Annotated in this window: 85 protein-coding genes, 2 tRNA genes and 1 pseudogene; 33 read left to right on the top strand and 55 right to left on the bottom strand. The window is 51.0% G+C overall.

Annotated elements, in window-relative coordinates; translation table 11 throughout:
• Positions 1-1,157: 1,157 nt before the first annotated feature.
• The 15 genes from IPH59_10360 to IPH59_10290 all read left to right on the top strand — a co-directional run bounded on the left by IPH59_10360 (position 1,158) and on the right by IPH59_10290 (position 10,422).
• On the top strand, positions 1,158-1,460 hold the full coding sequence (locus tag IPH59_10360; protein MBK7092103.1) for a hypothetical protein: 303 nt from the start codon (positions 1,158-1,160) through the stop codon (positions 1,458-1,460).
• A 386-nt stretch (positions 1,461-1,846) separates the two neighbouring features.
• Entirely contained in the window at positions 1,847-2,029 is a 183-nt protein-coding gene (locus IPH59_10355) for a hypothetical protein (GenBank protein MBK7092102.1), read from the top strand.
• A 109-nt stretch (positions 2,030-2,138) separates the two neighbouring features.
• Positions 2,139-2,333 (top strand): hypothetical protein, encoded by a 195-nt coding sequence (locus IPH59_10350; protein ID MBK7092101.1) that lies wholly within the window; start codon positions 2,139-2,141, stop codon positions 2,331-2,333.
• On the top strand, positions 2,317-2,727 hold the full coding sequence (locus IPH59_10345; protein MBK7092100.1) for a hypothetical protein: 411 nt from the start codon (positions 2,317-2,319) through the stop codon (positions 2,725-2,727). Before IPH59_10350 ends, IPH59_10345 begins: the two co-directional genes overlap by 17 nt.
• A gap of 100 nt (positions 2,728-2,827) precedes the next feature.
• Positions 2,828-3,031 (top strand): hypothetical protein, encoded by a 204-nt coding sequence (locus IPH59_10340; protein MBK7092099.1) that lies wholly within the window; start codon positions 2,828-2,830, stop codon positions 3,029-3,031.
• Positions 3,032-3,088: 57 nt separating this feature from the next.
• The gene (locus IPH59_10335) at positions 3,089-3,235 is read left to right on the top strand and encodes a hypothetical protein (GenBank protein ID MBK7092098.1); all 147 of its coding nucleotides are present in this window, start codon (positions 3,089-3,091) and stop codon (positions 3,233-3,235) included.
• A gap of 184 nt (positions 3,236-3,419) precedes the next feature.
• Positions 3,420-3,830 carry a hypothetical protein gene (locus tag IPH59_10330; protein MBK7092097.1) on the top strand — a complete coding sequence of 137 codons (411 nt, stop codon included), beginning with the start codon at positions 3,420-3,422 and terminating at the stop codon, positions 3,828-3,830.
• A gap of 91 nt (positions 3,831-3,921) precedes the next feature.
• Complete coding sequence (locus IPH59_10325) at positions 3,922-4,371, top strand: toprim domain-containing protein (GenBank protein ID MBK7092096.1); 450 nt, start codon at positions 3,922-3,924, stop codon at positions 4,369-4,371.
• A gap of 501 nt (positions 4,372-4,872) precedes the next feature.
• Positions 4,873-5,433, top strand: a complete 561-nt coding sequence (locus tag IPH59_10320; protein MBK7092095.1) for a VWA domain-containing protein — start codon at positions 4,873-4,875, stop codon at positions 5,431-5,433.
• A gap of 106 nt (positions 5,434-5,539) precedes the next feature.
• Positions 5,540-5,722 carry a hypothetical protein gene (locus IPH59_10315; protein MBK7092094.1) on the top strand — a complete coding sequence of 61 codons (183 nt, stop codon included), beginning with the start codon at positions 5,540-5,542 and terminating at the stop codon, positions 5,720-5,722.
• A gap of 274 nt (positions 5,723-5,996) precedes the next feature.
• On the top strand, positions 5,997-7,439 hold the full coding sequence (locus tag IPH59_10310; GenBank protein ID MBK7092093.1) for a protein phosphatase 2C domain-containing protein: 1,443 nt from the start codon (positions 5,997-5,999) through the stop codon (positions 7,437-7,439).
• Positions 7,436-8,515 carry a hypothetical protein gene (locus IPH59_10305; protein MBK7092092.1) on the top strand — a complete coding sequence of 360 codons (1,080 nt, stop codon included), beginning with the start codon at positions 7,436-7,438 and terminating at the stop codon, positions 8,513-8,515. Before IPH59_10310 ends, IPH59_10305 begins: the two co-directional genes overlap by 4 nt.
• Before the next feature lie 255 nt (positions 8,516-8,770).
• Positions 8,771-8,959 carry a helix-turn-helix domain-containing protein gene (locus IPH59_10300; GenBank protein MBK7092091.1) on the top strand — a complete coding sequence of 63 codons (189 nt, stop codon included), beginning with the start codon at positions 8,771-8,773 and terminating at the stop codon, positions 8,957-8,959.
• Between the two features lie 435 nt (positions 8,960-9,394).
• Positions 9,395-9,607: a hypothetical protein gene (locus IPH59_10295; protein ID MBK7092090.1), complete on the top strand. Its 213-nt coding sequence runs from the start codon at positions 9,395-9,397 to the stop codon at positions 9,605-9,607.
• Positions 9,608-9,630: 23 nt separating this feature from the next.
• Complete coding sequence (locus IPH59_10290; GenBank protein ID MBK7092089.1) at positions 9,631-10,422, top strand: site-specific integrase; 792 nt, start codon at positions 9,631-9,633, stop codon at positions 10,420-10,422.
• On the opposite strand, the gene IPH59_10285 is transcribed toward IPH59_10290, so the two are convergent.
• Positions 10,401-10,477 (bottom strand) — tRNA-Met (locus IPH59_10285). The genes IPH59_10290 and IPH59_10285 overlap by 22 nt on opposite strands.
• Before the next feature lie 106 nt (positions 10,478-10,583).
• On the opposite strand from IPH59_10285, the gene amrB reads away from it, so the two are divergent.
• The gene (gene amrB / locus IPH59_10280) at positions 10,584-11,432 is read left to right on the top strand and encodes an AmmeMemoRadiSam system protein B (protein ID MBK7092088.1); all 849 of its coding nucleotides are present in this window, start codon (positions 10,584-10,586) and stop codon (positions 11,430-11,432) included.
• 35 nt (positions 11,433-11,467) lie between these two features.
• Here amrB and IPH59_10275 read toward each other — a convergent pair whose 3' ends face one another.
• Positions 11,468-12,430 (bottom strand): adenosine kinase, encoded by a 963-nt coding sequence (locus IPH59_10275; protein ID MBK7092087.1) that lies wholly within the window; start codon positions 12,428-12,430, stop codon positions 11,468-11,470.
• Between the two features lie 132 nt (positions 12,431-12,562).
• Here IPH59_10275 and IPH59_10270 point away from each other — a divergent pair, with 132 nt between their 5' ends.
• From IPH59_10270 to IPH59_10220, 11 genes are all read left to right on the top strand, one after another.
• On the top strand, positions 12,563-13,477 hold the full coding sequence (locus tag IPH59_10270) for a DNA-protecting protein DprA (protein ID MBK7092086.1): 915 nt from the start codon (positions 12,563-12,565) through the stop codon (positions 13,475-13,477).
• Between the two features lie 29 nt (positions 13,478-13,506).
• A complete protein-coding gene (locus IPH59_10265; GenBank protein ID MBK7092085.1) occupies positions 13,507-14,130 on the top strand; it encodes a YigZ family protein in 624 nt (207 codons plus the stop codon).
• Positions 14,123-14,683, top strand: a complete 561-nt coding sequence (locus IPH59_10260) for a phosphatase PAP2 family protein (GenBank protein ID MBK7092084.1) — start codon at positions 14,123-14,125, stop codon at positions 14,681-14,683. The genes IPH59_10265 and IPH59_10260 overlap by 8 nt, the downstream gene beginning before the upstream one ends.
• A 171-nt stretch (positions 14,684-14,854) precedes the next feature.
• Positions 14,855-15,916 carry a hypothetical protein gene (locus IPH59_10255; GenBank protein MBK7092083.1) on the top strand — a complete coding sequence of 354 codons (1,062 nt, stop codon included), beginning with the start codon at positions 14,855-14,857 and terminating at the stop codon, positions 15,914-15,916.
• Positions 15,913-16,668 (top strand): NTP transferase domain-containing protein, encoded by a 756-nt coding sequence (locus IPH59_10250; GenBank protein MBK7092082.1) that lies wholly within the window; start codon positions 15,913-15,915, stop codon positions 16,666-16,668. The genes IPH59_10255 and IPH59_10250 overlap by 4 nt, the downstream gene beginning before the upstream one ends.
• 33 nt (positions 16,669-16,701) lie before the next feature.
• Positions 16,702-18,717: an alginate lyase family protein gene (locus IPH59_10245; protein ID MBK7092081.1), complete on the top strand. Its 2,016-nt coding sequence runs from the start codon at positions 16,702-16,704 to the stop codon at positions 18,715-18,717.
• Positions 18,609-20,219, top strand: a complete 1,611-nt coding sequence (locus IPH59_10240; protein ID MBK7092080.1) for an O-antigen ligase family protein — start codon at positions 18,609-18,611, stop codon at positions 20,217-20,219. Before IPH59_10245 ends, IPH59_10240 begins: the two co-directional genes overlap by 109 nt.
• Positions 20,220-20,311: 92 nt before the next feature.
• Entirely contained in the window at positions 20,312-20,920 is a 609-nt protein-coding gene (locus IPH59_10235; protein ID MBK7092079.1) for a protein-L-isoaspartate(D-aspartate) O-methyltransferase, read from the top strand.
• Between the two features lie 85 nt (positions 20,921-21,005).
• On the top strand, positions 21,006-22,205 hold the full coding sequence (locus tag IPH59_10230) for a cation:proton antiporter (protein MBK7092078.1): 1,200 nt from the start codon (positions 21,006-21,008) through the stop codon (positions 22,203-22,205).
• Positions 22,206-22,294: 89 nt separating this feature from the next.
• Entirely contained in the window at positions 22,295-23,617 is a 1,323-nt protein-coding gene (locus tag IPH59_10225; protein MBK7092077.1) for a M48 family metalloprotease, read from the top strand.
• Positions 23,614-23,787, top strand: a complete 174-nt coding sequence (locus tag IPH59_10220) for a hypothetical protein (GenBank protein ID MBK7092076.1) — start codon at positions 23,614-23,616, stop codon at positions 23,785-23,787. The genes IPH59_10225 and IPH59_10220 overlap by 4 nt, the downstream gene beginning before the upstream one ends.
• Positions 23,788-23,871: 84 nt before the next feature.
• Here IPH59_10220 and IPH59_10215 read toward each other — a convergent pair whose 3' ends face one another.
• The 47 genes and pseudogenes from IPH59_10215 to IPH59_09985 form a co-directional block, all read right to left on the bottom strand.
• The gene (locus IPH59_10215) at positions 23,872-25,458 is read right to left on the bottom strand and encodes an MmgE/PrpD family protein (protein ID MBK7092075.1); all 1,587 of its coding nucleotides are present in this window, start codon (positions 25,456-25,458) and stop codon (positions 23,872-23,874) included.
• A 367-nt stretch (positions 25,459-25,825) separates the two neighbouring features.
• A pseudogene (locus IPH59_10210) lies at positions 25,826-28,773 on the bottom strand (pyruvate, phosphate dikinase).
• 137 nt (positions 28,774-28,910) lie between these two features.
• A complete protein-coding gene (locus tag IPH59_10205; protein ID MBK7092074.1) occupies positions 28,911-29,234 on the bottom strand; it encodes a hypothetical protein in 324 nt (107 codons plus the stop codon).
• Positions 29,235-29,620: 386 nt separating this feature from the next.
• Positions 29,621-30,277 (bottom strand): hypothetical protein, encoded by a 657-nt coding sequence (locus IPH59_10200; protein MBK7092073.1) that lies wholly within the window; start codon positions 30,275-30,277, stop codon positions 29,621-29,623.
• A complete protein-coding gene (locus tag IPH59_10195; GenBank protein ID MBK7092072.1) occupies positions 30,277-30,897 on the bottom strand; it encodes a hypothetical protein in 621 nt (206 codons plus the stop codon). Before IPH59_10195 ends, IPH59_10200 begins: the two co-directional genes overlap by 1 nt.
• Before the next feature lie 242 nt (positions 30,898-31,139).
• The gene (locus IPH59_10190; protein MBK7092071.1) at positions 31,140-31,520 is read right to left on the bottom strand and encodes a hypothetical protein; all 381 of its coding nucleotides are present in this window, start codon (positions 31,518-31,520) and stop codon (positions 31,140-31,142) included.
• A 258-nt stretch (positions 31,521-31,778) separates the two neighbouring features.
• Positions 31,779-33,053, bottom strand: coding sequence for a fibronectin type III domain-containing protein (locus IPH59_10185; protein MBK7092070.1), 1,275 nt, complete (start codon positions 33,051-33,053; stop codon positions 31,779-31,781).
• Positions 33,054-33,059: 6 nt separating this feature from the next.
• Positions 33,060-33,767, bottom strand: coding sequence for a hypothetical protein (locus IPH59_10180; GenBank protein ID MBK7092069.1), 708 nt, complete (start codon positions 33,765-33,767; stop codon positions 33,060-33,062).
• 201 nt (positions 33,768-33,968) lie between these two features.
• Positions 33,969-34,784: a hypothetical protein gene (locus IPH59_10175; GenBank protein ID MBK7092068.1), complete on the bottom strand. Its 816-nt coding sequence runs from the start codon at positions 34,782-34,784 to the stop codon at positions 33,969-33,971.
• A complete protein-coding gene (locus IPH59_10170) occupies positions 34,781-35,455 on the bottom strand; it encodes a hypothetical protein (GenBank protein ID MBK7092067.1) in 675 nt (224 codons plus the stop codon). Before IPH59_10170 ends, IPH59_10175 begins: the two co-directional genes overlap by 4 nt.
• A gap of 7 nt (positions 35,456-35,462) precedes the next feature.
• Positions 35,463-36,068 carry a hypothetical protein gene (locus IPH59_10165; protein ID MBK7092066.1) on the bottom strand — a complete coding sequence of 202 codons (606 nt, stop codon included), beginning with the start codon at positions 36,066-36,068 and terminating at the stop codon, positions 35,463-35,465.
• On the bottom strand, positions 36,038-36,724 hold the full coding sequence (locus tag IPH59_10160; GenBank protein ID MBK7092065.1) for a hypothetical protein: 687 nt from the start codon (positions 36,722-36,724) through the stop codon (positions 36,038-36,040). The genes IPH59_10165 and IPH59_10160 overlap by 31 nt, the downstream gene beginning before the upstream one ends.
• A 5-nt stretch (positions 36,725-36,729) precedes the next feature.
• Positions 36,730-37,392: a hypothetical protein gene (locus IPH59_10155; protein MBK7092064.1), complete on the bottom strand. Its 663-nt coding sequence runs from the start codon at positions 37,390-37,392 to the stop codon at positions 36,730-36,732.
• Between the two features lie 15 nt (positions 37,393-37,407).
• The gene (locus tag IPH59_10150; protein ID MBK7092063.1) at positions 37,408-38,397 is read right to left on the bottom strand and encodes a hypothetical protein; all 990 of its coding nucleotides are present in this window, start codon (positions 38,395-38,397) and stop codon (positions 37,408-37,410) included.
• A gap of 6 nt (positions 38,398-38,403) precedes the next feature.
• Positions 38,404-39,075: a hypothetical protein gene (locus IPH59_10145; GenBank protein ID MBK7092062.1), complete on the bottom strand. Its 672-nt coding sequence runs from the start codon at positions 39,073-39,075 to the stop codon at positions 38,404-38,406.
• A gap of 17 nt (positions 39,076-39,092) precedes the next feature.
• Complete coding sequence (locus tag IPH59_10140; protein MBK7092061.1) at positions 39,093-40,304, bottom strand: fibronectin type III domain-containing protein; 1,212 nt, start codon at positions 40,302-40,304, stop codon at positions 39,093-39,095.
• 855 nt (positions 40,305-41,159) lie between these two features.
• Entirely contained in the window at positions 41,160-42,086 is a 927-nt protein-coding gene (mdh, locus tag IPH59_10135) for a malate dehydrogenase (GenBank protein MBK7092060.1), read from the bottom strand.
• A 29-nt stretch (positions 42,087-42,115) separates the two neighbouring features.
• Entirely contained in the window at positions 42,116-43,348 is a 1,233-nt protein-coding gene (locus IPH59_10130) for a DUF2088 domain-containing protein (GenBank protein ID MBK7092059.1), read from the bottom strand.
• Positions 43,349-43,408: 60 nt separating this feature from the next.
• Positions 43,409-43,810, bottom strand: a complete 402-nt coding sequence (ndk, locus tag IPH59_10125) for a nucleoside-diphosphate kinase (GenBank protein ID MBK7092058.1) — start codon at positions 43,808-43,810, stop codon at positions 43,409-43,411.
• Positions 43,810-44,418 carry a 2-oxoacid:acceptor oxidoreductase family protein gene (locus IPH59_10120; GenBank protein MBK7092057.1) on the bottom strand — a complete coding sequence of 203 codons (609 nt, stop codon included), beginning with the start codon at positions 44,416-44,418 and terminating at the stop codon, positions 43,810-43,812. The genes ndk and IPH59_10120 overlap by 1 nt, the downstream gene beginning before the upstream one ends.
• A 2-nt stretch (positions 44,419-44,420) precedes the next feature.
• A complete protein-coding gene (locus IPH59_10115) occupies positions 44,421-45,248 on the bottom strand; it encodes a 2-oxoacid:ferredoxin oxidoreductase subunit beta (protein MBK7092056.1) in 828 nt (275 codons plus the stop codon).
• Position 45,249: 1 nt separating this feature from the next.
• Positions 45,250-46,386 carry a 2-oxoacid:acceptor oxidoreductase subunit alpha gene (locus IPH59_10110; protein ID MBK7092055.1) on the bottom strand — a complete coding sequence of 379 codons (1,137 nt, stop codon included), beginning with the start codon at positions 46,384-46,386 and terminating at the stop codon, positions 45,250-45,252.
• A gap of 8 nt (positions 46,387-46,394) precedes the next feature.
• Positions 46,395-46,643, bottom strand: coding sequence for a 4Fe-4S binding protein (locus IPH59_10105; GenBank protein MBK7092054.1), 249 nt, complete (start codon positions 46,641-46,643; stop codon positions 46,395-46,397).
• Between the two features lie 34 nt (positions 46,644-46,677).
• Positions 46,678-47,748 (bottom strand): succinate--CoA ligase subunit alpha, encoded by a 1,071-nt coding sequence (sucD, locus tag IPH59_10100; GenBank protein ID MBK7092053.1) that lies wholly within the window; start codon positions 47,746-47,748, stop codon positions 46,678-46,680.
• A gap of 18 nt (positions 47,749-47,766) precedes the next feature.
• Positions 47,767-48,903, bottom strand: coding sequence for an ADP-forming succinate--CoA ligase subunit beta (gene sucC / locus IPH59_10095; GenBank protein MBK7092052.1), 1,137 nt, complete (start codon positions 48,901-48,903; stop codon positions 47,767-47,769).
• Positions 48,904-50,286 (bottom strand): HD domain-containing protein, encoded by a 1,383-nt coding sequence (locus tag IPH59_10090; GenBank protein ID MBK7092051.1) that lies wholly within the window; start codon positions 50,284-50,286, stop codon positions 48,904-48,906. It lies immediately after the preceding gene.
• A gap of 7 nt (positions 50,287-50,293) precedes the next feature.
• Entirely contained in the window at positions 50,294-51,238 is a 945-nt protein-coding gene (gene arcC, locus IPH59_10085) for a carbamate kinase (protein MBK7092050.1), read from the bottom strand.
• A gap of 3 nt (positions 51,239-51,241) precedes the next feature.
• Positions 51,242-52,582: a GTPase gene (locus IPH59_10080; GenBank protein ID MBK7092049.1), complete on the bottom strand. Its 1,341-nt coding sequence runs from the start codon at positions 52,580-52,582 to the stop codon at positions 51,242-51,244.
• A 209-nt stretch (positions 52,583-52,791) separates the two neighbouring features.
• A complete protein-coding gene (locus tag IPH59_10075; GenBank protein MBK7092048.1) occupies positions 52,792-54,276 on the bottom strand; it encodes an aldehyde dehydrogenase family protein in 1,485 nt (494 codons plus the stop codon).
• Between the two features lie 414 nt (positions 54,277-54,690).
• Positions 54,691-55,275 carry a hypothetical protein gene (locus IPH59_10070; protein MBK7092047.1) on the bottom strand — a complete coding sequence of 195 codons (585 nt, stop codon included), beginning with the start codon at positions 55,273-55,275 and terminating at the stop codon, positions 54,691-54,693.
• Complete coding sequence (locus tag IPH59_10065) at positions 55,265-56,776, bottom strand: hypothetical protein (GenBank protein ID MBK7092046.1); 1,512 nt, start codon at positions 56,774-56,776, stop codon at positions 55,265-55,267. Before IPH59_10065 ends, IPH59_10070 begins: the two co-directional genes overlap by 11 nt.
• Positions 56,777-56,951: 175 nt before the next feature.
• Positions 56,952-57,986, bottom strand: coding sequence for an aminotransferase class I/II-fold pyridoxal phosphate-dependent enzyme (locus IPH59_10060; GenBank protein MBK7092045.1), 1,035 nt, complete (start codon positions 57,984-57,986; stop codon positions 56,952-56,954).
• A gap of 105 nt (positions 57,987-58,091) precedes the next feature.
• Positions 58,092-58,709, bottom strand: a complete 618-nt coding sequence (locus IPH59_10055) for a hypothetical protein (GenBank protein ID MBK7092044.1) — start codon at positions 58,707-58,709, stop codon at positions 58,092-58,094.
• Positions 58,690-60,504, bottom strand: coding sequence for a peptidylprolyl isomerase (locus IPH59_10050; protein MBK7092043.1), 1,815 nt, complete (start codon positions 60,502-60,504; stop codon positions 58,690-58,692). Before IPH59_10050 ends, IPH59_10055 begins: the two co-directional genes overlap by 20 nt.
• Positions 60,505-60,516: 12 nt before the next feature.
• Entirely contained in the window at positions 60,517-61,461 is a 945-nt protein-coding gene (locus tag IPH59_10045; GenBank protein ID MBK7092042.1) for a PorV/PorQ family protein, read from the bottom strand.
• A 114-nt stretch (positions 61,462-61,575) separates the two neighbouring features.
• Entirely contained in the window at positions 61,576-62,358 is a 783-nt protein-coding gene (locus IPH59_10040) for a heavy-metal-associated domain-containing protein (protein MBK7092041.1), read from the bottom strand.
• Between the two features lie 88 nt (positions 62,359-62,446).
• Positions 62,447-62,950, bottom strand: coding sequence for a TlpA family protein disulfide reductase (locus IPH59_10035; GenBank protein MBK7092040.1), 504 nt, complete (start codon positions 62,948-62,950; stop codon positions 62,447-62,449).
• A gap of 1 nt (position 62,951) precedes the next feature.
• A complete protein-coding gene (locus tag IPH59_10030; protein ID MBK7092039.1) occupies positions 62,952-63,725 on the bottom strand; it encodes a DUF255 domain-containing protein in 774 nt (257 codons plus the stop codon).
• Positions 63,726-63,809: 84 nt separating this feature from the next.
• Positions 63,810-67,256 (bottom strand): DNA polymerase III subunit alpha, encoded by a 3,447-nt coding sequence (locus tag IPH59_10025; protein MBK7092038.1) that lies wholly within the window; start codon positions 67,254-67,256, stop codon positions 63,810-63,812.
• 5 nt (positions 67,257-67,261) lie between these two features.
• Entirely contained in the window at positions 67,262-67,954 is a 693-nt protein-coding gene (locus IPH59_10020; protein MBK7092037.1) for a rhomboid family intramembrane serine protease, read from the bottom strand.
• A gap of 61 nt (positions 67,955-68,015) precedes the next feature.
• Positions 68,016-70,055, bottom strand: coding sequence for a M23 family metallopeptidase (locus tag IPH59_10015; GenBank protein MBK7092036.1), 2,040 nt, complete (start codon positions 70,053-70,055; stop codon positions 68,016-68,018).
• 8 nt (positions 70,056-70,063) lie between these two features.
• On the bottom strand, positions 70,064-71,095 hold the full coding sequence (locus tag IPH59_10010; GenBank protein ID MBK7092035.1) for a hypothetical protein: 1,032 nt from the start codon (positions 71,093-71,095) through the stop codon (positions 70,064-70,066).
• Positions 71,096-71,131: 36 nt separating this feature from the next.
• On the bottom strand, positions 71,132-71,614 hold the full coding sequence (locus IPH59_10005; protein ID MBK7092034.1) for an adenosine-specific kinase: 483 nt from the start codon (positions 71,612-71,614) through the stop codon (positions 71,132-71,134).
• Positions 71,614-72,486, bottom strand: coding sequence for a hypothetical protein (locus IPH59_10000; protein ID MBK7092033.1), 873 nt, complete (start codon positions 72,484-72,486; stop codon positions 71,614-71,616). The genes IPH59_10005 and IPH59_10000 overlap by 1 nt, the downstream gene beginning before the upstream one ends.
• Positions 72,486-74,450, bottom strand: a complete 1,965-nt coding sequence (locus IPH59_09995; protein MBK7092032.1) for a HEAT repeat domain-containing protein — start codon at positions 74,448-74,450, stop codon at positions 72,486-72,488. The genes IPH59_10000 and IPH59_09995 overlap by 1 nt, the downstream gene beginning before the upstream one ends.
• Positions 74,451-74,520: 70 nt before the next feature.
• Complete coding sequence (locus IPH59_09990; protein ID MBK7092031.1) at positions 74,521-77,469, bottom strand: S8 family serine peptidase; 2,949 nt, start codon at positions 77,467-77,469, stop codon at positions 74,521-74,523.
• 192 nt (positions 77,470-77,661) lie between these two features.
• The gene (locus IPH59_09985) at positions 77,662-77,973 is read right to left on the bottom strand and encodes a YbjQ family protein (GenBank protein MBK7092030.1); all 312 of its coding nucleotides are present in this window, start codon (positions 77,971-77,973) and stop codon (positions 77,662-77,664) included.
• 132 nt (positions 77,974-78,105) lie between these two features.
• On the opposite strand from IPH59_09985, the gene IPH59_09980 reads away from it, so the two are divergent.
• From IPH59_09980 to IPH59_09965, 4 genes are all read left to right on the top strand, one after another.
• Positions 78,106-78,179, top strand: a tRNA-Met gene (locus tag IPH59_09980).
• Between the two features lie 101 nt (positions 78,180-78,280).
• Positions 78,281-78,850: an RNA polymerase sigma factor gene (locus IPH59_09975; GenBank protein MBK7092029.1), complete on the top strand. Its 570-nt coding sequence runs from the start codon at positions 78,281-78,283 to the stop codon at positions 78,848-78,850.
• Positions 78,851-78,940: 90 nt separating this feature from the next.
• On the top strand, positions 78,941-79,516 hold the full coding sequence (locus IPH59_09970; GenBank protein MBK7092028.1) for a hypothetical protein: 576 nt from the start codon (positions 78,941-78,943) through the stop codon (positions 79,514-79,516).
• 90 nt (positions 79,517-79,606) lie between these two features.
• Positions 79,607-80,374: a DUF1573 domain-containing protein gene (locus tag IPH59_09965; protein ID MBK7092027.1), complete on the top strand. Its 768-nt coding sequence runs from the start codon at positions 79,607-79,609 to the stop codon at positions 80,372-80,374.
• Positions 80,375-80,462: 88 nt separating this feature from the next.
• Here the strand turns inward: IPH59_09965 and IPH59_09960 are convergent, their stop codons facing one another.
• Complete coding sequence (locus IPH59_09960; protein ID MBK7092026.1) at positions 80,463-81,134, bottom strand: DUF3365 domain-containing protein; 672 nt, start codon at positions 81,132-81,134, stop codon at positions 80,463-80,465.
• Between the two features lie 383 nt (positions 81,135-81,517).
• On the opposite strand from IPH59_09960, the gene IPH59_09955 reads away from it, so the two are divergent.
• Together IPH59_09955 and IPH59_09950 are read left to right on the top strand one after the other, a co-directional pair.
• The gene (locus IPH59_09955) at positions 81,518-82,168 is read left to right on the top strand and encodes an EF-hand domain-containing protein (protein ID MBK7092025.1); all 651 of its coding nucleotides are present in this window, start codon (positions 81,518-81,520) and stop codon (positions 82,166-82,168) included.
• 142 nt (positions 82,169-82,310) lie between these two features.
• Positions 82,311-83,039, top strand: a complete 729-nt coding sequence (locus IPH59_09950; protein ID MBK7092024.1) for a response regulator transcription factor — start codon at positions 82,311-82,313, stop codon at positions 83,037-83,039.
• Here the strand turns inward: IPH59_09950 and IPH59_09945 are convergent.
• The 5 genes from IPH59_09945 to IPH59_09925 all read right to left on the bottom strand — a co-directional run.
• Positions 83,018-84,244, bottom strand: a complete 1,227-nt coding sequence (locus IPH59_09945; protein ID MBK7092023.1) for an MFS transporter — start codon at positions 84,242-84,244, stop codon at positions 83,018-83,020. The two genes, IPH59_09950 and IPH59_09945, sit on opposite strands and share 22 nt — an antisense overlap.
• A gap of 125 nt (positions 84,245-84,369) precedes the next feature.
• A complete protein-coding gene (gene rpmG / locus IPH59_09940) occupies positions 84,370-84,555 on the bottom strand; it encodes a 50S ribosomal protein L33 (protein ID MBK7092022.1) in 186 nt (61 codons plus the stop codon).
• 130 nt (positions 84,556-84,685) lie between these two features.
• Positions 84,686-85,090, bottom strand: a complete 405-nt coding sequence (locus IPH59_09935) for an acyl-CoA thioesterase (GenBank protein ID MBK7092021.1) — start codon at positions 85,088-85,090, stop codon at positions 84,686-84,688.
• 150 nt (positions 85,091-85,240) lie between these two features.
• On the bottom strand, positions 85,241-87,568 hold the full coding sequence (locus IPH59_09930; protein ID MBK7092020.1) for an SBBP repeat-containing protein: 2,328 nt from the start codon (positions 87,566-87,568) through the stop codon (positions 85,241-85,243).
• A gap of 151 nt (positions 87,569-87,719) precedes the next feature.
• Positions 87,720-88,281 (bottom strand): thrombospondin type 3 repeat-containing protein (locus tag IPH59_09925; GenBank protein ID MBK7092019.1); only part of this gene is annotated, 562 nt, incomplete at its 5' end.

The raw sequence follows: 88,281 nt of genomic DNA, 5'->3' as shown, positions 1-88,281 counted from the left end.
ATCGCTCTGTTCGCCATTGTTTCTGCGGTAAAATACTTTGCCCAGCGCATGCCGGTTGGGACGAACAAACAAAGATCTTCCTCTGCAAAGAATGCATGAAAATCTTGAAACGTCGGCGATTCTGGGGTCATTCTGGGGACTGTTGGCGGCACCTTTTATTGAAAGGAGAAACAATGACTCCTGACGCCGACGGTGCACCACGTTTGCGACTACCAGTCAACGAACTGTTAAGGCGGCGATGTCGCGAAACAGGCTGTGATCGCGACGACAGGGTAGCCATGTGGCTCTGATATACTTGACAAACAATCCGAATGACTCACAGATGCAGGAAGTCGTCATCGGAAGCTCTCGCCAACTGTGAACTTGCGAGACATAGTCTCGCCGGATCCATTTCGCGCCACCAATCCGGTATCGACTGAGGACTTGAAAGGCAACATCGGATTGGGATTCATTCCGCTTCTCTGGCGTGCCGTGGATGACTACGCCCGAAAGGCTGACGACACACGCTTTAGTTACTGGCAGGTCCGGTGGTGGCAAGACCACGTGGATTTTATTAGTCCTTCTGCAATTGCTGAAGCTGGGTTTCAGGGTCAAAATCTTCGATCGGAAGCTCGACTACGCCGCCCTGGTAGCGTTCGACAATTTCGTCTACTGGCAGCTCGATCACTTTACACCAACTGGCTGGCGCCCCGCCAGGCATTTCGTTTCGAGCCTGGATCAACCAGTTTTTCGAGATTTTCGGAAACTACGAGGATATCCGGGTGGCTACTCGCGGTTTGTTGGCAGAGAAGACACTCTGGGTTTATGACAGAATGAGACAGGCCGGCTCAAAGCAGTATCCGACGCTTAAGGACGTTTACCGGGTGATAAAGTCGACACATTATCCGGCTATCTCTCATATGGCTAGATATCAGGAAACTATTATCAATCGCTTAGATGGTCTGTTTGCCGTGTTTAGGGATCACATTTGTTCACATCGGCAGCTTGACTGGAAAGCATACTTGAGGCTGACTGGGCGATCTCGCCTCAATGGAATACCAGCAGACTTTCAAAATCTCTCATCACGGTTGAGATCGCGAAGATCTATCAGTATCGCGTCACACAATTTGCGCAGTCGTTCTCTTGTTGATTTGATAGTTTTTGATGAGGCATCGACGATGTTCAAAAAATTCTACGAAGTACGCGAAGGGACTTATGTATTGACCGATCTGCTGGCCAAAAGCCGCGAATGGGGCATGGGATTCGTGATCGGCACACAGACCCTTTCAGGACTCGCCGACTCCGTTATGGCCAACACCGCCATCAAGATCATGGTGGGCGGCGCGGGACTGCGGGAAGACTACGACGCATTTGCCGGCGCCACCGGAATGACCCCTACAAAAGGAGTTCTTGAAGAGGTTGACAGTTCCCGGCCAGGGTTGTGCCCGGGATCCCCCGCTATCCCTATCCATTTACTTTGAGGTACCGAACGTTGTTGAATAAAATTGACCACCGGCTCTAATCGAGCTATTGTCCAGGGAGCGAAGCAAGCGATTCTACGCTGAAACTAAGCTGCTGCCGGAAGCCGATTCCAATGCTTCTCCTTCTGCCACAGATGAACTTTCCGATCTGGCGGCAGCCAGTCACGAGCCGAATATCTCGGAAGACAATGAGGATAGCTTTCCGCCCAAACGCAAGGGCAGAAAGACCGCATCGCCTTCGGCTGATGACAGAGCAATGAAAGTACTTTACCAAGTTGGGTATCGAGAAACCAAAGTGTCACTCCAAAGGTGGGCGGGGGCTTCTTCACCAGTTTTGCGTCTGGCATGTCAAACGATCGCTAAAGGACACTGGTTACGAGGCAACGGTGGAATACATGCTCCCGAATGGCAAGGCCGTTGACGTCGTCGGCACAAAACAGGGAAAGGTGATCTTTGTTGAAGTCGGACTAAGCGATGCGACGCTCGAGATCATCAACATTGAGAAAGATATGGCAGGTGGCATGTCTCCCAGTTTGATACTAATGGCGGTCAAGGACACTTACCCTTGAAAGAGAAACTTGAAAAACTCATTTTGGGAACCCCGACGGTAATCCTACCGTGACCGAGTGAGAGTTGACTATGTCGGTAAGCTTCCCGGTCAAGAAGTGGAGTTTTTAGATGAAATTGTTAAGACTCGCGCTGATACTCATCATGACAATTGTGGTCTATAATTGGGTCAACGGCAGTGGAGGGCATTTGGCGTTTGCGGATTTGCTTCCGTTTTCGCGAGCAGGTCACTCCTTCAGCTACAACTACAGCGCATTGGCGCTGCTATTCTTGACAGGGTGGTTGATGTATGCAAGACGAAACTGAGCGGGGCCGAGGAGACTATGGAGATGACGGCTGGTTTTACGATGACGACGAGAAGAGCGGTAAAGACGGCAAGCAAGACGATAAGATTACCGGTGGCGAAGCTATCTATGGCGAAATGCTGGACAAGGACGAGCAAGATGAGAACAAAGAGGCCGTCAATCGCGAAACTAACTCCGAAGACGATGCCAATGTCAACAGTGATGCCATTGGCTCCGATGAAGCTCCGGATAACGAATACTCGCAATATGAAGATTTCGCTGACGTCCTAGAAATCGCTGTAGAGTACAACGAGCAAAACATCCGTTATGCGAGTCGTGAGCTTGATGATGTGCGGGCGAAGATCTTCCTCGAGAAGGTCAATATCGATCTGAAGCCGCCAAGAAGGAAATCCTGAAGTTCTCCGATATCGCCACCAGCAGTATGACCGCCTGGAACGAAATGCCCCCGGAACAAGTCAGCACGTGGATTCTTGAGAAAGAGGTTCACGAGCGGGATTGGCTCTGCGTCAACGTCTCCTCCTGAAAGCTGCTGGAATCGACGGCAATCTTATGTCAGGAATCATGGATGACTACGCGCACATACAGGAGGACGCGCTTGACCCGGATGGACGCGAATTGCGTAAGGAGCTGAAAGCGCAGATGAAACTCCTGCGTCAAGACGAGCGCGAGGAACTCCCTTGCCCAGCTTGTACAGAATAAAACCATCAACGATAACCTATACCATTATCTCCGCAACGAGTTTTGTTAGGAGGAATCATGTATCGAATTCGTTGGGATCGCGTGTTGGCATTTGGCGTTCTGCTGTCATTGCCACTTGGGCTTGATTGGTTGCGTGCCCATCTGAGCGTGGGGATTTTGGCGCAGTACCGGTTCTTGGCGAGGCATGCCAGAATCAAGAAATGAAAGGTTTGGTTTTGCTCGCCACACTCTTGGCGGGAGTCTACTTTTTGTCAAAACGTTGCTGCGGGAGTGAAGCTTGAATCAAAGAGAGAGTGAATCACTATTAGCTGCGGACGGCTCCCACTGCTCGGGCAATCAACGAGTGATACCCAAATGTGAGGAGAGCCGATCCGTGAAGGAGAGAACAATGGCTATGTACGACATCGAGGCCGTCAAGCAAGCTGACGTGAATAATATCGTTAAGGTGGCGAAAGATATCGGCCTTGACGTGAAGAACAATCGTGCTCGCTGTTTTTGTCCGCAGAATCATCAGCATGGAGACCGGACGCCTTCGCTTTCGTTCGACCAGCGCAGCAATTCATTTCGCTGTTGGGTTTGCAAGGATGTTCACGGCGATGTCATCGACCTCGTCATGATGGTGCTTGGCTTAAGCTTCCCGGATGCGCTGAAATTTCTTGCCGACCGTGCCGGAATCCAGCCGACAAATCAGCCGGTGCCGAAGAAACAGCGTGTCATCGCCAACACCATGGTCAGCAGGGGGGCATTTCGGAATTTGCAGATGTCTATCAAACGTTTGACGGTTTGCCGTCGGATTTGACAAATCAGGCGCGCGATTGCTCAGTAACCGGGGGATTCCCCAGAGGATCGCGACGCAGTATGGTGCCAAGAGCCTGCGGGAAGTGAGGCGCGTGAGTGAGGCACTGCTTGCGAAATATCCGCTGGAGCAACTTCAGGCGAGCGGACTGTTTGACAGAAATGGCCGGCTCATTTTTAGGCGTCACCGGTTGATTTGGAGATGGCTGAAAAATGGCGCGCCGGTGTTTTTTCAGGGCCGAGCGCTGGATTCGGAAACGAGACCAAAGGAACTGTGCTTGGCGCATCCGATTCCTTATCCGTTCAACATTGACTGCATCGAGTCAAAGCCTGAAGAGGTGTTCATTTGCGAGGGTGTTGTGGATACTTTGACGCTTCTCAAGTATGGGAAGGCGGCGGTGGGGGTCGCAGGTGTTAACGGTTTCAAGGAGAACTGGATTCCCTTGCTTGAAGGCTGTCGGGTAAAAGTCGCGTTTGACGCAGATAACGCTGGCCAATCCAGAGGCACCGAGCTTCGTACAAAGACTCCGAAATCACGGCATTGATGCCCTCCGAGTGTTTTTGCCAGAGTCATATGATGTTAACCAGTATTTTCTGGTGCTGCGTCAGTTCGGAATGTAATGCAAGGAATTGGAATGTTCATCGGTTCTCGAATGCTCGATTCCTGAGCACGCAAACCGGTTAATCGTTCGATTCCGATCCGCTTGAGCTGACTTTGGATGTATTCGCAGCCAAAGTCGAACCAATCAATCAACACTTCAGCTTGAGTTCTTAGACCAAGCAATTCACTAACACGAGGTAAGCAAGATCAATGGCCATGAGTGCCCTCGCGGCACACAACTCTACAAGATCTATAATGTCATCCTCCAATGTCAGAGGATGGAAGAACACAATCACTTGTCAACGAAAGGAACATGATTCCCATGACGAACACTTTCTCATTTCCACAGGCGAACAACTCAATTATGGGTTCGTACCGAAGACCCACCTGTATCTGCAGCAACTCAAAGCAGATCGCGCTTATCGTGCGGGATGCTTCCATATCGATGTCCGGTCAAAAGGCCCAAGGAGGCCAGCAACGCTTGCTGCGAGTTGGTCAGAGAATTGGCGCTGCCGGAAAACAAGGAGGATTCTATGTCGGCGTCGTTGATTTTGCCGAGGACGCCCGCATCGCCAATCCGGTCAATACCGCCGGATATCTCGCCGGCACAATGAGCACTATTTCGGTAAGCAGCTGGACCAACATTACGGCCGGACTTCAGCAGGCCATCAATCTGCTGCAATCCCCGTTGCCGGAACAGGATGTGAACTGCAGCTTTCTGCGACCGGTCGTCATTCTGTTGTCCGATGGCCAGCACAATGTCGGTAATCCGCCTGAATTGGTGGCCTCGCAGTTGAAGGAAATGGCTGACTTGGTCACGATCGCCTTTGGTAGTGATGCTGACGAGGCCTTGCTCTGTCGGCTGGCAACCTCTCCAAAGCATTTCTATCGTTGTCGCGATGGCCGTGAGCTGCGTCAGTTTCTTGCCGCGGTCGGCAAGACGTTGAAAGACACCTTAAAGGCTGGTGTTAACGCCACTGATCCTCTCACTCTAGTCAAAAAGTAGAGGTTCTCAGACGCTTGATATCAGGGGAGGACTTTGCGCCTCCCCTGGCTATAAAACAATAGCGGCGCGCTTTAGGTGGCCGCGAAACTCTCTAATGGAAGTATTTATGATCGCCCAAGTTTCTAAAGAGCAGCTCGACTACATGGTTTCACTCGGCATTCCCGCCGACTGGCTCCTAATGCGGCGGAACCTGATGTTGTGGAAACTCCCATACAACATCATGTCCCCTCTTGTCTACCAGCCGCGAACGGGTTTCGTTCGTTCTGGCAGCGAATTCCCGAGCAATTGATTGGCAATGCTCGGCCATTGCAGTGGGTTAAACGTGCGTTTCGTCTGAGCGAGGTGTAACAATGTTTCAGATATTTCAGATTGAATCTGACAAAGTGACTTCGGTCATTTGTCTCTACTTGGGGTGTTTGGTTGTCCTGTGCGTGTCTTGTGTCGTCTTGTTCAGTTCTATGGCCTCTGCTGGTATTCAGCCAACTCAGGAAGGCTCTTCGCCAGACTCTTGTTCGCCTCAGGGCTCGCAGCTAGAATGCAATGACGCTTCAGCCGGGCCCAAGTTGGCACTCAAACTACGGATACCAACTGAACTGGCATTGCACGGCTCACTTGCCATCAAGTTGAACGAAGTGAAGCGCATCATGCCGGCTTCATTTTTTAAAGATCCAATGGCTAGCGTGGCGGGAAACGTCCAGATGCCAGTGAGCGAGAGACTGATCGATTCGAACGAGAATCGTATGACGACTGCTATGCTAGGTACTCTCGTTTTCATCATGCTGCTGCTGACTACACTGGCTCTTTTCTTTTTTTATTTATTTCGTTCAGGATTAGTTGTCGTTCTTGGCGCAAAGCCCTCACTCGTCAGATCGGCCGTCGACAATGGTTACCGGTGTGCACCAACTGATCGCCTGATGGCATCAGAGTTTGAAAGCTCAGAACCTGAGGCAGATGCTACCGGTAGTGGATTGGATCACTCGATCGTTAGTTCATCTTCTGCCGAGCTTTCCATCGATGCCGATCCCTGCGACTCCGGGGTTGGTGATGCCGAACAACCCTGCTTTCCCGAGAGAGTCCTCAATGAACTCGAGGTAGAGGCAGCGATGGAATCGATTGCCGCTAATCCATCTTTTCCCCGGGAGCCCTGGAGATTGGGCCTTTCGTCCGTAAAAGGGCAAGTGCGAAGCGAACAACAAGATTTCGGCGCCTGCTTCGTCATCAGCGGTTATCAGGTCGTTGTCGTTGCTGACGGACTCGGAGGACTTCCTTTGGGCGGGTTAGCTTCCGATCATGCGGTGAAGGCGGCATCCCTCAAGATCTTTCGTCTCCTTGGCTGTGGTGAGAGTGACGGCGAAGAAGATCTCGAATTGGTTAGCATGATGGCACTGAAAGCAGCAGCGCGTCGTCTCGAGGCGGTGGACCGGAAGCTCACGCTCCAGGATCAAGCGTTGCTTACTACGCTAATTGTTCTCATCGGCGGACAGCACGGAATCGGTTACGCCTATATTGGCGATGGTGGCATTTCTATCTATCGAAGTTCCGGAGAAATCGTGCATCTTCTGAAGCCTCAGAAGGCCGACATCCATAGGCCTAACCTGCTGACTGCTTCACTTGGGCCTACTCCGCATGGTGAACCTATTTCCGGAAAAGCTGAACGTCATCGGGGTGATTTGATCTTTGTTGGTACCGATGGTTTCTTTGATAGACTGGAGGACACGCCGGAAGCCTTTCCCGTCGGCACAAATGAATACATCACCAGAATCGTGCAGGTTGCTCTTGCTCGCGATGGCAACCTGCAAATTGTCACGGAGCAAGTTTTGGATGAGCTGTCGAATTGGGCAGACGATTCTGGGTTCATCTTCGATGATAATTTGACATTGGCGTTGATGGGGGACGGTAGTCGACCAGATTTGCCGGCGGACGAGGAACCGTTAGACCAGGAGCCCGCTGCTGATACTCCAGCACCCGAAGGAAATGCAGTTTCAGAAAAGGAGCTGGAGCTATGATTGAAAACCAATCCATTCTCCAGACAGATTCGGGCCGCAAACTTCGAATAGAAGATCAGATCGGATCCGGGGGACAAGGCATCGTTGCCCAAGCGACAGATCTCGGTTCCGGTAAGACCGGAGTGATCAAGATCTTCAAACCGCAGTTTGACAGGGATGCAGTCGTGCAGCGCATTCGTTTCCTGATTGACTTGAAATTGGGATCGAGGTGTTCAGCACTCGTAGCACCGACTGATTCAATCACGACACCGGACCACGTAGGCCACTATTCGAGCTACATTCCGGGCCACACCCTGTTTGACGAATTTGCAGATCCAAGACTTGATTTCTCTCAAGGACTGCAAGTTGCCTTGTGTTTGGCGCGCTTAGTGGAGGCGGTGCATTCAGCAGGAATTGCTTACGGCGATATTAACCCCGGTAACTTCCTCCTCGTCAAAAAGGGTGATCATTTCGAAGTTTACGCTATCGATCTTGACAACTATGTCGCGACGGGAGCGCCGCCACCATTCATGGTCGGACATCCGGAGTATATGTCACCAGAACTCCGTCAGGGCATGGAGCTGAATCAGTCAGCTTTGCCAACGATTCAGAGCGATCGCTTCGCGTTAGCGGTGGTACTGCATGAACTGCTTTTGCATTGCCACCCTGGTTTGGCAAAGGAGATACGAAAGAAGGTTTTAAACAAGCCATGGCCGACTGGCTCTATGATCCTTCATGCTTCAGCAGAGATAGACCAATCGAAGGGCATTATTCTCCCTACGTATTGGACGCGAACCTTTGTGCTCTCTTTCGTCGAGGCATTTCTCATCACGTGCCAAGAGCGGCCGAGTGCGACTCAGTGGGTAGTGGCCTTGTCCTCGGCGCTTGGACGCATTGATTTGTGTGATGTTTGTGGTTATCCGTCAATCATCGACGCATCGAAGACTGACTGTCCTGTTGATCGCCATGCTTATCCAGCGTTGAAGTTTGTTGTCAGGTCAACGAATAGGACCATTCCCATCTCGAAAGAACCAGTAGCTGTGGGAAGGGATGATCTGGTGGGTCTCCCAACGTCAGTAGGCACCACGCTACAATAAGGCGTTTTGGGCCTGCTGTTTTGCTTGAGTCGGTCGGCCTCAATGGATCATACCGTTGGAATGGCTCATCAGATTGGAAGAGGATTCCAGATGGCCGGCTGGTATTAGTGCGCGAAAACGAGTGGCTCAAATTCGCTGACATTCAAGTCATGGTCACGCGATAGCCATTCTGTGCGACGGGTGTTGAGAAAGCAGATTCGTGAACATGTCGATTCATAAATGAATCTCCTGAGTTGCGAATTCCAGTGAGGGAAAATGGATAACTATTTGGATATCGAGGAGCTGGCTAGACGATTAAGAGTCCCGGTGACATGGATTTATGACCGTACCCGGAAAAGTGGCACGGAGCAGATTCCTCACTACAAGTTCGGCAAGTACGTTAGATTTCTCGAAAAAGAGGTGCTCGAATACCTGAAGACAAAATCCAAAGGCGGCGCCAGATGATCGCGAGTTGGAATTTCGAATCGATGAGAAGAGAAGTGCTCTTGAATTATCCGGCGCAGCAGTATATCTTGAGTTCCAATGAGTGCTTTATCATACACACCGAGCCAGCTGAATTCTGTGAACAACTTTGCGTCACCGATTTTGGTACGGCAATTGCTTGTACCTAGCAGCCTGTCATCCCTTGTCTGGCTACAAGGGAATCGATGTGGTTTCGATAGGCACAACAATGAACTTCAAGACATTAAATCCTATAACTCTGCCAGACTGAAAGGAGGTGAAAAGCAATTGGCAAAAGGAAGCGTTGTAAAGCGCGCTGGATGTTGGTATGCCGTTTATCGGATAAATGGCCGCCAGAAATGGGAATCAGCAGGTCCAAGCAAAAAGAGAGCTGAACGTCTACTCGTTAGGAGGATCACGGAGGGTTATGATGAGGTTGTGGCTGAGCTGAGGAAATCCACGTTCACTGATTTTGCTGCGACATGGCTGCAAGATTACGCTCAGGTAAGTGTCAAGCACTCCACTTACGTCAGCTATGAGGCAATTACTCGGCGTCATCTTCTACCGGCCTTGGGCAAACTCTGGCTTCATCAGATATCTGGTTCCGATATTCAGCGCCTGCTTGCGAGAAAATCAGGCTCGATGGCTTGAGCCCGAAATCGGTGGTTAACATCTTGATTCCATTGAAGGAGATGTTGCAGCACGCCATCGAATGGGGCTACTTGCGCGTCAATCCAGCGGCCTTTGTGAAGCGTCCGCGTGTCGAAATTGAGGAGATGGACTTTCTTCGCCCTGAGGAGATCTGTCTTCTCCTGGAGCATGTGGATTCGCGCTATCAAGCGTTTTTCATGACCGCCGTGCTGACAGGCATGCGTCGTGGCGAACTGCTCGCTCTGAAATGGGGTGATATCGATTGGAATTCATCCCAGATAAGCGTGCGCCGTTCGCTGTATCGTGGTGCCTTTCAAACGCCGAAATCGAATTACTCGTTCCGGCGTATCATGCTGTCGCCGCATTTGTGTCAGACGCTCATGTATCATCGCACTGTCGCCAGTTCCTCAAAGTTGGATTTGGTATTTTGCGATGCAAGTGGTCGTCCGCTCGACCCTGATAATCTTATCAAGCGGCAGTTTCTGACGGCGCTCGAAAGAGCTGGGATCAGGCGAATACGCTTCCATGACCTGAGGCATACCTACGCGTCACTCTTGATCGCGCAGGGAGAGGACATCAAGTTCGTGCAGTCACAGCTGGGACACAGTTCTGCAAAAACCACGCTGGACCGCTATGGACATCTCTTCCCCGGCACGCACAAAGAGGCAGCGCGGAGGTTAGATCAAACAATTTTCGGCAATTCTGTTAGAAGATTGTTAGAAGAACCCGCCAACCAAGACTCCGCAGTCTATGATAAAGCCCCTGAAGGTATTGGGCTTCAAGGGCTTAAGTTTGGTAGCGGGGGTAGGATTTGAACCTACGACCTTCGGGTTATGAGCCCGACGAGCTACCGGACTGCTCCACCCCGCGATCAGGTTCTTCTATATAATAATGATGGAGTGATGTCAAGGCTTTTTCTGGTCAATCGCAATGGCGCGAACTTTGGTGCCGATTCGCGCGATTTAGCTTGCCTCAGATGTCACTTAGTCGTTACCATCTTGCCACTATGGAAGTTAAGCTACAGAAGCCTGAGCTGGTTCGCAGGCCGTGTTTTGCCGGAGAATCATACTCCGCAGACCCGGCGGTGTTGAGCGGAAACATTGACAAGAGAATTGCCGCGACGACCAGACCGACATCAGTAAAGGGCGAGATTGGCGCGATTGTCACATCGTGTACATCAGAGAGCTTGTATCTGGCCGGAGAACTCGGTGCAATTCGTGCACTCAATCATAAGAAATATTCGACTGTGATATTAGTCGCTTCGGCTCAACAGAACTTCTTCGATTACAATTCGGTCTATCTCGGCGGAGCCTACGATACACCCTTGGGGAGAGTTTTTGTGGATTTGCCCGTTGCCGAAAGAATGGCGAATAGCCACCCTCGCGTAGTTTTTGCCGGCACCGGCCACACAGGGGGCAAGGACGCCGAGTATGCGATTGAAATGCTGCTGCCGTTCCTGCAAAGGTTGCTTGGTGACTTTCGCATTGTCCCGATAATCATGGGAAGCGAAGACGAGTCGAATGTTGTTGCAGTCGGCGAGGTACTTTCTGCGGTGGTTGACCCGCAAAGATCATTGATTGTTGGCTGCTCAGAGTTGATGTTCGAGTCCCCTGTCAACACAGGAAAGGTCGATCAGATCGATGATGCTGTCGGCAAGCTGGAGTGGCGTACTCTCTACGATCGCCTCCGTAATGCGCAATTGCCGAGCACGGCTCCATTGGCAGCGATTGCCTATGCAGCAAGGAGATTGAAGATCAAACGAGCGGAAACGCTCTCCGATACGTCGGGCGAAGGAACATCGCTTTCAGTCGTGATGCTTCAGTAGACTGAATCGCGTCCTTTAAATCAAATCCGAAATACTTAGTGAAGGTCTGAAGGGGTCAATCGAGCGCCGACTTTCTCAACGACAGCGGCGGCTACCCTTGCACCGATCATTGAAGATGTCGAAAGATCGAATCCAAGGCTAAGTCCGCGTAAGACACCTGCGGCATACAGATCGCCGGCTCCGGTAGTATCCACAACTTTCGAAATGGCCAAACGTGGTGTCGAGCGAAGACGCCCCTCGTTGGCGATAATTGCGCCCTCTTCGCCGCGAGTGAGGCACAACTGCTTCACCTTCTTGGCTAGCTGTTTTGACGCCATAAGCGGATCTTCATATCCGGTAATCTCACCGGCTTCGCGCTCGTTCAGGAAGAGCACATCAATATAGGTGTCAAGTAAACGCGTGAAGTCATCGCGAAATCTCTCGACTAACCACGGATCGCTGAAGGTAAACGCAATGCGTACATCATTGCGCTTCGCCCACTCCATTGCCTGAATTGCGGCAGCGCGTGCTGGAGGGGAATCCCAAAGATAGCCTTCGACATAGAGATACTGCGACTCTTTTAGCGCATCATGGTGAATGTCGAGATCGCTCAACTGGGTTGATGCGCCGAGATGAGTGAGCATGGAGCGCTCTGCGTCGGGGGATACCAGAGAAATACATGAGCCGGTCGGTTTCGAATCCGGGTTGACGTACAAATCGACACCGGAAGCTTGAAGATTTGCGCCATAAAATTTGCCGAGATCATCATCGCCGACTTTACCTGTAAAACAGCCCTTGCCGCCAAGTAAAGCGAGTCCGACAATTGTGTTGGCTGCCGAACCGCCGCTGCACCGGACGATTTCCCGATGGTCGAGCCCTTCCAGAATCTTCTCGGCAGGTTGGTCGACAAGAGTCATCAAGCCCTTGCGAATACCTTTGTCGATTAAGAACTGGTCGTCGACAAAGGTCAGGAAGTCTACAAGTGCATTGCCAATGGCGTAAACGTCGTATCTTTTCATTAGAAATTGCTCCGTAAAGTTGACTAATAACGCATACAACAGCGTGAAAATCAAGGCGAAAAATGGATTCATCTCCCCTGTCAGCTTGACAGAATGGTCAGAGTAGGCTAAGTTCGAAGGGAAGTTTCCCAGATGTATCCGGTCAACGAAGCGTTATCATGGAGGATTACCATCAGCTATTCCGAACTCGATGTGGCGGTCGTGGCATTGCGAGAATATGGCGGTGTCGGCGCGCGAACATTTCAGCAGTTGATACAGCATTTCGCCACTCCACAAGGTATTTTTGATTCCGAGCCGGGAGAGATTGCCGCTTTACCGCGAATGAGCCCGGAAAAAGAGGAGCAGATTCGTGCCAGCATTCACAATGCCGAATTGATTCGCGACCGTCTCGGAGACTATGCGAATCGGGGAATAAGAGTAACGACGATTTGCGACCCGTTTTTTCCAGAGTCGCTGCTTGAGCAACCTGACCCGCCGCCACTGTTGTACTACCGTGGCAATCTTGACATATGCCGCGACAATTGTGTAGCAATAGTTGGCTCGCATGAAGCCTCAGCAGAGGGGATTGCCGAGAGCGTGCGTCTCGGAGCCGCAATTGGCGCCACGGGAACAGTTGTCGTCTCGGGGTTGGCGCGCGGAATCGACAGCGGAGCGCATATCGGCGTACTAAAGTCCGACGGAAAGACAATAGCCGTTTTGGGATGCGGATTCGATGAGATCTACCCGCCTGAAAACGAACCACTGGCACAGAATATTATCGAGCGTGGGTTGCTGATATCAGAGTATCCGCCAGAAGCGACAGTTGAACCGGGGAAACTTCTGGCACGAAATCGAATCATCGTGGGAATGTCGAAGTCGGTAATTGTTGTAGAGATCACCTCAGGTACCGGCGGAACGGTAAGCGCCATGGCCGAGACCGTGGGACAAGGCAAGTCGCTATTTACCTGCTTCAATCCAAATCTGGAGGGCGCGGCTTCCAACAAGGTTGGCGCAGTCGAACTAAAGAATCCTGATGACTGGAAAATGGTCCTGCGTTACATGGTGTAGTTTGGGACTACCGGCAAAGCAGAAATTTCTTGATAGACTCATTCTTCACCATTGAATCCAAGTTCTCTACAGAGATCAAAGTCGAGCGTTCGCGATTTATCGGCACCGTCGTGCCCACAAAATCTCGCGAGCACGCAGAAAGCGAGTGTGAGTTGATTCGTCGGCAGTATTATGACGCTACTCACAACTGCTTTGCATATCTGGTCGGTTTGGAATCGAAACAGGAATTCCGCTACTCGGATGATGGCGAACCCAGCGGCACTGCGGGTCGACCGATTCATGATGCGATTCTATCCTGTAATGTAACTGACGTATTGGTTGTGGTAACACGCTACTTCGGCGGGGTCAAACTCGGCACTGGCGGATTGGCGAGAGCATACCGTCAATCAGCGGAAGATGTACTCAAGAATTCCAAGGTGGTCGAGAGGCTTATTATGCAGCCGTTCAGGATCAAGTTTACACACGACCTGACTTCCATCGTGATGAAAACTCTTTCCGACTTTGAGTTGAGGACAGACGAAACGAGTTACAGTGACGAGGTTGAATTACTAAGCTCCATTCGCCTATCGCGATTCGAGGAGTTCGTTTCGTCACTGCGAGACCGCTCTCACGGCAAGATTGTGGCGGAGATAACAGGGGCTGCTCATGCTTGATTGGCTCGTCGAGATTGACTCTGCGGTTTTCGTTCTCCTGAACAGCGGCATCGCGAATCCGGTGTTTGATTTTATCATGCCAATCGCGACCAATCACTGGTTTCTTCGCGGCGTGTTTGCTGTAATAGTCTTGGGGCTCTTGATATTCGGGAAAAAGCAAGAACGTATCGCCGCGATTGCGTGTATCGTAACAGTCGCGCTTGCGGATCAACTTTCGGCACAGCTAATCAAACCGCTGGTGGGCCGCATTCGCCCCTGCCACACAATACAGCCGCTTCATTTGCTGGTCAACTGCTCGCAAGGATTGTCGTTTCCTTCGTCGCATGCAGCCAATTCGGTAGCAATGGCCATCTACTTGTCATATCAATATCCCAAGACGATGTGGTATCTGATTGGATTCGCAGCTTTGGTTAGCTTCTCGCGAATTGCTGTTGGAGTACATTATCCCCTTGATGTGTTGGTTGGTGCGATTGTCGGAGCGTTTAGTGGAGCGATCGTCATCCTGACTCAACGCTGGCTTTCGGCTAAATACCCGTCGCTTCGCCGGGCATAGGCCTTCCGCAGAATTCTTGTCCATCAAACTCGGAACGATTTTCCGTCCGAGCTCGTTTCCTCCTCAGATTAGTCATAACCCCTGCCTCTAAGTCGTTGAACCGCAACGCAAATTTAATTATGAAACAGAACGGCACCTGATTTGCACTTGTATGGCGTGACATGGAGGTCAATGGAGCGTTTACTCGGTAATTCATCAACGGCGCAAATGGAGATAACCAAAATACCGCGCCTGTTGCTAGCCCAGCGTTGGCGAATATTCTGGTTCACTACGGCTGTATTCGTTGCTGCCGTTGTTGTGAATTTCAGCAAGCCAAACTACTACACTTCGACCGGCACGCTGTTGCCTACCGGAAACCAAGGAGGCGGCAGTGCTCTTGGATCGCTGGCAAGTGCCATTCCTGCATTGGACTTGATGCGAAGTGATGCCGACCCAACTGCATCGTCACAGCTGTTTCCCGACATTTTGAAATCCGACGTCGTCCGCAGTCGCGTGCTTGCAGCATCATTGTCACACGAGCTTTCAACGCAGTTTGAAGCGACAACCATTGGACAGGTCATTTCGAGTGATCCGATAGAAGCAATGAAGGCACTGACGTCAGCCACGAGGATCAGCAAAGACAAGACTACTGGAATCGTTTCGATTGAATTTGAATGGACCGATGCGAAGTTCGCTCAGTTGGTAGCCTCCGAGTACATCAAGCAATTGGATGCGTTTTGTTCGAGCGAGCGTTTTGCGCGACTTGACGAGAATCGCTCATTCGTGCAGGGGAGATTACTGGAAACTGAATCGCGTCTTAAGTCGGCAGAAGATTCACTGATGCAATACCGCGAACAAAATCGCAATTACTATATGGGCTCTTCGCCGGAGTTGCAGCTTGAACATGAGCGCCTGATCAGAAAGGTCGCCGAAGTCGGGGAGGTTTATTCCCTCCTGGCACAGCAACTGGAAATGGCAACCATCGAAGCCAAGCGCAAGAAACCCGTCGTCGCGGTGCTTGATACTCCCATCATTCCTCAAGAGAAATCAGGACCGCGACGCTTATCAAACATAGTCCAGATAACATTGGCAGCGCTATTGTGTGCATTTGGCGCCGTGATTTTTGGCGATTACATACGCGGATACATGTCGCGAGAGGACTTACAACAAGTGGATAAACTTCGAAGTGATATCAGCTCGCGAGTGGCGACGGTGCGGAACCGGATCACACTTCGCAAGAAGGCACAGGTATGAAGGCAGTAATTCTCGCGGGAGGCGAAGGTACGCGCCTGCGTCCTTACACGACAGTTCTTCCGAAACCGTTGATGCCGGTCGGCAACTTCCCTATCGCTGAGACACTCGTTCGGCAACTGAGGCACTACGGAGTGCATGAGATTACCTTTGCCGTCGGATACTTGCATCAACTGATTGAAGCATACTTTGGTGATGGTTCAAAATGGGGTGTGTCGATAAGTTATCTTCACGAGGACCAGCCCCTTGGCACAGCCGGTCCATTGGCGAAGCTGCCGCAATTCCCCGAGCCGTTAATCGTGCTCAACGGCGACATTCTAACGGATCTTGATTTCGCGGGACTCTACAAAAAGCACCTCGATTCCAATGCCGAGATTACGATTGCCGCTTACAGCAAGCGTGTGAAGATCGATCTTGGAGTTCTCGAAACAGACCGCAATCTGAGACTGTGCGAATACATCGAAAAGCCGGAGTACTCGTTGAAAGTCAGCATGGGTATTTATGTGATTTCGCCAAGTGTTCTTCCCTATATCCCGGCAGAGACACGTTTTGATTTTCCGGACCTAGTTCACAAGCTACTCGACAACGACAAGAAGATTCAGACCTTCCCGTTTGAAGGTATTTGGCTCGACATCGGTCGTAGTGATGACTATGCAGGCGCAACAGAGATGTATGAGCAGAATCTTGCCAGACTTCTTCCGGCAAATGCAGCACACTCAAATGCCGCGATGCAACGGACAGTTAAGTCACCATAACATAGAAGACGAAACCAACGAGGAGCGACTCTAATGGAAACAGCTTTAGTGAAACGAATTGGCTTCAAAGTCATTCGCAAATTGAAGATCGTCCGTGCATTTGTTCCTCAGCGGCGAGTCGATGATGATGCACTGATTCGCGAGATCGGCAGTGAGCACCTTGTTGCTGCCCTTAATCGATTGCCGCTAATTCTCACCGGGACGTCCGAATCAAAGACACTCCAACGAATTGAGAAGAGCCATCCCGATGACTGGTCGCGCATGAGCGAGGTTGCGCAAAATGCACTGCGCCACCGATTTGATCTGCTTGGATCAGGGCTCGTTGATCTTGGTCCCCGAATTAATTGGTGTACCGATTTCAAGAGCGGAAAGAGCTGGGATAAGCGCGATTATCGACTGCAGAAGCTGGTAAGTCTTAGCGACAGATCAGATGTGAAGATTCCGTGGGAGTTGTCGCGATGCAATCACTTGTTACCAATGGCGCTTTCTTATCTCAAGAACGGCGACGATTCGTATCCGAACGAATTTGCCAATCAGGTGGTGTCGTGGGCAGAAGGCAATGAATATCTGCAGACCGTCAACTGGTCCTGCCCGATGGACACAGCAATTCGATGCATAAACTGGCTGGTTGCGTACCAGACTTTTGCGCAACAGCATAGATTCAGCGAGGAGTTCTCCAAATTCCTGACGGTCGAGTTGTACAAGGGCGCGAAGTCGATTTACGAAAATCTTGAAGTAACCGGCGACGGTCACAATACTAACCACTACTTGACCAATCTCTTGGGACTTCTCTATCTCGGCGAAGTTTTCGGCAAAACGATCCGTGCCAATAACTGGCGGCAATTTGCTATCGACGAATTCGAGAAGGAAATGCTGGCGCAGATAAATAGCGACGGGCTCGATTATGAATCTTCCCTACCCTATCACGGGCTTGTCACAGAGATATTCTTGATGGCGTATTTGCTGTCGACTAAGTGCGACTTCCAATTTTCAGAGCAGTTCAGAAACAGGCTGTCACTTATGGTAATGAATCTCGATCGATTCAGCGGTGCCGATGGCTTAGTTGACAATTTCGGAGACAATGATGACGGTCGAATTCTCAAGTTGTTTTGGCGCAAAGGCCGAGATTATCGCGACATAGTTGACTTGGGAATGTCTTTGCTGCCTGGTACTCGCACCAATCCAACAATGACGACTCCGGAGTGCGCCTGTTTTGGTTTGTCAACTCCCAAAGTCAGTGAGGCAGCCGGCACTCATTTAGACTCCGTTCACTTGGCTGAGTCGGGGATTTGCCAGATGCGTTCGCGAGACTTCACACTGAATTTCTATGCCAACCCGGTCGGTACTGCCGGACTAGGCAATCATAAGCACAATGACCTGCTGTCATTTACTCTCGCGCATCGGGGTACGCCAGTGTTTGTCGATCCGGGCTCGTTCGAATATACTGTGGATGAAGATGTTCGCAACCAGTATCGATCGACGAGCAGTCACAACACAGTAATGGTTGACAACTGCGAACAAAACCGGATGGTGCGCGGCCTACTGTTCCTGCTAAGGAGCGACGGTACGCCGAAGATCATTGATTGGCAAAGCAACGACGACTTTGATTTGGTAGTTGCCGAACACGATTGCTACAACCGCCTCGATGACGCTGTGACGCACCGGCGGTCAATTTACCTGTGTAAGTCCAGTCAGGCTATTCTCATACATGACCACGTCCATGGCCGCTCGTCTCATCGGCTTCAGTTCAATTTCCATGTTGATAACATGCGGATTGAAGCACTTGAGAATTACTTGATTCACTTCAAGCCTGCAAGTTCTGAGAGCGGTTTGTTGTTCGCCAATTGTGATGAAACCAAACCATTTCAGATCGGGACGAATTGGATTTCGCCCTCGTATGGCGTGAAGTATCCGGCGATCAGCTTGTCTACTGAGTTCGAATGTCAGCTACCGTACTCGACAACATTCGCAATCATGCCTCGGACCGAATGCAATCCAATGGAAACAATGATGCAGATACGGAAACTACGGCAGAAACTGCAATGGTAGTTCCGGAGCTACTTCGAAACCGAGCATTGCTCTTGTTCGGACTAGCGCTGACTGCCGTCGCCTCTTTCTTGCTCCTAGACCGCTTTCTCACTTCCGAATTGCTTACTTTGGGTGCCGGGTGCGCTGTTGCCGCAGCAGGTGTTTATCTGGCGATTGCGAAACAGCAGGCTGTGTACATGTTGTTGATAGCGGCACTTCCGCTTGAAGCAACCTTTGTTGTCGAGGCCGGCTTCTCAATCACGCCCTACTATGTTCTCTTCGGCCTGTTGATACTATCCTATGTAGTCCACGGCAAACATGTCAGTCTTGCAGAGACACCATCGCGACTGTTGATAACATACTTCGCGATCTGCACAGTTTCACTGGTTGTAGGTCTCTTCACAGCGCCGCCCGAGGTTCACGCAAGTTCAGCAATGGCATGGCGAGCCTCGGCAATGCGCCCTCTGATTCAGTGGATTCTGACGGCGGTGCACATTCTGTTCTTCGTGGTTGTATTGAACCGCATTCGATCTCGTGATGACATTCTTTCTTCTGTGAAGCTCTATCTTTGGATTGGGCTTGGACTGGGATTGATCGGTTGTTGGCAGACGCTCGCCGTAGCGCTTGATCTGCCGGGTAAGGACTTCACGCACGCATTTGGAGCGGCGGCAGACCAGGGATACCAATACGGAAAGACTCGATTCTATTCAGCTTTCATCGCCGATTTTGCACCGCGAGCGACATTTCGCGAGTCACTGCACCTCTCGCATTACCTGGTTTCGTTCTTACCTTTGGCAATCGGGATCGTTCTATATCGCAAGCAATTGCCTGAGTCGTGGAGAATTCGGACGCCCCTGATACTTGTGGTGATAAGTCTCGCGACTTTGCTCTTGACGATGTCGCGTTCAGGATGGATTGCATTTGCAGGAGCCATGGCGTTCATGTTTTGCTTCTGCTCCAAGGCGCGAATGTTGAAAGCAGCGGCGGCGACAATTGCGGTGATCGCAGTAGCAGGTCTGGCGCTCAAGTCGCTCGGCTATTTTCGATTTGATCTGGATATTTGGGAGCTGATGCAATTGCGAATGGATGTCGAGAAGCTCGGCGCCGATCCGCGCGTGCTCTATCTGCAAACACTCTGGGCGACATTTGTTCAGTACCCTTTGCTTGGTGTAGGCATCGGCAACTACGGATTATTCGGCGCAGCCCGACTTGGAATGGATGTTGTGCTCTCAGCCCATTCGGTGTTTCTCAATGCATTGGTCGAAACAGGTATAATTGGCTTTGCCGTGCTTTGCAGCGTCATTGTTCACTTCTTCTGGAGTGCCATCGGTACAATTCGCAAGTCGCGCACACTCGCCGCATTCCCAATGTTGGTCGGAGTTTGTGCCGGTGTGTTCGGCATGACAATCCAGTATTGCACATTCGGCGATCGCCCCGGATTTCACTATCTCTTCATGATAGCACTCGGATATGCAATGATTCGCTTCATCAGACAAAATCCATTGCCGAGTACAGTCAAATAGGCTAGTTTCATAATGCAATTGCATCCAATAATCTGTAAAGGCTGCTGATGAACGAGCAATCGACTGATCCGTTTTACTACCAACGACAGATGATGTTGGAGAAACAATTGGCCGGGCGCGACATTGTGAACAAGGCCGTGTTGGATACGATGGGAACCCTGCCACGGCACGAATTTGTTCCTGATAAACATCGCTCAGAAAGCTATACCGATAATCCTCTGCCTATTGGATTCGAACAGACAATTTCGCAACCGTATATTGTCGCGCTGATGACGCAACTTGCGCGCATAGACGCATCATCCCGCGTTCTTGAGATTGGTACCGGATCTGGATATCAAACAGCTGTCCTGGCCAGTATTGCCGCTGAGGTTGCGACAATCGAGATAGTCGAACCATTGTTCGAGCAAGCGCGTGCGACACTAAGTCGATTGGGATTCGAAAATATTCACTTCCGATGCGGCGATGGTCGACGCGGGTGGCCCGAACGAGCTCCCTTTGATGCCATCGTTGTTACTGCCGCTCCATCAAAACTGCCGCCTGAACTGACGTCGCAACTCAAAGACAACGGTAGACTGATCATACCAGTCGGTTCGGATCGTCAGGAGCTGCTTCAGATCGTCAAGTGTGCCGGCGGTGAAACAGTCAAGTCCATTGTGCCGGTCAAATTTGTGCCTATGATCGGCGAAGACTTAGAGTTCTGATTTCGCCTTCTTGTTGACTCTTCATTCATTTCCGAATAACTTTCACCAACAATCTGCGTGGAACAGTTTCCATTTAGGAGTGCCATTGGAATCGCTCGATCAGTTTAAGAATTCGGAGTTGATCTACATAGTACTGCTCTTCGCCCTGTTTGTCCTCCCGCGATTTCTGCAGCGATTTCGACTTCCGTCAGCAATAACTTGTGTGTTCCTGGGACTCGGCGCCGGAGTGGGACTTTCGCTCTTTGCGCACGACAATACAATCGGACTGCTTGCGACGTTTGGGATCGTTGCCCTATTCTTGTTTGCCGGTTTAGAGATCAATTTTTCTGAGCTGCGTTCACACGCTTTGGTCCTCCTGCAGTACGTTGTTTTTCACTTAATCGGACTCGCTGCAGTTAGCTATGGCGCCATGCTGGTTTTTGACCTCGCGATCCGCCCGGCAGTACTCGTTGCTCTGGCATTAATGACGCCCTCAGCAGGATTCATTCTCGATTCACTCAAGGCGCTCCACCTTGATGAGCGCGAGCGATTCTGGGTTCGTACTAAGGTGATATCGATTGAGTTGATCGCGTTGGCGGCCCTTTTCGCTGTAGTGCAGTCGGCAAGTGCAACTCGTTTCTCGGTATCCTTGCTAGTTCTGGTTCTACTGATCGCAATTCTGCCACTGCTATTGAAGTTCTTTGCAAAGGTGCTGTTGCCGTATGCACCTCGATCTGAGTTTGCTTTCCTGCTGATGTTGGCAGTAGTTTGCGCATTTGTGACTCGCGAGTTGGGAGTTTACTATCTTGTTGGCGCCTTCGTATGTGGAGTAGCGGCTCAAAGATTTCGTGAGGAGCTGCCGGCGATGGCATCGGAGCAGATGTTGCATGCCGTAGAGTTGTTTGCCTCGGTGTTCGTACCGTTTTATTTCTTCAATGCCGGTTTGCACCTTGGTCGAGATGATTTCTCGATGAACGCTTTGATCACCGGTGCCGGTTTTCTTGTCGTTATGGTACCGGTCCGGTTGTTGTGGATTGGATTGCATCGCAAGATAGCGCTCAAGGAATCTATCGCAGGAGGAATGCGAATCGGTGTTGCAATGATTCCGACGCTGGTTTTCACGCTGGTTATTGCCGGAATCTTGCGCGACAAGTTTGAAGTTAGCGGGGCAATCTTCGGCGGATTGATTATTTATACACTTGTGAACACTCTCATCCCCGGATTTGTCCTTCGGATACCACCGCCAGCCTTTGACGCACCGCATATCAGCCCTGCTCCTACCGAGGGTGCGGAAACAGGCAAATAGTATTAGGGCGAGTGCTCTTGTTGTTTGGCAGTTGGGTGCGTATAATCTGTAGGGTCGAAAACTGTTACACTAAACATGGTGGTGGAGATATGAGTGTTTTGAATTTGAAAGACTATTCGATGAATATGCGCACTGTCCAGAAATGCGGATTGGTGATTCTGCTACTCGCGTTGTTGGCAAGCGCTGCAGTCATGATCAACGGTTGTGCCACTAACGCTGCGACCGGCAAGCGGCAATTCAACCTGATTAGTGAGTCGCAAGAAATTGCAATTGGCCGGGATGCTGATAAACAGATCTCAGCACAGATGGGGCTCTATCCCAATGATGCACTACAAAAGTATGTCAGCGACCTTGGATTGAAAATGGCTGCTCAGGGCGAACGTCCAAATTTGCCTTGGAGCTTCAAGGTCGTCGATGACCCAGCGGTAAACGCCTTTGCCCTGCCCGGCGGATTCATATATGTGACACGTGGAATCTTAGCTCATCTCAATAGCGAAGCGGAATTGGCCGGAGTTGTCGGACACGAAATCGGTCACGTCACAGGAAAACATTCAGTGACGCAGATGAGCACAGCGCAGATTACTCAACTTGGTCTCGGTGTTTCGACACTGCTGGAACCGCGATTGCAGCGATATGCTGATGCGCCAGGCAGGGCTGGGACTGCTTTCCTGAAGTTTGGGCGCGATGACGAAACGGAGGCAGATGCACTTGGCCTCAGGTATATGCGCCGAATCAACAAGGATCCGCGTGAACTGGTCGGTGTAATGGAAATGCTTGATGGTGTGACGCAGGCTGCCGGCGGAAGCGATGTACCTGAATGGTTGTCAACTCATCCAAATCCGGGAAACCGTGCGCAGAACATTCTTGGGCAACTTGATACAATGTCCATCGCATCGGGAAGCGAAGTCAATCGGGAGAAATACCTTGAGGTGATTGACGGAATCGTGTTCGGCGATAATCCGCGACATGGTTATTTCAAGGAAAGCCTCTTCCTGCATCCCGATTTCAAGTTTCGCTATGAATTTCCGCAAGGCTGGCGCACTGCGAATCAGGTCCAGGGTGTTGTTGGAATTAGTGCCAATCAAGATGCGATGATACAGCTGACTCTTGCCGAAGGAAGTTCGCACACCGAAGCAGCCAACGGATTCTTCAGCCAACAGGGCGTCGTCGCAACCGGCCGTCAATCAGCAAACGTAAATGGAATTCCGGCATCTTGGGGCAAGTTCAGTGTTGCGACCGAGAGTGGCGAGCTGCGCGGAGTAGCGTATTTTTATAGCTATGACAGCAAGATATTCCAGATACTCGCGTACGGAACCGAGGCCGGATGGAGTGCGAACGAGCAGGAGGCAACCAACTCGACAAAGAGCTTCGCCAAATTGACCGACGCCAAGGCATTGGCTGTACAGCCGTGAAATTGAAGATTGTCACGCTCAATGAGGCGATGACGTTAGATCAGTTTGCGCAGAAGTATCCTACGCCGGTTTCGATTGACGTACTTGGTATCATCAATCGCACCGATTCAAATACGAGATTCATCAAGGGAAATAAGCTCAAAACGGTGGTTGGAGAGAAGCTGCCGTAAAGACGCCCTCACCCCTGCCCCTCTCCCGCCGCAGGCGGGAGAGGGGTTAGCGGCTCAGTAACATTTCTTCCGAATAAAAGAGAATTACTTGCGACGCTTCGGTCGCGCCTTCGGCTTTGACGTCTTTTTCACTGTCGGTTTCGCCTTGGCTTTGGCTTTCTTCTGAGGCTTTGCCTTAGGCTTCGTTGGCGCCTTTGCTTTGACCTTTGCTTTCGGTTTAGCTTTAGCTTTGGCCGCTGGTTTGGCTTTCGCCTTAGACGCGGCTTTGACTTTCTTTGCGGGTTTGGCAGAACCAGTTCCCGGCATCACCATACTCGCAACGAATTGATCGATCTTCTTGATGTTTTCCAGATTGCGAATATTCGCGACGATTTTGGCGCGCTGGGCATCATTCATGTAAGGCTTGGTGAGCCCGTAGAACTTATCCATCAAGTCTTGATCAGTCATCGGTTCGCGCGGATCACCCTGCGCGAAATCAACCGACTGCGAGAGCATCTCACCAGACTTGAGTTTCAGATCAACGCGTGAGGGCTGAACCTTCGGGAAGCGCGCTTCAAGTTCGTCATCGGCCAAGACTTTGATCTTCTGAATAAAGTCGATCAAGGTCGGGTCGGCGATGCGCTCCGGCAAGAACTGTAGCGGCGTAACCATGCGATCCATAATCGCGGCGCCGACGCAGTACGGCATCGAATGATCGGCGGTTTCTTTTTCTTTCGGATGATACTTGCTGGGATCGGCAAGAATATCGACAGCGCGGTGTATCGTGTATACAGTGACTTCTTCGATTTGATCCCAAGTCACGTTCTTCTCTTTGATGAGCTTAAGGGCTGCGGTCACCGGCGATTGAGTGAGGTACTCGGTCGGAAACGCCTTGTAAGCGATATCCGGTACGCGCCAGCCGGTGCCGAGTCCGTTGAAAAGGACTTCCGTTTCGAAATTGCCGCCGAGAACTTTGTATAAGCCTTCCTTGCCTTCAAAGATCTCGATAGTGCCGGTGTAGCCTTCCTTGGCAAGCAATGCCGAAATCACGCCTGCGTGCGTCGAAAGTGGGTCGGCAGTATTTTTCATCATCGAAAGTTTACCTGCGGCGATTGCTCCGGGAGTGAACGAGCGGCAACCGGAGATGGCAATAGCATGCATCAGTTGTTCGGCGTTGAGGCCAAGCATTTTGCCTGCCGAAAGCGGCGAAACAAATGCCGTCAGAGTCGCATGGTGCCAGCCTCTTTCGCGAATGCCCGGATGTGCAAACTCGCACATACGCATTTCGATTTCGTGGCCAATGACGATAGCCATCAATAGATCCTTGCCGCTGCGTCCTTCGCGCTCACCAAGTGCGATTGCAGCGGGGATAATATCGGATGGGTGCGAAGGGTCTTCCTTCCAATAGATGTCATTGTAATCCATCGAACGCGTCTGGATAGCGTTCATCAGTGCGGCGTTGTAGCTGTTGGTTTTCTTGTTTGAACCGAGAATCGTTGACTCGGGTGTGCCGCCAAGTGCGTCAATTACTTTGCGCACGACTTTGGCGTCATGCGAGTGATAACCGCCGAGACAACACGCCATCGCATCAAGCAAAATGCGTTTGGCGGATTCAATTACGTGCGGCGGGATGTCTTCGTATTTCAGATTGTAGACCCAGTCGGCGAGTCTTTGGGAAACGCTTTTGTCCATGGTATCCTCAAATTGTGGTTAAGTCCATTATTGGCTGGTGAATCTAAGAAAATGAGGAGTGTACGTCAAGGGGGCGATCAATAGCGGTTCTACGCACCGGTTTATTTTGCGGACGGTCCCGATAGAACCCGTGCGGGCAGCATTATTATGGCCTTCAGAAGCGCAAAAACGCCTTCTACTGCAATTCCAAAGGAGACGAAATGGCAGCATCAACAGCCAGACAAACGGATAGAGAATGAGTGCGAGCAAAGCCAAGGGCCAGCAGAGGATTAGGAGAATGAGCCAGAGGAGGAAGGTGAACATTAGTTCTCTACCTAACGAAAAAGGCAGGTCTCTTTGGAGACCTGCCCTACAGAACGAATATCTCTTACGCCGACGCGGACTGTTTCGAAGCTTCCCTGCCCTGCTTCTCAAGAATCACGGCTTGCGCTGCTGCAAGGCGCGCAATCGGAACCCGGAACGGTGAGCAGGACACATAATTCAGTCCGACCTTATGGCAGAAACCGATCGAATCGGGATCGCCGCCATGTTCGCCGCAAATGCCGACTTTGAGATGCGGCTTGACTGAGCGGCCTTTTTCGAAGGCGATCTTGACGAGCGCGCCGACACCGACTTGATCAATCGAAACAAACGGATCCTTCTCGAGAATACCCTTGTCGAGATAGAAGCGCAGGAACTTGCCGGCATCATCGCGAGAGAATCCCATTGTCATCTGAGTCAAGTCGTTGGTGCCGAAGCTGAAGAAATCGGCATCCTGCGCGATTTCGTCGGCAGTCATCGCGGCGCGCGGGATTTCGATCATGGTGCCGACAAGGAACGGTATCTCAACCTTGTGTTTGCGGATTACCAGTTCGGCGACGCGCATCACGACTTCTTTTGATTTTGAAGTTCGCTGCGATTGCCGACGAGCGGAATCATGATCTCAGGGAGAATTTTCTTCCCTTCCTTGATCAACTCGGCTGCGGCAGTAAGGATCGCTTTGACCTGCATCTCGGTAATTTCCGGATAGGTAATTCCGAGACGGCAACCGCGATGTCCCATCATTGGATTTTGTTCGTGCAGTTGTGACAGGCGCTCGAGAATCTTCTTGAGACGCTCAATCTCTTCAGCCTTGTCCGGCACGCCGGTCAATTCGGCAATCTGCTTGTGGACTTCTTCTTCCTTGGGCAGGGAACTCGTGCAACGGGGGATCGAGCGTACGGATGGTAACCGGCAGTCCTTCCATCGCCTCGAAGATGCCTTTGAAATCTGCCTTCTGGAACGGGAAGAGACGGTCCAGTGCCGTCTGGCGATCAGCCTGGGTAGTTGCCAGAATCATTGCTTGGATATGCGGCAGACGGTTCTTGCCGAAGAACATGTGCTCTGTACGGCAGAGACCGATACCTTGAGCGCCAAACTTGCGCGCAAGAGCGGCATCGTGCGGTGTATCGGCGTTGGTTCGAATACCAATCTTGCGGACCTCATCAGCCCACTGCATGAAGGTACCGAATTCGCCCGAAAGCTCGGGGTCAATGGTCGGCACTTCACCCATCATCACCTCGCCGGTCGTACCGTTGATGGTGATAACTTCCTTATCTTTGATCACCAGCGTGCCGATTGCAAACTGGCGGCGAGATTCATAGACGCGAATATCATCGGAGCCAACGACGCAGGGTTTACCCATGCCACGGGCAACAACCGCCGCGTGAGAGGTCATACCGCCACGAGAAGTCAGAATACCCTCGGAGGCGATCATGCCGGCGATATCGTCTGGATTGGTCTCCATACGCACCAGAATCGTTTTCTCGCCCTTCTCAGCCAAACGTACAGCTTCGTCAGCGTGGAATACGACTTTACCGGAGGCTGCGCCCGGAGAGGCTGCCAATCCGCGAGCAATGACTTCGATCTTGGAATCGGGATCAATACGCGGATGCAGGAGTTGGTCCAGATCGGTTGGCGTAATGCGCATTAACGCTTCGTCGCGAGTGATCAACTTCTCTTTGACCATGTCAACGGCGATCTTGACCGCAGCCTGCGCGGTGCGTTTACCGTTGCGGGTCTGAAGCATGTACAGCTTCTTCTCTTGAATCGTGAATTCGAAGTCCTGAACGTCGCGATAGTGTGACTCAAGCTGGGAGGTGATCTTCTTGAGCTGTTTGTAGGCTTCCGGCATCACCTTCTCAAGCTGTGTAATCGGCTGGGGCGTGCGAATACCAGCGACAACGTCTTCACCTTGGGCGTTAACCAGGAACTCGCCATAGAATTCCTTGTCGCCATTGGAAGGATTTCTCGTGAAACCAACGCCGGTAGCCGAGCTGTCGCCCATATTACCAAACACCATTGCCTGGATATTGACGGCAGTTCCAAGATCGGCCGGGATATTGTACTTGGCGCGATAGGTAATTGCGCGCGGCGAATTCCAACTGCGGAACACAGCATCGCGAGCCATTTGCAATTGCTGCCACGGGTCGGTCGGGAACGGCTCGCCGGACTTGTCGACGACGAGCTTCTTGAACGATTTGACAATTTCTTTCAAATCATCGATCGAGAGCGACGCATCGTGTTTGATCGAGCGTTGTTTCTTCTTCTTGCCGATCAGCTCCTCAAATTCGTCCTTATCGATTCCGAGCACGACATTGCCGAACATTGCAATGAAGCGGCGATAGTTATCGTAGGCGAAGCGTGGATTGTCAGTCTTGTTGATGATACCTTTGAGTGTCTCGTCGTTTAGTCCCAGATTCAGAATCGTGTCCATCATACCGGGCATTGAGAATTTGGCGCCGAGCGGACTGAAACGAGAAGCGGATTTGCGGGATCACCGAATTTCGCGCCCATCTCCTTCTCGACCTTATCCATCATCTCTTTCATGTGCTTTTCGAACCAACGAGGAAGCGAGAGATTGGATTCATAGAAAAGTCGACAGGCATCAGTGGATATTGTGAAACCGGCTGGAACGGGAATGCTGAGGTTAGTCATCTCTGCCAAATTGGCACCCTTGCCGCCGAGCAGATCGCGCATTGAAGCAGTGCCTTCAGCTTTTCCGCCACCGAAGTAGTAGCAATATTTCAGATCAGCAGACGGCGGTAGCGGCTTCTTTGACTCTCTGGTGTCTTCCTTGGTCTTGGTTCTGACGCCAATACCACGCACCTTCGTAGTCGTAACTTCTGTTGCTTTACGGTCTTTCACTGCTTTGCCAGCTGTGACTTGTTTGCTGACCTTGGCAGTCTTTCCAGCACTCTTGGATTTGACAGGCGCAATAGTCTTCTTCGAAGTTGCGGTTTTGGCCGGCGCCTTGGATTTATTCTTCGATTTCACAGTAGGTTTCTTGGGTGACATCGCACAATCCCATTCCTTCGGTTAAATTCAAACTGGCGCAATATAGTGTTTTTAGACCAAAAACAAAAGTGCTGCAGTAAATTTCTAAAAAAGAGACTTACTGCAGCACCTCGTCGTTGGCGGCACCGTTGGCGAGACTACATTGTGAACATCTTCTCGCCGGAAATAATCTTTTGGAGCATTTTCAGCGTTTTCTCAGCCGGAGAATGCATGATATCGTGCGTGTTGTAGGTCACTTTGACCGAGTCACGCCGAAATTCCATGGCATTGCGCCCTTTGGCACCCGGAACACGCTGTTTCTTCTTGTGAAGCAGGTTGTACTGACGCTGATATTCCTTGGCTTTTTCGCGATGAGCCAAGTAATACTGGCGCTGGTACTCCTGCCGTCTGCGCTTGGCCTCTTCAGGAGAGACCGGATCCTTGCGCCGACGCCTGGTTTTCGTTAGTGTAATTTTTGCCATCCCCGCCTTCCATGGCCTGAAGGTTACAATGACACAACCTAAAAATGAAAAAACCCTTGATTTTCGCGGGCTCTCAAACGGTACTGATGCAACTAATTTAGTACCTATAACTTATGCTGTCAAGAACTTTTTTTGTGATTATTAAAGTTTTATGATGATTTTTCAATGATGACCGTAACCCTATAATCGATAAAGATCTCCGAAACTCTAAATTTTTATCGGCGTGTGAGCGATCACAATTACCCGGCAATATCAAAGGAAATACATGGAATCAGCACCCTATTGCCGTTTCTCTGTAACTTCTTACGCATTGAACGATAATAGGTTCCGTAATCGAAACCGGAAACAAAGGGAAAGTCAGAGTTTGCTAATTTCTGAAAGCGAATTTAAGAAGAGATTGCTGAGATCCAGTCGCGCAAGTACTGGATACGCTGAATGAAGAGAGATATGCGCGCCATGACCGTATATCCGAAAGAGGCACCGAATGCGATCATGAGTGTGTAAATGCCGACTTTTGCGCTGCCGCCAAACCAACCCTTGTGCTCTTTCGAGAAGAAGAAGTAAATCAGGCAACTGATTACGCCAATCACCACTACGATATCCCAAGCGCCCTGTGGCACGCCAAGGAAGTCCTGAATTGACATATCAAACTTGAATTTGAGTACGGTCGCTTCAAGTTGCTCCACGACCCGGTTCTTGAGCTCCAATGGAATCGTTAGTCCAGATGCGATACCGATATAGAGCGCCAGTGGATAGCGACTGATCCAAGCAAGCTTCTTCGAGAAGCGAGTCCACATCATTAGGCCAAGAATAAGCGGAATGAAATACCACCACTGGTCAAGTTCCCAGTTACGGTCTGCGACAAACAACTTCTGGCTGATGATCGGAACCAAGTTGGTACGAATAAGCAGAACCACGAAATAGCCAGCCGACACACCAACAACAAGGTGCTCAGCAAATTTGTAGAACGGATTGTCCTTATACAGAAACGAGAAAGTAAACACCGTAAGAAGAGCGCCAATGGTCAGCCAAGTCGTTTCCATTAGATCTTGCCTGCTTTCTTCTTGGCACGACGGTCCATAAAGAAACCAATATTGCCGAGAACGATGAATGCAATAATGACGATATGAGCAAATATTTGAACTTTCATTCCTTCAATCGCTGGGCCGGGATTATTCGCGAGATATTCGTACTCCGCCGCGCCTTTCAGACCACCGATGATGCCAAATATCTGCTCGGATTGATAGTAAGGGTAATAGTCGGCGGCCATAACACCAGTAGTAGCCAAGGCAACTTTGACATTGTATCGACCATTGGCATTTGCGACCCAAGCATCAGCAACGTTGCCACCGGAGATGCTGATCACGCATTTGACATCATCATAATTTTGCATGCCCTTCATCATTGGAATCGAATCAATCGGAGTATTGTGGTAATCGGATGAAAAATTGACGCGGAAATTCTGTCCCATACCGAGGATGACTAGTGCATAGTACGGCCTATACCCAAGGAAGACATAGTCCTCGCCATACTTTGGCTCAATACCCCAGTACATTTTAGTCGAGTCTATCACGCCCTCTAGTGCTTCATCGACCATACCGGCACCATTTTGCGAAAGCGTGCAGAGTAATGACTTTGAGCTTTTCTTGCAAAGCTTGCTCAAGGACGGAATATGCGACAGGGTGAAGCTCAGCCATGGCGTTCGGATCGTAGTCCATGGCGACGAGGATACAGTCACCTTCTTTCAAGATTCCAAGTAGTCGTAAATCACTTGGACTTCGGATGCGGGCGTCGTTGGAATAATCATAGGAACAAAAGTGCCCGCAATGATCGATCGCCAGTACCAAGAATATCCAGCGACGATCAAGAAGTAATAGGCGTTCGTAAAGTGTCACTGCGACTTCCTTAATCCTTCCCCAGGTATGCCCGTTCGATGCCGAGAACGACCTTGAGGGCAGTAGCAACCATTCCCAAACCAACGCCGATTATAATTGGTCGTTTGGCTGCCAGATTCGGAACCAACAATAACCAATTTGACGTGTCATTTATGTAAACCGATAGCGGACCAAGCGGAATTACGCGGAGCATCATTACCAATGCGGCGATTAACAGCACCGCCGATATCACCGAACGGGCTCTGAATGCACGATACGCAGCAGACGCAATAAAGAACGCCAGCAAGCTGAACATTGTCGACTGGATCGGAATCATCGTGTAGCGAAACAAGTGACTGAAGGTGTAGTCTTCGAGTCCAGCGCCAGACGGAGTCAAGCCAAGAATAATCATTACGGCGAGTCCAGCTAGCGAAACATAAGTATATAGGGAATCGTGACTTTTTGCGGCGAACCTTCTCAACACTGACCTTGATCAGGGACCAGATTCCGAGCGCAAGAGCAAAAATGCCAATAATGACTGTCCAGTCGATTAGGTATTCATAGGTCGCGTTCGAGATTTCGGACGGTACAAAATACTGAACCACCATCAGCATTCCCGACACGAAAACTAATAACAGCGGAAGTTGGCGCTTCAAGAAACTATCTCCTGCTAACTAATCTTAAAAAAGCTGTGAATGATGTCGGCCTGACCTAGCACTCGCGTCAGCAAACCAGCGAGAATTGCTATTATAACCAAACCCTTAAACCAATCTTGTGCTTTAAGTGTTCCGAGCAATAGTGGCTCGCGACCGAGATAGGCGCTGGCGGCGTAAAGCTCTTCGCCAATCAACGTATAGTCGCACGCCACCACAAAGAAAGGCAGCTGTGCGATTTCGTCAGTTCCCGAAATCTGAATCGATCCTGCAAGCACGCCAGTCTCGGCGAGAAGCAAGGATTCTGCGTAGAATTTGCCTAAGTAGAGATTGGTTGCCGGACGTTCACGAAGCATTGTGCCGTTCACCGCAGCGACATAAGCGAATTGTGATTGAGTAACGAAATAGACTGAATCTTCGACATAGGAATCTTGACGTGCAGCATCTGCGTAACCTGTCTTTACCGTTTCTTGGGCGACAGTCATAACGATCGGATCGTAGCATGGCACTATCATAGAAGTCTGATATTCTGCCACACGGCGCGCTACACGACCGAGAATAGTAAACGAAGCTATAGTCGCTATATCTGATGCTGTTCCCAAACCAAGCACATAAAGAATGGGTCTCCCCATTTCTGTGGCACGTCCTATGGCTTCGTCGATGGCTTCAATGCCTGCCAACGGTCTGACATAGAGGTGGATGCCTTTCTTGGCAATATTAATGAAATATAAGGTCAAGACGAAAAATATAATTGTAAAGACAAGTGTTGGAATACGCGTACGATTAAACCAATCATCTTCCGCGCGAATCGGCCCGGCAATGCTGGCAACCGATTTGGCATCAAACGATGCAACGACCACTTTATAGTAGAAGTCCTTATCCTTCGGGAAGAACCGATCCATTTTCTTTGGGTCGCGCCCACCCCGATCCTCGTACTGCTGCACTCCTTTGAGCGCCGTGCCGCGTAGAACCCAAGTCGAATCTTGCTCATCGCGGGAGCCGCCTCGATAAATCTCGTAGTACATCACTCGGTCGGATCCCGGTACATCGTCGGCAGATAGGTCCCAGCTCACAGTAATCGAATGGCCATCATCATTTGGCGTGTCCACAAGTACAATATTGGACACTGGTGCCGGAAGGGGTGTCGTCGACGAACTTTCCTGAGTCAGCGGATTTTGATTCTGAGTTGAATCTACTTGGGTGAAAGCGGATTGAAACGCACACAGCAATAATGCGAGGATGAATACTCTGAAGAATCTCAAGCTGGTGAAGTTTCGTCTCAAGTCATTCATAAGGTGTTACAATATATTCAACCAGTCGTGAAACAAAAAGCTAATTCTTCCAACTAACAAAGAAATTCTTCCCATAACGGTATAACCAAACGATGCACCGAACGTGACCATTAATATCCAGATTCCAAGACGCGAGGCTACCCCGAAAGCGCCTTTGTGCTCTTTGGAGAAGAAGAAATAGATCAGTCCGGATAGAACGCCAACGAATATGACGACATTAGTTAGTATCTGAACAAACTGCCCTTCCATCGAGAAAGAGAACGAGCTGAAGAAATGCCCTATTCCCTGCCAATCGGGTAAAAGCGGAATAAAGGTGTTGTTCATCTGCTGGATGAAGTCTGACTGGAGGTATCGCGGCAAATTCAAGCCGGCAGTTGTACCAATGATAAAAGCCAGAGGCCAGCGGGAGATCCAGCTAAGTTTCGGGACAAGTCTCATCAATAGTATAATTCCCAATATGACCGGCACAATGTACTGCCACGAATACTCTTTGAATGGGACTTGGAAATATGCCGCCAAGGTCTCACTGGTACGCGGAATAACGTTGCCTACGATTGTGCTCCAGAAGCCTTGGCACATCCAATACGCGGCTGAGACACCAACAAACAAGTGCTCGGCGAAACGGTAGAGCGGGTTATCACCGTATAAGAACGAATAGATCGAAAGCGTAAGGAATGCCGCCAAGGTTACAAGGAAGCCCTGCCGAATGTCCATCCAGCTGCTGCCTGAGTCACCATACTGGGTTTTCAGAATCCAACTTACGATGAACAGCAGGCCGACGACGGCCATAATCAGTCGCATTGCTTTGGTTGAATTAGCCATTCTCGGCCTTCTTCCTACGCGACCGGAAGTAGGACACGTTGCCAATAATAATGAACGAGATTATGACTACGTGCGCCATGGTCTGCGGACCCATCATGTCAAGGGCCGGTGTCTTGATATTGGCAAAACGCGGATGGCGTTTGATAAGCTCAGCCTCATACTCGGCGGCACCTTTGGTTCCACCCAGCAGACCGACCAGTTGCTTTGGGTAGTAAGGATAAAGCAACGGTGTCGAAACTGCCGCTGCACCGCCACCGGTGGGGATGTTGCCGCGATCTCCAGCGAACAACACCCATTCTTTGACACCGGGTTTGCCGCCACCGATTGACAAAGCAGGTCCATGTCTTTCAAGGGGTGGACGTCTTTCATCATAGGTATTGAATCAAGTGAAGTACCGTTGACATCACCGGGATACATTTTGCGGATATCGGTTATGATGACGTTGAGTACGCCTTCGTTACCGGCCTTGTAGCCCATATTGACGTAGTCGATGCCATAGACAGCATCAGGAAACTCCTTCTCGACAATATCGTGAAGTGTGACTTGCAAGAGCGATTGGCCGGTTGCCCAGATTGAGAAGAAGTAGATTCGATGACCTTTGGCCAGAGCGTGGCGAGTAAACGAGTTTGCCATCGGGAGAACTTCGGGGGCCATTGCCGGATCGAAGTCAAAGGAAATGACGATCTTGGAGCCGGGCGGTAAAGTCTCAATCTTCTCGAATAGCGTCTTGACAATTGGAGTAGCGACTTCGCCGAATTTCAATTGAAAAAGCACCGCCAAGGCAACGGTAATTCCGACGAATCCAAACACGATGCGTCGATCAACATCTTTGCCGCGCAACGATCTGATAAATATCCAAAGCAGGCCGCCGCCGACAACTATGGCAGATACAACAAATCCCACGTTCATTTCTCCTGCCCAAGGTATCCGCGCTCGATACCAAGCAGCAACCGGAGTGACATCGAAATAACACCAAGTGCAATGCCAATCATGATGGCACGTTGTCCGGCGAGGTTCGGCGAGTTCATAATCCAGATCGCCATATTGGGAATCTGGAATACCGAGAATGATTCAGGAATCCAGGCAGTCATCACCATTCCGAGCGGAGTACGCCCAAGCAGAATTACGAATGCTGCCAAAAGCAAGATTGTAGCTTCGGTGTTCTTGGCGCGAAACGCGCGATATGATGCCGACGCTACGAAAAACGCCAACAGCGAATACATCGTCGACTGCAACGGTGACATGACAAAAGTGAACATCAACTCAAACCAGGAACCCTTGGCATCAATGGACCCGCCGATACCAATTGGATTGCCGATCTTGAACAAGCCGACATAGAGCATCATTAAGAATCCAACCAAGGTAACTACGGAATAGCCCCAACTTGCTGATTTGCGGGATACCTTCATCATGTGGACGCGGATAAGATTGCCGCCGCCCAAGAAGAATGCGAATACGGCGATGATGTCGAAGAAGAGGGATGCTTCTTCTCCCCAGCTTTCCATCGGCGGAATGAAGACTGAGAACAACAGCACCCAGCCGACACAGATGATTATGAAAAGTGGTACTTGTCTTCGCATCAATTCCCTAACTAATCGCGAACATACGGTGCAAAAGGTCTGCAAGCCACGTCATAGAGTCTATCTGCCACGCTTCACTCGCCGTGACAGCGACTACGCCAATCACAATGGCGGCCATGGCGACGACTTTGCCAAGGTCCTGACCCTTGAGCGAGCCTAACTGCTTCGGTTCATTCGACAAATATGCCGACGCCGCGAAAAGCTCTTCGCCAATAAGTGTATAGTCGCACGCCGCGACAAAGAACGGCAATTGCGCCGGCATCGCGGTACCGGCGATTTGAATTGCATCAATTGAATTTCCGGTTTCGGCAAGAATCAGCGATTCGGCGAAGAATGCGCCGAGATAGAAGCAGGTCGCCGGTTTCTCGCGTACCATGATGCCATTGACTGCGGCGACGAAACCGAACTGCTCGTCGGTAGTGTAGTGCACCATGTCATCGGAGTAGGCGTCAGGTCGTCCGGCCATGGCATAGGCTTCTTTGATCATCTCGCGACCGGCTGTCATAACGAGCGACGAGCGGCACGGCATATTGATCTGGGAATCATACTGGGCAATCGTCCGCGACACGCGGCCAAGAATTGTCAAACCAGCCAACGTTTGGACATCATCCATATCTTGTGTACCGGCAACGAACAAAACGGGCGCCCCATTTCGGTGGCGCGACCAACGGCTTCGTCGATTGCTTCAAGGCCGGCGATCCGGCGCAGGAACAGCTTCTTCCCGCGTTTGGCTGTTTCGATAAAGTAGATAACGGCGCTGCAGACGAGCAAGCCGATGATGACGACGGATATCTTCCCCCAATTGAACCACTGGACAACAGAGAAAGCCGGAGCTGACGCTGTTGATTCTTTGCGCTCAGCACCAATCACGGCTGAAACCTTGTAGTAATACTGGTTACCAGTCGCAGCCTTTTCATCCATGAACGAGGAATCTCCAAAGGCGGCGTTTCCTATGACTGCAAAACTGTCAGAACCAAAGAAACTTCTTGAGATTTCGAATGAAGTGAACTCCTCAGTGTTCTGATAACCAGGATCTGCCCATTGCACGATTATTCTGTCGCCATTGTCGTCAGGTGCGTCGTGTGCGGTGACTGTGATGTCACCAAGATCGGGAATTGGAGTCTCGATTGGCGTCTGTAACACAGTAGAATCGGCTGGCTGTAATTCCTGGGCAACTGAAATGGCTGGAATGCAAATGAGATAGAATGCTATTAACAGTGTGAGGAAATTTTTGCGGGACAGGCTTGAGAAAGTCTGTTTAAAAAACATGATTGCTACTTTATCAACTTCAACCAGTCAGCCAACAAGAAATCGACGCGGCCGATCAGCAGCGACATACGGCTCATGACCGTGTATCCAAACGACGCGCCGAAGGTGATCATCAAGAACCAGGTGCCCACCTTCGCAGCGCCGCCAAACCAACCGCGATGCTCTTTGGAGAAGTAGAAATATATGAGTCCGGTGACTGTGCCGGTAGTAAGTACGATTGCGCCCCAGATTGCCCAAATGTCGTTGCCGTAGAGTGCGCCGGTAAATTCGATCACACTCGAGTAAATCTGTGCCATGGCATCCGTAGTGAAATACACCATGAGCTTTAGGCCAGCCGTGGCTCCAACAATGAACGCCAGAGGCCAGCGCGCTATCCAACTTGTCTTGTTACCAAGAAGTCGGGTCAGCATCATCATACCAAGAATGAATCCGCCCCAGAGCCAATAGTGCGGGTCCTGAGTCGGATCCGATGGATTTACACCCAGATAGAATTTGCGGTAGAGGTTGTCCCAGAAATATGTGATGAACCAATAGCCCGCGGAGATACCGACAAAGATCGACTCGCAGATCTTGTACAAGATATTGTCCTTGTACAGGAACGAAATGATTCCGAGCGTCAAAAACGCCGCAATCCAGATGCCTATGATTTCAGTGAATGTCTGTTCCATAGTCGATCCGAGTGGTTACTCTCTCCTCCGCTTGCTCAGGAAGAACGCGACATTACCAATGATGATGAATGCAATGACTACGGCATGCGAGAATACCTGCGCCAACAACGCGGAGGCTGCCTTGCCGATTTCATTGGATGCCAGCTCAAACTCTGCAGCTCCAACCATTCCCCCGGCTAATCCGGTCAACTGTTTGGCAGCGAGGTACGGATACATCTCCGGTGCTTGAACGGCTGTATTGCCGGCGCCAACCTGGACACCAAAGCGATCGACCGCGATCTGCACCCATTCTTTCGTACCGGGATAACCAGCAGAGAAATTCATCACAAAATCAATATTGGAGAAATTCTCCACACCCTTTAGCAACGGAACGTCGCTGTACGGCGTGTTGTAAATGTCGCGCGGGAACATGGTACGGAACGCGCCGCCCATACTCTGAATTACGAACTCATTGCCTGATTGGAATCCCAAATTGACGTAGTCAGTACCATAAACTGGATTCTTAGCGATAACTTCCGGCTCTTCAAGTGCTCTACGCACTGCCATATTGGCTTGCTGTGGACCTTGCGGCCAAAGCCCCATGATGATAACCTTGAGATCGTGCTTGAATGCATACGCCATGAAGGCATCTGCCATCGGCTGAAGTTCCGGTGCTGACGGTGGATCATAGTCAAAGGCAGCGAGTACTTTTGAACCCGGCGGGAGTTTTTCTAAGGCATCGTAGATTTTCTGCACTTCAGGCGAGACCTTAATCTCGAGTGCCAGTGTCATGAAAAAGGGGAGCATCAACGCGACGCCAATGAACACAAAAACGGTGCGGCGTTCGATCATATGACCGCGAACGGTCAGAACAAGGACTCCAACAAGCGCTAAAAGAAGTATAACTGCGACGATAATCGAAACCGTGCTCGAAAACGCGAGCTTGAACGGCTCATCCACAATCGTCTGGATCAACGCGATCAGAACGACTAATCCGAATATGCCCGGTAAGATCATCTTCTTCATAGTGAACTATCCTTCAAGGTGCGACCTCTCGATGCCCAAAATGATGCGAAGCGATGTCGACACAATACCAAGCGCCACTCCGATCTTGATTGCTCTTTGACCGGCATTATGCGGGTAATTCATCAACCAACTTGCAAGGTCAGAAGCCTGGAATCCATCAGGCATGAATCCTGACAGGATATCGCCCAGCGGCACACGCCCAAGCATCACGAAGAATCCGGCAAGCAGCAACAGCGTTGCCTGTGTATTGCGGGCGCGAAACGCGCGGTACGATGCCGAGGCTACAAAGAACGCCAAAATCGCGAACATTGTCGAAGACAAAGGCGTGTAAATATACATGTAGAGCCAATCAAAATTGGTTCCCGGATCGCGGAATGAAGTCGGCGGCGAATTGTTGAGGCCGGTATAACCATCGATAAACCCGACTACAACCATCATTAAGAAGCAAACGATGATCACCAACGACAACGGCCAGTCATGCTGCTTCCGAGCGACTCGTAGCATAGCCATCTTGAATAAGCTCAATGCGCCAAGCCAGATCGCGAATGATCCGACAATTGCAAACCAATTATTGAAAGTGTCTTCGAAACTATCAAACGGAGGGTGCGGGACAAAATACTGGACAATGAAAGCGATACCGACGACGAGCGTAATAATGAATGGGACTTCGCGTTTCATTGTGCCGATGCTTTCCCTTAGCTAACCTGTAGAATCTTGATGAAAGGAACTGTAAGCAATTCGAATATGATGCCAAGAATGATTGCCACCAAGAAAAGCCCCTTGGCAAAGTCCTGACCTTTGAGCGAACCAAGTAACTTTGGTTCACGAGCAAGATAGGCGCTGGCAGCAAAAAGCTCTTCGCCGATGAGCGTGTAGTCGCACGAGGCGACAAAGAACGGCAACTGCGACGGCTGTCCGGTACCGGCGATCTGAATCGCTCCGGCGGCATTGCCCGTTTCTGCCAGAATCAGCGATTCGGCAAAGAACGCGCCCATGTAGAACATAGTCGCGGGTTTGTCGCGGACAACCATGCCGTCGATTGCAGCCGCATATCCAAACTGGTCGTCAGTAACATAGTGAACCTGATCTTCGCGGAAAGCATCAGGGCGTCCCACTTGACTGTAAGCCTCACGGACTGCTTCGCGTGCAGTCACCATCACCAGCGATTTGCAGACCGGCACCTCAAGCATCGTGTCGTTTTCAGCGGCAATGCGCGCTACACGGCCTAAGATAATTACTGCAGCGATGGTTTGGACATCGTCCATATCCTGAATGCCGGGTACGTAGAAGACCTTTCGGCCCATTTCCGTGGCACGTCCAATTGCTTCGTCGACGGCATCGATACCGGCGATTTTGCGGACATAGAGTGCTTTGCCGGCTTTGGCTTGCGAAATGTAGAATAGGATCGCTCCGCAAACTACTAAAGTCCAAATCAGAATCCAAATTCGACGCATGTTGAACCACTGTGCTATCGGCTCGACCGGTCCGACTATCGACGACTCGCTCGTCGACGGCACCTGTCCGCTCGTGAGCAACGGCTCATTCAGGCTAACGATTTTGTAGTAGTATTTAGTGCCGCGTTCTAACTCGTTGTTGGTGAATTCGTGCTGACCCTTCGTCGTCGAACCAATTATCTCAAATGGTCCCGACTGTGAAGTCGATCGCAAAATCTGATACTTGGTTACCAGAGCGGCATCATCAGGGGACAGATCCCAGCGGATTTCCAAACTTCTGCCGTTGTCATCCGGTGTATCGATGACAGCGATATTTGTCGCTGGCGCTGGAACCGGGACTGCTGCCGGGACTGATTGGGAATTGATTGCTGTGGGGGTTACATCTTCTTGAGCGAAAGCAGGGATACAAATAGCGAGAAGCACGAATGCGATAGCGCAAATGATCTTGTTCAAGACGTGCATTCTCCTCCCGAAAATCGCCGAAATTAGTGAGTTGGTCTTGTGATGACGCCTCAATATAATGACGCACACACGGTCTCTTTGTTCAACTCAACTGGCGCCTTTAGCAGGCTGATGAAATTTGTGCCAAGTTAGGGGAGTGTGGGGGTAGTGTCAAGGAATAAATTGTCGATGAGGGCGAGGGTTAGACGATTCGGGGAGATGCTTCCCATGCTTCCTTAGCCAAGAGTACGCCCAGTCTTCAAGTTCGGGATCCCAAAGCGAACGGTCTACGCGGAGCATGAGAAATTCGAGAGTAGTGGCGGCATCAGTGCTATGTTTGACACAAAAGGACACGCCGCGAAACCAACCGCAATTGCTGCCTATACTAAAACTGTACCCGGTATTATCGAAAAATGAACCAGAATCGCAGTGGGCGTATAATGAGCCTACGTCAGTGAAGCGGACCGCGCTAACTACAAAGACCTTATTCGAACCAAGCTGAATCCCCTTGATTATTCCATCGTCGAGTAGCCACACGAATTGTCTTCTAACCAGCCAAAGAAACAACGACAGAATAATCGAAGAAAAGAAAGCGGCAAGAAGCTGGTTTGGTATAGGATCTCGGGAGTGTATCGCCAATGCAATTATCGAACCAAGAGCCAAGAAACCGGTGATGGCGATTCCAGAAAGAACAATAAGAACGCTGGAGTGGGTCTTTACTTTGTGCAATGAGACAGGAAGTGTCGAGAATAAAGACATTGGATTTGGCGCCCTCACCCCCCGATAAATCGGGATCGTTGACCTACCCCTCTCCCGCCGCAGGCGGGAGAGGGGAAACTGTGGGGTTCTAATTATAGGAATAACGACTTAGTAGCCGAGAACCTTGAGGTGGTCCTTATAGGTAGCGGCAGATTTCTGCAACGCCGCCAGTTCGGCTGCTTCGAGCTTAAGTTCGTAAATCTTCTCGACACCGCCGGCGCCAAGGACGACCGGAACGCCGATATAGATGTCCTTGATACCGTACTGGCCGGTAAGGAGCGCCGAGCACGGGAAGACCTTCTTGGAATCGAACAGCACAGCCTTAACCATTTCGACCGAGGCCGCCGCCGGAGCGTAGTATGCTGAACCGGTCTTGAGGAGAGCGACGATTTCAGCGCCGCCGTCGATGGTGCGCTTGGCAAGAGCATCGATACGCTCTTTCGGCATCAATTCGGTAATCGGAACGCCCGCAACCGTAGTGTAGCGCGGAAGCGGAACCATCGTGTCGCCGTGACCGCCGAGAACCATGGCTTCGGTCTCGGTCTGGGCAATGCCGAGTTCCAAACCGACGAAAGTACGGAAGCGGATTGAATCGAGAATTCCGGCCTGACCGAAAACACGATTCGACGGGAAACCGGTGATCTTGTAGGCGTGGAAGGTCATCAGGTCAAGCGGATTGGCGACCATGATGATCATCGCATGTTCGGCATGTTCTTTGACGCTCTTGGCAACGGTGCCGATGATTTCGGCATTTTTCGTCAAGAGATCTTCGCGGGACATTCCGGGCTTGCGCGCCAAACCGGCTGTATGAACGACAATGTCCGAGCCTTTGAGTTCAGAGAAGTCATTGGTGCCGCGAATGCTGACATCGTAGCCGCGCACCGGACCGGCCTGAAGCAGATCCAGAGCTTTTCCCTGCGGCAGACCTTCAACGACGTCGAAGATGGTGATGTCGCAAACGTTGTCTTCGGCAAGGTACTGCGCGACTGCCGCGCCGACGTTACCCGCTCCGATGACCGATACTTTTTTTCTCATAACATCCTCCTAAGGATTCTATGTGCCCGTTATGCCGCGTGATGATAGAGCACCTGCGAACCGGCATCGAGCACGACTGCAATTCTGCAATTATCTCCATATTTTGCAACCGCTTCATCAATTGCCGCCTGCACATTTGTGCGGGCTGTGATCGGCAAGTGATCAAGCAGTAAACTATCCAGCTTAGAGCATAGCACAAGATCGACCCGCTTGGCAAGCGCGATTGTGCGTCTGACTTTGTGGATTCCCATTATCAAAGATTCGTTTCCGTCTCCTGTTATCTCGCCGCTGTGGGACAACGACTTGGCGATCTTCAAGAATCGATCATCGCCGATTCCATCCAGACATGCGGAAAGCAGCAATATCGTTCCGCCATCGCGAACGACCGCTGCGACATTTTCGTAAGATTTCTGCAACTGGTAGAGGTTGCGATCAAGCGGCGGATAAACCACGCTAATGACAACATCATACTTCTCAGAAACGTCGTAGGCGTAATTTGCGATGACAAACTCGCATGCCTGCTGATAAGACAAATCCCAATCGCCGTGACTTGCGTAGAACATATTCCCTTCGTGATCGCATACAACCTGGATGGCATAACGGCTCTTGCTATCAAGAGCCCGCGTTCTGGTCTGACTATCTTCCCAAACGGGATTGCCGTTTCGCGCCAGCGGTTGGCTGCCGGCTTGTACGGCGAGAGCGTGATTGCGTTCGACATCCGCAAATGAAGCGCAACCGGGAAGAACAATCTTGCGGCCACCGGTGAAACCGGCGAAGTAGTGCGGTTCGACCGAACCAACGATGAGGATTGCATCGCACCAGTCAAAGACGCGATTGAGTTTGATCGAACTGCTGCCGAGGCCGAATGTGCACAACGAGTCTTCGTCGTAAGCATCGTGTACCACGAGATTCCCGGCAATCGGTAAGTCGCCGAATAGACGCTCTTGCGGCGCCGAAGTCTTTGGTGAGTGCAGTCCGGTCGCAACCAGGAATCTGGTAGACTCGAATCTGATGTGCTCTTTGATGGCGCCAAGTATTCTGGCTGTCGGCGTTGGACGATGGGCATCATTGACGACAGTCACCAGACGCTGTGCCCTTGCAAGAAACTCTCTCAATTCCAGGGGCGTATCGCCAGTAGACAACCAATGCGAAGTCGAAAGTGGTTGCAACCGTTTGGACGGCAAATCAAACACCTTTACATTCCCCCTATCGGGGAGCGTAATATCGACATTGTTGTCGGAGTACCAAACTGGGACTTTCAATCGACCCTCTTATGGCAGTTCAGGGACACAATTTCCTGCATCCCTGAATTGCAGTGGTTCCTACGAGCCGAAGTGGAATTTGATTTCGATGGCGGCGTTTTCGACGCTATCGGAAGCGTGAACGGAGTTCTTGCCGACATCGATGGCGAAGTTCTGCCGAATGGTGCCGACAGCGGCTTTCTTCGGGTCGGTGGCACCGATTAATTCGCGCAGAGCCGCAACGGCATTTTCGCGCTCGAGCGCCATCGCCACTATCGGCGAAGACGACATGAACTCGACAAGTTCATCGAGAAACGGACGGCCCTCGTGAACTTTATAGAATTCACGTGCGGTGGCAGGCTTAAGGTGAACCATCTTGAGTTCAACAACCTTGAATCCTGCGGTTTCGAGTCGATCGGTGATTTTTCCGATCAGGTTACGCTGAACGGCGTCGGGTTTTATCATTAATAGAGTGCGTTCAATCACAGTTTAGATCCTTCCAATGCTTCTTTGCCGACTTTGAGCCCGAGCTGCAAAGCCTGCATGTTCTTCTCTTCTGTTCCACGCGGGGAGCGTTTGGTGACGATTTTCGTCAATGCATCCTCCGATACGATTTTAGTAATTGCACAGATAGCACCGAGCGAAATGACGTTGGCAACCATTGGCAATCCGATTTCGTGGCGTGCTAATTGGCTAAACGGAATTCCGATCGAGCGGGCAAACGGTACTTGTGTGACCAGGTGACTGTCGTAAATCAATACGCCATTGTCCTTGAGTCCGCCGTGGTATAGATCACACGACTCTTGCGTCATGGCAAGCAACAGATCAATCGCCATCGGCTTAGGATAGTAAATCTCGCCGTCGGAAATGACCAGGTCGGTGCGAGAGGCGCCGCCTCGCGCTTCGGGTCCATAGGACTGTGTCTGCACAACGTTTTTGCCGTCGAGCGTCGATACTGCTTCGGCAATAATTACGCCGGCAAGCACCAATCCCTGTCCACCCGATCCGGAGAGACGGATTTCAAAACGATCAAAGACCTGCGCGGGTTCAGCCGATTCATGTGCCTGTTTGGCTTTGGTTTTTGGAGTCATGGCTATTTCCCTTTCAGACTTTCGATAAGTTGGTCATAGCGGTCACAATATTCTTCCTTCTCGAGATCGGCAAAGACACCGGTAAGCATCTTGCCCTCAAGTTTCTCCGGCGGCATCTTGGCAGCAGCCTTGAGCGGGATGACGTTCTTCTTCATGTCATCAATCATCTTCACTGCATCACCGGCGCGATTGAGGCGGCCGAAATAGGTATGGCAGTTGGAGAATGCTTCGACGACGGAGAAGCCTTTCTTGGTGATTGCCTCGGTAATCAACTCATCAAGTTGATTGACATGATAGACCGTTCCGCGAGCGACATAGCTCGCTCCGGCAGCCATGGCAAGTTTCGGAATATCGAATTGATTTTCCTTGTTGCCGTAGGGAGAAGTCGTGGCAAATGCCTCCGACGGCGTGGTCGGCGAGAACTGTCCGCCGGTCATGCCATAGATCATGTTATTGATCAGGATGGTGGTGATATCAATGTTGCGCCGAGCGGCATGGATGAAGTGATTGCCGCCAATGGCAAGACAATCGCCGTCACCGGTTATGACGATGACTTTCATTTTCGGTTTGGCAAGCTTGACGCCGGTAGCAAAAGCCAAGGCGCGGCCGTGCGTTGTGTGCAACGTGTTGAAGTCGAGGTAAACCGGCAGTCGCGATGAGCAGCCGATACCTGACACGAGCGTGATATCGTCGCGGGCAATCTGGAGCTTGTCGATTGCGCGAACGAGTGATCCCATAACGATGCCGATCCCGCAACCGGGACACCAGACGTTCGGGAATGCCTTTTTGGGGCGCAAGTATTGATGAATAACATCAGATTTCTGCAACATCTTACCTCACCTCCTTAATCTTGTTGAGAATTTGGTCGGGCGTAATCAGTTCGGAATCGAAGCGTGCCATGCTGACAACCTTTACGTGTTTCGGGGCTACACGCTCGATTTCGGTGACATACTGACCTTGGTTTAATTCGGCCACGATAATGACTTCGAGACTCTTCGAGCTGAAGATTTCATGGTACTTCTTATCGTGCGTTGGCCAAATCGTAATCGGGCGAACTTGCCCAACCTTCATGCGGCGATGACGCGCCATCTGAATCGCTTGCTTGGCTGCGCGAGCGACGTTTCCATAGGCGACGACTGCGACGTGGGCATCTTCCATGCCATCCGTCTCGATCTCGCAAATATCATCGACATAGCGCATAATCTTATTCTGCAGCTTAAACAGCTTGTCGTAAATCTTCTTCGGCTCGCTGGTAGGGAAACCCTCTTCATTGTGAGTCAGACCAGTGATGTGGAAACGATATCCGTCGCCGAAGGAAGCCATTGGCGATTTGAAGCTTGGTGTGATTTCGAAGTGCTTATACCAGTTTGCCGGCACAGTCGGCTTGGTGCGATTAACGACTTTGAACGTTCCCGGCTCCGGCATTACGACTTTCTCGCGCATGTGGCCAAGGACTTCGTCCAGAAGCAGAATCACCGGCGTGCGATATTCTTCGGAGAGATTCATCGCCCGAATCGTGAGCATAATCGTTTCTTCCACAGACTGCGGGGCGAGTGCGATAGCTACATAATCGCCGTGCGTACCCCAGCGGGCCTGCATGGTATCGGCCTGCGCCACCTTGGTGGGCAATCCCGTTGACGGGCCGCCGCGCTGTACGTTGACAATAACGCAGGGCACTTCTGCGATATAGGCGTAGCCGAGATTCTCCTGCATCAGCGAAAATCCCGGACCCGAGGTCGCGGTCATAGTCTTAGCGCCTGTACAAGCAGCACCGATGATGGCTGCCATTGAGGCGATTTCATCTTCCATTTGGATAAACTTGCCGCCAACCTTGGGCAGCTTGCGCGCCAAACCTTCGGCGACTTCGGTAGAAGGAGTAATCGGATAACCGGCAAAGAATGTCAGTCCTCCGAGCATGGCGCCCTCAACCACAGCCTCATTTCCCTGTAGTAATCTTACATCAGCCATACTTCCTCCTACTTCTCGTTCGACACGATGGCTAGATCGGGACAATGCAGCCAGCAGATCGCGCATTGGGTGCATTTGTCGGGATGCGTGATGATTGGTTTGCCGTCGCGATCGGACGTAAAGACTTTGTGCGGACAGAAACTGATGCAAATGCCGCAGGCTTTGCACCAGTGCATGTAAATGGTCAGCGGTTCACGACCGCTGGAACTTACTTTCTCCGTCGTCCCTTGCTCTGCTCCGCCGGGTGTCTCTGTCATTGACTTAATCTCCTACTCTTGCTTCAGGAGCAAATTATTTCTTTCTTGCTTTGGCTTTTGGCGACGACTTGCTTTTTGCCGCCTTAAGCACTTTGACTTTCTTGATGACTGCCTTGACTTTCTTGGCGGCAGTCTTCTTTGCCGGCTTCTTGACAGCCTTCTTGGGAGCTGCTTTCTTCGCCGGTTTCTTCGCTGCGGCCTTCTTGGCAGGCTTAGCAGCGGATTTCGATGTACTTGCTTTCATCTTCTGCTCAACCAGTGCAGCAACTTCCCCCGGTGTCTTGGCAACCGGCACGCCGACAGCCTGGAAGGCTTTGATCTTCTCGGCAGCCGTTCCGGTTCCACCGGAGATAATCGCACCGGCATGACCCATGCGCTTGTCAGCCGGAGCCGTTAGTCCGGCGATGAATGCAACCACCGGTTTGGTGACGTACTTCTTGATGAATTTCGCGGCTTCTTCTTCGTCAGAGCCCCCGATTTCGCCAACAAGCACGATAGCGGTTGTCTGCGGATCGGCCTGGAATGCTGCGAGGCAGTCAATGAAGTTTGTGCCGATGATCGGATCGCCACCGATGCCGATGCACGACGACTGGCCGAGCTTGCGCAGTGTGAGATTGTAAACGATTTCATAGGTCAGCGTGCCGGAGCGCGAGACAAGTCCCACCGAGCCCTTCTTGTGGATATGACCCGGCATAATTCCAACCTTGGTCACACCCGGAGTAATAATTCCGGGGCAATTGGGACCAATCAAGCGCACACCTTTGGATTTCAAATAATTGTATACCTTGAGCATGTCGTTGGCGGGAACGCCTTCGCTGATGCACACCACAAGTTCGACTCCAGCATCGGCGGCTTCGAGAATGGCATCAGCCGCAAACGAAGCCGGAACATAGATCACTGAAGTATTGGCACCGGTCTTCTTGACGGCTTCCGCAACGGTATTAAAAATCGGAATACCTTCAAAACCAGTACCTCCCTTGCCCGGTGTCACGCCGGCAACGACGTTGGTACCATATTCTTTCATTTGACGCGTATGGAACGAGCCATCGCGTCCGGTGATGCCCTGCACCACGACTTTCGATTTTTTATCTACAAATATACCCATTGTATCATCCTTTCCCGGTTAGGCGACCTTCGCCAGTTCAATTGCCTTCATCACAACACCGTCCATCGTATCGGCCGCCGGCAAGTTCGATTCGGCAAGAATGACGCGGGCCTGCTCTTCATTGGTACCAGTGAGGCGCACCACAATCGGCACCTGCGGTTTGAATTCGGCAACAGCCTTTACAATACCGTGCGCGACGTCGTCACAGCGAGTAATACCACCGAAGATATTGAACAGGATCGCTTTCACGTTCGGGTCGCGAAGAATGATGCGCATCGCCGTCACGACTTTGTCCGGATTGGATGATCCGCCGATATCAAGGAAGTTGGCTGGCTCGCCACCATAGTGCTTCACCAGATCCATCGTCGCCATCGCCAGACCGGCGCCATTAACGACGCAGCCGATGTTGCCGTGAAGACCGACAAACGAAAGACCGGCTTCGCGGGCCTCGTTTTCGGCTTCTTCTGCCGGCGCCACATCGCGAAGACCTTCAAAGTCCTTGTGACGATAGAGAGCATTGTCGTCGATGTTGATCTTGGCATCGAGCGCAATAACATCGCCCGAAGGTGTTGTCACCAGCGGATTGATTTCCGCTAGCGTACAGTCGCTCTCCATGAAGCAGCGATACAGCTTCTGGATAATCTTGGCCGCTTGATTAGCGGTGTTCGGGTCAGAGTAGACCTTGTAAGCAAGCTCGCGCGCCTGATATCCTTGAATTCCAAGGATCGGATCGACGTGCAGTTTGTGAATCTTCTCAGGTGTCTTGGCGGCGACTTCTTCAATATCAATACCGCCTTCAGCAGATACCATGATCACCGGCTTCTTGGCGGCACGGTCGATGATGATTCCGCAATAGACCTCATGGGCGATGTCAGAGGCTTCCGTCACCAGAATGCGGCGAACGGTCAATCCCTTGATGTCCATCCCGAGAATCTTCTCGGCATTGGCGAACGCTTCATCGGCATTGTTGCAGTACTTGATACCGCCGGCCTTGCCGCGACCACCAACATGAACTTGAGCCTTGACCATGACCGGACGTCCGTAGTCAGCCGCGATGTTGCGAGCTTCCTCGGCTGTGGTGGCCATCTTACCTTTCGGTACCGGAATACCGAATGTGGCAAAAATCTCCTTTGCCTGATACTCATGTATCTTCATCTATGACTCCTTCAACCCTTCATGAGTTGAGTTGTGTAAATAATTCTTAGCTTCTGCCATAAGTGTCTGATAGTCGTTCTTATCTGGAAGATCCAATACAGTTTCAAGAAGATGATTTAGCGTGTCGCCGACGGTTTTCCCGGGCTCGAGATTGAACTCGCGCATTAGGTCATTTCCGTTGACCGCAAGATCGCTGAATCCGAAAGGCGGTTTCTTGGCGATCTCCTCACGGATGCGCTGTTCAAGTTCATCGACATCGTCGGTCTTTCCGCCTTTGCCCTGTCCAACTACGTCGGCGCGGCGAACATCGAGTAGGTCGTAAATCAGATTAAGGCCGGTTTTTCGGATTAGTCGGCGTAATCCCTTGTCGCTGACATCGCTGGTGAACATGTGCCGGTCAACCAGAGTCACTACGTCGTCAATGAAGTCATTGGAATAGCGAAGTCGCTCCAGGGCAATCCTCGTGATTCTTGCTCCATAGGTTTCGTGGCCATAAAAAGTAGCTCCGCCTTCATCGGTAAGGCGTTTTGCCTGTGGCTTGGCAATGTCGTGAAATAGACACGCAATGCGAACCAGCAAGCGTTTGGGAGCAGCATCGACTGTATAGATCGTGTGTTCGAACACGGGCCAGGCGTGATACGGTCCGGGCTGCTCGCATCCAACTGTTCTCTGCAACTCCGGTAGTACGTACTGAAGCAATCCAGTCGACTCCATCAGTTTGAAACCAACTGAGGGCTTGTCTGCCTTTATCAACAACTTGTTCAGCTCTTCTGCAACGCGTTCAGCCGATACAGTCTCAATAAGTCTTGCATTGTCACAGATGGATTGATAGGTGATCGGTTCAATAGTGAAATTCAATCGGGCTGCAAATTGCATCGCCCGCAGCATTCGCAATGGATCTTCTCGGAAACTGTCCGCCGTCGTAAATCGAATAATTTTGTCAGCGATATCCTTGCGACCATTGAGCGGATCGATAATCTCGTGGGTAACAACGTTGCGAGCTATGGCATTGATGGTGAAGTCGCGGCGGTAAAGGTCGTCCTCGACAGGTATTTCGTGGTCGAAGTTTACGGCAAAGTCTTTATGACCTGTGCCGGTTGAGTGTTCTCTGCGCGGAAGAGCAAAGTCAATCTGTGACGAGGCATCGCCGGCAGATTCAAACGGCGAAAACTTGATTACTCCAAATGACTTTCCGACTATGTCGACTCGCCCGAATTTTCGAAGTATCGAAAACAAGTCTTGGTAAGGAATGCCGGTGACAAGGAAATCAGAGTCTTTGGAGGATTCCCGCAATTGCAGAATGGAGTCGCGGACTGTACCGCCGACTTCATACAGTTGACCCCGAGCAGTGATCGCAGTGATCACTTCTGGCGACAGTCCCATTACGGCCTCACCCACGCTCGATGACAGTGCCAGCATTTCCAAATACCGCGTCGGATGCCTTTTCAATGGAAGTAATGATCACTCGGTTGCCGCCCATCTTGATGAACTCGATGGCTGCTTCTATCTTTGGCCCCATGCTTCCGGCCGGGAAATGCCCTGCTCGTAAGTATTGATCTGCTTGCTCGACCGTGAGTTTGTCGAGCAATCTTTGATCCGGTTTACCGAAATTCAATGCAACTTTTTCAGTTCCGGTAAGGATAATTAGCATCTCAGCACCTATTTCGTGCGCGAGTAATGCCGAAGCGCGATCCTTGTCGATAACGGCGTCGACACCCTCAAGCGTGCCATCCTTTTCGACATAGACCGGGATTCCACCACCACCGGCAGCGATGACGATAACACCGTCATCAACAAGACGTTTGATGATGTTGCCTTCGACGATTCTGCGCGGTTTCGGTGAGGCGACAACGCGACGCCAACCGCGATGAGAGTCTTCTTTCATCGTCCAACCGCGTTCGGTCTGGAAAAGTACGGCCTCTTGCTCGGTGTAGAATTGACCGATGTACTTGGTCGGGTTATTCAGTTCCGGGTCGTGTTGGTCGACTTCAATTTGAGTTATGATGGAAACGACTTCTCGCTTGATCCCATCCCGGTGAAGACGATTGAATAGACTCTGGCCGATCATATAGCCCATACCACCTTCAGTATCTGCAACACAGATTCCGAGCGGCAGAATCGGCGCCTTACCGCGCGCTAATTCAACCCGCAGGATGGCATTACCAACCTGCGGGCCATTGCCGTGCGTGATAGCAATCTTGTAGTCGCGCCGAATCAGTTCGAGCAGCCCGTGGAGCGAACCCCGGGTGTTTGCGAACTGGTTGGCAATTGTGTCTTCAACTTCTTTGCGGGTAATTGCATTCCCGCCAAGAGCCACTACAGCTGTCTTGCTCATGACCTACTTCTTGCGGCCTTTCTTCATCTTGGCGACAAACTCGGTCAAGATGCTCAACAGGGTCGGCTCGCCGATTTCCTGTAGTTCGTAGCCAACGCGAGTTGAAGGCTGTTTGATCTTGCAGATGCGGCGCAAGTCTATCGGCGTTCCGATGATCACACCGTCGCAAGGAGTCGCGGCGATTGTAGCTTCGAGATCCTTAATCTGCTTGCCACCGTAACCCATTGCCGGAAGAACTGCTCCGATATCAGGATACTTGGCAAAAGTGTCAAGCAACGTGCCTTTGAGATACGGACGCGGGTCAACGATTTCAGCAGCACCAAACTTGTGAGCAGCAACAGTGCCGGCGCCATATTGCATTTCACCGTGTGTGGCTGTCGGGCCGTCTTCGATAACGAGGACGCGCTTGCCGCGAATGACGGAAGCGTCTTCGACCGAAATCGGTGAGGCCCCATCGACGATGATAGCATCGGGATTGTATTGCTGGATATTGCTGCGAACGTAGTTGATGTATTCGCCGTCGGCGGTATCAATCTTGTTGATGACGACGACATCAGCCCAACGGAGGTTGGTTTCACCCGGATGATACTGAATCTCGTGTCCCGGACGATGCGGATCAGCCACGGTTATCCAAAGATCCGGCTGATAGAACGGCATATCGTTGTTTCCGCCGTCCCACACGATGACATCGGCCTCTTTCTCAGCCTGACGCAGGATCATTTCATAGTCAACGCCGGCATAGATCACCTGGCCGCGCGAAATATGCGGCTCGTACTCTTCCATTTCTTCGATGGTGCATTTGTGAAGAGCAAGGTCCTTCACCGTGGCAAAACGCTGGCAGGCCTGCTTCACGAGATCGCCGTACGGCATGGGGTGACGAATCGCTACGACCTTCAAACCGAGCGCCTTCAGATTCTCACAGACTTTGCGAGTAGTCTGACTCTTGCCGGCACCGGTACGGACTGCGGCAATTGCCACAACCGGCTTGGTGGATTTGATCATCGTCGAGTTGCCGCCAAGGAACACGAAATTCGCTCCGGCAGCAAGCACCGTCGATGCTTTGTGCATTACGTATTCATGAGAAACGTCGGAATATGAGAAAACTACTTCGTCAATTTTCTCGTCGAGAATCAAATCAACGAGGTCATCTTCGGCATGGATTGGGATACCTTTTGGATAAAGCGAACCGGCTAGTTCCTTTGGGTACTTGCGGTCGTCGATATCGGGAATCTGGGTGGCAGTGAAGCAGACTACTTCAACAGACTTGTCGTCGCGGTAATACGTGTTGAAATTATGAAAGTCACGTCCGGCGGCGCCCATTATCAAAATTCGTTTCTTTGCCATCTTAAATCTCCTGTGTAAACAGATTATAGGTTTCGGAATTTCTCTGAAACAAACCGATTGTTACAGGAGGTTCAGACAGCCGAAGCGAGCCAGATGGTGAGCAGCATATACTGCATCAACAACTGCTTGACGTGGAGCCTGTTTCTATATTGCGATAAACTCATAAGTCACTTCAATTGCCGGTCAAATATCGCGGTCGATTCACCCGGTTATGCGTCAATCTGGGCGCGCTGTAACGTGCCCGAGAAATCGACATAGATCGACTTCCATTCGCTGAACACATCGAGTGCCTGATGACCGGCTTCGCGGTGTCCGTTTCCGGTCGCTTTGGTGCCGCCGAACGGCAGATGCACTTCCGCGCCGATCGTCGGGCTATTAACATAGAAAATGCCGGTGTATACGTCGCGCATCGCGGTGAATGCTTCATTGACATCCATAGTGTAGAGTGAAGCCGACAAGCCATAAGCACTGTCGTTAGCCATTTCGATGGCGTTTTCCAGAGACTCACACATTGCAATCGAAAGAACCGGCCCGAAGACCTCTTCCTTCCAGAGCGTCATCTTCTGTGTGATATCAGCATAGATTGTCGGCTGGACAAAGTATCCCTTGTCGTAGCCTGGACCAGTCAGCCGTTCACCGCCGCAAACGAGCCTGCCGCCATCTTTCTTTCCTACTTCAATGTAGTGCAGGTCGGTATCAAGCTGGCTCTGATTTACTGCCGGACCCATATCGACATTCGCATCAAGTCCGTTGCCAACACGCAGCTTGCGCGCGCGTTCGGCGAGCTTTTCAACAAACTGCTTATAGACGTCTTTGTGAACAATAATACGCGAAGTTGCCGTACAGCGCTGGCCGGTCGTCCCAAAAGCTCCCCACAGGGCGCCATCAACTGCCAGTTCAAGCTTGGCTGACGGCATAACCATCATGGCGTTCTTGCCGCCCATTTCAAGCGAGCAGTGCTTAAAGTCTGGGGCGCAGGCCTTGGAAACGACTGAACCGATTTCGGTTGATCCAGTAAAGGACACGACTTTCACATCGGAGTTGTTCATCAGCGGGTCGCCAACTCCGGAACCCGTACCGGTGACCATATTAACGACGCCTTTCGGCATGCCGGCATCTTCCATTGTCTTGATAAAGTTCACGACAGAAAGCGGAGTATCAGTAGCCGGCTTGATTACCACCGTGTTCCCACAAACGAGGGCTGGGATCATCTTCCAAGATGGGATTGCCATCGGGAAGTTCCAGGGGGTAATCATCCCGCAAACTCCGAGGGGTTGTCTCACCGACATTTGGAACTTGTTGGGTAGCTCGGAAGGGGTAGTCTGACCGTGCAATCTGCGACCCTCACCAGCTGTGAAGTAAGAGATGTCGATTGCTTCTTGCACGTCACCACGAGTCTCGTTCAAAACCTTGCCCATCTCGCGGGTCATGTCGTTAGCGTACTTCTCTTTCCGCTCGACCAGCATCTGGCCGACCTTGAACAAGATCTCCGCACGCTTCGGCGCCGGAACCAGTCGCCACTTCTTGTAAGCGGCCTTGGCGGCATCGATTGCATTTTGGACATCAACTTTGTCCGATTTCTGGAAAACACCAACGACCTCGTCGGTGTTCGCAGGATTTCGGTTTTCAAAGGTCTGCCCAGAATGAGAACTAACCCACTCTCCATTAATGAAATTCTTATATACTTCAGACATTAGGAACCTCCGCAAACATAGATAACAAAGTCGAGAACTTTAGTGAATTTTTTCACACTGCAATTCCCATAGAATGTTGAAAAATATAGCGAGTATGCCCCCTATGTCAACTTGTTTTGTTGGCAATATCCAAAAACGTGTAGCAATATCTCCCCTATGTTTTGGGTAGGTTCGCCCATTTATTGGCGTATGATCCTCACAACCAGTTTCCCTGTCAATGTCATCATTTCGACACTTGATCTTTGGCGGCACCCCTTAATTGACAAATCTACGCTCAAGATGATGTTGTACAATAGGTTCGCGCAGCGATTGCGAGCGACTGCGTGATCGTACCATTGGGCTCGGCACTCAACAGATCCAACAGAATCTCTACTGGAACGAGGATAAGGTCATCAAAGCGTAGGTTTCAGGGGCCTATGTCCCGTTGCCGGAGGCGTCTACTTGAGCTGGGCTCTTAAGTTCAGGGATTTTAAGTGGCTTTGGCTTGATTTCGGTCCGGTCAATTGATGGGGGCATGCCGCCGGGAAATCGACAGTAACCTTGGAGCTGCTTCCAACTACCGCCCATCATCGTCTTGTGTGGAGCTTTTGACTGCGATGATGTGGCAATAGTGCCGGTAATGATCCAGACAGGCGCAGAAATAGCCAAGATAAACCCGTGCGATATTGTAGACAACGAGCCGATTCCGGTCCAGAAGGCAAGACCAGTATAATTGGCATCATAACTCTGAAGGTGCACCTTGGCGACCTCATTGTGCCCGTAAGCCTCGAGTCTTTCGTATCCAAGGATGTAGAGCGTGTCGGGAGTCGAGGCAATCAATTCACCTTCGGAGAATTCGTCCGGACCAATTGACAGAGTGACAGATGCCCAGCTGCCATAACCGTCCTGCGGGACTTCGAGTGCCGAAGGCAGCCAGTGTGTTGGTGCGATTGATGCAGCGCATCCGGCCAACATCAGAAGAGCCAATACACTGCCACTCAAGGCAAGTCTACTTCGCATAACGGCTCCTCCAGAAATAGTCTTCCATTTCTGCCTCGATACGCTTGTAGTCGGCTGCGAGTGTTTTTAGTGCTGCCTGCGGACTCGTGATGATCTTCATAGCCATAGCGCGATCCTCCTGTTCGAGCCAGTTTTCCCTCATCCATTCGAGGTAGTAGCCACGACTTTCAAGAAAATACTCGTAGTTGTCCGGAGGTTGCGGGAGTTGATATGTCAGTTGCACCGTATCTCCCGGAAGCGTGACCAATGTCTTTGAGTCATCGAGTAATGCGGCCAGCGCTGTCGTGTCGAGCTGTCCCATACGTCTTACGGCTGAAGGGTGAATTCTTTGCGGAATACGTTCATCACCGACAGACACCAATGAGATTTGGTCTATTCGCCAATAACCCTTCGTCAGGCGAATTCGAATTGAAGTAGGCAGAAATGTTGTTGATGGCAGAACTAGCAAGTGCATGTCGGTAGCCAGAGGCCCGGTCTCGCGAATTACGCCAGCGGATTGCCAGTTGCCTACCGAGTCCGGAAGCAAGACTTCGATGTTGCCGAGATCCTCACCAAACGAGCGGAACTTGCTGATCATTTCGGGACCGCGACGTTCCAGGGCTGCAAAGATCTCACCGGCACCGGTTCCCATGTAAGCGAGCGTTTGATAAAGCAGATAGGTGCTCATCAACGATTGCCGGCAGGCAATCGCTATTCCGAATTTGTCACCGTCAATATTTGGGAACTGCAGTTCAATGACTTCTTTTGCGGCAAGATTGGTAGAGTCAGCCAGGCTGAACCACTCGTCCCCATCGAAGGCTGATAATAGTGAAGCCTTCGCCCCATTCTCGACTTCCATACCTATAGGAGATACTGATCCCAATACCTGCCAGAACTGTCTGTCAGAAGTCGACATTATTCGTCCGGTCGGAGTCCTCTCAGCGGCAAGCAGGTCAGCATGGCGGACCACGTGGGTTTCATAGGCTTCGTTTGTCATTGTGATAGTGGTTGTGACGCCGCTGAACTTGGCCCGGTAGAGAGCGTCAATATCGGTGGCTTCCAATGCCGGTGAGATGCTGGATGAAAACCCTTCCGCTTGCAGAAGCAGTGAGTCGCCATCATCGACATAGAATGTCGGACATGACCCGAAACAGGCCTTTGGATTGGCAAGACAGATTACGGAGACAACAGCGGAGGCTACTGTCACAATTCCCAGGGCGGCCACGGCCGCTGAAGGTTGGACCTCATTAGTTTCAAAAATGACGACCGAGTCTAGCAGTACGCTGCAAAACCCGCTGTCAAGGAGTTCGCGATTCCAATCGAGATGGTTTCCGTTGCCAGTGATTCTCGCCTGCGTCGAATCGACTCGCCAGTCTTTGAGGACGTACATATCGCCGGCGACCATGTGCGCTTTGAGGAATCCTGAACCGTGCTGTGCGCTCCGAATTTGCGCTGGAGCGATTAGTTGCTTCGAAACGGTACTTACGCCGCAACCGGCACCGAAGAGTATCGAAAAGAGCAAAACAACAGCCAAGCAAACCGTTCGGTAGCTTAAGAAAAACAGTATGCCCCCACCTTGCTGCGACCTACTGCCCATCAAGTCGCTCCTGGTTAAAATGTATATTCGTATCCAAGATGTTAACTGGTAGAAAGATAGTCAAGAGGAAAGTGTGGGATGGTGCTAAAGAACTGCCGGGCTACGCTTCGAAGACTTCCTTGAAGATCTTGATTGCATCGCGGATGTCGTCGCGGTTGACATCGAAGTGGGTGACACAGCGAATCTTGGTGCGACCAAATTGGACGGCCAGCACGCCCTTTTCTTTCAGCGAATAGATCACGTCGGGGACTTCACGGCCAGCGCCGGCAATGTCCATAACTACGATATTGGTTTGCACGCTATCAAGGTCGATGTAAACACCTTCGATTTCTGACAGCGATTCCGCCAGATACCAAGCATTCTCATGGTCCTCGACCAAGCGCGAGATGTTGTTTTCGAGCGCATAGATCGCCGCTGCTGCGAGAATGCCGACCTGTCGCATTCCGCCGCCGAACATCTTGCGGGTGCGGCGCGCCTCGGCTATGAACTCACGATCCCCGAGAATACAAGAGCCAATTGGAGCGCCAAGGCCCTTGGAATAGCAGACACTGACAGTATCCGCGCACTGCGAATAGTCGGCCAAAGGAATACCGGTGGAGATGTGGGCATTCCAGAGCCTTGCGCCGTCAAGGTGTACCATGATTCGCTGCTCATCCGCAAGCTGGCGAATCGATTGCATGACTTCGATGGGAAATACAGTCCCACCCGCACGATTGTGCGTGTTCTCCAATGCAATGATGGAAGTTCTGGGCGAATGGAGATCGCCCGGCCGAATCAACGGAGCGAGATCAGCGGCAGTAATTACGCCGCGAACTCCGCGCACGACATGAAAGAGAAGTCCGGAAACAACCGCACCGGCGGAAGCTTCATAATTGAAAATGTGACAACCTTCATCACAGAGGATCTCGTCGCCGGGATTTGACAAGGTCTTGATAGCAACCTGGTTCCCCATTGTGCCAGTCGGCACAAAAAGTCCGGCTTCTTTGCCGAGCAATTCAGCGGTCATCCGTTCCAGGCGCGCGACTGTCGGATCGTCATTGAAGACATCATCGCCGACCTCGGCGTTAGCAATTGCTTCGCGCATCGCTGCCGAAGGTCTTGTAACGGTATCTGATCGAAGGTCGATAAAGTTCATTTGATTCTTCTGGTACCAGTGTTGATGCAAAGGTGGCAAGTTGCAATGAAACGGTCAAGCATTTAATCTCTTTGCATTCTGCAGCGCTCAAAAATCGATGATCGATTATGGCAAATTGGGCCAGATCTGCATCATCAGGTGCATAACCAGTCCGGAAGATAGCGGTACGGTGAGGTTGTCGTCCCTGTGAATGGAAATGGCTTCCACAATGGAAGCTACAATTGCGCCAACAATCCCGACAGTATAGGGCACCTTTGGCATTACCACGATGATGAGCAAGGCTACTATGAGAAATCCAGCCGCGCCTTCGAACGACTTCTGCCCGCGAATCTTATGATATCCGAACTTGCGGCCGACGAGAGCCGAAGCGACATCGCCAAGTATCTCAAATGTTATTGCCGTCGTCGCTACCCAACGAGGGAAGAACGCAATTGTCAGAGTTCCAGCTAGCAGAATGTAAAATGCGCCGGTGAAGTTGCCGTTTTGCTCTTTGGGTCGGATCATCGAGCCGACTACGGGTTCGATGAGCTTCCAGGGAGCCATGCGTTTAAGCCTGAAGAACTCGAAAACGGCAATAATGGTAAAGGCGATTGCCATGGCGGCAATCGCCCATTCTCTTGGAAAAACGACGTAGCTGGTAGGAATCAGCAGGGCGATGAAATGCGTGGCTTTCCGCAACGCTTCCTGCTGATAAGTAATGTTCTTATTTTCCGCTGGTTGCACTAGAAGCCTGGGCCTGCTTGATCGAATCAGCGACTGCACGGTATCGCATTGGGTTGGTAAAGTCGATTTGGTCCCAAATTTCGTCAAGGCGGACAATGTCGCGGCCTTCCTTCAGACCGGCAATCCACTTCTCTTCCGTTTGCTTATAAGCTTCCTCGCGCATTTTGCGTCGAACGTCAGTCTTGGCTCCCTGGAAATCCAATTGCGACTTGCGATCCAGGACTTTGATTAGATGAAAACCCCACTGTGATCTTTGCGGACCGGAGACTTCGCCGACTGGTGTGAGCCAGGCACGGTCGTACAGTTCCGGGCTGACATCATCGCGACTGATCCAACCGAGATCGAAAGCGGCTTCCTTGAAGTCATCATCACCGGGGTAGTACTTCATTGCAGTAGCCCGAAAGTCGGCGCCGGCGCGAATTTCTTTGAGAGCTTCGATGGCTCGAAGGGAGTCTTCGAAGACGATGTGTTGCAGTTGGACAGGCTTATCGGACTTGAAATCCCCAATGTGGGAGTTGTAATAACTCTCAAGTTGCTCGTCAGTCCAAGTAAGGTCTGTTGGCACGCGATCGCGGAAAATGCGGTTTACAATCTCAGCGCGCCGGAAGTTTTCGAAGGCATTGCGCATCGTATCTGTATCCATCAGCCCCATTTGGCGAGCGCTGGAAATCAGCACCCATGGAGTAGCTTTCACCCTAACAATGTCTTTTCGAATTTCGGGTGATACTTCGGAGGTACGATTACGCGTCCGATACATCAGTTCGTTCTCGCGCAGGACAATGGCGTCGATCGTGTCGGTTTTATTCACAATACAGACCCAGTCAAAGGGATCATAATCTCCGGTGGTCTTGGCAAGAAGTTCTTCATTCCATTCAAACTCAGCCAGTCGAAAGATACTGTCGACCATAACTTGCCCATAAGCTGATTCTTCGCCTGAGCGCAACTCCGCGCGAAGCTGTTCCCGCAACACGGAGTCAAGCGGCTGAATCACCTCCGTTGAGGCGGAATCGACTCGAAGCAAGTGCCATCCATAGATAGAAGAGAACGGTTTGCTGACCTTACCGACGCCCAAGCTGAACGCGGCATTGGAAAATTCTTCAACCATCTCGGGGCGAGCAAACCAGCCACTGGCGCCATTTCGGGCTTTAGAATTTGAATCATGCGACCATTTTGAAGCTAATTCTGCAATATCCGCTCCTGCCATGACTTCCTGGTAACATCTCTGGCACTCAGATTTTGCTTTTGCACGAAGCTGCTCGACTGACAATCCGGTCACATCCACACCGACCGCTTCCCATGCTTTGGGATTTTCAGAGAAGAGAATATGGGTCACGGCGCGACGCTCAGGAACGCTGTACAAGGCAATGTTGGCTTGGTACAGGCTATCAATCGAAGCCTCAGAGACAACAACCCGGTTAGCGATGGTCTTCTCGTATAGGAACTGCATTAGCACGTCATGGAATCGGTTCTTTGCCAGTCGGTCAATTTCCTTCTTGTCGAAGTCCTTGAAGGTACCAGCCTTGATTTCGGCAAGCTTGCGATACAACAACTCGTCAAACGCATTTTCTGGAGTCGATGGCTTATTGCCGCCGGGAGCAGTCATTCTCTGCATTTGCTCAAACAGAGCACCCAAAGTAACAGCCGGACTGCCGTCAATGGTAGCAAGATATGTGTCGCTGTTGATCGGTCCTTCCTGGCTGAAACTCGACTTTTCCGATGAACATCCAAAAATCATCGCTGCTGTCAGTACTGCAGCCACCAACATGCCGATTCTTCTGACGTAAACTATCTGCAAATCTCAATCCTCCTAAAGCGCGATATTAAGCGATACGCGGTATGAATTGTCAAGGTCGTTATGGTCAAGGAACGCACCATCAAGGCGGAATCGATTGAATTTGATTCCAACCCCGAAAGTTAGCCGGCCAATATCCGATCCTCCTCTGAAATATACAATTTCGTGATAGGAAATTTCTCCGCCGAGATGCGAATCAAGCGACATTGCGCCGAGCGCGACTTGGGCAGCGGCGTCGCGACCTTCGAAAAGTAGATCGACATCCGCGACCGCTCGTAACGTGAAGTGATTTACTTCTGTGGAGTGCGTCGCACCGATCTTCAGTGCCGGTAGAATCGACTCGCGGGTGCCATTATCATAAGACAGAAAGGTCGAAGTAGCATTTGTCAGCGTTGCACCGGCGGCAAATCCCTTGGTGCTTCCGTATTGAATCCCGAAATCGAGTCCAAGTCCCCACGCTGAGTTTTCGGCGAGCGAGCGAACGATTATCTTGGCTGAGCTGCCGACGCGCCACCTTTCGGAAAGATTTACACCACCACCCAGAAGAAGCAGGTAATCATAGTGGCTCTCTTCAGAAAGAACTTTTGGACCGCCGGTTATTGGATCCTTCTCGGTGAGGATGATTCCGCCGCCACCGACACGGTAGATTCCAATTGCCACAGAGCCGGGTCGATCGCGGAACACAACTGGATTCGTGTATGAGATAAAATCGTGGTTGACGAGCGAACCAAAGGTCTCTGAATGTAAAAGGAGAATTTGGCGACCATTGATTTGTGCTAAGCCTGCGGGATTATAATATAGCCCGGACGGGTCGTCAGAGATTGCGGTGAATGCGCCGCCCAGTGCCAACGGGCGCGCACCTGCGCCAAGTGTAAATGATTCACCGGCATATTTGGCGCCGCAGACAGTGGAAATCTGGACAATCAGAAAGAAGAACAGGGCGACGACTAATCGTTTCATTTGGCGCTCTTGTGCATAACGTCTCTATAATACAAACATCACGGAGATTATACCAACAAAAAGGGCGGTTGATTCAGATCAACCGCCCTCATACTTACAAGATCAAGAATCGATTTAGGATTCGCTGCTCTTGGTGTCCTTCTTGCTGCAAGCAGCAGAGTTGGCACAGACCTTGGCACACTTGGCCGGATCGAAATCAGCGCAGAAGACAGCTTTCATGTCTTCCGTGCACTCGGACTTCATAGTGGCCGTGAAGCCTGCCTTGGTGATGGTGGCGACAAGGTCGTCAGTCTTCACTTTGTCAGGATGGAACACGATCGTGCTGGTCTTCTTGTCGAGGCTGGTCTCAACGGCGCAAACGCCATCGATTGAGCCAACGGCCTTGTTGACGCCAGAAACGCAACCGGCGCAGGTCATCTTCTCGACGTTGACGAAAGCGACCATAGCAGTACCGCACTTAAGGGCATCGGCAACCTTGAGGTCCGGATGTCCGTTCGGCAGGGTAGCGCCGGCCGTGGTGGCCTTGGCACCGCTGGTGCAGGTGGCACCGGCAGTTGTGCCGGTCTTGGCAGCGCAAGCGGCCTTTTCGGCTTCAGTGCAGGTAGCACCGGCAGTGGTACCGGTCTTGGCAGCGCAGGCAGCCTTCTCAGCCGCGGTGCAGGAAGCACCAGCAGTTGTTCCGGTCTTGGCAGCGCCTTCCTTTGAACAGCTGGCGCCAACGTTGGTCGCAGTTACCTTATCTTTGCTGGTAGCTGAGGCCGTTGTAACTTTGGAGCTGCTGCAGCTTGACGCTGAAGCCTTGTCGCCAGTCTTGGCGCCATCGCAAGCGAAGACCGCCGGAGCCGCGAGGAACGCAGCTACTGCGATCACCATACAGATGAAAGCGAATTTTCTCATTCTCTCTCCTCCTGATGTAGTGTTGTTGGTTATTGGTTTCTCTATTTTCTTCATTTTGCTTCTTCGTTAAACTTCCTGCCGGGCACTACTACAAATACTGGGCGATCTTCTGTTCCCAGAATTGCGTGTCCTTGTACCCGACGATTTTCTCAACAACGGCACCTTCCCGATTTACAAGAATCGCTACCGGTATGCCGCTTCCAATATTCCATTTCATTGCGGTTTCTTGCGTCCCCATCAGGATCGTATACGGGATTGAGTAATCCCGCGCAAAACTCGCAACTGATTCTTTACCTGTATTATCCAGCGAAATGCCAACGACTTCAAAACCGCGACCGGAGTATTTGGTATGCAGCTCCGCAAGGTGCGGAATTGACCGGCGACACGGTGGACACCATGTTGCCCAGAAATCTACCAACACTAATTTACCCTTGTATTGCTCAAAGTCAATGGTTTTCCCGTCCATGCCTTCCAAAGCAAACCCCGGTGCTTGACCAAGTTGACTCGTTGCTGGAGTATCTGAACTCGAGCATGAAGCCAGCACCAGAGCAATCATTGCAAGTATTGTTGCGAATCTAATTAGCAACGTCATATTACGGGTTAGTCGCCTTTACTTTTGTCGAGTTTGCACTTACTTCGCGTTCCTGAAAGCCCCTCAACTTGCCGTCTTTGAAGATCAGGAACTGGTTTGTCCCATAAGCCCATTCTTCCAGATTGCCCTTGTCACTTGTCTTTGGCTCGACTTTGGCGGGATCGCCCCAGGAAGTGCGAACTTGCTTGGCAGTCATTCCCAGTTTGAGCTTCGCATCGGGACGAACTGATTCCAATTTCTTCTGCATCGAGACATAATCTGTAAAGGCGATGTCTTCATTGTAATTTCCGCTAATGAAGCCAAGAACATACAGCATCTGCGTGGTGTCAAGATAACCCGGAGCACCCGCGATCTTGGTCCCAGTTGGCTCGAGGAAAAACGTAGTCGGATAGGAGCGTACACCGTATTGCATTGTCAGGCCCTTTTCGGTGATGTCGCCATCGGCGAGTTTAAGTACACCGTATGAATCCCCATCAACACGAGCTGTTACAAAATCGCTATTGACGATACCCATCACATTCGGATTAGTGTAAGTTTCAGCGATCATTTTCTTGCACCAGCCACACCAAGACGTAGTGAAGTGTATGAGAACGTGTTTGTTCTCTTTCTTTGCTTTCACAATTGCCGAGTCATACGGCATCCAGGCGATTGCTTTCTTTGCACTGCTGTCTGCAATTGCCGGTGTCGAGTAGCTGAAGAAACTCGAGATCAGCACAAGGGCTGGAATCGATACACTGAGAGCTTTGCGAACAATAGTCATGGTCATCTTTGTCATCGTTTTCTTTTGTAGTACAAGGACTTTCGTCGTCCAGTAACAGTTATTCATTTTAACCCTATTGAATTTCTCCGGTTCCCAGAATCAGCCGGATTTACGAAAAGTTATGTTCTCTTTTCCAACAATACTCTCGAGTTTTTCGAACATTTGCTGGTCCGGTAACACCTTAATCTTACGTGGCGAGAGCGTAAACAGCTGACTTCCGGAAATCATCGACAGCTGTACCTTCACCGGGCCGGGGTGCGCTGCCAGCTCCAAGCATATATCCTGCAACATCTTATCGTTTGCAGAACCATTCAAAAACACTTCCATAACAGCCGGCCGGGCATTAAATAGTCCCTCTAAACCGACAACATCAGAACCGATTAGCTTTGGTTTTTCGTTTTCTCGGGTCGAAACCCTTCCCCGGCAAAGTAGCCGGGCATCCACCTGAATAAGCTGTTTAGATTTCTCATATAGATCGGCAAAGGTCAGGATTTCAATCACTCCAAAGAAATCCTCCAGAGTAATGAACGCCATTTGCCGCCCCTGCTTGTCGTAATTGATCTTCAGGTTCTGGACAATTCCGCCAAGGGATACTTCAGCACCGTCAGGTTGTTCAGAAATCTCCTCCGAATTCACTGTGGCAAATGCCGCTAATTCAAGACGGTATTTTTCCAGAGGGTGTCCACTCACGTAGAAGCCAAGTGCCTCTTTCTCCTTCTGAAGGAGAATTGAGCGATTCCACTCATCGATTTTCGGAAGCGGCGGCTCTTGAACTGTGGTATCGACTCCACCGATTGCTGCAAACATATCGACTTGATGAATTGCTTCTTTGCGTTGAATCGACTGCCCAAAATTGAGCGCGCTTTCGGTCGCCTCAAACAACTGTGCGCGGCTGCCGGTAAGCGAATCCAGCGCTCCGGACATAGTTAGCGATTCAAGCGTGCGCCGGTTGAGCGCGTTTAGTTCCACACGAGTAGTCAGATCACAGATTGTTGTGAAATGGCCGCCCTCGTTGCGAGCTCTGAGTATTGCCTGCACGGCTCCCTGACCAACGTTCTTGACGGCAGTTAGTGCGAAACGGATCTTCCCGTCGACTACGGTAAACGACTCTTGCGATTCATTGACATCCGGCGGCAATACCTCGATCCCCATTCTGCGGCATTCCTCCATGAGAATGATAATGCGCTCAGTCGAGATCATTTCCGAGGTCATGTTTGCTGCCATGAATTCGTGAGGGTAATGCGCTTTGAGATATGCTGTTTGGTAGGCAAGTAAAGCGTAACCGACCGAATGCGACTTATTGAATCCGTACCCTGCGAACTTGTCGATGAGATCGAATACGGTCTCGGCAGTCTTCTTGTCAATTCCCTTTTCGATACACCCGGCAGTGAATTCTTCCTTCTGCGAGCGCATCAACTCGGCGTTCTTCTTACCCATTGCTTTGCGCAGAATATCCGCTTTTCCAAGCGAGTAACCCGCCATCTCGGACGCGATCTTGATCGCCTGCTCTTGGAAAACTATTACGCCGTAAGTGTCTTTTAGAATCGATTCCAGTAACGGGTGTACATATTCCGTCTTTTCGCGGCCATGCTTGCGGTCGATGTACAGATCGACGACACCGCCTTTGAGCGGACCCGGACGATAAAGTGCGTTCATCGCCGCCAAATCGTTGAGATTCTCCGGTTTGAGCTTTCGCAGATAATCCCGCATTCCCGAAGATTCGAACTGGAAGATTCCGATCGTATAACCGGCGCCGAAGAGCTTGTAAACATCGCGATCATCAAGGGGAATCTGATCGAGATCGATTTCGACACCCTTGCCACCCTTGATCATTGCCAGTGAATCGTCAAGAACGGTGAGCGTACGCAATCCGAGGAAGTCCATCTTGAGAAGGCCGATTTCTTCGACAGCCTTCATGTCCCACTGGGTCGTGATTTCGTCTTTGCTGCCTTTGTAAAGCGGAACGTAGTCGGTAAGCGCCGATGGTGCGATTACCACTCCGGCGGCGTGCGTCGAAGCATGGCGCGTGAGTCCTTCAAGTATCTTCGAGTACTCCAGCAATTTGTCTATTCGGGCATCGGTCTTGGCAAGTTCAGTCAACTGTGGTTCAAGCTGAAGCGCCTTTTCAATCGTCATGTCGAGAGCAAACGGTATCAACTTGGCGATCTTGTCGACATCACCATAGGGCACACCGAGGGTACGACCGACATCGCGCACAACGCCGCGAGCAGCCATGGTGCCGAAGGTGATAATCTGCCCGACGTTTTCCTGTCCATACTTCTGGATAACATATTGGATAATCTTGTCGCGACCGCGGTCGGAGAAGTCGATGTCAATGTCAGGCATGCTAATGCGTTCGGGATTGAGGAAACGCTCAAAAAGCAAATCGTACTTGATCGGATCAATGTTGGTGATACCGAGCACATACGAGACGATTGAACCGGCAGCTGAGCCACGACCCGGTCCGACCGAGACTCCGATTTCGCGAGCGTGGCGGGTGAAATCCTGCACGATCAGAAAGTATCCTGCATATTTCATCTGCTTGATCACGCCCAACTCGAAATTCAGACGCTCGCGAACCTCTGGAGTCGGGTTTGGATACCGCTCCAGCAATCCCTCTTCGGCGAGATGAGTAAGGTAGTCATCGGGATTGCTTGCTGATAACGGCAAAGGAAATGCCGGCAGGTGCATGTCGTGCAGTTTGATTTCGACATTACACTCTTCAGCGATTTTGAGAGTGTTTTCGATCGCATTCGGATACTGACCGAAGCGTTCTTTCATTTCTGCCACAGTTTTGACATAGAGTTGGTCTGTCGTGTATCGCATCCGGTCGGCATCATTGACCTGTTTGCCTGTCTGTATGCAAAGCAAGACATCATGCGCTTGATGGTGATCCTTCTGCAAATAGTGGCAGTCATTCGTCGCTACAAGGTTGAAGTTGTTTTCCTTCGCAAGCTTCAGCAACAGCGGACGAACCTTGTCTTCGTCATCGATGGTGTGGTCTTGTATCTCGATGTAGAAATTCTCTTTGCCGAATATGTCGGCAAATTGAAAAGCCGCGCGCTTGGCTTCTTCTTGATTGTTATTGCGTAAGTGAAAGGCAACTTCGCCTTGAAGGCAGGCAGAGGTGCAGATTAAGCCTTCGGAGTATTTCTTGAGCGATTCCTTGTCGATGCGTGGCCGATGGTAGAAGCCTTCAAGGTATCCAATGGTTGAAAGCTTAATCAGGTTCTGGTATCCCTGCTTGTTCTTTGCAAGCAAGAGCAGATGATTCCCGCCGTCAGGATACCCAGCGACAGATTGCTTTAGCTCGCGCGACTTCGGGGCTACGTACGCCTCGGTTCCAATAATCGGTTTGATTCCAGCTTTCAGTGCAGCTTTATAGAACTCGATCGCACCGAACATATTTCCGTGGTCGGTAATTGCCAGCGCATGAAATCCCATCTGCTTTGCAAGATCAACGAAACGCTCGATACGGCAGGCGCCGTCGAGAAGCGAGTACTGCGTGTGATTGTGCAGATGGACAAATTCAGCTGTATTAGACATAGACTCTAATCGTTCCAGTATTGGTTATAGGGCTTTTTGTTGGTCAACTTGAAGTAGAGCCAACCGAAGGCGAAACCGCCTACGTGTGCAAACCACGCCACCCCACCTTGTGATGGTCCCATCAACGAGGGTAATCCGAATATAATCTGCATAGCGAACCAGAAAACAAGGAGAATCTTCGCAGGGACGCGAACCGCCTGAATGAAAAAGCCGAGGAAAATGATCGTGTGAATACGCGCATTTGGAAACAGCACCATATAGGCGCCCATGACCCCGGCAATCGCGCCGGATGCTCCGATCATTGGTACCTCAGAACTTGGATCGAATGCTGTGAACAATGCAACAGCCGCAATTCCGGAGACCAAGTAGAAGATGATGAACTTGATCTTCCCAAGCTGGTCTTCGATGTTGTTTCCGAATATCCACAGATACAGCATGTTACCGGCAAGGTGCATAAATCCGCCATGAAGAAACATGCTGGTAAAAACTGTCAGACCAAACGGTACTGCCAATTCTGGATAGACCTGCTCAAACCTAGTGTACTCGATGGGAATGTACGCCCACTTGTAGACCATGATGTTCAATTGCACATCTGGCAGGAAGAACTGGTATACGTAAACCAGAACATTGACGGCAATCAGAATCACCGTGACAATGGGAAAATGCCGGGTCGGAACTTCGTCGCGCAGTGGAATCATTTGTTGGAATATATGCGATTTGCTGGGAGTATTCAAGGTCGGCGGCAGAAAACTCTATGGACTATTTGCCGCCTCGGGTAAACTCGGTGCTCATGCGGCGGACATTGCCTGTTTTGTCAGCGACTTTGATTTCGAGCTTGTGTTTTCCGCGTGACAAGTCAAAGTGCGAGACGGCTGTTACCTCACCGGACTCAGGGTCGTAGACTGGGATACACCATTTGCCATCTATGCGGATATCGATATTGTCGCTTACGCCGGAAAGTTCGTCACTGAACCTGAAACTAACTTTGGGGCGCGCGCTGGTCACGACTGCATTCGCCGCCGGTCTAAGTTGTCGGATATTGGGAGGAATCGTGTCTTGCCGGGCAGTGATAGTTGCCAGGACATAAGACTTAGCGGTAATCGTCTTCTTCACGCTATCAATCATTCCACCGAGATAGTAGAGTCCCTTTCCGCCGACAGAATAGAGACCAACGCCCTTTGGAATAGAATCGCCAATTGAATATGTGTAAGTAACCTGTTTCGTGAGCGCCGTTGCGGACGGTTCGAGAGAGTAGTTGGGGAATTTGCCGATTCCAGATCTGTTGAGTTTGTAATAGTAATTGTCATCCAATGGCAACATCGCATTTGTGTCAGCCGGAAACTCCACAGTGAATCGCCGATCATCGGAAATCAACGGCACGAACTTGCCGGTGTCGTCGAGCAGTCGGGAATAAGTGGTCGGGACCGTAAACGATTTTGACTCCCCAACAGCCGGTTCGATGACAACATACACAGAATCACGAAGTGCCATTCTTTCGCCCGGCGACTTTCCAAAGATGCGATCAACAACACCAAGATAAAACTTGCCGGCGACCTGATTCAACTCCACACTACTTTCCGACCCTTTACTGTGTACTGTCACCTTCGCTGCCTTTGAAGTAGTCGCCTTCACAAGCAAGTACATTTTGTCGCCGCCGGGAATGAACGCCGCCGGATGTCGCCCGTCTATGTCGCCGTACTTTTCCAATAAGTTGTTAAGTTTGATAGTATCCGGCTTTGGAACAGCAAACTTACCGTCCTTTGTAGAATGCGTTGAATCATAGATCCTGACAATTGCCTTAGAGGAGTTTCCGGCCGCGTCAGACGCTATGATTTCAATCGGCGGCGGGTCCTGTCCGACCATTTCACAGATGCCAGACATTGTCCGAGCATTGTGTACATTAACCAGATTGTAGAATTCCTGATTGCCGGTTTGTGCCATCGCGAAATTGCGCTGGGCATCGATGAGATATGTGTCGTCGAATGGCACCTTGTCATAACGCAGATGGTACAACACCCGGTCGAGACAACGGACCTCAACATCGTAGATTGGCTTGTTAGAAATGCTCTTCCCCACCTTGTCGACGATTTCCGCCGAGAGCCAGTAATCGTCCAATCCGCACGGCAAGTTCACCGTCAAAACGTAGTCGGCAGATTTCGGCGATTTGCGAAATGCATACGAGAAATTCCAGCCAAGCGCACGAGCAAGTTCATCATTTCCGAAGCCAATCAGGCGAAGATTACGAAACACCGGCGCACTGTTGTCGGGTACTTCAAAGCCTTTTACCGTCAGAGGATTGACCGGAACATTGTCAGGCGTGCGGAACTCAAAATGCAAATGCGGTGCGCCAACACCGGTTGCGCCGGAGAATCCTATCGTCTGGCCACGTTTGTAAGGAAACTTGTCCGGACTCAATTCAATGTCTTGATTGTATGACTCCGACGCGATTTGCCGCTGCTGAATAAACTCCTCAAGATCCGGTGCAAACGCGCTCAGGTGGGCGAAGATACAGGTATTGCCGTCGGCAAGCTTGTAGTAGATGACCTTTCCGTAGCCAAAGTATCCGGTGCGGACTCGCATCACGTAACCGTCTTCGGGGGCAACGACAGTCTTACCGATTTCGCCGCCGGTACGCATATCGATACCAACGTGATAACGGCGGGTTCGATAATCGCCGAAAATCGAGGTCAACTCATTACCAAACGGCAGCGGCCAGAGATAGTCGGCAAATGCCGCGCTTGAATTACATAGCAGCAGAAGGGCTACAAAGAACTTACCTGTAATTTGACTGAACTTCATCAGGTTGGTTAGAAAAGCTCGAAGTTTGTGCCGATGGCGATCTTCGGCTGAGTGATGTCAATGGGACGCGCCGGAGTTTGGTCGCTGCGGAAGCCTTTGTGCAGATACTCGGCGTCATATCCCATCTCGCGCAATAACTGGGCAAATTTCGGCTCGCCGTGGAGTGTGTAGATCTTTCGCGGACTGCAAGATTCGATATAGGCAATCAACTGCGTGAAATCAGCGTGATCTGATAGGGGCACGCCCATATCTGTACTGAAGTTGTTCTTCCCTCTGCCGCCCTGCGACCAGCCGCTTAAGAACAATGACCGCTTGCGACGCAATGCCCTGAATTGCTCCTCACGAAGCGTCTGCGGACAAACGACGACGACTTTGTTTTCGAGCGAAGTATGTAGATAGTGATCGGTTGATTCCATTTTCACACCGGAGGCTCGATAAAGATGATTGATGTCGTTAACCGCTTTATCAACGGCAACCTTGAATCCATGCTGTTGCAACAAACACACAGCTTCCTGCGCCTTCCCCATCGCATAGCCTGCCAATACAGGGATATAGCCGTCCGACTGCGCACGCTTGACGAATCCGACGATTCGGCTGTAGACTTCGTTCTGGGGGGGAAATGAATACATCGGGTCGCCATAGGTTGATTCCATAATCAATATATCGCAGCGTCGCGATTCTATTGGCGGGCAAGTGATATTGGGATAGACCTTGAAGTCGCCGGTATAGACAATTCGCGTTCGCTTGATTTCAATGAGAATCTGCACCGAGCCGAGCATGTGGCCCGACGGAAACAGCTCGACCGTCGCATCGCCAAGTTTGATTCGGCGATTCATCGGCAGCGCGCGGGTCGGCACTCCGGGAAAGCGGCGGCGATACATCAGTATCGTTTCAGCCGTTGCCAAGACACGTCCGTGCTTGCGGGCGTGGTCGGAATGCGCATGCGACACAAAACTGCATTCAGCGCGGCGATGCGCATCAAGGTGGAAATCGAGTCCTTCGATTTCAATTCCGTTGTCGTATTTAATCAGCGGCGGCATTAACGAACTTTGCTCAAGGTAGAATTTCCTGTTTGCTTACTGCTTGTAACCAATTGTGCGCAAGAACTGGTGTCGCTTCTGACGAGCAGAGTCATCTTCGATCCCCAGTGGCGCTTCGCCGTCAACTACACCGACAATGCCTCCGCCCTGTTCTGTGCGAACGATCAGAGCTTGTACGGGATTGGCGGTGGCACAGAATATGTTCACGACCTCGTAAACATTCTTCAATGCCGGCAGGATATTTACCGGGAATGCGTTCTTCATGAAGATCAGGAAGCAATGGCCGCTGGCGATCTTCATCAAGTTCTGAGCTGCGGCATTGGCGAGTTCATTGTCGTTTCCGGAATATCTGACCAGCCGGTCGCCGGAGGCTTCACTGAATGCAACACCGAATTTCACACCTGGCACCGAATTGACCATCAGTTCGTGCAAGTCCTCGACGGTCTTGATGAAATGGCTCATGCCAAAGATCAGGTTGCAGCCTTCCGGCATATCGATTTTTACGGCCTCGATATTCATCACTTTGTGCCTTCATCAGCTTTGTAGAAATAACGCGTCTTTAGCAATGACTCGTCAATCGCTTCTTCACAGCGGTAATCAGAATACTCTTCGATGGCGCCGAATCTTCCCTTGAAAAATAGAAACCCGGCCTTGCCCTTGAGTTCAAAACGACGCGGAAAATATAGTGTAGATTCGCCAAGCTGGAGAATCTCGTAGTCCAACTGAAAGTCCAGCATCTCGACGAAACTCGGCATCTTGGAGGGCGCAAATTCCGTCCTCAGGATGCCATACGTCTTAGCGTCGATCCAATAGGTCGCGTTAAGGTGTTTTTCATCGGCGACTTTGGCACGGGCTTGAACAATGTAGTACGTCGTCAGTTTTTGCACCGACTGATCGATAATCTCCGTGGTTCCGGCGACGGCTGCCGTCACTACTCCAAATGCCGAATCGCGAGTTTCGATGAGATGGTAGCTGTATGTATCGATGCCTTCGACCGTAAGGGGATCGACATAATTGTCGCGTGAGGCAGCACGCTTGTCGGCGCCTTCCTTATGTTCGTCTTCCCACTTCTTGGTTTGTTCTTCGGCTCTCTCGTCGATTTCCTTGGATGTCAGCTTCTTGCCGTCCTTCTCGATTGAGAAAATTTGCTCGGCAATGCGCTTGTTGACGTGATAGGACCGCTTGACCATAATAGTGACTTCGTCAGGCTGCATTTTCTTGTCGTACTTGATTGACTTGGCAACGGTGCTATTCGTAAATGTCGAACAAGTCTGCTTGTCGGCTTCGAGTTTGGAAATGGCGTTTCGGATGATTTCTTCTACTGGCGGCGCGGCGTTTGCGGTAAGAAAAGTCGTCAGAGAGGTAAGAAGCGCGAGTATTAAAATTCTCACTATTTGACTCCCGTAGTAATTTGCGTCACAGATGTAATACTATCGCCCAACTGAATCTGGTCGACGATATCAAGCCCAGAAATCACCTTCCCGAAGACCGTGTACCGACCATCGAGATGCGGCTGAGCTGAATGACAGATAAAGTACTGACTGCCGCCGGTATCCTTGCCCGAGGTAGCCATTCCGACACTGCCGCGTTCAAACGGCAAGTGATTGTACTCGCAGCGGATTTCATAACCGGGCGAACCCCAGCCATCGCCGCGTGGACAGCCATCTTGTATTACAAAATCGGGTACCACTCGGTGCCAAATTCGATTGTTGTAAAATCCGGAGTCTGCCAGTTTGAGAAAATTGGCGACTGCCTTGGGAGCAATCTCGGGATACAATTCAATGACGATTTCACCGCGTGCGGTTGTTATCCGGACGCGCGGCGAATCAGTTCGGTTGTAAAGTAAGTCGAATCTCTCCGGTGTCAGATCGCTTTCAAACTTGTCCTCGGTGCCGGGTATCTTGAGCATAAGCTTGCTCGCCAGTTCACGGCCACGCTTGCGAATGTTGAAATCGCTGTGATGCAGCGCCGAGTCTGCCAAAGTCGCAAGCGGAGCTTTGTCGCTTACTGAGTCAGCCAATTCGATCAAAGCATCAAGTACCGATTGCTGATTCTCGATATGTTGATTGGCATAGTAGACATTACGAAGCGAAGCGAGATGCTGCATCAGCCTATCTGTCGCGACCTTGTTTGTCGCAATTGCGACCGGCATGTAATCGGAATCGGCCAAAGCCGATTCAATAAAGCGGTCGGTCAAATTCGGTTTGTCGAAACCGAAAAGCTGGTCAAGTGCTTCGCCTCGAACCAGCGGCACCGGATCGGCAAATAGATACTCCAGCATCGTTCTTGCTGTATCAGTCTTAATCGTTCCAAACGCCTGCGCTGCAGCCACTCGTTTGCGCGGGTCGGAATCACCTACGAAGAGTTGCGCAAAAGTCGCGGCGTTTGGTCTTCCCAGTGCAGAATAGGCGACAAGCGCCGCCGAGGCGACGTTGATATCCGCATCGTTGAGTAACTCCATCAACGTCAACGCCGATTGGTTGTCTTTGAACTTGCCGAGCGCTTGGACGGCCGCTGTGCGAACGTATGGGTCTCTATCTACTGCCGTCAGATTAATCAACACCGGCAATGCTTCGACAATGCCAAACTTCGCCATGAAATTGACCGCATGATATTGAACACGCGAATTCTGGCTCAGGAGCAGCGGTTGTACTGCTGAAGATGCTGAAGTATCACTGATGCGGGAAAGGCCGTTGATGGCAAATATCTGTGTCTGTGCGACTTTGTCATTCAGCCCCATCAAGAACAGCGGCTGTGCGTCTTTGACGCTGCGTCGCATAAGCGAATAAAATGTCCGCTCACGAATGTAGTCATCGTCTGACATCGCTTGTGCAATAAGAGCGTTTTGTGACTCAGTGTCTTTGAGTCGAAACATCCATTGAGCAACGAGAGCGCGTGTAGACGATTCTTCATTGTCATCATTCAGGACTGTCGATAATCTCGCCGAGGCGGCCGGAGTACCGATCTTGGAAAGGGCGTCCAGTGCGGATCGTCTGACGCTTGCGTTCGTCGAATTCGAAAGCACAATCAACTTATCTTGCGAAGCCGAATCAGCGACTTGTCCAGCAGCAAAGGCTGCCGCTCTCTGTACCGATTCGCATTGGTCAGAAAGTAGTTGGCGCAATCTCTCAAACGTAGTCGGCTCCCCTACGATACCAATGGCATAAGCAGTACGCTCGCGCACAACCGAATCAGGCGAGACAATCCACTTGTCGAGCAATTCGGCGGGCAAAAGTCGCGAATCCTCTGCAACGGCGATTTCGTACAGCGTGTTGTCATTGGCTTTGTTGCCGCAGGAACTCAACACAACAACTGAGACGATTGCGGTGAACAATAGAAGTAATCTGTTAGTCACAATGAGCAGATTAACTCAGAAGTGCCCGCTTTTCAAGTTTGAAATTAGACGAAATATCTGAACAGCCGAACTACTTCAACAACACCATCTTGCGGGTTTCGCTCAGACTCCCCGCCGTGAGTTTGTAGAAGTAGATTCCGGAAGCTACCGGTTGGCCGCCGTCGTCAACACCGTTCCAGTAGACTGAGTGGGCCCCTACCGGACGAACGTCATCAATCAACGTTGCAACCTTCTGCCCAAGTGAATTGAAAACTTCGAGCCTGATCTTCTCTGTCCGATTGAGATTGAATTGGATTTGCGTGATCGGATTGAATGGATTGGGGAAATTCTGGTCAAGCTGATATGCTCTCGGAAGGGCCGCACCGTCGTCATCGACTGGCGTTGCCTGGCGATACATCGATCTTGCACGTTGGGCGGTGAGCGCCAACTCGTTGACATTCCGGCCTGCGATTATGGCAAATGCCGCTGTGTCCGATTCGCCCGGTCCAAGATTGAATGGGCCGGTAGAAATCGAGAAGGATTGATCCGGAGCGAAATTTGATGTAGGCAACATCGGTCCGGTTAACATTTCGAACTTTTCTGCCTCGGTTACTCCGTCGTAAACAATGGCAGAGTTCGGAATCGCGCGGAAGGTCTTTAGTCCTTCGTCAGTCAATACTTTGCAGCCGCGGTACTGTGCTTGATTGTTGTGCCACATATAGCCGACCTGACTCTCCTCATCAAACCCGGAACGGTCCTGACCGCTGTTCGGGGGGAAGTCCCAATCGAGATACATCCCGACATACAAATCGTTGATTGCAGTATCCTGATCGTTGACAACTGTGTATTCCATGATCACATAATTGGCGTCGACGCTGCCGTTGAAACTGGCGGTGCGCTGCTCGATCGTAATCCCTAACGGGCGATAGGCGTGGCTATCCTCAAATCGCGAGTAGGTTTCATGATCCCCGAGAACGCCACCGGTACTCACCTGCAAATTGCCACCGGGAGCGACGCGGAAATCGGCATCTACCGAAAATATCGTATTGGTTGTCGCATCGGAAATTCCGAGCGGCGAGTTGCCCACCAAAAGACCGGCTTGATACAGATTATTGACCCCACTTGTCGGAAAGAGAAATCCCAAGCCGTTGCCGGGAAGAGCAGAGCCGGGCGCAAGCCCATAGGCACCGAAGTTGGAAATCGTAAATCTTAGGCTATCTGATTGATGATTGTAGAGTGATTTGACGAGAGCTTCACCGACGGTGAACGTGAGTCTGACTGTCTTCTCGTAACCTGCTGTAGCAGTGATATGCAAATCCACCGAGAGCTGAGTTCCGTCGACGATTCCGTTATTGAACTGCAGCACGAATGGATCTGAGCTGTTATTGGCAGTCGCGTCCTTTGCGATATCACCAAAGCTGGAAAAGCCATTTACTATCGACATCCCGGTTTCGGCTTCGAGCAGTTCGGCGTTGACATTAGAAGTTCCGAATCCCGAATTCCGCAGAGTCGCAATGAATTGAATCTCCATGCCCGAATTAATCGGGTTATGCTCGATCGACTGCACAAATACATTAACCTGATCATTGGGAGGCAGCAACGCGAGCGCTGCTGGAATGTTGATCAGTCCGTAGCCAGTGGAATCATCTTGACCCGCAGGGGCAATGTCGGTCGCCGAGTTAAGAAGGGCGAGTTTGATCTGATCGACGGTTGCGTTTGGATTATACTGTCGCAGAAGTGCAACCGCGCCGGCAACATGCGGAGCGGCAAACGAAGTTCCACTTCTGAGACCATAGTAAAATGTCGGCCCTGGAACAGCAGTCCAAATTAGGTACCCCGGAGCTACAACTTCCGGTTTGATGGAAACACCATCGCAGTCAGACGGGCCGCGGCTGGATGATGACCAAACTTTCAATCCAACGGAATCTGTCGCACCAACTGAAAAAGTGTTAATCTCTGTTGTAGCGCGATTGGCTGGATTGCGAATAGTACCCGCCGCAGGACCTTCATTGCCGGCGGCAAATATCACGACAGTGCCAAGTGCTTCAAGATTGTCTATTGGCGTCCAGAACAGGTCTGAGCAGTCGATGTTGTCCTGTAGGAATCCCCAAGAATTATTGAGTACGTCGGGGACGTCTGTTATCGTGTTAGGATTTCCATCCGGGTCTGCGACCCATTGGAACGCCTGTAAGTAATTAGCGCCGGGAATATCAACCACCATCGCGCTGATCCATTGTGCATCAAATGCGACGCCGACTGTGTCGCCGGTTGCGTCATTCTTTCCGACCATAATGCCCATCGTAGAGGTACCGTGACTGCCAACACTAAGCTGGTTATCCCAATGTGGTGTTTCCTCCTGATGAACCGGGTCAAACCAACTTTCGGCGGATGAGTGCGTATTTCCACGCCAAGTGCCGGACAGTGCCGGATGTGTGCCGTCAACACCAGTATCAAACGATGCGATCAGTCGACCTGCACCGGTATAACCCATTTCCCACATCTGGTCTGCGCCGATAGCACGCAGGCCGCCGATTGCTCCTTCGGCCAAGTCGGTTACAGTTTCCGCATTGGCGTTTTGGTTGGGATTGTACAAAGATGTTGGCGGAAGATCCTCAATGACGGCTTCGATATCTGATCGTAATTCTAATCTCTCGATGAACTCCCGGGTCGCCGTGATCTGGAATGCGTTGGTAATCCAATAAGCTTCGTAAGAACTCACTTCACCACGAGCGATTGCCTGATCAAGCAGTCCCCGCAAGCTAATCTGATTGTCAGTTGCGAAGTCCTGCAGCTCCTTGACGAGAACGGCATGCGAAGCTTGACGCGAAAACGCTGATAATTTCTGAACTCGATGCACTTCTGTGACATCAAGCTGATTAGCCATAAATACCAACACCGAAACCATCTCGTTGTGATTTCGTCCGGCAAGAGTAGAACTGAGACGTGCGCTGAACTGTGCGGAAAACGCGGAGGAGGTGGCAACCACCATCAATAACGAACTGAGCAGTAGCCGGAGAGAAGCGATAGTAAGAGTATTCATCTTCAGTATCTTTCAGCGAAGAGTATGCCTAAAAATCTGCTAACGGACAATTATCTGATGTTGGTCTATTCCCAATCATTATAACAAGTTGCAGGGTCGAATGGTTTCCCGGTGCTCGATTCGTGAATTCGAATAGCTGCCAGATACTGCAAAATATGCAATTACTTGCACTATCTGAAGGCACCGTCGCGATTACAGGCGAACTGCAGTGCCGGATGCAGTCACCAGGAGCATTCCCGTCCGAATAACTTCGTAATCGATGTCAACGCCGACAACCGCCGAGGCTCCGAGCTTCATCGCCTCTTGCTCCATTTCCGTCAGCGCAATTTGCCGGGCTCTAATGAGCTCATTTTCATAAGCCCCTGACCTTCCGCCGACGATGTCGGTTACGGTAGCAAAGAAGTCCTTGACGATATTGGCGCCCATAACGGCTTCTCCGGCAACGATGCCGAGATAATCCCGAATTGGCTTGCCCTCTACATTAGGTGTCGTAGTAACAATCATGCAATTCAGCTCCAAGAAAGTGTTGAATTTCATAATAAGTCGCGGAGAGGATGAGGGCAACGAAAATGGTTGTTAGCGCTTGACAAATGTGTGGGAAAACATAAATTCTTTGACCATTGGTTGAACGTTGATGGCGGTGTAGCTCAGCTGGTTAGAGCAGCGGAATCATAATCCGCGTGTCCGGGGTTCAAATCCCTGCACCGCTATTAATAACCCACCGACCCCGGATTTGTCACTCATTCTCAATTCTGAATAAATTTCAATCTTTTTCGTTACCTTTTTGCCCCCAAAAGCATCTCATTAGTACGTGATTAGAAACGACGGTCCATTTTGGGATCTGGTAGAGCGCGAACATAAACGCGCCAGAGCCTATTGCTTACGATTAACGCTCAATCCGGAGGAAGGCGACGACCTCTATATGGATTCTATCATGAAAGCGCATCGAGGATTCGCCCAAATCAAAGACATTGAGCGATTCCGACCGTGGCTCTACCAGATAATAAACAACAACTACATCGGTCGCTCACGCGACTCATGGTGGAGAAGAGTTTTTGCGGGACCTATCGAGGGTGAGACGTTCGAACCTGGAAGCGATCCCTCGGGTGAGTACGAAGCCAAACGGCGATTGGAATTTGCCTTCACAGCGCTGAGTGCGGATGACAGAATTATTGTCACACTTGCCGAGCTGGATGGTTGGAAAATCTCGGAAATCGCACAGCTAACGTCGAAGTCGGAAGGCACTATTAAGATGCGGCTGTCGCGCGCCAGAGACAAGATGCGGCGGCGATTGAGCAGCGTGTATCGCAAATCGACCGCAGGCAACACAGACGAAGGAACTGAAGACCTATGTTATGTCATCAAGCCAGAACAAGATTAGAAGCAGCCAGATGGCAGTTTGCTGAGATCGGCCGCGATTCAGAGCTGGCTCAACACTTAGAGAGTTGCGTGGAATGCGCGAGTCTGGTGCGTGCGGAACAATCTCTTGATCGAAGCCTGCGACAAGTTCAAAGCAACCGAGCCACAGACGCCACTGCCTGTTTCCGTAGTCCGGGCAAGAGTCGAGTCCGGCGAAAAGAGCAAACCGCGTACAGGTATCGTAAATCGGTTCGTCGAATCTCTGATTCCGAACAGCCGTCCACGAATTGCAGTGGCGGTGATCGTCGCAGTGTTCGCAGTAGTCGCGTTGATTCCGCTCGATTTCAGCCAGAAAGTCGGCTACCAGATTGCCATTGACGGAGTCGGGCGAGAGATCGCATTGGAAAACCCGAAGATCACTTCCCTGTTGGGTGCGCTCGGTATGGAACAAGAAACAGCTACTTCCCTTTTGGACTCGCTGGGAATGAACCAAATACACTTCACAGTCGGAGAGTGCACCGAAACTTGTCGGCTGACAATCTTCGATCTGAGAACCGAACGCGACGTACGTTTGATGGTCAAAGCTATTATCGACCTCGGCTGTTGCCGCATTGACAATGTCGCTCCGGTCTTTCGCAATGAGTCGATGAGTTTGCTGGGCTTGGCTACACGAAAGTTACTCTCGTGATGGCTGACTCCAATCAAGCGATAGATGTTTGATAAGAATCTGAAAATTCACATAACCAATACTTAATCAATCTGAACGAGGAGAAAACAAATGTTCAAGAAGCTCTCTACTACTATGCTCGCGATTCTGGCCGTGCCCTGCCTGTTGCTTGCTCAGGAAACCACAAAATCTGGCGCCCGTCTGTACATTGATGACACGGCTTTCGATTTTGGCTACATCGCCGCCGGAAGTGTAGTCAGTCACTCATACGTGTTTCATAGTCGCGGTACAGACTCGCTGAAAATTCTCAACGTGAAACCGGGATGCGGCTGCACCAAGGCTCCGCTGAAGAAAGAAGTTGTTGCGGTCGGCGATAGCACCGAAGTCGAACTGGTGTTTACTTCCAACAAAGGCGCCAAGGGTAACGTGGGCAAGAGCGCTACGGTAACCTGCAACGACCCGGATCGTGGGACATTCCAATTGACCTTCAAAGGCAAGAACTTCACGGATCCCGACTCACTGACTCCGCTTACTCTTTCCGAAGGCGAATTAGTGATCAATGGCCAATCACACTCGAAAGAAGCCAAACTGATCGTCAAGAATGTCTCCGCCAGCGCCGTCAAGCTGCATTTGGTCAGCCAGCCGGCAGGTTACCTAAAGGTTGAAGTGCCGAGTTCGGAGATTCAGCCGGGCAAGGAAAAGGAAATCAAAGTCAAAATTGATGGCTCGGTTTCTGAAGAACAATTCAACAAGTCATTCACATTTGCTGTCGATGATCAAGCCGGATCGCGCTATTCGATTCCCGTATCGTACAGCAAAACGGCTGAAGTATCGGTGATTCAATCAGCAAGCTCGAAGACAAAAGCCAGTAACAAATAGTAGTCCGACGAGTAAACAAGAGCGCCGAGTTCGCAGATGCGGACCCGGCGCTTTTTTGTTCAGGTATTCGACTTCGGACGACTATTCGTTAATTGGTGTCCCGCTTTACCGAAGCGGCAAGCTTCTTAGCATAACCCAATCCTTCGGGCCACATAACTTCGATCGCAAACATTCCGCGCAGATCGCCGCTCTTGTAGCCGACGGCCTTGTCGTCGGGGTAGAGCTTCTTGAGTTCATCACTCAATCCTGCGACAAAGCTCGATGGGTCGCCATGACAGCCGCCGCATAATTCGTTTGTGCGAATCGGTCGGTAGTAACGGAATTTCTCGCGCTTGATTTCATCGTCCCACTGTGCCACAAAAGACGGCGCATTGGTGCTCCCAAATAGCGTGAGAATCGCAAGTTGTGCTGAATCAGCCTGGTTATTGCGATTGCGCGGTTTGGCTGACACCCGCTCAAGGAACCAACCATCGCGGACATGGGCAGTCTGAATGTCCGGCGCGACGACGTTGCAGACATTGACGGCATTGAGCGGGCCGCCGTCATCGAGTGCTATTTTCAGAGATGTCTGCAGTTGCGATGAGAATTGCGAAATCGCCTGATTAGCGGCGGAGATCAAGAGCGAATCAACGACCGCTCCGGAAAGTGCTGTCGAGTCAGACGCGGCTTGTGCCGTTTTGTTGTCTGCACTTTGGCCATTGCTCAAAGCGATGCCGACGATGGCCAATAACACTACGGCGAAAATGAAGATCCTTCTCATTTAGCACCTCGTTGATGGGAGTTGGGGTTGAAAATTCAATGGTGATAGTGCGCCTAATGAATAGGCTACAAAATATAGCGCTGTTTGTCAATCATAAAGCGGCGTCCTGGATTGGACTTCCAGTCGATGCTTTCGGGACGCGCCAAGCCGGAATCTGCTGTTGAAACAAACGGTCATTCCTTCCCATTTTGATCACCACAATCATCAAGATTGTTGCCCGGGAGCCATTCCTGGATACACTTTGTGACATAGTTCGACCAAAGTCTGATCCTGTTTCGTCGAAATCTGTAGTTGTAGCAACGATCATCACAGGCAGAAATCGCAAGATTTGACGAATGAAGATGATCACATCATTAACTCTTGACAGGGGAAGGAGGTGAATCATGATATCAGGAATCAGTCAGTACATGAGTCCCTTGAGCAGCGCCACAACAATGTCAACGCGCCCACGACCGGAGGAAATGTTCGCCAAGATGAACACCAATGGAGACGAGTACGTTGACAAAGCAGAGTTTAGTTCTTTCCATCAGCAACTAACGGGAAAAACGGACGATGCCGGCCGACTGGACGAGATGTTTGCGAAAATCGACACTGACGGAGACGGTAAAATCAGCAAGGCTGAGGATACAGCGTTTCTCGCGTCGATGAAAGATCGTCCGGCTCCGCCGCCGAGTGAAGACTCTGAAGAAAATCCATTTGGAGAAATCTTCTCGGCGATGGACGTCAACGGCGATGGCTCGGTCGATAAAACCGAACTGGAATCGTACTTGCTCAAACTGACGGATCAAGCCGAACCGAAGAACAGCTCAGATGAGCTTTTCGCAATGATCGATTCGGATGGAGACGGAACGATCAGCAAGAGTGAAAACGACGACTTCGTCAAGATGCTGACAGCCAGAATGGCCGCCAGATATGAGGAAATGTCCTCGGAAGACAGCAACGACAGCTTGTCCACAAGTCTCAATCTTGCTGCGCAGCGCTATTCCAGCACACAGACTGGCGACTCACAATCGATACTGAATCTCCAGGCATAGGCTCGCAGCCGGTTGGAACATTTCCAGCCGGCTGACGAAAACAGTACATCTCGTCAATTTCCACGCAAGTATTAGCAACCTAACCGAGTCCAAGTAATAGAGACTCGTGCTTCGGTACTACAGGAGTTCTTGAATTGCCTGTGTGCCAGTCACAAAGTTTGATAAACGGATGGTCATGTCTTCTGCTATAATTGCAAGAATTCTCATTCTTGATAGCGACGCCGCGAGTGCTCGTTTGTTGTCAGAATTGCTCTTGGGCAACGGAATGCACGTAGATGTAACAAGGGAGTGCTCACATACACTTGAGCGAGCGAAACAAGAGTTTCCCGACCTGATTATTCTGAATACAGAGACAATGAGCCACGGCAGTTCAGACATTGTGCGTGATCTCCGCAACGTTACCAGACAACCGATTTTGATTCTAACCGCGGAGGGCGACCTCGAAACGGAGATACGCGTTCTCGAATCGGGCGCAGACGGATGTCAACCAATAACTGTAAATCCGGAACTCCTCCTTGCAACTGTAAACAGCCTCCTGCGCAGGTCTCGCGGCATTGAGCGAACCGAAGCAGCTTTAAGAGTCGGATCGATGACGTTGGATGTAATCCGCAGGTCTGCAATTGTGCACGAGCGCCCGCTGGAGCTGACAACCTCTGAATTCGACCTTCTGTGGCTATTGGTCAGCCACGCGGGAGAAACACTGACGCGTGACCAAATCAGTCATATCCTGCGTGGATATGAATGGAACGGCGCAGAACGGTCGATAGATCTGGGCATTTCGCGACTGCGGCGAAAACTCGGCGACGATGGACGCAAACCAAGCAGGATCAAGTCAGTTCGTGGTACCGGCTATATGTGGGTACCCGAATGAGGGCGATTCTCTTTCGTCAGCGCAAACCATAAAGTCCCAGTTAACCCGAACCCCGCCGCCACCAAGAAGTTTGTCGCTGGACTAATCAACCAAAGAAGTGAACCGCCAAACGCGGCAACTGCGACGACCGCGTCGCGAAAAAGGTAGTAAGTGCCAAATGTCGCCGCTTCGCGGCCCGGAACTGCAAGATCGATAATCAGTGCTTTGCGAGTCGGCTCACCGAACTCCTTGAGTCCGCGAAGTACAAATGCTCCCACCAAAACCCAGAAGGTTTGGCTGAATAGAAGCACCAACGGGAATAACGTGAAGAAGACAAATGTCATCACGACAAACGGCTTCTTCTCTGCCTTGTCCGAGAAGTATGCTACCGGGATGTAGACCAACAGCGCCGTTGCCATTTCGATCGTGGTCAGGACGCCGAATTGGACGGCGGTTACCGGCGACGCAATCTCCTTCATACACCAGAGCACAACGAAGGCGTAAGGAATCTGCTCGCAGAATCGTATCAGCATATCGGAGACCAAGAGTCGCTTCAGTTCGGGCCGGAACTGACGAAGAAGTTTAATCGGATTCTTGTCCGGAGACTTGCCCAGAGCATCTCCGGATCCATCTTCCTCGGAAGGAATCATTGACTGCTGAAGAATTGCCGCAATTATTGACAGCACGAGTGCTGCAATGAACGCAAGACGCACGCCGTTGATCTCTCCCCAGGTAGCGATAAAAACGCCGCCAACCAAAGGACCCAGCGCCATGGGTACTCTTCGTATCAGCGAGTGCATTGACACACCCATGGTGCGTTTGTTCTTGGGAAGTAACTTCGCTACCAGACTCATCGTTGCCGGTAGAGATACCGCTGTCCAGGAGAGGAAGAAAAACGATCCGACGATCACCGCCCAAACCGATGGAATCAGGATTACAATCACAAACCCGCACATGGCAATGATATTGAATATCAGCAGTGCACGCTTGGTGCCGTAGCGGTCGGCAATGTAGCCGCCCGGGAACGAATAGAGTGCCGAGAGAAGATTGTCGAGGCCATTGAGCAAGCCGACATAGATGGCGCTTCCGCCGAGTGCGACGATGTAGAGCGGCAGGAAGCGTTCAGCCATCTTCTCGCCCATCCCGACAAGAATGACCATTCCCAGAAGCGCAACCATTGAGCGCTTTAGTCCCAGGAACTCCTTGATGTTATGCATTGACGGCATGTTCATACTCTGACGGTGTGAAGATTGCCTAATCGCTTACCAAACGGCAATGTGATAATTGGCCAGAAATGAAAAACGGCACGTGAATTTTCACATGCCGTTTAAGTCTTATTGCCGCGAGACGCTTAGCGAGTCTCTTTGTGGATCGTGTGACGACGGAGAAACGGATTGTATTTCTTGATCTCCAAGCGATCCGGCGTATTACGCTTGTTCTTAAATGTGGTATAGCGCGACGGAGTGCCGCCCTCTTTGCGGGCTTCGGTGCACTCGACGGTGATCATCGTCCGCGCATCACCTTTCTTCTTTGCCATGACTCTATCTCCTCAAACAAATATTATGCAAATTAACAGACGCCGACGCCATAAGCCATCAACGAGTCTTGAAATATAAGGATTCGATCCACGAGGGCAAGCGAAATTTCGCTACTTTTCGTGTAACTCGTTACTTACCAACAGAATCCTTGATTGGCGTGGGGTGTCCGTCGGCGTCCAAAGCGACCATTACGAACTCACCATGGGTCGCCAATTCGCGTTTACCTGTCAATGGGCTCTCGGAATAGAGCTCGACCTGAATCGTCACCGAAGTGCGGCCAACCTTCTTGACCATGCCTTTCAACTCGACCATACTTCCCTGTCTGACCGCTTTCTTGAAGACAACCCGGTCAGATGCAATCGTCACCATCGTCTTGCGGGCAAAACGCGTCGAGCAGATCCATGCCGCGCGGTCCATCCATTGAAGTGCGATACCGCCAAAGAGCGTTCCGTATTGATTCACCATCGAGGGGAAGACCACTTCGAAGATACTCGTCTCGAATGAGTCGTAATTGGTCGTTTGTTCACCGGCCATGTTCTGTCCTTTGCAGATTCAATTTCTATTGAATACAGAATAACGAATTCGCGCGAGTTAGAGAAGATACTTTTGGAGAAGTCGGAAGTAGGTCGCGCTCCCAGTCCGCCGCGGCGGACGCGGAGCCCGACAGTTACGACTCGTTTATGCCTATGGACAGCTCGCACACGGCGCCGGTCCGCCGGAGAAAACATACGTTATCAGGTAGACGACATCCGACACAGTAACTTGTCCGCTACAATCAATATCGGCAGCGACAATAGGATTGGGCTGTCGGCCGTTTGAAAAGATGTAATTGACGAAATAGACTATATCGCTGAGCACAATCTCATCACTGGCATCAATGTCGCCACATTGAAACTCCGGCTTGAGTTTCGTAACGAATACATCGAATTCACCGGCATATTCCTGAATGGGACCCAAAACAGGAAAATCAATCGATGTCGTGTGGCCAGTAATGTAGACATTACCATTGTGGTCAGAAGCCACAGCATAGGCTTGCTCCCACGAATTACGGATTCCTCCAATCAGTGTGCTGAATTCCAGAGAATTTCCAGTTGGACTCAGCTCGGTGACGAACAACTTCGGTGGTCCATTTGTTTGATACGGGTCTTTGATAGGAAAATCGGTAGACATCGTCCAACCTGTTATAATGGATCTCTCCCCTACCAGAGCGATATCGAATCCCTGGTCGTCGCCAGTTCCGCCGATTGGCGTGCTGTAAACGATGGAATCTCCATTAACGCTGATTTTGGTGACAAATGCGTCCTCGCCGACATACTTTGGCTGAAAGGGGTTCTTCACCGGAAAATCTGCGGAGCTGGTAGTTCCGCCTATGTAGGCGCAGCCTAAGCTATCAACAGCCAATCCAAATGTCTTGTCGTCCCCATTGAATCCACCGATGAAAGTTGAGTAGATTAGAGTATCACCATTCTCGCCAAATTTTGCGACATATGAATCCATAACACGTGTATATGCTTGAATCGGGTTCTTGGTTGGAAAGTCCGCTGATTCCGTTGCGCCAGCGACGAGAATCTGCCTTTGAGCGTCAAAGGCAATCAAGCCGCCCCATTCCCAATCACTGCCGCCAAAATAGGTGCCATATAGTAGTTCGTTACCGGTCGTCGAGAACTTCATAATGAATGCTTCGCCGGTATTCGAACTTGAAATCGCAGACTGGAACGGATTCAACAAGGGAATGTTACTCGAACTGGTCAAACCAATCAGATAGACTTGACCCGAATCATCAACAACAACATCCTGAAACTCATCGACACCAGAACCACCAAAATAACTTGAGTAGATCAGGGTATCTCCAGTGGCGTTGAGTTTGAAGAACACTCCGTCGAAGAACTTCAATTCGGACTGGTAGCTGTTCTGAAGAGGAAAATCCGGAGAAAACGTCCATCCACACGCGTAGGCGCAGCCGAAATCGTCCACAGCGACAGAATAGCATTCATCTTGATCGTTTCCACCGATTAAGGTGCTATACTCCAATGCGCTTCCGTCGGGCGTGAGTTTGGTTACGAAGATATCTGCCCACATCGGACCGGAGTGCGACGAATCCACGCTGGGGAAATCAGTGGAATGGGTGACGCCAACAACATACGCGGAACCAGCTTCATCAACTGCAATTGCACTTCCACCGTCGAAACCGGAACCGCCAAGGAATGTACTGTAAACAATCGTTGGATCGATAGTGACCGGCCGAGATGCATCATAATCATCACCCAACTCAAACGAAACGGTCCTTTTATCCACCAGCCTGAAAGAACCGGAAACCTGTCGCCGTTTGCCATTCACTTCCTGATGAATTCTTGGCGCATGCTCGGTAAGGAAATTCCACTCAGTATCGATTCGCATGTCGCCGGTTTGTCCCATAGTGAGCAATTCGGCGCCTTCATACTGGATTTTGATCTGCTGATAATCTGCTCCCGGATGGACGACAAAGTCATACTCCAATTTGCCGTCGCTAGTCGAATAGTACTTTAAGTCGATCCCCGGATAGACTTCATGGAGGACCACGGAAGAGAAACTCGGCACGTTGGTTCGCCATTTTTCCGGGTCGTTTCCAATGAAGAAGTTTGATTTATGACTTAACTCTCCCATCGCGGCGACTGTCGCCGAGCGGTTGCTTCCCACAATCGTCGTCTTGACTGAATTCTGCTCGACAGTGTCCCGTACATCTTCGGGACCATTGGTGAATCTGCGCTTTTGTCGGTTTAGCTTGTCGTTAGGTCCGAAGTTGCCTACCCGAACGAATTGATAGAATGTCCCTTCCGTTGTCAACCAGACGATCATTCCCCTGCAATCTGCTTTGAACAGAACCCGACTATCCCACTGCCCGACGTTCTTCGTGAAAAACACGGGCAGCGTGCTCAATCTCAACTCCGAACTTTCTTGAGTTTGAACGTAACGTGGAGTCACCGCAATGAGCAGGATAGAGAGCAGTAGACCTGGAAGTATCGAACGCAACATAATGAGGTTCTCCCGCCGACTTTCTTGACAATCAACTTCGCGAAAGCGGCATGCTTGGCCAAGTATTAAACTTCATGATTTGAACTCGGTCAGCAACAAAAAAGGAGGCTGTCGCCTCCTTCTGGTAGAATCCTGTGGTTTAGAAACCTGCTTACGGACAGCTCGCGCACGGCGCCGGTCCGCCGGAGAAGATGTAGCTGATTAAATAGACTGCATCAGAAATGGTGACCCCGCCGCTGCAGTTTACATCACCGGAAACCAAAGGATCCGGCGCCGGTCCGCCACCAAAGATGTGGCCAATAAGAAACACAGCGTCCGAGATCGAGACTCCGCCTGACCCATCGGCGTCGCCGCAGATGTAGTCGCAGGCATCGCCGATGCCGTTGCCGTTGGCGTCTTGTTGATCAGGATTTGAGGTGTTCGGGCAGTTGTCGCATGGGTCGCCGCGTCCATCGTTATCCGCATCCAAGTTTGTCGGATCGTAGATAGCCGGGCACTTGTCGAGCGTGCATGTGCTGGCGGAATATCCGGGATTAGCAAAGCCGTCGCCATCTGTGTCGGTACACGCATCACAGGCGTCACCGTAGCCATCGGCATCTACATCTTCCTGCAGCGGATTGGCAACAACTGCGCAATTGTCACATCCATCTCCAAGCCCATCACTGTCACCGTCAATTTGGAGAGGATTCGGGAAATCCGGGCAATTGTCGACA

The sequence above is a fragment of the bacterium genome, from assembly GCA_016708315.1.
Lineage (GTDB): Bacteria > Zixibacteria > MSB-5A5 > CAIYYT01 > CAIYYT01 > JADJGC01.
This window is presented reverse-complemented; position numbering and strand designations above follow the sequence as displayed.

What these genes read in the sequence shown, in the direction of transcription:
- IPH59_10240 (MBK7092080.1), top strand. Translation starts at nt 18,609, where the DNA reads ATGTCAGCTACCGTACTCGACAACATTCGCAATCATGCCTCGGACCGA.
- IPH59_10180 (MBK7092069.1), bottom strand. Translation starts at nt 33,767, where the DNA reads ATGGACATTCGGCAGGGCTTCCTTGTAACCTTGGCGGCATTCCTTACG.
- IPH59_10185 (MBK7092070.1), bottom strand. Translation starts at nt 33,053, where the DNA reads ATGAATGACTTGAGACGAAACTTCACCAGCTTGAGATTCTTCAGAGTA.
- IPH59_10160 (MBK7092065.1), bottom strand. Translation starts at nt 36,724, where the DNA reads ATGTTTTTTAAACAGACTTTCTCAAGCCTGTCCCGCAAAAATTTCCTC.
- IPH59_10115 (MBK7092056.1), bottom strand. Translation starts at nt 45,248, where the DNA reads ATGTTGCAGAAATCTGATGTTATTCATCAATACTTGCGCCCCAAAAAG.
- IPH59_10205 (MBK7092074.1), bottom strand. Translation starts at nt 29,234, where the DNA reads ATGGCAAAAATTACACTAACGAAAACCAGGCGTCGGCGCAAGGATCCG.
- IPH59_10175 (MBK7092068.1), bottom strand. Translation starts at nt 34,784, where the DNA reads ATGAACGTGGGATTTGTTGTATCTGCCATAGTTGTCGGCGGCGGCCTG.
- IPH59_09965 (MBK7092027.1), top strand. Translation starts at nt 79,607, where the DNA reads ATGTTCAAGAAGCTCTCTACTACTATGCTCGCGATTCTGGCCGTGCCC.
- IPH59_10260 (MBK7092084.1), top strand. Translation starts at nt 14,123, where the DNA reads ATGCTTGATTGGCTCGTCGAGATTGACTCTGCGGTTTTCGTTCTCCTG.
- IPH59_10200 (MBK7092073.1), bottom strand. Translation starts at nt 30,277, where the DNA reads ATGGAAACGACTTGGCTGACCATTGGCGCTCTTCTTACGGTGTTTACT.
- IPH59_09930 (MBK7092020.1), bottom strand. Translation starts at nt 87,568, where the DNA reads ATGTTGCGTTCGATACTTCCAGGTCTACTGCTCTCTATCCTGCTCATT.
- IPH59_10120 (MBK7092057.1), bottom strand. Translation starts at nt 44,418, where the DNA reads ATGACTCCAAAAACCAAAGCCAAACAGGCACATGAATCGGCTGAACCC.
- IPH59_10090 (MBK7092051.1), bottom strand. Translation starts at nt 50,286, where the DNA reads ATGGGACTGTCGCCAGAAGTGATCACTGCGATCACTGCTCGGGGTCAA.
- IPH59_10040 (MBK7092041.1), bottom strand. Translation starts at nt 62,358, where the DNA reads ATGAGAAAATTCGCTTTCATCTGTATGGTGATCGCAGTAGCTGCGTTC.
- IPH59_10005 (MBK7092034.1), bottom strand. Translation starts at nt 71,614, where the DNA reads ATGAATATCGAGGCCGTAAAAATCGATATGCCGGAAGGCTGCAACCTG.
- IPH59_10190 (MBK7092071.1), bottom strand. Translation starts at nt 31,520, where the DNA reads ATGATTATTCTTGGCTTGACTCCGTCTGGCGCTGGACTCGAAGACTAC.
- IPH59_10215 (MBK7092075.1), bottom strand. Translation starts at nt 25,458, where the DNA reads ATGGACAAAAGCGTTTCCCAAAGACTCGCCGACTGGGTCTACAATCTG.
- IPH59_10060 (MBK7092045.1), bottom strand. Translation starts at nt 57,986, where the DNA reads ATGAACTTTATCGACCTTCGATCAGATACCGTTACAAGACCTTCGGCA.
- rpmG (MBK7092022.1), bottom strand. Translation starts at nt 84,555, where the DNA reads ATGGCAAAGAAGAAAGGTGATGCGCGGACGATGATCACCGTCGAGTGC.
- IPH59_10070 (MBK7092047.1), bottom strand. Translation starts at nt 55,275, where the DNA reads ATGCGAAGTAGACTTGCCTTGAGTGGCAGTGTATTGGCTCTTCTGATG.
- IPH59_09990 (MBK7092031.1), bottom strand. Translation starts at nt 77,469, where the DNA reads ATGAATACTCTTACTATCGCTTCTCTCCGGCTACTGCTCAGTTCGTTA.
- IPH59_10165 (MBK7092066.1), bottom strand. Translation starts at nt 36,068, where the DNA reads ATGGATGATGTCCAAACGTTGGCTGGTTTGACAATTCTTGGCCGCGTG.
- IPH59_10155 (MBK7092064.1), bottom strand. Translation starts at nt 37,392, where the DNA reads ATGGAACAGACATTCACTGAAATCATAGGCATCTGGATTGCGGCGTTT.
- IPH59_10145 (MBK7092062.1), bottom strand. Translation starts at nt 39,075, where the DNA reads ATGAAACGCGAAGTCCCATTCATTATTACGCTCGTCGTCGGTATCGCT.
- IPH59_10315 (MBK7092094.1), top strand. Translation starts at nt 5,540, where the DNA reads ATGATCGCCCAAGTTTCTAAAGAGCAGCTCGACTACATGGTTTCACTC.
- IPH59_10350 (MBK7092101.1), top strand. Translation starts at nt 2,139, where the DNA reads ATGAAATTGTTAAGACTCGCGCTGATACTCATCATGACAATTGTGGTC.
- IPH59_10245 (MBK7092081.1), top strand. Translation starts at nt 16,702, where the DNA reads ATGGAAACAGCTTTAGTGAAACGAATTGGCTTCAAAGTCATTCGCAAA.
- IPH59_10110 (MBK7092055.1), bottom strand. Translation starts at nt 46,386, where the DNA reads ATGGCTGATGTAAGATTACTACAGGGAAATGAGGCTGTGGTTGAGGGC.
- IPH59_10275 (MBK7092087.1), bottom strand. Translation starts at nt 12,430, where the DNA reads ATGAAAAGATACGACGTTTACGCCATTGGCAATGCACTTGTAGACTTC.
- IPH59_09960 (MBK7092026.1), bottom strand. Translation starts at nt 81,134, where the DNA reads ATGAGAAGGATCTTCATTTTCGCCGTAGTGTTATTGGCCATCGTCGGC.
- IPH59_10225 (MBK7092077.1), top strand. Translation starts at nt 22,295, where the DNA reads ATGAGTGTTTTGAATTTGAAAGACTATTCGATGAATATGCGCACTGTC.
- IPH59_10105 (MBK7092054.1), bottom strand. Translation starts at nt 46,643, where the DNA reads ATGACAGAGACACCCGGCGGAGCAGAGCAAGGGACGACGGAGAAAGTA.
- IPH59_10270 (MBK7092086.1), top strand. Translation starts at nt 12,563, where the DNA reads ATGTATCCGGTCAACGAAGCGTTATCATGGAGGATTACCATCAGCTAT.
- IPH59_10345 (MBK7092100.1), top strand. Translation starts at nt 2,317, where the DNA reads ATGCAAGACGAAACTGAGCGGGGCCGAGGAGACTATGGAGATGACGGC.
- IPH59_10015 (MBK7092036.1), bottom strand. Translation starts at nt 70,055, where the DNA reads ATGAAGTTCAGTCAAATTACAGGTAAGTTCTTTGTAGCCCTTCTGCTG.
- IPH59_10250 (MBK7092082.1), top strand. Translation starts at nt 15,913, where the DNA reads ATGAAGGCAGTAATTCTCGCGGGAGGCGAAGGTACGCGCCTGCGTCCT.
- IPH59_10075 (MBK7092048.1), bottom strand. Translation starts at nt 54,276, where the DNA reads ATGTCTGAAGTATATAAGAATTTCATTAATGGAGAGTGGGTTAGTTCT.
- sucD (MBK7092053.1), bottom strand. Translation starts at nt 47,748, where the DNA reads ATGGGTATATTTGTAGATAAAAAATCGAAAGTCGTGGTGCAGGGCATC.
- arcC (MBK7092050.1), bottom strand. Translation starts at nt 51,238, where the DNA reads ATGAGCAAGACAGCTGTAGTGGCTCTTGGCGGGAATGCAATTACCCGC.
- IPH59_10330 (MBK7092097.1), top strand. Translation starts at nt 3,420, where the DNA reads ATGGCTATGTACGACATCGAGGCCGTCAAGCAAGCTGACGTGAATAAT.
- IPH59_10305 (MBK7092092.1), top strand. Translation starts at nt 7,436, where the DNA reads ATGATTGAAAACCAATCCATTCTCCAGACAGATTCGGGCCGCAAACTT.
- IPH59_10025 (MBK7092038.1), bottom strand. Translation starts at nt 67,256, where the DNA reads ATGTCTAATACAGCTGAATTTGTCCATCTGCACAATCACACGCAGTAC.
- IPH59_10300 (MBK7092091.1), top strand. Translation starts at nt 8,771, where the DNA reads ATGGATAACTATTTGGATATCGAGGAGCTGGCTAGACGATTAAGAGTC.
- IPH59_10020 (MBK7092037.1), bottom strand. Translation starts at nt 67,954, where the DNA reads ATGATTCCACTGCGCGACGAAGTTCCGACCCGGCATTTTCCCATTGTC.
- IPH59_10335 (MBK7092098.1), top strand. Translation starts at nt 3,089, where the DNA reads ATGTATCGAATTCGTTGGGATCGCGTGTTGGCATTTGGCGTTCTGCTG.
- IPH59_09935 (MBK7092021.1), bottom strand. Translation starts at nt 85,090, where the DNA reads ATGGCCGGTGAACAAACGACCAATTACGACTCATTCGAGACGAGTATC.
- IPH59_10150 (MBK7092063.1), bottom strand. Translation starts at nt 38,397, where the DNA reads ATGAAGAAGATGATCTTACCGGGCATATTCGGATTAGTCGTTCTGATC.
- IPH59_10030 (MBK7092039.1), bottom strand. Translation starts at nt 63,725, where the DNA reads ATGACAAAGATGACCATGACTATTGTTCGCAAAGCTCTCAGTGTATCG.
- IPH59_09945 (MBK7092023.1), bottom strand. Translation starts at nt 84,244, where the DNA reads ATGCCGTCAATGCATAACATCAAGGAGTTCCTGGGACTAAAGCGCTCA.
- IPH59_10170 (MBK7092067.1), bottom strand. Translation starts at nt 35,455, where the DNA reads ATGCGAAGACAAGTACCACTTTTCATAATCATCTGTGTCGGCTGGGTG.
- IPH59_10080 (MBK7092049.1), bottom strand. Translation starts at nt 52,582, where the DNA reads ATGGCAAAGAAACGAATTTTGATAATGGGCGCCGCCGGACGTGACTTT.
- sucC (MBK7092052.1), bottom strand. Translation starts at nt 48,903, where the DNA reads ATGAAGATACATGAGTATCAGGCAAAGGAGATTTTTGCCACATTCGGT.
- amrB (MBK7092088.1), top strand. Translation starts at nt 10,584, where the DNA reads ATGTCACTTAGTCGTTACCATCTTGCCACTATGGAAGTTAAGCTACAG.
- IPH59_10035 (MBK7092040.1), bottom strand. Translation starts at nt 62,950, where the DNA reads ATGACGTTGCTAATTAGATTCGCAACAATACTTGCAATGATTGCTCTG.
- IPH59_10360 (MBK7092103.1), top strand. Translation starts at nt 1,158, where the DNA reads ATGTTCAAAAAATTCTACGAAGTACGCGAAGGGACTTATGTATTGACC.
- IPH59_10255 (MBK7092083.1), top strand. Translation starts at nt 14,855, where the DNA reads ATGGAGCGTTTACTCGGTAATTCATCAACGGCGCAAATGGAGATAACC.
- mdh (MBK7092060.1), bottom strand. Translation starts at nt 42,086, where the DNA reads ATGAGAAAAAAAGTATCGGTCATCGGAGCGGGTAACGTCGGCGCGGCA.
- IPH59_09985 (MBK7092030.1), bottom strand. Translation starts at nt 77,973, where the DNA reads ATGATTGTTACTACGACACCTAATGTAGAGGGCAAGCCAATTCGGGAT.
- IPH59_10320 (MBK7092095.1), top strand. Translation starts at nt 4,873, where the DNA reads ATGTCCGGTCAAAAGGCCCAAGGAGGCCAGCAACGCTTGCTGCGAGTT.
- IPH59_10235 (MBK7092079.1), top strand. Translation starts at nt 20,312, where the DNA reads ATGTTGGAGAAACAATTGGCCGGGCGCGACATTGTGAACAAGGCCGTG.
- IPH59_10045 (MBK7092042.1), bottom strand. Translation starts at nt 61,461, where the DNA reads ATGAAACGATTAGTCGTCGCCCTGTTCTTCTTTCTGATTGTCCAGATT.
- IPH59_10010 (MBK7092035.1), bottom strand. Translation starts at nt 71,095, where the DNA reads ATGCCGCCGCTGATTAAATACGACAACGGAATTGAAATCGAAGGACTC.
- IPH59_09955 (MBK7092025.1), top strand. Translation starts at nt 81,518, where the DNA reads ATGATATCAGGAATCAGTCAGTACATGAGTCCCTTGAGCAGCGCCACA.